115 protein-coding genes and 1 riboswitch (1 of these 116 running past the window's edge) are annotated in these 111,260 nt (G+C 63.1%); of the genes, 58 read left to right on the top strand and 57 right to left on the bottom strand.

The features are described 5' to 3' along the window. Positions 1 to 70: the 5' portion of an RsiV family protein gene (locus tag PI87_RS13765; RefSeq protein WP_052321534.1), read on the bottom strand. Its footprint begins 1,085 nt before the window's first position; 70 of the gene's 1,155 nt are visible here — the first part of the coding sequence; it begins with the start codon at positions 68 to 70; its stop codon lies off the left edge, out of view. A 576-nt stretch (positions 71 to 646) separates the two neighbouring features. On the opposite strand from PI87_RS13765, the gene PI87_RS13760 reads away from it, so the two are divergent. Then, positions 647 to 2,986, top strand: coding sequence for a DUF6600 domain-containing protein (locus tag PI87_RS13760; protein WP_039598273.1), 2,340 nt, complete (start codon positions 647 to 649; stop codon positions 2,984 to 2,986). Positions 2,987 to 3,076: 90 nt separating this feature from the next. Here PI87_RS13760 and PI87_RS13755 read toward each other — a convergent pair whose 3' ends face one another. The 14 genes from PI87_RS13755 to PI87_RS13690 form a co-directional block, all read right to left on the bottom strand. Beyond that, a complete protein-coding gene (locus tag PI87_RS13755) occupies positions 3,077 to 3,493 on the bottom strand; it encodes a F0F1 ATP synthase subunit epsilon (RefSeq protein ID WP_009239559.1) in 417 nt (138 codons plus the stop codon). 91 nt (positions 3,494 to 3,584) lie between these two features. Further along, positions 3,585 to 4,988 carry a F0F1 ATP synthase subunit beta gene (gene atpD, locus PI87_RS13750; protein ID WP_039598320.1) on the bottom strand — a complete coding sequence of 468 codons (1,404 nt, stop codon included), beginning with the start codon at positions 4,986 to 4,988 and terminating at the stop codon, positions 3,585 to 3,587. A gap of 43 nt (positions 4,989 to 5,031) precedes the next feature. After that, complete coding sequence (atpG, locus tag PI87_RS13745; RefSeq protein ID WP_039598272.1) at positions 5,032 to 5,907, bottom strand: F0F1 ATP synthase subunit gamma; 876 nt, start codon at positions 5,905 to 5,907, stop codon at positions 5,032 to 5,034. 76 nt (positions 5,908 to 5,983) lie between these two features. After that, positions 5,984 to 7,525 (bottom strand): F0F1 ATP synthase subunit alpha, encoded by a 1,542-nt coding sequence (gene atpA / locus PI87_RS13740; protein WP_039598271.1) that lies wholly within the window; start codon positions 7,523 to 7,525, stop codon positions 5,984 to 5,986. Between the two features lie 61 nt (positions 7,526 to 7,586). Then, positions 7,587 to 8,123, bottom strand: coding sequence for a F0F1 ATP synthase subunit delta (locus PI87_RS13735; RefSeq protein ID WP_009239555.1), 537 nt, complete (start codon positions 8,121 to 8,123; stop codon positions 7,587 to 7,589). Positions 8,124 to 8,125: 2 nt separating this feature from the next. Then, a complete protein-coding gene (locus PI87_RS13730) occupies positions 8,126 to 8,596 on the bottom strand; it encodes a F0F1 ATP synthase subunit B (protein ID WP_039598270.1) in 471 nt (156 codons plus the stop codon). Between the two features lie 106 nt (positions 8,597 to 8,702). Beyond that, positions 8,703 to 8,969 (bottom strand): F0F1 ATP synthase subunit C, encoded by a 267-nt coding sequence (gene atpE, locus PI87_RS13725; protein ID WP_003262709.1) that lies wholly within the window; start codon positions 8,967 to 8,969, stop codon positions 8,703 to 8,705. 83 nt (positions 8,970 to 9,052) lie between these two features. Then, on the bottom strand, positions 9,053 to 9,934 hold the full coding sequence (atpB, locus tag PI87_RS13720) for a F0F1 ATP synthase subunit A (RefSeq protein ID WP_039598269.1): 882 nt from the start codon (positions 9,932 to 9,934) through the stop codon (positions 9,053 to 9,055). A 223-nt stretch (positions 9,935 to 10,157) separates the two neighbouring features. Next, the gene (locus PI87_RS13715; RefSeq protein ID WP_039598268.1) at positions 10,158 to 10,730 is read right to left on the bottom strand and encodes an ATP synthase subunit I; all 573 of its coding nucleotides are present in this window, start codon (positions 10,728 to 10,730) and stop codon (positions 10,158 to 10,160) included. Positions 10,731 to 11,061: 331 nt separating this feature from the next. Continuing rightward, positions 11,062 to 11,973: a ParB/RepB/Spo0J family partition protein gene (locus PI87_RS13710; protein WP_039598267.1), complete on the bottom strand. Its 912-nt coding sequence runs from the start codon at positions 11,971 to 11,973 to the stop codon at positions 11,062 to 11,064. 18 nt (positions 11,974 to 11,991) lie between these two features. After that, complete coding sequence (locus PI87_RS13705) at positions 11,992 to 12,777, bottom strand: ParA family protein (RefSeq protein ID WP_039598266.1); 786 nt, start codon at positions 12,775 to 12,777, stop codon at positions 11,992 to 11,994. Between the two features lie 21 nt (positions 12,778 to 12,798). After that, positions 12,799 to 13,467: a 16S rRNA (guanine(527)-N(7))-methyltransferase RsmG gene (gene rsmG / locus PI87_RS13700; RefSeq protein WP_039598265.1), complete on the bottom strand. Its 669-nt coding sequence runs from the start codon at positions 13,465 to 13,467 to the stop codon at positions 12,799 to 12,801. Next, positions 13,467 to 15,416 (bottom strand): tRNA uridine-5-carboxymethylaminomethyl(34) synthesis enzyme MnmG, encoded by a 1,950-nt coding sequence (mnmG, locus tag PI87_RS13695; RefSeq protein WP_039598264.1) that lies wholly within the window; start codon positions 15,414 to 15,416, stop codon positions 13,467 to 13,469. Before mnmG ends, rsmG begins: the two co-directional genes overlap by 1 nt. Before the next feature lie 172 nt (positions 15,417 to 15,588). Further along, positions 15,589 to 16,536: a LysR family transcriptional regulator gene (locus PI87_RS13690; protein ID WP_039598263.1), complete on the bottom strand. Its 948-nt coding sequence runs from the start codon at positions 16,534 to 16,536 to the stop codon at positions 15,589 to 15,591. A gap of 85 nt (positions 16,537 to 16,621) precedes the next feature. On the opposite strand from PI87_RS13690, the gene PI87_RS13685 reads away from it, so the two are divergent. Further along, the gene (locus PI87_RS13685; protein ID WP_039598262.1) at positions 16,622 to 17,635 is read left to right on the top strand and encodes an aldo/keto reductase; all 1,014 of its coding nucleotides are present in this window, start codon (positions 16,622 to 16,624) and stop codon (positions 17,633 to 17,635) included. A 68-nt stretch (positions 17,636 to 17,703) separates the two neighbouring features. Here the strand turns inward: PI87_RS13685 and PI87_RS13680 are convergent, their stop codons facing one another. Then, the gene (locus PI87_RS13680; RefSeq protein ID WP_039598261.1) at positions 17,704 to 18,852 is read right to left on the bottom strand and encodes an ABC transporter substrate-binding protein; all 1,149 of its coding nucleotides are present in this window, start codon (positions 18,850 to 18,852) and stop codon (positions 17,704 to 17,706) included. Positions 18,853 to 19,006: 154 nt separating this feature from the next. Next, positions 19,007 to 19,615: a short chain dehydrogenase gene (locus tag PI87_RS13675; protein WP_039598260.1), complete on the bottom strand. Its 609-nt coding sequence runs from the start codon at positions 19,613 to 19,615 to the stop codon at positions 19,007 to 19,009. Between the two features lie 106 nt (positions 19,616 to 19,721). Here PI87_RS13675 and crgA point away from each other — a divergent pair, with 106 nt between their 5' ends. The 3 genes from crgA (at position 19,722) to PI87_RS13660 (ending at position 21,352) form a co-directional block, all read left to right on the top strand. Next, positions 19,722 to 20,618: a LysR family transcriptional regulator CrgA gene (crgA, locus tag PI87_RS13670; protein WP_039598259.1), complete on the top strand. Its 897-nt coding sequence runs from the start codon at positions 19,722 to 19,724 to the stop codon at positions 20,616 to 20,618. Between the two features lie 74 nt (positions 20,619 to 20,692). After that, entirely contained in the window at positions 20,693 to 21,118 is a 426-nt protein-coding gene (locus tag PI87_RS13665; RefSeq protein ID WP_052321533.1) for a DUF3995 domain-containing protein, read from the top strand. Positions 21,119 to 21,136: 18 nt separating this feature from the next. Next, complete coding sequence (locus PI87_RS13660) at positions 21,137 to 21,352, top strand: DUF3820 family protein (protein ID WP_027678837.1); 216 nt, start codon at positions 21,137 to 21,139, stop codon at positions 21,350 to 21,352. Between the two features lie 15 nt (positions 21,353 to 21,367). On the opposite strand, the gene PI87_RS13655 is transcribed toward PI87_RS13660, so the two are convergent. Next, positions 21,368 to 22,273 (bottom strand): LysR family transcriptional regulator, encoded by a 906-nt coding sequence (locus tag PI87_RS13655; protein ID WP_039598318.1) that lies wholly within the window; start codon positions 22,271 to 22,273, stop codon positions 21,368 to 21,370. Between the two features lie 105 nt (positions 22,274 to 22,378). Between PI87_RS13655 and PI87_RS13650 the strand changes: the two genes are divergently transcribed. Next, the gene (locus PI87_RS13650) at positions 22,379 to 23,344 is read left to right on the top strand and encodes an SDR family oxidoreductase (RefSeq protein ID WP_039598258.1); all 966 of its coding nucleotides are present in this window, start codon (positions 22,379 to 22,381) and stop codon (positions 23,342 to 23,344) included. Here PI87_RS13650 and PI87_RS13645 read toward each other — a convergent pair. Continuing rightward, positions 23,330 to 23,893: a phosphonate degradation HD-domain oxygenase gene (locus PI87_RS13645; protein WP_039598257.1), complete on the bottom strand. Its 564-nt coding sequence runs from the start codon at positions 23,891 to 23,893 to the stop codon at positions 23,330 to 23,332. The two genes, PI87_RS13650 and PI87_RS13645, sit on opposite strands and share 15 nt — an antisense overlap. 182 nt (positions 23,894 to 24,075) lie before the next feature. On the opposite strand from PI87_RS13645, the gene PI87_RS13640 reads away from it, so the two are divergent. After that, positions 24,076 to 24,453 (top strand): cupin domain-containing protein, encoded by a 378-nt coding sequence (locus PI87_RS13640; RefSeq protein ID WP_039598256.1) that lies wholly within the window; start codon positions 24,076 to 24,078, stop codon positions 24,451 to 24,453. Here the strand turns inward: PI87_RS13640 and PI87_RS13635 are convergent. Then, on the bottom strand, positions 24,443 to 25,201 hold the full coding sequence (locus PI87_RS13635) for a sulfite exporter TauE/SafE family protein (RefSeq protein ID WP_039598255.1): 759 nt from the start codon (positions 25,199 to 25,201) through the stop codon (positions 24,443 to 24,445). The genes PI87_RS13640 and PI87_RS13635 overlap by 11 nt on opposite strands. 35 nt (positions 25,202 to 25,236) lie before the next feature. Beyond that, complete coding sequence (locus PI87_RS13630; RefSeq protein WP_039598254.1) at positions 25,237 to 25,674, bottom strand: hypothetical protein; 438 nt, start codon at positions 25,672 to 25,674, stop codon at positions 25,237 to 25,239. 121 nt (positions 25,675 to 25,795) lie between these two features. On the opposite strand from PI87_RS13630, the gene PI87_RS13625 reads away from it, so the two are divergent. Next, entirely contained in the window at positions 25,796 to 26,032 is a 237-nt protein-coding gene (locus tag PI87_RS13625; protein WP_039598253.1) for a hypothetical protein, read from the top strand. Positions 26,033 to 26,290: 258 nt separating this feature from the next. Here the strand turns inward: PI87_RS13625 and PI87_RS13620 are convergent, their stop codons facing one another. From PI87_RS13620 to PI87_RS13595, 6 genes are all read right to left on the bottom strand, one after another. Beyond that, complete coding sequence (locus PI87_RS13620) at positions 26,291 to 27,277, bottom strand: branched-chain amino acid ABC transporter permease (RefSeq protein WP_039598252.1); 987 nt, start codon at positions 27,275 to 27,277, stop codon at positions 26,291 to 26,293. A gap of 14 nt (positions 27,278 to 27,291) precedes the next feature. Further along, positions 27,292 to 28,176 carry a branched-chain amino acid ABC transporter permease gene (locus tag PI87_RS13615; protein WP_039598251.1) on the bottom strand — a complete coding sequence of 295 codons (885 nt, stop codon included), beginning with the start codon at positions 28,174 to 28,176 and terminating at the stop codon, positions 27,292 to 27,294. Positions 28,177 to 28,256: 80 nt separating this feature from the next. Beyond that, positions 28,257 to 29,465, bottom strand: a complete 1,209-nt coding sequence (locus PI87_RS13610) for an ABC transporter substrate-binding protein (RefSeq protein WP_039598250.1) — start codon at positions 29,463 to 29,465, stop codon at positions 28,257 to 28,259. Positions 29,466 to 29,540: 75 nt separating this feature from the next. After that, a complete protein-coding gene (locus PI87_RS13605; RefSeq protein WP_039598249.1) occupies positions 29,541 to 30,281 on the bottom strand; it encodes an ABC transporter ATP-binding protein in 741 nt (246 codons plus the stop codon). Between the two features lie 84 nt (positions 30,282 to 30,365). After that, complete coding sequence (locus PI87_RS13600; protein ID WP_039598248.1) at positions 30,366 to 31,136, bottom strand: ABC transporter ATP-binding protein; 771 nt, start codon at positions 31,134 to 31,136, stop codon at positions 30,366 to 30,368. A 272-nt stretch (positions 31,137 to 31,408) separates the two neighbouring features. Continuing rightward, positions 31,409 to 31,657, bottom strand: coding sequence for a hypothetical protein (locus tag PI87_RS13595; protein WP_039598247.1), 249 nt, complete (start codon positions 31,655 to 31,657; stop codon positions 31,409 to 31,411). A gap of 489 nt (positions 31,658 to 32,146) precedes the next feature. Between PI87_RS13595 and PI87_RS13590 the strand changes: the two genes are divergently transcribed. Genes PI87_RS13590 through PI87_RS13575 form a run of 3 tightly spaced genes read left to right on the top strand, consistent with a single transcriptional unit; the run spans position 32,147 to position 36,474 of the window. Continuing rightward, positions 32,147 to 34,648 carry a hypothetical protein gene (locus tag PI87_RS13590; protein WP_157003136.1) on the top strand — a complete coding sequence of 834 codons (2,502 nt, stop codon included), beginning with the start codon at positions 32,147 to 32,149 and terminating at the stop codon, positions 34,646 to 34,648. Next, positions 34,629 to 35,285, top strand: a complete 657-nt coding sequence (locus tag PI87_RS29090) for a hypothetical protein (protein ID WP_157003135.1) — start codon at positions 34,629 to 34,631, stop codon at positions 35,283 to 35,285. The genes PI87_RS13590 and PI87_RS29090 overlap by 20 nt, the downstream gene beginning before the upstream one ends. Before the next feature lie 58 nt (positions 35,286 to 35,343). Then, positions 35,344 to 36,474 (top strand): hypothetical protein, encoded by a 1,131-nt coding sequence (locus PI87_RS13575; RefSeq protein ID WP_157003134.1) that lies wholly within the window; start codon positions 35,344 to 35,346, stop codon positions 36,472 to 36,474. Positions 36,475 to 36,544: 70 nt separating this feature from the next. Here PI87_RS13575 and PI87_RS13570 read toward each other — a convergent pair whose 3' ends face one another. The 4 genes from PI87_RS13570 to PI87_RS13555 form a co-directional block, all read right to left on the bottom strand. Beyond that, positions 36,545 to 38,179: a GMC family oxidoreductase gene (locus PI87_RS13570; RefSeq protein ID WP_039598244.1), complete on the bottom strand. Its 1,635-nt coding sequence runs from the start codon at positions 38,177 to 38,179 to the stop codon at positions 36,545 to 36,547. A 61-nt stretch (positions 38,180 to 38,240) separates the two neighbouring features. Further along, complete coding sequence (locus PI87_RS13565) at positions 38,241 to 39,101, bottom strand: alpha/beta hydrolase (RefSeq protein WP_039598243.1); 861 nt, start codon at positions 39,099 to 39,101, stop codon at positions 38,241 to 38,243. A gap of 65 nt (positions 39,102 to 39,166) precedes the next feature. Then, on the bottom strand, positions 39,167 to 39,610 hold the full coding sequence (cueR, locus tag PI87_RS13560; protein ID WP_039598242.1) for a Cu(I)-responsive transcriptional regulator: 444 nt from the start codon (positions 39,608 to 39,610) through the stop codon (positions 39,167 to 39,169). Further along, positions 39,607 to 41,820, bottom strand: coding sequence for a heavy metal translocating P-type ATPase (locus tag PI87_RS13555; RefSeq protein ID WP_039598241.1), 2,214 nt, complete (start codon positions 41,818 to 41,820; stop codon positions 39,607 to 39,609). The genes cueR and PI87_RS13555 overlap by 4 nt, the downstream gene beginning before the upstream one ends. A gap of 158 nt (positions 41,821 to 41,978) precedes the next feature. On the opposite strand from PI87_RS13555, the gene PI87_RS13550 reads away from it, so the two are divergent. Continuing rightward, the gene (locus tag PI87_RS13550; protein ID WP_039598240.1) at positions 41,979 to 42,179 is read left to right on the top strand and encodes a heavy-metal-associated domain-containing protein; all 201 of its coding nucleotides are present in this window, start codon (positions 41,979 to 41,981) and stop codon (positions 42,177 to 42,179) included. A gap of 40 nt (positions 42,180 to 42,219) precedes the next feature. Here PI87_RS13550 and PI87_RS13545 read toward each other — a convergent pair whose 3' ends face one another. Genes PI87_RS13545 through PI87_RS13525 form a run of 5 tightly spaced genes read right to left on the bottom strand, consistent with a single transcriptional unit; the run spans position 42,220 to position 48,617 of the window. Further along, a complete protein-coding gene (locus PI87_RS13545; protein WP_084209957.1) occupies positions 42,220 to 44,301 on the bottom strand; it encodes a neutral/alkaline ceramidase in 2,082 nt (693 codons plus the stop codon). Between the two features lie 31 nt (positions 44,302 to 44,332). Beyond that, positions 44,333 to 45,607: an alanine racemase gene (locus PI87_RS13540; RefSeq protein ID WP_039598239.1), complete on the bottom strand. Its 1,275-nt coding sequence runs from the start codon at positions 45,605 to 45,607 to the stop codon at positions 44,333 to 44,335. Continuing rightward, positions 45,600 to 47,054 carry a D-arabinono-1,4-lactone oxidase gene (locus PI87_RS13535; RefSeq protein WP_039598238.1) on the bottom strand — a complete coding sequence of 485 codons (1,455 nt, stop codon included), beginning with the start codon at positions 47,052 to 47,054 and terminating at the stop codon, positions 45,600 to 45,602. The genes PI87_RS13540 and PI87_RS13535 overlap by 8 nt, the downstream gene beginning before the upstream one ends. After that, on the bottom strand, positions 47,047 to 47,427 hold the full coding sequence (locus PI87_RS13530; protein ID WP_039598237.1) for a c-type cytochrome: 381 nt from the start codon (positions 47,425 to 47,427) through the stop codon (positions 47,047 to 47,049). Before PI87_RS13530 ends, PI87_RS13535 begins: the two co-directional genes overlap by 8 nt. Continuing rightward, positions 47,427 to 48,617: a porin gene (locus tag PI87_RS13525; RefSeq protein WP_039598236.1), complete on the bottom strand. Its 1,191-nt coding sequence runs from the start codon at positions 48,615 to 48,617 to the stop codon at positions 47,427 to 47,429. The genes PI87_RS13530 and PI87_RS13525 overlap by 1 nt, the downstream gene beginning before the upstream one ends. Before the next feature lie 191 nt (positions 48,618 to 48,808). On the opposite strand from PI87_RS13525, the gene PI87_RS13520 reads away from it, so the two are divergent. After that, positions 48,809 to 49,504 carry a TetR/AcrR family transcriptional regulator gene (locus PI87_RS13520; RefSeq protein WP_052321530.1) on the top strand — a complete coding sequence of 232 codons (696 nt, stop codon included), beginning with the start codon at positions 48,809 to 48,811 and terminating at the stop codon, positions 49,502 to 49,504. A gap of 68 nt (positions 49,505 to 49,572) precedes the next feature. Here the strand turns inward: PI87_RS13520 and PI87_RS13515 are convergent, their stop codons facing one another. From PI87_RS13515 to PI87_RS13500, 4 genes are all read right to left on the bottom strand, one after another. Beyond that, entirely contained in the window at positions 49,573 to 50,301 is a 729-nt protein-coding gene (locus tag PI87_RS13515) for an OmpW/AlkL family protein (protein ID WP_039598235.1), read from the bottom strand. A 204-nt stretch (positions 50,302 to 50,505) separates the two neighbouring features. Further along, positions 50,506 to 51,507 carry a delta(1)-pyrroline-2-carboxylate reductase family protein gene (locus tag PI87_RS13510; RefSeq protein ID WP_039598234.1) on the bottom strand — a complete coding sequence of 334 codons (1,002 nt, stop codon included), beginning with the start codon at positions 51,505 to 51,507 and terminating at the stop codon, positions 50,506 to 50,508. Positions 51,508 to 51,566: 59 nt separating this feature from the next. Beyond that, entirely contained in the window at positions 51,567 to 52,334 is a 768-nt protein-coding gene (locus PI87_RS13505) for a lysoplasmalogenase (RefSeq protein WP_039598233.1), read from the bottom strand. A gap of 106 nt (positions 52,335 to 52,440) precedes the next feature. Then, positions 52,441 to 52,917: an Lrp/AsnC family transcriptional regulator gene (locus PI87_RS13500; RefSeq protein WP_039598232.1), complete on the bottom strand. Its 477-nt coding sequence runs from the start codon at positions 52,915 to 52,917 to the stop codon at positions 52,441 to 52,443. Between the two features lie 138 nt (positions 52,918 to 53,055). Here PI87_RS13500 and phhA point away from each other — a divergent pair, with 138 nt between their 5' ends. Further along, positions 53,056 to 54,000: a phenylalanine 4-monooxygenase gene (gene phhA / locus PI87_RS13495; RefSeq protein ID WP_039598231.1), complete on the top strand. Its 945-nt coding sequence runs from the start codon at positions 53,056 to 53,058 to the stop codon at positions 53,998 to 54,000. 47 nt (positions 54,001 to 54,047) lie between these two features. Further along, entirely contained in the window at positions 54,048 to 54,353 is a 306-nt protein-coding gene (locus PI87_RS13490) for a 4a-hydroxytetrahydrobiopterin dehydratase (protein WP_039598313.1), read from the top strand. Between the two features lie 18 nt (positions 54,354 to 54,371). On the opposite strand, the gene PI87_RS13485 is transcribed toward PI87_RS13490, so the two are convergent. Continuing rightward, positions 54,372 to 54,599 (bottom strand): DUF3717 domain-containing protein, encoded by a 228-nt coding sequence (locus PI87_RS13485; protein WP_039598312.1) that lies wholly within the window; start codon positions 54,597 to 54,599, stop codon positions 54,372 to 54,374. A gap of 81 nt (positions 54,600 to 54,680) precedes the next feature. Between PI87_RS13485 and PI87_RS13480 the strand changes: the two genes are divergently transcribed. Both PI87_RS13480 and PI87_RS13475 read left to right on the top strand, forming a co-directional pair. Next, positions 54,681 to 55,394: a response regulator transcription factor gene (locus PI87_RS13480; RefSeq protein WP_039598230.1), complete on the top strand. Its 714-nt coding sequence runs from the start codon at positions 54,681 to 54,683 to the stop codon at positions 55,392 to 55,394. Positions 55,395 to 55,404: 10 nt separating this feature from the next. Further along, positions 55,405 to 57,084, top strand: coding sequence for a sensor histidine kinase (locus PI87_RS13475; RefSeq protein WP_039598229.1), 1,680 nt, complete (start codon positions 55,405 to 55,407; stop codon positions 57,082 to 57,084). Between the two features lie 16 nt (positions 57,085 to 57,100). On the opposite strand, the gene PI87_RS13470 is transcribed toward PI87_RS13475, so the two are convergent. Continuing rightward, positions 57,101 to 57,640, bottom strand: coding sequence for an SET domain-containing protein (locus PI87_RS13470; RefSeq protein WP_039598228.1), 540 nt, complete (start codon positions 57,638 to 57,640; stop codon positions 57,101 to 57,103). A 653-nt stretch (positions 57,641 to 58,293) separates the two neighbouring features. Between PI87_RS13470 and PI87_RS13465 the strand changes: the two genes are divergently transcribed. The 4 genes from PI87_RS13465 (at position 58,294) to PI87_RS13450 (ending at position 61,582) form a co-directional block, all read left to right on the top strand. Beyond that, positions 58,294 to 58,572 carry an HU family DNA-binding protein gene (locus PI87_RS13465; protein WP_021197116.1) on the top strand — a complete coding sequence of 93 codons (279 nt, stop codon included), beginning with the start codon at positions 58,294 to 58,296 and terminating at the stop codon, positions 58,570 to 58,572. A 146-nt stretch (positions 58,573 to 58,718) separates the two neighbouring features. Next, a complete protein-coding gene (locus PI87_RS13460; protein WP_039598227.1) occupies positions 58,719 to 59,660 on the top strand; it encodes a DUF2272 domain-containing protein in 942 nt (313 codons plus the stop codon). A 104-nt stretch (positions 59,661 to 59,764) separates the two neighbouring features. After that, the gene (locus tag PI87_RS13455; RefSeq protein WP_039598226.1) at positions 59,765 to 60,589 is read left to right on the top strand and encodes a class II aldolase/adducin family protein; all 825 of its coding nucleotides are present in this window, start codon (positions 59,765 to 59,767) and stop codon (positions 60,587 to 60,589) included. A gap of 15 nt (positions 60,590 to 60,604) precedes the next feature. Further along, a complete protein-coding gene (locus PI87_RS13450) occupies positions 60,605 to 61,582 on the top strand; it encodes a 2-dehydropantoate 2-reductase (RefSeq protein WP_039598225.1) in 978 nt (325 codons plus the stop codon). Positions 61,583 to 61,595: 13 nt separating this feature from the next. Here PI87_RS13450 and PI87_RS13445 read toward each other — a convergent pair whose 3' ends face one another. Together PI87_RS13445 and PI87_RS13440 are read right to left on the bottom strand one after the other, a co-directional pair. Further along, complete coding sequence (locus tag PI87_RS13445; RefSeq protein WP_039598224.1) at positions 61,596 to 62,450, bottom strand: tetratricopeptide repeat protein; 855 nt, start codon at positions 62,448 to 62,450, stop codon at positions 61,596 to 61,598. A 23-nt stretch (positions 62,451 to 62,473) separates the two neighbouring features. Further along, positions 62,474 to 64,546: a bifunctional 2',3'-cyclic-nucleotide 2'-phosphodiesterase/3'-nucleotidase gene (locus PI87_RS13440; protein WP_039598223.1), complete on the bottom strand. Its 2,073-nt coding sequence runs from the start codon at positions 64,544 to 64,546 to the stop codon at positions 62,474 to 62,476. Positions 64,547 to 64,858: 312 nt separating this feature from the next. Between PI87_RS13440 and minC the strand changes: the two genes are divergently transcribed. The 3 genes from minC to minE are packed head-to-tail and all read left to right on the top strand — an operon-like array spanning position 64,859 to position 66,789. After that, positions 64,859 to 65,656, top strand: a complete 798-nt coding sequence (gene minC / locus PI87_RS13435) for a septum site-determining protein MinC (RefSeq protein ID WP_039598222.1) — start codon at positions 64,859 to 64,861, stop codon at positions 65,654 to 65,656. A 44-nt stretch (positions 65,657 to 65,700) separates the two neighbouring features. Beyond that, positions 65,701 to 66,519 carry a septum site-determining protein MinD gene (gene minD / locus PI87_RS13430; protein ID WP_039598221.1) on the top strand — a complete coding sequence of 273 codons (819 nt, stop codon included), beginning with the start codon at positions 65,701 to 65,703 and terminating at the stop codon, positions 66,517 to 66,519. A gap of 15 nt (positions 66,520 to 66,534) precedes the next feature. Then, entirely contained in the window at positions 66,535 to 66,789 is a 255-nt protein-coding gene (gene minE, locus PI87_RS13425) for a cell division topological specificity factor MinE (protein ID WP_039598220.1), read from the top strand. Positions 66,790 to 66,904: 115 nt separating this feature from the next. Here the strand turns inward: minE and PI87_RS13420 are convergent, their stop codons facing one another. Then, a complete protein-coding gene (locus PI87_RS13420) occupies positions 66,905 to 68,137 on the bottom strand; it encodes a citrate synthase family protein (protein ID WP_039598219.1) in 1,233 nt (410 codons plus the stop codon). A 104-nt stretch (positions 68,138 to 68,241) separates the two neighbouring features. Between PI87_RS13420 and PI87_RS13415 the strand changes: the two genes are divergently transcribed. The 3 genes from PI87_RS13415 to ppk2 all read left to right on the top strand — a co-directional run bounded on the left by PI87_RS13415 (position 68,242) and on the right by ppk2 (position 71,639). Next, on the top strand, positions 68,242 to 69,681 hold the full coding sequence (locus tag PI87_RS13415; RefSeq protein ID WP_039598218.1) for a CoA transferase: 1,440 nt from the start codon (positions 68,242 to 68,244) through the stop codon (positions 69,679 to 69,681). 66 nt (positions 69,682 to 69,747) lie between these two features. After that, positions 69,748 to 70,605 carry a 23S rRNA (adenine(2030)-N(6))-methyltransferase RlmJ gene (locus tag PI87_RS13410; protein ID WP_039598217.1) on the top strand — a complete coding sequence of 286 codons (858 nt, stop codon included), beginning with the start codon at positions 69,748 to 69,750 and terminating at the stop codon, positions 70,603 to 70,605. 134 nt (positions 70,606 to 70,739) lie between these two features. Further along, entirely contained in the window at positions 70,740 to 71,639 is a 900-nt protein-coding gene (gene ppk2, locus PI87_RS13405) for a polyphosphate kinase 2 (protein WP_039598216.1), read from the top strand. A gap of 30 nt (positions 71,640 to 71,669) precedes the next feature. On the opposite strand, the gene PI87_RS13400 is transcribed toward ppk2, so the two are convergent. Then, entirely contained in the window at positions 71,670 to 73,256 is a 1,587-nt protein-coding gene (locus PI87_RS13400) for an inorganic phosphate transporter (RefSeq protein ID WP_039598215.1), read from the bottom strand. A 139-nt stretch (positions 73,257 to 73,395) separates the two neighbouring features. Then, positions 73,396 to 73,683 carry an acylphosphatase gene (locus PI87_RS13395; protein WP_039598214.1) on the bottom strand — a complete coding sequence of 96 codons (288 nt, stop codon included), beginning with the start codon at positions 73,681 to 73,683 and terminating at the stop codon, positions 73,396 to 73,398. Positions 73,684 to 73,973: 290 nt separating this feature from the next. Here PI87_RS13395 and PI87_RS13390 point away from each other — a divergent pair, with 290 nt between their 5' ends. The 7 genes from PI87_RS13390 (at position 73,974) to PI87_RS13360 (ending at position 81,240) form a co-directional block, all read left to right on the top strand. Continuing rightward, positions 73,974 to 75,737 (top strand): ABC transporter permease, encoded by a 1,764-nt coding sequence (locus tag PI87_RS13390; protein ID WP_039598311.1) that lies wholly within the window; start codon positions 73,974 to 73,976, stop codon positions 75,735 to 75,737. A 24-nt stretch (positions 75,738 to 75,761) separates the two neighbouring features. Then, on the top strand, positions 75,762 to 77,123 hold the full coding sequence (locus PI87_RS13385; RefSeq protein ID WP_039598213.1) for an ABC transporter ATP-binding protein: 1,362 nt from the start codon (positions 75,762 to 75,764) through the stop codon (positions 77,121 to 77,123). 41 nt (positions 77,124 to 77,164) lie between these two features. Then, positions 77,165 to 77,701 carry a hypothetical protein gene (locus PI87_RS13380; protein WP_157003133.1) on the top strand — a complete coding sequence of 179 codons (537 nt, stop codon included), beginning with the start codon at positions 77,165 to 77,167 and terminating at the stop codon, positions 77,699 to 77,701. Positions 77,702 to 77,764: 63 nt separating this feature from the next. Continuing rightward, a riboswitch (ZMP/ZTP riboswitch) is annotated at positions 77,765 to 77,847 on the top strand. 150 nt (positions 77,848 to 77,997) lie between these two features. Continuing rightward, entirely contained in the window at positions 77,998 to 78,837 is an 840-nt protein-coding gene (locus PI87_RS13375) for a tetrahydrofolate dehydrogenase/cyclohydrolase catalytic domain-containing protein (RefSeq protein ID WP_039598310.1), read from the top strand. A 277-nt stretch (positions 78,838 to 79,114) separates the two neighbouring features. Further along, on the top strand, positions 79,115 to 79,510 hold the full coding sequence (locus PI87_RS13370) for a DUF2946 domain-containing protein (RefSeq protein ID WP_039598211.1): 396 nt from the start codon (positions 79,115 to 79,117) through the stop codon (positions 79,508 to 79,510). A gap of 121 nt (positions 79,511 to 79,631) precedes the next feature. Further along, positions 79,632 to 80,693 (top strand): lipoprotein, encoded by a 1,062-nt coding sequence (locus PI87_RS13365; RefSeq protein WP_039598210.1) that lies wholly within the window; start codon positions 79,632 to 79,634, stop codon positions 80,691 to 80,693. Then, positions 80,683 to 81,240, top strand: coding sequence for a peroxiredoxin family protein (locus tag PI87_RS13360; RefSeq protein ID WP_039598209.1), 558 nt, complete (start codon positions 80,683 to 80,685; stop codon positions 81,238 to 81,240). The genes PI87_RS13365 and PI87_RS13360 overlap by 11 nt, the downstream gene beginning before the upstream one ends. A gap of 250 nt (positions 81,241 to 81,490) precedes the next feature. On the opposite strand, the gene PI87_RS13355 is transcribed toward PI87_RS13360, so the two are convergent. After that, entirely contained in the window at positions 81,491 to 81,796 is a 306-nt protein-coding gene (locus PI87_RS13355) for a DUF3303 family protein (RefSeq protein ID WP_039598208.1), read from the bottom strand. Between the two features lie 4 nt (positions 81,797 to 81,800). Further along, positions 81,801 to 82,835: an HAF repeat-containing protein gene (locus PI87_RS13350; RefSeq protein ID WP_052321529.1), complete on the bottom strand. Its 1,035-nt coding sequence runs from the start codon at positions 82,833 to 82,835 to the stop codon at positions 81,801 to 81,803. Between the two features lie 692 nt (positions 82,836 to 83,527). Here PI87_RS13350 and PI87_RS13345 point away from each other — a divergent pair. Next, positions 83,528 to 84,226, top strand: a complete 699-nt coding sequence (locus PI87_RS13345; protein ID WP_039598207.1) for a hydrolase — start codon at positions 83,528 to 83,530, stop codon at positions 84,224 to 84,226. 93 nt (positions 84,227 to 84,319) lie between these two features. On the opposite strand, the gene PI87_RS13340 is transcribed toward PI87_RS13345, so the two are convergent. Beyond that, positions 84,320 to 84,877: a sugar O-acetyltransferase gene (locus tag PI87_RS13340; protein ID WP_039598206.1), complete on the bottom strand. Its 558-nt coding sequence runs from the start codon at positions 84,875 to 84,877 to the stop codon at positions 84,320 to 84,322. A gap of 565 nt (positions 84,878 to 85,442) precedes the next feature. Between PI87_RS13340 and PI87_RS13335 the strand changes: the two genes are divergently transcribed. After that, positions 85,443 to 85,868, top strand: coding sequence for a lipocalin-like domain-containing protein (locus PI87_RS13335; protein ID WP_039598205.1), 426 nt, complete (start codon positions 85,443 to 85,445; stop codon positions 85,866 to 85,868). A 21-nt stretch (positions 85,869 to 85,889) separates the two neighbouring features. Then, positions 85,890 to 86,447, top strand: a complete 558-nt coding sequence (locus PI87_RS13330) for a DUF6891 domain-containing protein (RefSeq protein ID WP_039598204.1) — start codon at positions 85,890 to 85,892, stop codon at positions 86,445 to 86,447. Positions 86,448 to 86,503: 56 nt separating this feature from the next. Here PI87_RS13330 and PI87_RS13325 read toward each other — a convergent pair whose 3' ends face one another. After that, on the bottom strand, positions 86,504 to 87,151 hold the full coding sequence (locus PI87_RS13325; protein WP_039598203.1) for a LysE family translocator: 648 nt from the start codon (positions 87,149 to 87,151) through the stop codon (positions 86,504 to 86,506). A 103-nt stretch (positions 87,152 to 87,254) separates the two neighbouring features. Between PI87_RS13325 and PI87_RS13320 the strand changes: the two genes are divergently transcribed. After that, the gene (locus PI87_RS13320) at positions 87,255 to 88,103 is read left to right on the top strand and encodes a LysR substrate-binding domain-containing protein (RefSeq protein ID WP_039598202.1); all 849 of its coding nucleotides are present in this window, start codon (positions 87,255 to 87,257) and stop codon (positions 88,101 to 88,103) included. Positions 88,104 to 88,128: 25 nt separating this feature from the next. On the opposite strand, the gene PI87_RS13315 is transcribed toward PI87_RS13320, so the two are convergent. Both PI87_RS13315 and PI87_RS13310 read right to left on the bottom strand, forming a co-directional pair. Next, positions 88,129 to 89,121 carry a DUF2804 domain-containing protein gene (locus PI87_RS13315; protein WP_052321528.1) on the bottom strand — a complete coding sequence of 331 codons (993 nt, stop codon included), beginning with the start codon at positions 89,119 to 89,121 and terminating at the stop codon, positions 88,129 to 88,131. A 214-nt stretch (positions 89,122 to 89,335) separates the two neighbouring features. Beyond that, positions 89,336 to 90,682 (bottom strand): GGDEF domain-containing protein, encoded by a 1,347-nt coding sequence (locus tag PI87_RS13310; RefSeq protein ID WP_039598201.1) that lies wholly within the window; start codon positions 90,680 to 90,682, stop codon positions 89,336 to 89,338. Positions 90,683 to 90,984: 302 nt separating this feature from the next. Here PI87_RS13310 and PI87_RS13305 point away from each other — a divergent pair, with 302 nt between their 5' ends. From PI87_RS13305 to PI87_RS13280, 6 genes are all read left to right on the top strand, one after another. Next, positions 90,985 to 91,893, top strand: a complete 909-nt coding sequence (locus PI87_RS13305; RefSeq protein WP_039598200.1) for an alpha/beta fold hydrolase — start codon at positions 90,985 to 90,987, stop codon at positions 91,891 to 91,893. Between the two features lie 356 nt (positions 91,894 to 92,249). Next, complete coding sequence (locus PI87_RS13300; protein ID WP_039598199.1) at positions 92,250 to 92,774, top strand: GNAT family N-acetyltransferase; 525 nt, start codon at positions 92,250 to 92,252, stop codon at positions 92,772 to 92,774. A gap of 17 nt (positions 92,775 to 92,791) precedes the next feature. Further along, complete coding sequence (locus PI87_RS13295; protein ID WP_232313997.1) at positions 92,792 to 93,529, top strand: hypothetical protein; 738 nt, start codon at positions 92,792 to 92,794, stop codon at positions 93,527 to 93,529. 167 nt (positions 93,530 to 93,696) lie between these two features. Further along, on the top strand, positions 93,697 to 93,960 hold the full coding sequence (locus PI87_RS13290) for a hypothetical protein (RefSeq protein WP_232313996.1): 264 nt from the start codon (positions 93,697 to 93,699) through the stop codon (positions 93,958 to 93,960). Between the two features lie 101 nt (positions 93,961 to 94,061). Continuing rightward, on the top strand, positions 94,062 to 94,376 hold the full coding sequence (locus tag PI87_RS13285) for a hypothetical protein (RefSeq protein WP_052321527.1): 315 nt from the start codon (positions 94,062 to 94,064) through the stop codon (positions 94,374 to 94,376). A 153-nt stretch (positions 94,377 to 94,529) separates the two neighbouring features. After that, the gene (locus PI87_RS13280) at positions 94,530 to 95,045 is read left to right on the top strand and encodes a GNAT family N-acetyltransferase (protein WP_039598197.1); all 516 of its coding nucleotides are present in this window, start codon (positions 94,530 to 94,532) and stop codon (positions 95,043 to 95,045) included. A 258-nt stretch (positions 95,046 to 95,303) separates the two neighbouring features. Here PI87_RS13280 and PI87_RS29085 read toward each other — a convergent pair whose 3' ends face one another. Continuing rightward, complete coding sequence (locus PI87_RS29085) at positions 95,304 to 95,474, bottom strand: hypothetical protein (protein WP_157003132.1); 171 nt, start codon at positions 95,472 to 95,474, stop codon at positions 95,304 to 95,306. 309 nt (positions 95,475 to 95,783) lie between these two features. Here PI87_RS29085 and PI87_RS13275 point away from each other — a divergent pair, with 309 nt between their 5' ends. Next, on the top strand, positions 95,784 to 97,757 hold the full coding sequence (locus tag PI87_RS13275; RefSeq protein ID WP_039598196.1) for an APC family permease: 1,974 nt from the start codon (positions 95,784 to 95,786) through the stop codon (positions 97,755 to 97,757). A 122-nt stretch (positions 97,758 to 97,879) separates the two neighbouring features. Here PI87_RS13275 and PI87_RS29080 read toward each other — a convergent pair whose 3' ends face one another. The 3 genes from PI87_RS29080 to PI87_RS13270 all read right to left on the bottom strand — a co-directional run bounded on the left by PI87_RS29080 (position 97,880) and on the right by PI87_RS13270 (position 99,310). After that, positions 97,880 to 98,095: a hypothetical protein gene (locus tag PI87_RS29080; protein ID WP_157003131.1), complete on the bottom strand. Its 216-nt coding sequence runs from the start codon at positions 98,093 to 98,095 to the stop codon at positions 97,880 to 97,882. Positions 98,096 to 98,267: 172 nt separating this feature from the next. After that, entirely contained in the window at positions 98,268 to 98,426 is a 159-nt protein-coding gene (locus tag PI87_RS29075) for a hypothetical protein (RefSeq protein ID WP_157003130.1), read from the bottom strand. A 164-nt stretch (positions 98,427 to 98,590) separates the two neighbouring features. Then, positions 98,591 to 99,310, bottom strand: coding sequence for a Crp/Fnr family transcriptional regulator (locus PI87_RS13270; RefSeq protein ID WP_039598195.1), 720 nt, complete (start codon positions 99,308 to 99,310; stop codon positions 98,591 to 98,593). A gap of 265 nt (positions 99,311 to 99,575) precedes the next feature. On the opposite strand from PI87_RS13270, the gene PI87_RS13265 reads away from it, so the two are divergent. The 13 genes from PI87_RS13265 to kdpC all read left to right on the top strand — a co-directional run bounded on the left by PI87_RS13265 (position 99,576) and on the right by kdpC (position 111,161). Beyond that, positions 99,576 to 100,004, top strand: a complete 429-nt coding sequence (locus tag PI87_RS13265) for a VOC family protein (RefSeq protein ID WP_039598194.1) — start codon at positions 99,576 to 99,578, stop codon at positions 100,002 to 100,004. A 135-nt stretch (positions 100,005 to 100,139) separates the two neighbouring features. Then, the gene (locus PI87_RS13260) at positions 100,140 to 101,162 is read left to right on the top strand and encodes an SGNH/GDSL hydrolase family protein (protein WP_039598305.1); all 1,023 of its coding nucleotides are present in this window, start codon (positions 100,140 to 100,142) and stop codon (positions 101,160 to 101,162) included. 84 nt (positions 101,163 to 101,246) lie between these two features. Continuing rightward, positions 101,247 to 101,753 (top strand): phospholipase D family nuclease, encoded by a 507-nt coding sequence (locus PI87_RS13255; protein ID WP_232313995.1) that lies wholly within the window; start codon positions 101,247 to 101,249, stop codon positions 101,751 to 101,753. Positions 101,754 to 102,121: 368 nt separating this feature from the next. Next, positions 102,122 to 102,373, top strand: a complete 252-nt coding sequence (locus PI87_RS13250) for a hypothetical protein (protein WP_039598192.1) — start codon at positions 102,122 to 102,124, stop codon at positions 102,371 to 102,373. Between the two features lie 81 nt (positions 102,374 to 102,454). Next, entirely contained in the window at positions 102,455 to 103,132 is a 678-nt protein-coding gene (locus PI87_RS13245; protein WP_198139556.1) for a TonB family protein, read from the top strand. A gap of 266 nt (positions 103,133 to 103,398) precedes the next feature. Further along, on the top strand, positions 103,399 to 104,073 hold the full coding sequence (locus PI87_RS13240) for a hypothetical protein (protein WP_232313994.1): 675 nt from the start codon (positions 103,399 to 103,401) through the stop codon (positions 104,071 to 104,073). A gap of 159 nt (positions 104,074 to 104,232) precedes the next feature. Then, a complete protein-coding gene (locus PI87_RS28075; RefSeq protein ID WP_052321526.1) occupies positions 104,233 to 105,222 on the top strand; it encodes a ParA family protein in 990 nt (329 codons plus the stop codon). Between the two features lie 214 nt (positions 105,223 to 105,436). Further along, positions 105,437 to 106,234 carry a TorF family putative porin gene (locus PI87_RS13230; protein ID WP_039598189.1) on the top strand — a complete coding sequence of 266 codons (798 nt, stop codon included), beginning with the start codon at positions 105,437 to 105,439 and terminating at the stop codon, positions 106,232 to 106,234. Positions 106,235 to 106,267: 33 nt separating this feature from the next. After that, on the top strand, positions 106,268 to 106,393 hold the full coding sequence (locus PI87_RS29835; RefSeq protein ID WP_021197073.1) for a hypothetical protein: 126 nt from the start codon (positions 106,268 to 106,270) through the stop codon (positions 106,391 to 106,393). Next, the gene (gene kdpF / locus PI87_RS13220; RefSeq protein ID WP_039598188.1) at positions 106,390 to 106,479 is read left to right on the top strand and encodes a K(+)-transporting ATPase subunit F; all 90 of its coding nucleotides are present in this window, start codon (positions 106,390 to 106,392) and stop codon (positions 106,477 to 106,479) included. The genes PI87_RS29835 and kdpF overlap by 4 nt, the downstream gene beginning before the upstream one ends. A gap of 20 nt (positions 106,480 to 106,499) precedes the next feature. Then, positions 106,500 to 108,272, top strand: coding sequence for a potassium-transporting ATPase subunit KdpA (gene kdpA, locus PI87_RS13215; protein WP_039598187.1), 1,773 nt, complete (start codon positions 106,500 to 106,502; stop codon positions 108,270 to 108,272). Positions 108,273 to 108,305: 33 nt separating this feature from the next. Next, positions 108,306 to 110,531 carry a potassium-transporting ATPase subunit KdpB gene (gene kdpB / locus PI87_RS13210; RefSeq protein WP_039598186.1) on the top strand — a complete coding sequence of 742 codons (2,226 nt, stop codon included), beginning with the start codon at positions 108,306 to 108,308 and terminating at the stop codon, positions 110,529 to 110,531. A gap of 15 nt (positions 110,532 to 110,546) precedes the next feature. Then, positions 110,547 to 111,161, top strand: a complete 615-nt coding sequence (gene kdpC, locus PI87_RS13205; RefSeq protein WP_039598185.1) for a potassium-transporting ATPase subunit KdpC — start codon at positions 110,547 to 110,549, stop codon at positions 111,159 to 111,161. The last annotated feature ends 99 nt before the right edge of the window (positions 111,162 to 111,260 follow it).

Below are 111,260 nucleotides of genomic sequence, written 5' to 3'. Positions count from 1 at the left end.
CAAAAACGCCGCCCCCGGCCGATTTTCGCGTTGCCGAACACGTCCCACAATGCACCGCCTGCCTGTGCATGCTTCTCTCCTATGACCCAACATCCTAGACCAAGCCACACATCACGGGCCCGCCTATCCTCAAGCCCCGCGCCCCTGCGCGGGTAAAGCCATGGGACTGTGCGGGTGCAGCAGACGTTCCCCAAGGCGGGTTTTCAAGCGCTTTTTGCATCACGCCGAGTGAGTTCTTACAGCACTTGCATTCGATTGCAATCCGACACACTTTGTTACGCCTTGGGGTGCCCCCGTCGCCCACAATGCCTCGGCACGCGACATCTTTGTGTCCAATTGTTGTGCGCCAGCTGGGCCCTCCTCCCAGTCATGCGGCGCACACCCGACGCGGTTGCGGTGCAAGGTTACCCCTCCTTTCGAATTGACCCCTCGAAGGGATTTCCCGTCCGCGCGGTGCTCCCCGGCCCGCGCGCTTTTTTTTTGCCTGCGCAATCTGCGCAGCGCCCCTCTCGGGTGAGCACGGTCCGTGCCGCCGCATGGCCGCACCGATACACGTCCTTACAAAGCCAAGTCGACCCTTCGCCGCCTGCTGCGTTTAATGGAGGCATCCACGCGGCGCGTGCCGCCACAAAAACGAGGGCTCATCATGTCCACTCCATCCCGCCGTTCTCTCCGTCTCTCCGGTGTGCGGCTGCCGCACGTGTTGCGCGCCGTGGGTATCGCCGCCGTGTTGCTGGTCTGCGGGTCGCGCGCAGCACTAGCCGCTGACCCGGCTTCGCGTGTTGCGCGGCTGTCTGATTTCTCCGGCGCGGTGAGCTTCGCGCCTGCGGGCTCCGATGATTGGGCCGGCGCAACGCTCAACCGCCCGTTCACCACCGGCGACCGTCTCTGGTCCGACCAGGGCAGCCGTAGCGAACTGCACGTGGGCTCGACAGCGCTGCGCCTCGGCCAGAACACTGGCGCCACGCTGGTCGACCTGGACGACCGCAACACACAGGTCAAGCTGACGCAGGGCGCGCTGTCGGTGCGCGTGCGTGCGTTGCCGCCGGACCAGACCATAGAGATCGATACGCCCAATCTGGCGTTCACCCCGCAGGCACCGGGTGAATATCGCCTGGATGTCGCGCCGGATGGCTCCAGCACCACCGTCACCGTCTGGCACGGCGATGGCACCGCCTACGGCGACGACCGCTCCGTGCCGCTGGGCGCGGGCCAGCAAGTCCGCTTCGGCGGTACCGACCTGGCCGAAGCCGGTGGCATGGACAACCCGAACCGAGACGCCTTCGACCACTGGGCCGAATCGCGCGACGCACGCGAAGATGCCTCCGTCTCCGCGCGCTACGTCGGCCGCGAAATGACCGGCTACGAAGCCCTGGACGACAACGGTACGTGGCGTGAAGAAGACGGCTACGGCGCTGTGTGGGTGCCGCGCGCGGTGCCAGTTGGCTGGGCGCCGTATCGCACCGGTCACTGGGCCTGGGTCGCGCCGTGGGGCTGGACCTGGGTCGACGATGAGCCGTGGGGCTTCGCGCCCTTCCACTATGGCCGCTGGGCCTACGTCGGCACGACCTGGTGCTGGGTGCCTGGGCCGGTGGTGCCGCGTCCGGTGTACGCACCGGCGCTGGTCGGCTTCGTGGGCGGAGGTGGCGGCGGCGGTGTGAGCTGGGGTATCAACATCTCGATCGGCTCGCCGGGGGTGGCGTGGTTCCCGCTGGCCCCGGGTGAGGCGTATCGGCCGGTCTATGCGGCCAGCCCGACCTACGTGACCAACATCAACCGCACAGTGGTGGTGAACAACGTCACGGTCAACAAAACCATCATCAACAACAACGTAACCAACATCACCAATGTGAATCGGGTCACGTACGCCAATGCCAACAACCCAGCCGCGCTGACCGCGGTGCCGGCCAAGACCTTCGTGAGCGGGCAAGCAGTCGGCCCCGCAATGACGACGCTGCGCCCTGAACAGATGCGCGCGCAGATGGCGCATGCGCAGATTGTGTCGACGCCTGCGCTAGCGCCGGTGAAGGCGAGCCTGGTTGGCGCGGCCGCTGCAAGTGGCGCGCACCCGTTGCCGCCGGCACAGGTGTTCTCGCGGCAAGCCATTGCGGTGCGCGCGCCGCAGGCTCCGGTGGGCGGACATGATGCACTGGCCGAGCGCTTCCACTCCCAGGGCGGCACGCTGCCAGGTGCCGGCCCTGCATGGACGGGCGGCCACGCCCCAGCACACATCGCCCCCGTACGTGGGCCTGCCAACGCTGGCGCGCAACCGATGCCAGCCGGTGCACAGGCGGCGGGTCTGCGCCTGACGCGCGCCACGCCGGCCAACATGCCGCACGGTGAAGGCGTACCGCACCCAGGCAACGAGCCCAATGGCCCGCGCGGCCCCAACAACGCACCGATGCCGGAGAATGCGCAAGCCCCTCATGGCGCACAGCCGCCGGCACCGCAGGCGCTGATGGCGCCGGGCATGACCACCCGCCCCGGGCAGCAACCCGGCGGACAGCCTCCGCAAGAACGTCGCAGTGAAGAACGCGCCATCTTGCCGAAGCCGGCGCTGCCAGCACAATCGCCAGCAGGTATGACGGCACGCCCGCAGCCACAGGAAGGCATGCGCGGTGATGCCCAGCGCGAGGAACATCGCCCGGTGCAAGCCCAGCAGCCGCAACCGCGCCCCGCTGAGGTCATCCGGCCGACCGCACCTGCACCGCAGGAGCGCCCACGCCCAGAGCCGCAGATGCAACCGCGTCCTGAGCCGCACTTCGAGGCCCCGCGCCCGTCGGTACAGCCGCCGCGCCCGGTGGAGATTCATCCATCGCAACCGCTGCCACGGCCCGAACCTCGCCCGGAACCGCCGCGTCCGCAACCCCAGCCGCAACCTCAACCGCCGCACGTTGAGCATCATGAAGCCGCCCCCGCCCAACCGCACCCGCAAGGCCAAGGCGGCGGCCACAACGAGCAACACCGTGAAGAAGAGCACCGCTGAGCCAGTGCGACAGGCAACAAAAAAGCAGCCCAACTGGGCTGCTTTTTCTTTGGTCATGCCGACCTGTCAAGCAGATCGGTAAAACCCGCTTCAGCGCTTGCGACGCAGGCGCGCGATCGCTGCCAACTGCGCAGCGGCCACGGCCAGTTCACCTTGCGCACGGGCCAGATCCAGGTCGCTGCTTTGGTTCTGCAGCGCCTCTTCGGCCGCACGCTTGGCTTCGTTCGCCTTGGCTTCGTCCAGATCGTGACCGCGGATTGCGGTATCGGCCAGCACGGTCACCTTCTTCGGCTGCACTTCGAGAATGCCACCGGCAACGAACACGAACTCTTCGCCGCCGTCTTCCTTCTCGATGCGCACGGCGCCCGGCTTGATGCGCGTGATCAGCGGCGTGTGGCCGGGCAGAATGCCCAGCTCGCCGGCTTCACCAGGCAGTGCCACAAACTTGGCATTGCCGGAGAAGATCTCGTGCTCAGCACTGACGACGTCTACATGAATGGTTGCCATCTCGATTCCTTTGCTCAGAAAAGCCGCTTCCTGAATGGACTTCAGGAAGCCAGTACTGACCCTGGCTTACGCGCAGGGCCAGACGTCGCTCTTACTGGAGCTTCTTGGCCTTCTCGAAGGCTTCGTCGATCGAGCCGACCATGTAGAACGCCTGTTCCGGCAGGTGATCGCACTCGCCGTCCACCAGCATCTTGAAGCCGCGAATGGTTTCCTTCAGCGGCACGTACTTGCCCGGCGAACCCGTGAACACTTCTGCAACGTGGAACGGCTGCGACAGGAAACGCTGGATCTTACGGGCGCGGCCCACAGCCAGCTTGTCTTCGGGCGACAGTTCGTCCATACCCAGAATCGCGATGATGTCGCGCAGTTCCTTGTAGCGCTGCAGCGTCTTCTTCACGCGGTCGGCGACTTCGTAGTGCTCGGTGCCGACCACTTGCGGGTCGAGCTGGCGCGAGGTCGAGTCCAGCGGATCCACGGCGGGGTAGATACCCAGTGCAGCGATGTCACGCGACAGCACGACGGTCGAGTCCAGGTGCAGGAAGGTCGTAGCCGGCGACGGGTCGGTCAAGTCATCGGCAGGCACGTACACGGCCTGGATCGACGTGATCGAGCCGGTCTTGGTCGACGTAATACGCTCTTGCAGCTTGCCCATTTCTTCAGCCAGCGTCGGCTGATAGCCCACGGCGGAAGGCATACGGCCCAGCAGTGCCGACACTTCGGTACCGGCCAGCGTGTAGCGGTAGATGTTGTCGACGAAGAACAGGATGTCACGGCCTTCGTCACGGAAGCGCTCGGCCATCGTCAGGCCGGTCAGCGCCACGCGCAGACGGTTGCCCGGCGGCTCGTTCATCTGGCCGAACACCATGGCCACCTTGTCGAGCACGTTGGAGTCCTTCATTTCGTGGTAGAAGTCGTTGCCCTCACGGGTACGCTCGCCCACGCCAGCAAACACCGACAAGCCCGAGTGCTGCTTGGCGATGTTGTTGATCAGCTCCATCATGTTCACGGTCTTGCCGACGCCGGCGCCACCGAACAGACCCACCTTACCGCCCTTGGCGAACGGGCAGACCAAGTCGATCACCTTGATGCCGGTTTCCAGCAGGTCCACCGACGGCGACAGCTCGTCGAACTTCGGGGCCTTCTGGTGAATCGCGCGCTTTTCGTCGCAGGCGATCGGGCCGGCTTCGTCAATCGGACGACCCAGCACGTCCATGATGCGGCCCAGCGTGCCGTGACCGACCGGCACCGAGATCGGCGCACCGGTGGTGGCCACGCGCATGCCGCGGCGCAGACCGTCGGACGAACCCAGCGCAATGGTACGCACCACGCCGTCGCCCAGCTGTTGTTGCACTTCGAAGGTCAGGCCCTTCTCGGCGAACGAGGCTTCGTTGCTGTCATCCAGCACCAGAGCGTCGTAAACCTTCGGCATCGCGTCGCGCGGGAACTGAATGTCCACCACGGCGCCGATGCACTGCACGATATTTCCGTTTGCGATACTCATTTGTATCTCCAAATAACTTAATTCTTTGCCGTGGCTATCAGACTGCCGCTGCGCCGCTGACGATTTCGGACAGTTCCTTCGTGATCGCTGCCTGACGGGTCTTGTTGTAGACCAGTTGCAGTTCGCCGATCACGTTCTTCGCGTTGTCCGAAGCCGCCTTCATCGCCACCATCCGGGCCGATTGCTCGGAGGCCATGTTCTCGGCCACCGCCTGGTACACCAGCGCCTCGACGTAGCGGATCAGCAGCTCATCGACCACCGTTTGCGCGTCCGGCTCGTAGATGTAGTCCCACGAGTAGGCTTGCTTCTCGGCGTCGGTCTGCGTCAGCTTGTCGGCCGTGAGCGGCAGCAGCTGCTCAACCACCGGCTCCTGCTTCATCGTGTTGATGAAGCGGGTGTACGCGAGGTACACGGCATCGATCTCGCCAGCGTTGAACGCGTCCAGCTGAACCTTGATCGCGCCGATCAGCTTTTCCAGATGCGGCGTGTCACCCAGGTGCACGACATTCGAGACGACCTTTGCACCGATACGGCCCAGGAACTGCATGCCCTTGGTACCAATGGCAGTGGTCTGCGTCTCAATGCCCTTGCCCTGCTGCTCGCGCAGCTGGTTGGTGACGGCACGCAACACGTTGGTGTTCAAGCCACCGCACAGGCCCTTGTCCGTCGTCACCACGATCAGGCCGGCACGCTTGATGTCGCGCGCAACCATGAACGGGTGCTTGTACTCCGGATTGGCCAGCGCCATGTGCGCAGCCACGTTGCGGATCTTCTCAGCGTACGGGCGGGCAGCACGCATCCGTTCCTGCGCCTTGCGCATCTTGGACGCGGCGACCATTTCCATCGCCTTGGTGATCTTGCGCGTGTTTTGCACGCTCTTGATCTTGGTGCGGATTTCTTTTGTTCCGGCCATTTCTTCCTCTCCGTTCAGACCTGGCCACGCAGGCTAATGAATAAGCCAGCTGCGGCCAGTTCCGGGAATGACGCGGTTAGAACGCGGCGGACTTCTTGAAATCCTCGATCGCGGCACGCAGGGCGGCCTCATCGTCCTTCGACAGATCCTTCGTATCTTCGATGCGGTTGATGAGATCGGCGTACTTCGTCTTCAGCGTGTCGTGCAGGCCCTTTTCGAAAGCCAGGATGTCCTTCACGTCCACGTTGTCGAGGAAGCCGTTGTTGGCTGCGTACAGCGACGCGGCCAGCTGCCACACTTGCAGCGGCTGGTATTGCGGCTGCTTGAGCAGTTCGGTCACGCGGCGGCCGCGCTCGAGCTGCTTGCGGGTCGCTTCGTCCAGATCCGAGGCGAACTGCGCGAACGCAGCCAGTTCACGGTACTGGGCCAAGTCGGTACGGATACCACCGGACAGCTTCTTGACGACCTTGGTCTGCGCAGCACCACCCACACGCGACACCGAGATACCGGCGTTAATTGCGGGGCGCACACCGGCGTTGAACAGGTCGGTTTCCAGGAAGATCTGGCCGTCGGTAATCGAGATCACGTTGGTCGGAACGAACGCGGACACGTCGCCGGCCTGCGTTTCGATCACGGGCAGTGCGGTCAGCGAACCGGTCTTGCCCTTGACTTCACCGTTGGTGATCTTTTCGATGTGGTCAGCGTTCACACGGGCAGCACGCTCCAGCAGGCGCGAGTGCAGGTAGAACACGTCGCCCGGGTAGGCTTCACGGCCAGGCGGACGGCGCAGCAGCAGCGACACTTGACGGTAGGCCCAAGCTTGCTTGGTCAGATCGTCATACACGATCAGGGCGTCTTCACCGCGGTCGCGGAAGTATTCGCCCATCGTGCAGCCGGCGTAGGCCGACAGGTACTGCATAGCAGCCGAATCCGAAGCAGCAGCAGCCACCACGATCGTGTATTCCAGCGCGCCGTGCTCTTCGAGCTTGCGCACCACGTTGGCGATCGTCGAAGCCTTCTGGCCGATTGCCACGTACACGCAGAAGATGCCCTTGCCCTTCTGGTTGATGATGGCGTCGACGGCCACGGCGGTCTTGCCGGTCTGGCGGTCGCCAATGATCAGCTCACGCTGGCCACGGCCGATCGGCACCATTGCGTCGATCGACTTCAGGCCGGTCTGCACCGGCTGGCTCACCGACTGACGTGCGATCACGCCCGGAGCGACCTTCTCGATCACGTCGGTCTTCTTGGCGTTGATCGGGCCCTTGCCGTCGATCGGCTGGCCCAGCGCGTTGACCACACGGCCCAGCAGTTCCGGACCAACCGGCACTTCCAGAATACGGCCCGTGCACTTGACTTCCTGGCCTTCGGAAATGTGCTCGTACTCACCCAGGATCACAGCGCCGACGGAGTCGCGCTCGAGGTTCAGCGCGAGGCCGAACGTGTTGCCCGGGAATTCCAGCATTTCGCCTTGCATCACGCCCGACAGGCCATGAATGCGGCAGATACCGTCCGTCACGGAGATGACTGTGCCGGTGTTCTTTGCGTCAGCGCCAGCCTTCAAGCCCTCGATACGGGTCTTGATCAGGTCGCTGATCTCGGAGGGGTTCAGTTGCATCGAATGCTCCTAATTCTTCAATCTGTTCGCGGGCTGCTTTCCAGCGCCGCGACGAACAGCATTACGCGGCGGTCAGCGCAGACTGCATCTGCGTCAGGCGCGCGCGCACCGAGGTGTCGAGCACTTCGTCGCCAATCTGCACACGCACGCCGCCGATCAACGAAGGATCGACGCTCACGTGAGCCTGCAGCTTCTTGCCGAACTTGCGTTCGAGCGTGGCGACCAGTTCGGTCAGGGGCGCGCCCTCAAGCGGGAACGCACTGGTGATCTCGACGTCGGCGGCGCCTTCGCTGGCATTCCGCAGCACATGGAATTGCGCGGCAATTTCCGGCAGCAGCGACAGGCGCTTGTTGGCCACCAGCAGGCCAACCAGTTCCTTCGCTTCGTGCGATACCGGAGATTTCAGCGCCGACAGGAAGATCCCCGCCACATCGGCTTTGGAGAGCTTCGGATCATCGGCGACTGCCTTCATGTCGGGCACGGCGGCAATTTGCCCCATTTCCGACACGAGCTCAGACCATGCACCCAGATTGCCGGCCTTCGCTACGCGAAACAGCGCCTCTGCGTACGGACGGGCAACGGTTGCGAGTTCTGCCATGATTACAGCTCAGCCTTGAGTTGATTGAGCAGATCAGAGTGGACCTGCGCATTGACTTCACGCTTGAGGATCTGCTCGGCACCCTTGACGGCCAGCGTTGCAACCTGGTCACGCAGCGATTCACGCGCGCGCACGGTTTGCTGCTCGGCTTCTGCCTTGGCTTGCGCGATGATGCGCGCGGCTTCAGCTTGGGCGTTTTGCTTGATCTCGTCGGCGCTCATCTGGGCACGCTTTTCGGCGTCCTGGATGCGCTGTGCGCCTTCGTTGCGCGCTTCGGTCAGTGCCTGCTCGACCCGCTTGTTAGCCAGCTCCAGCTCAGCCTTGCCCTTGTCGGCAGCGGCCAGGCCATCAGCGATTTTCTTCGCGCGTTCGTCGAGCGCCTTCACCAGGGGCGGCCAAATGAACTTGGCAACAACCCACCACAGGATGAAGAACACGACCATCTGCGCGACGAGTGTGGCGTTCAGATTCATGGTGTGTTCCTTTCGGTATTGAGACTACGGATCAATGCACGAAGCGGCGAGGGTTACGCGGTGCGTTTACCCAGGCCGCCTCCGGCATCATGCAGACCGAAAAGAATTACTTGATGACCGACAGCAGCGGGTTGGCGAACGCGAACAGCATGGCCACACCAACGCCGATCAGGAATGCCGCGTCGATCAGGCCAGCCAGCAGGAACATCTTGGTTTGCAGCGGGTTCATCAGTTCAGGCTGACGTGCGCAGGCTTCGATGTACTTGCCGCCCATCAGTGCGATGCCGAGGCAGGCGCCGATGGCACCCAGGCCGATGATGATGCCGATACCGATGGCGGTCAGACCTTGGATGTTGGCGAGAAATGCTTGCATGATGACTCCCTTTTACGTGAAAGACTAAGAACTTGAGAACTTGGAAAAATCAAACGGAACCGGAGAACCTGAACCGCAACTACTTAGTGGTGTTCATGTGCCTGGCCGATGTACACCAGCGTCAGCATCATGAAGATGAAGGCTTGCAGCAGCACGATCAGGATGTGGAAGATCGCCCACACTGCACCAGCCACCACGTGACCCACGAAACCCAGCGCCGACGTGTCAGCACCGAACGTCCAGACCGAGCCAAGCAGCGCGATCAACAGGAACACCAGCTCGCCCGCGTACATGTTGCCGAACAACCGCATGCCCAGCGACACGGCCTTAGCGAGGAATTCAATGATGTTGAGGACCAGGTTGAACGGCGCGAGGTACCACTTGGCGCCGAACGGGGCCGACAGCAGTTCGTGCGCAAAGCCGCCAGCGCCCTTGATCTTGAAGCTGTAGTAAATCATCAGGATCAGCACAGCGAACGACATGCCGAAGGTGCCGTTCAGGTCGGCCGTGGCCACTGCGCGGTGGTGCGGCACGTGCACGCCGAAGGTACCGAGGAGGTGGTTGACGCCCGTGACCCAGTCCACCGGAATCAAGTCGACCGCGTTCATCAGCGTGACCCACACGAAGACCATCAAGGCCAGCGGAGCGATCCAGGAGCGATCACCGTGGATGATGCCCTTGGCCTGGTCGTCGACCATCTCGACAACCAGTTCAACGAACGCTTGGAAGCGGCCCGGAACGCCTGCGGTGACGCGACGTGCGGCGATGCCCAGGAAGATGATGCCGATCAGGCCCATCAAAATGGACCAGAACATCGTGTCCCAGTTGATGACGGAGAAGTCGACGACGGAGGCCTGTTTGCCACCGATGCTATTGAAATTCTGCAAATGCTCCGCGATATACGCGGAAGGCGTAAGAGCGTGCTCGGCGGCGTGGCCGGCGGCTTCTGCGACTTCAGTTGCCATGATGATTCAGTCCAATATTGCGAAACATTCTTCGTGACCCGTTCCAGCTCGCGCCCGATGCTCAACAGGTCTCCCTGGAGATCGCGGACTGCACGCGGCTTGAACGCGCCACCTTATTCTTGCGGAGTGTCAGAGCAATGAACCGGGGCCTCTCCTGCCACCTGTTCCTGCCGTTTCCCGACACGTCCCGTGCGCCTGCCGCAATGCTGCAGGCTAAGGTCCATCATCGCAGTGCGAGACCGACCCAGTACATCTTGAGCGCCAGGATCAGGGTGATCAGCAAGGGCGGCCAATGCAGGCCCTTGAACACCACCACCACGACCACCAGCAGCGCGACCGTGCCGAGCACCTTGATCGCTTCGCCCACCACCAGACGGGCAATGGACTCGAACCCCTTGGCCGTCGACAGCCGCATCGCGAACCATGCCGAAGGCACTACGCACACGCCACCCCCCAACAGGGCCGACAGTGCAGCTTGTCCCGCCGACGCAGCACCCGTGCCTGCGAACCAGCTACCGACATACCACCCGAGCGCACACAACAGTGTGATGGCCACCTGGCCGAGCACGATGGAGAAGGGCGTGATACGCGAAGCCCGCAGGGCCTGCTCGCCGAACATGGCGACCGCTTCGTCATGTGAGAGCACATGTACCGGCGGTTCCGCCTTCTCTGCGTCATCATCCCAATCATCGCGCCCCGGAGCCTGCGCCGATTGAGGTCGGGCGGCTTCCAACGAAGCGTAAGAATCGGGCCGTTGCCGCTCGGCTGGCTGCATGGAAGAATGGTCTTTCATCATGCCGCACCGCTTTGGGTCAGGCGGATTTAAAACCGCACGATTTTACGGGACATGGCGTTCACCAGTCAACGCGCAAGCGACCGGTCGTGCGGGCGCCTTCGACAGCACTTGGAGCGGCTGCGTTCCACACTCCACGCGCAATGATGCGCTGCTGCCAGGGCACCGAATCCGCCTGATGAAGCGGCGCCCTGTTGATTCCATGATGGTGTGCCCTGCACACAGCGTCGATGACGTGCGAGGTAATTGCACTGATTCGGTGCCGGTGAATACCCGCAAATGGCGCAGTGGCGCGAGTTACGCCAACTGCGTCAAACTGTCGCAGCAATACAACTCAGGCCGCCTCTTCGTCGCCGTCCGGACGCAGGCGCGCCAGCAAGCCGTCAAACTCATCGAGGCTGCTGAACTGCACAGTTAATTGACCACGGCCCTTGGCCGCCAGCTTGATCTGCACACCCAAGCCCAATTGGTCAGCCAGTTCTTCTTCCAGGCGTGCAACATCGCGGCCACCCTGGTGACCGCCCTTCTGCTTGAGCGACTTCAGCTCGAACGGCTTGAGCGTCAATGCCACCAGCTTTTCCGTCTCGCGCACTGACAGGCGCTTGTTGACGATCTGGTTGGCCAACAGGATTTGTGTCGCGCTATCCACTGCGAGCAGCGCACGGGCATGGCCCATGTCGATGTCGCCAGCCATCAGCATGGTCTGCACCGGCTGGGCAAGATTCAGCAGGCGCAGCAGGTTCGACACGGCACTGCGCGAACGCCCCACCGATTCCGCCGCCTGCTCGTGCGTGAACTGGAATTCACGCACCAGACGCGCGATGCCCTGCGCTTCTTCCAGTGGGTTCAGGTCTTCGCGCTGGATGTTTTCGATGAGCGCCATGGCGGCGGCCGCTTCGTCCGGCACGTCCTTCACCAGCACCGGCACTTCGGTCAGGCCGGCCAGGCGTGAGGCGCGGAAGCGACGCTCACCCGCGATGATTTCGTACTTCTGTTGCGGGCCGTCGGACTCGACCTTGCGCACCAGGATCGGCTGCATCAGGCCTTGCGCGCGGATGCTCGCGGCCAACTCCTGCAACGCGCCCTCGTCCATGCGCGTGCGCGGCTGGTACTTGCCGGGCTGCATCTGCTCGAGCTTCAGCACCGTCGGTGCGCCCTCTTGCTTGGCGGTCTCGACAATCTCTGCGGGACTGCCCAGTAGCGCTTCGAGGCCGCGGCCCAGTCCCTTTTTCTTCATCGTGCTCATGTTGTTCCTCTTCCCCGCTCAGGCCGGCATGTCGGCCATCTGCCGCACACGTGCGATCATCTCGGCGCCGAAATCCAGGTAGGCCTTGGCGCCCTTCGATGCCGCATCGAATGCCACGCCCGGCATGCCGTATGACGGCGCTTCGGCCAAGCGCACGTTGCGCGGGATCACCGTCTTGAAGACCTTGTCGCCAAAATGCGACTCGAGCTGCGCCGACACCTGCTGCTGCAGTGTCACGCGCGGGTCGAACATCACGCGCAGCAAGCCGATCACCTTCAGATCACGGTTCAGGTTGGCGTGCACCTGCTTGATGGTGTTGACCAGATCCGACAGCCCTTCGAGGGCGAAATACTCGCACTGCATCGGCACGACCACACCGTGCGCGGCACACAGGCCATTCAGCGTGAGCAGCGACAGCGCGGGCGGGCAATCGATCAAGACGAAGTCATAGTCGGCATCCACCTCGGCCAGTGCGTGCTTGAGGCGGTTTTCTCGATGCTCCAGATCGACCAGTTCCACTTCGGCACCGGCCAGATCGCGGTTGGCGGGCAACACATCGTAGCGGCCGGCCTCGGAACGCTTGCGCGCCTCGGCAACCGTCGCCAGGCCGAGCAGCACTTGGTACACGCTTGACTCCAGCGCGTGCTTGTCGATCCCCGATCCCATCGAGGCGTTGCCCTGCGGGTCCAGGTCGACCAGCAGCACACGCTGCCCTTGTGCGGCCAGCCCAGCCGCGAGGTTCACCGTGGTGGTGGTCTTGCCGACCCCGCCCTTCTGATTGGCGATCACGAAAATATTCGACATGACTCCTCTGCGGTGAATGACTCACGCCGACGGCGCGAGGATGACCAGGTGACGCTCGGCCGGCAGCCCGGGCACGGTCAGGCGTTCGATGGCTTCGACAGTCCAGCCGGCGGGCAGGCGTGCGATTTCCGCATCCGGATGCACACCCTTCATGGCAACCATGCGGCCGCCCGGTGCCAGCAGATGGCCGGCCAGGTTCACGAAATCAACCAGCTCGGCAAATGCCCGCGAAGTGATGACGCCGTAGCCAGTGGCATCGGCCAGCTTTTCTACGTGGCCCCAATGCGACTGGGCATTGGTCAGGCCAAGCTCGGCGCGGCACTGCGTCAGGAAAGCGGTCTTCTTCTGCACGATGTCGACCATCGTGACGCTCACGTCCGGAAAAGCGATGGCGAGCGGGATGCCAGGCAGACCGCCGCCCGAGCCGACGTCCAGCACACGCGGGGCATCCGGCTGCGCACGGCGCGCCAGCTCGGCAATGCGCGACACGGCCGAGAGCGAATCCAGCAGGTGATGCGTAAGCATGTCGCCCGCATCACGGATGGCGGTCAGGTTGTAGACGCGGTTCCATTTGGCGAGCAGCCCCTGGTATGCCAGCAGGCGATCCAGTTGCGTCTCGTCCAGCAACAGGCCGAGCGCACGGGCGCCCGCTTCCAGCTCCGATCGAGCGTCGGTCAGCGCATTTGCCATCAGGCGGCCTCGCCTTCGGCATCCGTGCGGGGGCCAACCTGGCCGCGCAGCACGCCCTTCTTCAGGTGCACCAGCAGCAGCGACACCGCCGCCGGCGTGATGCCGGAGATACGCGAGGCTTGCCCGATGGTCTCGGGCTTGTGCTTGGCCAGCTTCTGCTGCACCTCGATCGACAGCCCGCGCACCTGCGAGTAGTCGAAATCGGCTGGCAAACGGGTGTTCTCGTTCGCGCCCAGACGCTCCACTTCATCGGCCTGGCGGGCGATGTAGCCGTGGTACTTGATACCGATCTCGACCTGCTCGCGGATCTGCTCGGCCAGCAGCGGGTCTTCGGCCAGCGGCGCTTCGAGGGCGTACTTGCCGCCCTGCATGCCCATCAGCGATTCATACGTCACGTTCGGGCGGCGCAGCAGATCGGCCAGCGCATATTCGCGCTCGATGCCCTTCCCCAGCACCGGTTCGGCATCCTCCAGCGGGAGCGTTGCCGGGTTCACCCAGGTCGATTTCAGGCGCTCTGTTTCACGTGAAACAGCGTCCCGCTTGCGGTTGAATGCGTCCCAACGGGCATCGTCGACCACGCCCAACGTGCGACCGACTTCGGTCAGGCGCATGTCAGCGTTGTCTTCACGCAGGCTCAGGCGGAATTCGGCGCGGCTGGTGAACATGCGGTACGGCTCGGTCACACCGCGGGTGATGAGGTCGTCGACGAGCACACCCAGGTAGGCCTGGTCGCGGCGCGGCGTCCAGGCATCCTTGCCCTGCACCTGCAGGCCGGCGTTGATGCCGGCGAGCAGACCTTGAGCGGCAGCCTCTTCATAGCCGGTCGTGCCGTTGATTTGCCCGGCGAAGAACAGCCCGGAAATCGCCTTCGATTCCAGCGAAGCCTTCAGCCCGCGCGGATCGAAGTAGTCGTACTCGATGGCGTAACCGGGGCGCAGGATATGGGCATTTTCCAGGCCGCGCATCGAGTGGATCAGGTCCAGCTGCACGTCAAACGGCAGACTGGTCGACACGCCGTTCGGGTAGAACTCGTTGGTCGCCAAGCCTTCCGGCTCCAGGAAAATCTGGTGGCTGTCCTTGCTGGCGAAGCGGTGGATCTTGTCTTCGATACTCGGGCAGTAGCGCGGCCCTACCCCTTCGATCACGCCGGTGTACATCGGCGAGCGGTCCAGCCCGGCACGGATGATGTCGTGCGTGCGCTCGTTGGTGTGCGTGACCCAGCACGGTACTTGGCGCGGATGCATGTCCGCACGGCCCATGAACGAGAACACCGGCACCGGATCGAGATCGCCCGGCTGCTCTTCCAGCACCGAAAAATTGATCGATCGGCCGTCAATCCGAGGAGGCGTGCCGGTCTTCAAGCGCCCTTGCGGCAGCTTCAATTCCTTCAGACGCGCCGACAACGACACCGCCGCCGGGTCACCCGCGCGGCCACCGGTGTAGTTGTTCAGGCCCACGTGGATCTTGCCGTCGAGGAACGTCCCCGCCGTCAGCACCACCGCACGTGCACGGAACTGCACGCCCACCTGTGTCACCGCACCGACCACACGATCGCCTTCCACCAGCAGGTCTTCGACTGCCTGCTGGAACAGCATCAGGTTCGGCTGGTTTTCCAAGCGGTGACGGATGGCCGCCTTGTACAGCACACGATCCGCCTGGGCACGGGTGGCGCGCACGGCCGGGCCCTTGCTCGAATTGAGGATGCGGAACTGGATCCCGCCCTCGTCCGTGGCGATAGCCATGGCGCCGCCCAGCGCATCCACTTCCTTGACCAGATGGCCTTTGCCAATGCCCCCGATGGACGGGTTGCAGCTCATCTGCCCCAGTGTCTCGATGTTGTGCGTCAGCAGCAGGGTCTGGCAACCCATGCGCGCCGCCGCCAGGGCGGCCTCGGTGCCGGCGTGTCCGCCGCCCACCACGATCACATCGAATTCAATTGGATACAGCATGGCTTCCTCCTCGCATGGAGGCATCGGAAATTTGGAGAAGCGGAATTATAAGTCGTCCACCTACCCCGCTGTTCGACGATGCGGCAATCGAGACGAAATTCAGCCGCTTTTCGTGTTTCACGTGAAACATGCATCGCTTGTTTCACCGCGTTTGTGTTTCACGTGAAACACATCAGTCGGCTGGCTCACTGCCCTCGCTGCCCGACCGAGCGCGCAAGAAGTCGATGAAGACACGCAGCTTGCCCGGCATCTGTGGCGTGCGTGGGAAATAGAGATGGAAGCGATACATCGGCGGGCACCATGCCTCAAGCACCCGGACCAGGCGCCCGGCCGCCACATCTTCGGCGACGAGGTCTTCCAGCACGTGCGCCAGACCAACGCCCTGCTTCGCCGCCCCGACCATCGCCAGCACATCATTTGCGATGAAACCGCCCGCCACATCGACCGACTGAATGGCGCTGCCCTGGCCGGGTTCGACAAACTCCCAGTCGTACAAGGCGCCGCTGCTCGGAAAGCGGTAGCGGATGCAGCGATGCCCGCGCAGTGCGTCCGGTGAATCGGGCGTGCCATATGCTTGCAGATACGCTGGGCTGCCCACCACCGCAATGCGCCGCGCCGGCCCGATCGGCACGCCGACCATGTCGCGCTCGACACGCTCGCCAAAGCGGATGCCGACGTCAAAGCGGTCTGCGACGATGGCCGACAAACCGTCGCCAACTGAAACCTCCAGTTCGATGCGTGGATAGCGCGAGAGGAAATCACCGAGCACCGGCTGCAGCACCGACTGATACGCCACGCGTGAGGCCGTCACGCGCAACGTACCGCGCGGCTCCGTCGCGCGCTCGCCCACTTCCGCCATCGCGCCGTACAGCGCGTCGAGACTCGGCCGCGCGACAGCGAGCAAGGCCTCCCCCGCTTCCGTTGCGCTGACCTGCCGCGTCGTCCGCGCCAGCAGTTGCGCGCCGAGCGCAGACTCCAGCCGCCGGATCGTCTGCGACAGTGCAGAGGTCGAGACTTCCAGCGCCGCCGCTGCGTGCGTGAAGCTCCCCGCCTCGGCCACGCGGCGCAGCGCATCGAGCGCAGGCAGCAGGTCCGGATCGATTGTGAATTCTGTCTTCATAGTGCATCCGATTCTATCCACTTAATCGGCGCGATCACGCTGCCTAGACTGGCGACTCCTCTCCTCCTCCGACAAGGACATCGCCATGCAGACGCAACAACTTGGTCAATCGAACCTGTTCATCTCCCCGCTCGGCTTCGGTACCTGGGCCTCGGGTGGCGGTAACTGGGAATACGGCTGGGGCGTCCAGGATGACCGCGATACCATCGCCGCCATTGCCGCGGCGGCCGACGCCGGCATCAACTGGATCGACACGGCCGCCGCCTACGGGCTGGGCCACGCCGAAAGCGTGGTCGGCCGCGCACTGCGCGAACTGCCCGCCAGCCGCCGGCCGTATGTGTTCACCAAGGGCTCGCTGGTGTGGGATGCGCAGGGGCGGTTTTCGCATTCGCTCGATCCAGCATCGCTTTCACGTGAAATCGACGACAGCCTGTACCGGCTGAAGGTGGAGGCGATCGATCTGTACCAGCTCCACTGGCCAGCCTTTCCGCCGGGCGCGGCGGAACAGTCGATCGAGGCGGCCGTCGCGGCGCTCGACAAGGCACGGCTAGCCGGCAAGATCCGCCACATCGGTGTGTCGAACTTCGATGCGACGCAGATGGCGCGCGCGCAGTCCGTCGCGCCGATTACCGCGCTGCAGCCGCCCTACTCGCTGCTGATGCGCGGCATCGAGGAGTCGATCCTGCCGTACACGGCAGCACATGGCATCGGCAACATCGTCTATTCGCCGCTGCAATCGGGGCTGCTGTCGGGGCGCATGACGCGCGAGCGCATCGCCGCGCTGCCGGCCAACGACTGGCGCGCACAGCGCAGCCCGGAGTTTCAGGAGCCGAACCTGACGCACAACCTGGCATTGGTGGAAGTGCTGCGTGGCGTGGGCGCACGGCATGGGCGGACGCCCGCCGAAGTCGCCATCGCGTGGACGCTGCGCAACCCGGTGGTGACCGGCGCCATCGTCGGCGTACGACGGCCGGATCAGCTCGACGGCCTGCTCGGTGCGGCGGACCTGAAGCTGACTGACGCGGACCTCGCCGAGATCCAGGCCGCGCTGCCCGAGACCACGGCATCGCCAGTCCCGCAAAGCCTGGTCAACGCTTGAGCCCCAGAAAGCAAAACGCACGGCGCGAACCGTGCGTTTTGCGTGGGGCGATACCGCTGGCTACGTCGTCAGTTCTGCAGCTTCCACTTGCCGCCTTCGATCTCAACCATCACACGTGAGCGCTGATCCAGCCCCAGGTGATCCTTGGCGTTCATGTTCATCACACCGTGCGAGATCGCCAGATTGGTCGTCGTCTCCATCGCGTCGCGCAAGCCCTTGCGGAAGGCCGGCGTCCCCGGTTGCCCCTTCTTCAGCGCCTCAGGCATCGCATGCGCGAACAGCAGACTGGCATCCCACATGTGACCGCCAAAGGTCGAAACCTGACCGCCATACATCTTCTCGTACGCCGTCTTGTACGCCAGTGCCGGCTTCTTCACCGGGTTGCTATCGGGCAGTTGCTCGGCGACGAGGATCGGGCCCGCCGGCAGGAACGTGCCTTCGCAGTCCTTGCCGCACACGCGCAGGAAGTCGGCATTCGCCACGCCGTGCGTCTGATACAGCTTGCCCTTGTAGCCCCGCTCCTTGAGCGCGCGCTCCGGCAGCGCAGCCGGCGTACCCGAGCCTGCGATCAGCACGGCATCCGGCTTCGCATTCATGATCTTCAGCACCTGCCCCGTCACCGACGTATCGGTGCGCGCAAAGCGCTCGTTGGCAACTACCTGCAGCTTGCGCAGCCCGGCCACCTTGTCGAACTCCTGCGCCCACGAATCGCCATAGGCATCGGCAAAGCCGATCAGCGCAACGGTCTTCACGCCGTGGTTGGCCATGTGCTCGGCAATGGCGGTGGCCATGTGCGAATCGTTCTGCGGCGTCTTGAACACCCACGCGCGTTTGGCATCCATCGGCTCGATGATGCGTGCCGATGCAGCCAGCGTGATCATCGGCGTTTCGCTCTCGCCCACCACGTCCACCATCGCCAGCGAATTGGGCGTGACGGTCGAACCGATCACCAGGTCCACCTTGTCTTCGGTGATGAGCTTGCGCGTGTTCTTGACGGCGGTGGTGGTGTCGGACGCATCGTCGAGCACGATGTACTCGATCTTCTTGCCCGCGATTTCCTTGGGCAGCAGCGCCACCGTGTTCTTCTCTGGAATCCCCAGCGAAGCCGCCGGCCCGGTGGCCGACACCGTGATGCCGACCTTCACCTGGGCGAACGCAGTGCCGGCCAAGAGCGCCGTGGCGGCGAGTGCAATGCGGGATGCGCGCGAAACCTTCATGCCGTCTCCTGAAGTGTGCTGGCGGGTTCTGCGCCCGCCCTGTCTGGAAATTGGCCGACCGCTGGGTCGGGGATGAAGGAGTCTAGAAGGAGTCACGCCGCGCGGGCAAGGGGGAGATTCCCTTGTCCTTAACGTGTTCACGACTCGCGCGGGGTCAGCCCCCCACCTGATACACCCGCCCGCTCTGCACCCCTTCCACGCTGCGGCGATATGCCAACGCCGCACGCGCCGCCGGCACCGGTTCGAAGCCGGGGAAGAACGGTCCGTACGCGCCCATCGATTCGGCCAGGACGGTCGGGCTCACTGCATTGATGCGGATACCGCGTGGCAACTCGCACGCAGCAGCGCGCACGAACCCCTCGACAGCCGAATTCACCGCCGTTGCGTTGGCACCCTGCGCAATCGGCTCCTGCCCGACGATGCCGGTGGTGAGCGTGATCGATCCGCCGTCGTTCAGATAGTGCTGGCCAACCAGCGCCAGACGCACCTGCCCGAGCAGCTTGTCCTGCAGGCCGATATTGAAATCCGCCGCCGACATCTCGGTCAACGGCCCGAAGAACAGGTTGCCGGCGGTGGAGACGATGGCATCCACGCGGCCGAGCTTGTCGAACAGCGCAGCGACGCTGTCGGCGTTGGTGATGTCGACCTGGTGGTCACCCTGCACGCGGCCCACGCGGATGATCTCGTGCGTCCCGCCCTGCTCCAGTTCCGCCACCACGGCGCGGCCAAGCGTGCCGCTGGCGCCAATTACGACGATCTTCATGCTGTGCTCCTTTGCTGATTCGGTTGGAATGACGCCATTGTTTGCCGAACTCCAAATGCGATAAAGCCGTGATACCTTCGGCCATCTCTAACCGTAGATTCGGAATATGGACAAGCTGCGCAGCATGGAAACCTTCGTCGCCGTAGTAGAAGGCGGCAACTTCACCGAGGCAGCGGCGCAGTTAGAGATGTCGGCGGTGATGGTCGGCAAGTATGTGCAGGAACTGGAGACGCGGCTGGGCGCCCGCCTGCTTCAGCGCAGCACGCGCCGCCAGAGCCTGACCGACGCGGGCCGCGTGTTCTATGAAGATGCCAAGCGCGTGCTGGAGCAGGTGCGCTGGGCGGAGACCTCAGTTGAACGACTGCGCGCCTCACCGTCGGGCACGCTGCGGGTGAGCGCGCCCACCACCTTCGGCGCGTGCGTCATCGCCCCGCTGGCGGCAACGTTCCAGCAGGCCCATCCGCAGGTGCGCGTGGAGCTGAACCTCAGCAACAGCATGGTCGACCTCGTCGACGAGGGGTTCGAGCTCGCCATCCGCATCGGCGCACTGGGCGATGCCGATCTGGTGGCCAAGCCGCTGTGCGTGTATCGCATGGTCATCTGCGCATCACCGGATTACCTCGCACGGCATGGCCGCCCCGAGACGCCGGCAGACCTGCCGCAGCATCGCTGCCTCTCGCACATGGTGTGGAACAACCGCAATGCGTGGCAGCTTGCGGGCTGGGACGGCGGCACACCGTGGCGTGATGATCCGGCCTTCACCTGCAATGACGGGCACGGCCTGCGCATGGCGGCGATTGCGGGGGCCGGTCTATTGCTGCAGCCGGAGGTGCTGGTGGCTGAGGACCTGGCGAATGGCCGGCTGGTGCGCGTGCTGCAGGCGTATGCACCCGAGCCTCGGCCAATCCACCTCGTGTACCGGCAGGATCGCCGGCCGCTGCCGAAGCTCACAAGCTTCGTGACACATGTGTTGGAGCAGGTGGCAGCGCGCGTGCCGGTTTAGGGTGCGACACCGTAGCTGTCGCAGCACGCTGCATGGCTGATTACACTCGGGCCATCTTCCTCTGAGCCACCATCATGTTCCTCGCCCTCGTCGCCGGCCGTATCGCTTGCGCAGTGCTCACCTTCCTTGGCTTGACGCATCTGTACTGGGCGGCAGGCGGCGCCGCTGGCAAACAGGCCGCGTTGCCGTCGGTGGGTGGTGTACCGGTGTTCAAGCCCAGCGCAATCGGCACGGCGGTGATCGCGCTGATCCTGCTGGTCATGGCGGCCTGGGTGGCTGCTGCGTCCGGCATCCTCACAGCACCGGTTCCGCATGAGGTACTGCGCGTTGGCGCCTTCTTGCTGGCCGCCATCTTCGCGCTGCGTGCGGTGGGCGACTTCCGCTACGTTGGCTTCTTCAAGCGTGTGAGGGGCAGCGTGTTTGCGCAGCGGGATACGTGGGTGTATTCGCCGTTGTGTGTGGTGTTGGCGGGGTTGATTGTGGCGGCCGCCTCGCGCTGACACGGCACAATAACGCCCATGAACCCCGAAGACCTCCAACGCCTCGTCACCACTCAAATGCCCTTCGGCAAGTACAAGGGCCGGCTCATTGCCGACCTGCCGGGCCATTACCTGAACTGGTTTGCGCGTGAGGGCTTTCCGCCGGGGCAGATCGGCCGCTTGCTGGCGCTGATGCAGGAGCTGGATCACAACGGCCTGAAAGGCCTGCTCGATCCGCTGCGTCAGGGCAGATAGCGATAGCGCGATCGCTCAATCGCCATGGATGTAGCGTTGCAGCCCCACCGCCAACGCATCAAACACGGCGCGGCACCGCGGGCTGTCACGCAGGTCTTCATGCATGGCGAGCCACGTGTCGAGCGTGATCGAAACCTCGTCAGCAAACAGGCGCACCAGCTCCGGATTGCGCTGCGCCAACCCCACCTGGCAGAAGCCGATACCGAAGCCCGCACGCAATGCGGCAATCGCGGCGAGATCGCTGTCGGTACGTAGCGCAAACCGATTGCGTTGAATCCACGGCAACTGCGCGCGCACGCTGCGCAGGAAAGCGTTCTCCTTGTCGTAGCCGATCAGCGTATGACCGGTGAGATCGCCCAGCGTGGCGGGCACACCGCGCCGCTCCAGATAGCGTCGGTGCCCGTACACACCCAACTCGATACCGCCGATGTGGCGAGCGACCAGCACACCTTGGCTCGGCGGTTGCATGCGCACGGCGATGTCGGCTTCGCGGCGCAGCAGATCCTCCAACCGGTTGGACGGCACGAGTTCGAGGGTCAACTCCGGATACGCAGCGTGCAGATCCGCGAGGATCGGCGGCAGCACTTCCACCGCCACCACCTCGCTCGCGGTGATGCGCACGGTGCCGCGTACACCCTCGCCCTGACTGGAGGCGGCGCGCAGCAACGCGGCGCTGGTGGCTTCGAGCGATTCCGCAAAAGGCCGTAGCGACAACGCGGCCTCGGTCGGGCTCAGGCCCTGCTGCGTGCGGACGAACAGCGACAGGCCCAGCGCCTGTTCCAGCGCATCGACATGCCGCCCCGCCGTGGGCTGTGTCAGCCCCAGCGCACGCGCCGCGCCCGAGAGCGAACCCTCCCGCACGACGGCAAGAAACGTCCGATACAGCTCCCAGCCTGGTTCTGTGTAGGACCCGGATTCCATCATACAAATTTGTATAGTTGCACGCTCATCATCAACAATTCCATTGAAGCACAAGCGCGACCAGAATGCCTCCATCGCAACGCTCATTCACTCGGGAGCAGGGTCATGGAACAGGCAACACAAGCAAAGCGCATCGCATTGGTACTGGGCGCCACCGGCGGCATCGGCGGCGAGGTGGCACGGCGGCTGGTGGCACGCAGCTGGCATGTGCGCGCACTGCAGCGCAATCCGGATGCGCTGACGGATCGCAACACCGACTTCGAATGGGTGCGCGGGGATGCGATGGTGCGCGAGGACGTGGTGGGCGCAGCGCAAGGCGCGGAGCTGATCATCCACGCCGTCAACCCGCCGGGCTACAAGAACTGGGCCGGCCAGGTACTGCCGATGATCGACAACACCATCGCCGCGGCCCGCGCATCAGGCGCACGCATCGTGCTGCCGGGCACGGTGTACAACTTCGCGCCGGAGACCTTTCCGGTGTTGCGCGAAACCACCGCGCAAGCGCCGCTCACGCGCAAGGGCAAGATCCGCGCAGAGCTGGAGCGACGCATGCAGGCCGCCAGCGCCAACGGCGTGCGCAGCCTGATCGTGCGGGCGGGGGATTTCTTCGGACCGCAAACCGGCAACACCTGGTTTGCCAGCGCGTTGGTACGGCCCGGCAAAGCGGTGGGCACCCTCAATTACCCGGGCGAACGCGGCGTGGGGCACCAGTGGGCGTATCTGCCAGACGTGGCCGAAACGATGCTGCGCCTGATCGAACTGGGCGACCGCCTGCCCGACTTTGCCGTCTATCACATGCGTGGCCACTGGGATGCCGACGGCACGCAGATGACCGCATCGATCGGCCGCGTGGTGGGCCACCGCGTCAAAACGCGTCCCTTCCCGTGGTGGGTGCTGCCCCTGCTGGCGCCGTTCTCGGAGATGCTGCGCGAGATGCGCGAGATGCGTTACCTGTGGCAGCACCCCGTGCGCATGGACAACGCCAAGCTCGTGCAGGCGCTGGGCACTGAGCCGCACACGCCGTGGGATGAAGCCGTGGGCACGACGCTGCGCAGCCTACGCTGCGTTTGACGCCGTTTTTGAAACACGTGCGGCCGTCGCCAGAAAGTGTGTGAGATCCGGCGTCGACATGCCTTCCACCTTGGCAAGATCGTCCCAGCGGCGCAGTTGCAGCGCATCTACCGCGTAGGGGCGTTGCATGAAGGCTTCAGCCTCTTCGGCGGAAAACACCCCGCCCTGCAACGCCAGGCTGCGCACGGAATCGGCCGACAGACGCGCGTAGTAATGCGCATCCATCGCGCACAGGCAGCGCTTGGCGTCCACGTGCAGACGGATCGGCTCCAGCACCGCGTCGGGAAACGTCGCACGCAGGAACGGCAGCGCAAAGTACTGATGCTGATCGTCGATGCCGTGGGCGGTGGGCGTGTCGCCCTGCAGGTTCAGCAAGTGGCCGAGGTCATGCAGCAGCGCGGCGGTCACCAGTGCATCCGACGCTCCCGCCTGTTCCGCCAGCGTTGCGGTCTGCAGCGCGTGTTCCAGCTGGGTGACGGGCTCGCCGCTGTAGGCGATGTCGCCGTGGCGGTCAAATAGCGTTTGGATATCGTCGAGGCTCAGGGCCATGGCACTGCTGCACAGAAGAAGGCGGAACCTTGCAGCCTAGTGTGTGCATGCGTCAATCCAGTGACAGCACCATCCCCGTGCACCCCGGCATTAGCCCGCGTGATCCGTGCAATTAGAAAGATTGGTTGGGAATGCGCAGGGTGCGCCCCTATCTTCAGGGCCTCCCCACACTGGAGCCCATCATGCTCGCAGGACACACCGTGCAGGTCGCGCACGCACTGGAACAGGTGACGGACTATTGGTCGCCGCGCATCGTCGGCCAGGTCAATGACCAGTACATCAAGGTCGCCAAGCTCAAGGGCGAGTTCGTCTGGCACGACCACCCGAACGAAGACGAACTGTTCTTCGTGGTCTACGGCCGCCTGAAGATCGCCTTCGAAGACCGTGCCGACGTGCACCTCGGCCCCGGCGAGTTCTGCGTGGTGCCGCGCGGCGTGCGCCACTGCCCTGTTGCTGACGAGGAATGCGGGATCATGCTGATTGAGACCGTGACCACGCAGCACACGGGCGATGTGATTACCGAGCGCACGGTGGCGCTCGACACCCAGCTCAACGGATAAACGCGTCGTAGGCCGTCTTCAGAATCAGCGCCAGCACCACCACGATGAACACCTTGCGCACGAAGCGGCTGCCGTGCCGCAGCGCAAGGTGGCTGCCCACCTGATTGCCGGCTACGTTGGCCACGGCCATCACCAGGCCGAGCTGCCACCACACGTGGCCCTTGGAGGCCAGCAGCAGCAAGGCCGCCACGTTGGTCGCCAGGTTGACGATCTTGGTGGAAGCCGACGCGTGCAGGAAGTCGTACCCGAACACGCGCACAAACACGATCATCAGGAAGCTGCCGGTGCCTGGGCCAAACACACCGTCGTAGAAGCCGATGACGGCACCGGCCAACAACGCGGCCGCGCGCTCGCGCCAACCGGCGAGGCTGGGAGCGTGTTCCGCACCCAGGTTCTTTTTGGCCACCGTATAGATCAGCAGCACTGCCAGCACGAACGGCAGCGCGCGGCGCAGCGGTTCGGCGGGGATATGCATGAGCGCCCACGCGCCCAGCAGCGAGAACGCAAACGCCGTGACCACCGCCGGTGCCGTCGCCCCCCAATAGATGCGCACCGTGCGGCCATAGCGCACTGCCGCCGTGGCCGTACCCGACATCGACGCGACCTTGTTGGTGCCGATCAGCGTGGCCGGCGCGATGTTCGGGTATGCCGAGAACAGCGCGGGAATCTGCACGAGGCCGCCACCACCGGCCACGGCATCGATCAGGCCAGCCAGAAAGCCGGCTGCGGCGAGCAAAACGAATTCCATCAGGGAAACAGAAACAGGCGGGTGATCGGTACGGATTAGCCCAGCGACTTGGGCGACGGGCGCGCGCTGCGGCGCCAGCAGCCGGACGCATCCGGCGCAAAGCCCAGCGCGGTGGCGTCATACGCGGCAAGCGCCGCGGGCGGCAGCAGGACATGGAGTATGCCATGTGCGCGAGCGTACTCACCGACGGCAGCCAGCGCCGCGTCCCGCGTGGCCACGTCATCGGAAAACAGCATCACGCCGACCGGCAGCCACGCCACTAACCCGCCCAGCGCCACGTGCGGCACCAGCGTGATCGGCGCAACACCAACCAGTGCTCCATCCGCCTCGACAAGAAAGCACGGATGCACACTCGGCTGGGCCAGCAGCGTGTCAACGGCGTGTGCTAATTGCAGAGGCGAAGCGCTCGATGCGATGGCGGCCAACAGGCGCGATCGGTCATCGGGCGTGGCAAGGCGGGTGGACAGGGTCATGGGCGGCTCACAGCGAAGGCGCCATTGTCATGCAGCGCCCGCATAGGCGTCGACTCCGAATGCATTTCTCTTGTGCATCGGCGCCGACCAGAATGGGTGGGTGATCCCAAGGAGCCCCAGCATGCCCGACCCGACCCGTGCTCTCACGCTGCAATTGCTGCAGTCGCTTGCCGAGCGGCCCAGGCCTTACGCAGAGGTGCTGGAAACCTGGCGAACGTCGTGTCCGCGCTTGTCAATCTGGGAAGATGCGTGCATCGATGGGCTGGTGGACTGCGCACCCGGGTTTCCACCAGAACTGCATCTGGTGACAGTCAGCGCCCGGGGCCGGGCCCTGTTGGCGGCAAGCGCCGTGCACTGAAGGCACAAACTAAAAGGCCCTGCCGGGGATCACCAGGCAGGGCCTTTATCTATTTTGCATCTCCACCGTACGTGCGGTGTGTGCTGTCGTCTCCTCGCTCCCGCCTCATTTATCTCGTGCGAAAACCGTAACGAGACTGTAAAGAATGCACCGCAACGCAACAACTAGAGCAAACCCTTACGGTGCACTAAGCACCAAATAAGCTCCGAGATCACCCTTTCGGGGGGGGATACGACGCCATTTCCCGCTATTGTGACCCTAGCGCCGCAACCAAGGTACACGTGCAGCAATTTCGCCCATGATGCCGCGGCGGAAGGTCAGCACGCAGATCACGAAGATCGCACCCGTGACCGTCGTGACCGACTCGCCCAGCACGTTAAAGCCGTCGAAGCCGGTGGCGCCCGCCAGGAAGGTACCGATGTCGCCGAGCTTGTTTTCCAGCGCAATCACCAGCGCCGCGCCCAGCAGCGGGCCCGACAGGATACCCAGGCCACCCACCAGCGTCATCAGGATGACCGAACCCGACATCGACCAGTGCACATCGGTTAACGTCTCGAAGCCGAGCACCAGCGTCTTGAGCGAGCCGGCCAGACCCGTCAGCGCCGCCGACAGCACGAAGGCCAGCAGCTTGAAGCGGTCGGTGTCATAGCCGAGGGACGTGGCGCGCGGCTCGTTCTCCTTGATGGCCTTGAGGATCTGCCCGAACGGCGAGTGGATGGTGCGCACGATCAGCAGGAAGGCTGCCGCCACGATCACCAGCACCACGTAATACAGCGTCCGGTCATCCGCCAGGTCCAGCACGCCGAACAGCTTGCCGCGCGGCACGCCCTGCAGGCCATCCTCACCGCCGGTGAACGGCACCTGCAGGCAGAAGAAGTACAGCATCTGCGCCAGCGCCAGCGTGATCATCGCGAAGTAGATGCCCTGGCGGCGGATGGCCAGCAGACCGACGATCAGCCCGATGAAGGCGCCCGCCGCCGTGCCAGCCAGCAGGCCCAGCTCCGGCGTGACATGCAGGTCACGCATCATGTAACCGGCCACGTAGCCCGCACCGCCAAAGAACGCCGCGTGCCCGAACGAGAGCAGCCCCGTATAGCCCAGCAGCAGGTTGAAGGCCGACGCAAACAGCGCAAAGCACAGCAGCTTGGCGACGAACACCGGGTACGCGCCCACCAGCGGCGCCGCAATCAGCGCCACCAACAGCAGGCCGTACAGGACGTATTTGAGGGAAGAGGTGTTTTGCATAGTGCCGCTTCGCATTATTTCTCTTTACCGAACAGGCCGGCCGGACGCACCAGCAGCACCAGCACCATGATCACGAACACCACGGTGGCCGACGCCTGTGGATAAAACACCTTGGTCAGCCCCTCGATCACACCCAGGCCCAACCCGGTGATGATCGAACCGAGGATCGAGCCCATGCCGCCGATCACCACCACCGCAAACACGGTGATGATCATGCTCTGCCCCATCAGCGGCGAAATCTGGATGACCGGTGCCGCCAGCACGCCGGCAAACGCCGCGAGCGCCACACCAAAGCCGTAGGTGAGCGTGACCATCAGCGGCACGTTCACACCAAAGGCTTCGACCAGCTTCGGGTTCTCCGTGCCAGCACGCAGGTACGCGCCCAGCTTCGTCTTCTCGATCATGAACCAGGTGGCGAAGCACACCGCCAGCGAGGCCACCACCACCCAAGCGCGATAGTTGGGCAGCATCATGAAGCCGAGATCCGTCGCACCCTGCAGCAGTTCGGGCGTGTCATACGGCAGGCCCGACACCCCGTAGATGGCGCGGAACACCCCCTCCAGGACGAGCGTCACACCCAGCGTGAGCAGCAGGCCGTACAGGTGGTCAAGCTTGTAGATGAAGCGCAACAGCGTGCGCTCGATCACCATGCCCAGCACGCCGATCGCCAGCGGCGAGAGCACCAGCATGGCCCAGTACGGCAGGCCCAGGTACGAGAAGCCCATCCACGTGAGCACCGCGCCCAGCATGAACAGCGCACCGTGCGCAAAATTGATGACGTTGAGCAGCCCGAAGATGACCGCAAGGCCCAGGCTCAACATCGCATAGAAGGAACCGTTGACCAGACCCAGCAGCAGCTGGCTGAGCATGGCCGGTAGCGGAACGCCGAAGATTTCCATCGCGGTCAGGGAAAGAACACCAACACAACATAGACGGCACTGCCACCCACGTGGGCAGCAGCGCCAGATTGCTTACCTGCTTATTTCTTCATCAGCGAGCACTTCGACTCGGCCGGGGTGGTGAACGCCTGGTCGCCCGGAATGTCCGTCACGATCTTCATGTAGTCCCACGGCTTCTTCGATTCAGCCGGGGTCTTCACCTGCATCAGGTACATGTCGTGCACGTAGCGGCCATCGGCGCGGATCTTGCCCTTGGCGAAGAAGTCGTTGAGCTCGGTCTTCTTCAGTTGGGCGATCACCTTGTCCGGATCATCCGTACCAGCAGCGGCCACGGCCTTGATGTAGTTCGACACCGCCGAGTAGTCAGCCGCTTGCAGGCTGCTCGGCATCTTCTTCATCTTCATGAAGTAGCGGTTGGCAAACTTGCGCGTGGCGTCGTTCATGTCCCAGTACCAGCTGTCGGTCATCAACAGGCCTTCGGCCGTTTGCAGGCCCAGGCTGTGCACGTCGTTGATGAACATCAGCAGGCCAGCGATCTTCATCGACTTGGTGATGCCGAATTCCTTGGCCGCCTTGATCGAGTTGATCGTGTCGCCGCCAGCATTCGCCAGGCCCAGGATCTGCGCCTTGGACGACTGCGCCTGCAGCAGGTACGACGAGAAGTCCGATGCCGACAGCGGGTGCTTGACCGAGCCCACCACCGTGCCACCGTTGGCCTTGACCACGGCTGCGGTGTCGTTCTCCAGCGAGTGGCCGAAAGCGTAGTCGGCGGTCAGGAAGAACCACGACTTGCCGCCCTGTTTGACCACCGCGCTGCCGGTGCCCTTGGCCAGCGCCACCGTGTCATATGCGTAGTGAATCGTGTACGGCGTGCACTCTTCGTTCGTCAGGCGTGCCGTACCTGCACCAATGGCAATGAACGGGCGCTTCTTCTCGGCGGCCACCTTGGCCATCGCCAGCGAGGTAGCGGAGTTGGTGCCGCCCAGCAGCATGTCCACGCCCTGCTGGTCCATCCACTCGCGCGCCTTGGAGGCAGCGATGTCGGCCTTGTTCTGGTGGTCAGCGGTCACAAGCTCGATCGGCTTGCCGAGCACCTTGCCGCCCGCATCCTCAATCGCCATCTTGACCGCCTCGACGCCGCCTTGGCCGTCGATGTCGGCATACAGGCCCGAGAGATCGGTGATATAGCCGATCTTCACCTTGTCGCCGCTTACCTGTGCGTGTGCGCCGAATGCTGCTGCGCCCAGTCCTACCGCCATCAGTGCACCAGCCAGCTTCTTGAGTGTCATGGTCTTGTCTCCTGTGTCGTGCGCGCCGCGAATCACGCTGGCGCATGGGTCATGCAAATCGATGGGGAAACCGTCCTAAACGCCGAGCAATTCGTGCAGCACCGGCATCTTGTCCTGCAACTGCGCCGCCTCGAAACGCTCGACGATGCGGCCGTGTTCCATCACATAGAAGCGATCGGCCAGCGGTGCGGCAAAGCGGAAATTCTGCTCCACCATCACCACCGTATAGCCGCGCTTCTTGAGCATCAGGATCATGCGGGCCAGCGCCTGCACGATCACCGGGGCCAAGCCTTCGGAAATCTCATCGAGCAGCAGCAGGTTCGCGCCCGTGCGCAGGATGCGTCCGACCGCCAGCATCTGCTGTTCGCCGCCCGACAGGCGCGTGCCTTGACTCTGGCGACGCTCCTTCAGGTTGGGGAACATCTCGTAGATCTCGTCGATGCTCATGCCAGGATTGCCGCTCTTGGCCACCTGGTCCTTGAGCACCGGCGGCAGCATCAGGTTCTCTTCGCACGACAGGCTGGAGAAGATGCCGCGCTCTTCCGGGCAGTAGCCAATGCCGCAGTGAGCAATCTTGTGCGTGGGCAGGTCGATGGTCTCCACGCCTTGGCCACCGGCGTCATGCACGACGATGGAACCCTTGCGCGACCCCACCAGGCCCATGATCGCGCGCAGCGTGGTGGTGCGGCCCGCGCCGTTGCGGCCGAGCAGCGTGACGACCTCGCCGCGGTTCACGGTCAGGTCGACACCATGCAGGATGTGCGATTCACCGTACCAGGCGTGCAAGTCCTTGATCTGGAGCGCGGGCGTGCTCATGCAGTGTTCTCGTGTGTTCGGGTCAAGCGTTCGGTGATGCAGCGCGCAGCCGCATCGCAGATCAGTCCGAGCTGATCAGTGGCCTCAATGGCCTTCCAGCGCCGCATCGGCGGTGCCCATATAGGCTTCCATCACCTGCGGATTCTTCGAGACGTCTTCGTACGGGCCTTCGGCCAGAATCTGGCCACGCTGCAACACCGTGATCTTGTCGGCGATGGAGGACACCACGTTCATGTTGTGCTCCACCATCAGGATCGTGCGGCCCTCGGACACGCGCTTGATCAGCTCGGTCACGCGGTCCACATCTTCGTGGCCCATGCCCTGCGTGGGCTCGTCGAGCAGCATCAGCTCGGGCTCCATCGCCAGCGTGGTGGCAATCTCCAGTGCGCGCTTGCGGCCATAGGGCAGTTCCACCGTCACGGTGTGCGCGAACTGCGTCAGGCCCACCTGCTCGAGCAGCGCCATTGCGCGCTCATTGAGCACGTTCAGCGATTGCTCGCTGCGCCAGAACGCATACGCCGTGCCGAGCTGGCGCTGCAGCCCCACGCGAACGTTTTCCATCACGGTCAGATGCGGAAACACGGCGGAGATCTGGAACGAACGGATCACGCCGCGGCGGGCAATCTGTGCCGGCTTTTCCGACGTGATGTCGATGCCGTTGAACAGGATGGTGCCGCGCGTGGGCACCAGGAATTTGGTCAGCAGGTTGAAGCAGGTCGTCTTGCCGGCACCGTTCGGGCCGATGAGCGCATGGATCGACCCACGCTGTACGCGCAGGTTGACGTCGGACACGGCGGTAAAGCCTTTGAAGGCCTTCGTGAGTCCGCGCGTTTCGAGAATGATGTCCTGCGCCATGATTCCCTCTTGTCTCCCGCCTCTTTTTTGGTGCGGACGATTGTCAACGGCTGTTGCGTCGCAAAACATCGGGGTTTGTACCAAGACGATTACGCGTCGCTTACGGCCCGGAAACCCGCGCCGGGATTGGTTTTGCGGTTTGTCGGCGAGGGTTACGTAGAGTTACGTATCGGAGCAATACCGATTGCCTATCGATATGACACGGGCGGCGTGTCAAGGGAGTGACATGAGCCTGTGGAATACGCCGCCGACCCGCTCGGCGCGCATACGAGTCAGTGAAGATCTGCGCCTTCTTGCGTGTCGATGCCATCCCAGATGGTGAGCGCTGTGTAGGCCCCCTCCGCATAGTCCAGACAGGTCCACAAGATTTCTGCCTGGCGCGCCTCTTCCAGCGCGCGGAAATGCTCGAAGCCGCCTGCGTGCAGCATGCTCAGGAATGCTCGCAGCTTGGAAAGCTTGTCGAACAGATCAGCATGCGCCTGATAGCGGCGGAGATCGGGGAATGTTGGGGGTTCTTTCATAGCGGGTTCCAGTCAACGTGAAACGTGATGAAACGCGCCACCTGCGAAAGGCGGGTGGGCGAGCACGGGCAAGGTTGGAACACCGGTCTTACCTCCGGCACGGCCGAAGCCGTCCCTGCCGGCTCGCCCAGAAGGGAGAGCGGCCATGGGAGATTGAGGACGAGACCCTATGCTCAGGTTCTCGCCCGGCAAGACCGAGGGTTCCACGCCTCGGCCGCTTTCCCTCATGGCACGAAAGCGGCACGGGGAGTTTAGTGGGCGGACCTTGCGAGAGGCAAGCACGCAGACATCAGCGCTGCCGCCCAGGATCACTAAGGAAATCCGCATTCTCGTAAGGCTCCACGCCTTTGCATCTCACACCGCGCGCGCTTCGGCGCGATTATGCAACAACACAATTTGACAGCGAGCCGCATTGGGTTGCGGTGATGATTTGACGCACCGTTTTACTGAATTTGGTTGTTCAACCCGCAGTATTCAGACAGCGCGTTCATGTCGAATCCACCCACTCCTCCAGCGACTCCCGAATCACAGCCCCTAAGCATCGCCTTCCCCTTCCGAGCCGCGAACGGTAAAGCGCTTGTGGATGAACACGCCTTCTACGAATGGCTCGCCGACGAGAACACCGGCAACTTTGCCGTCAGCAGCACCGGCATGTGGCACGGTGGCATTCACATCACGGCGGATGGTGCGGGCGGGCATCTTGATCTGGCGCACGGCGTGCGCAGCATCGCTGCGGGTGAAATCATCGCCTATCGCATGAACCGTGTTGCGCTGACCAGCCAGATTGCAGACGAAGACGACGAGCCCGCTCAAACAGATCGCGACAGTTCCACCGTCACAACTGGCCACTACAGCTCCGCCTTCACCCTGGTACGGCACACGCTTGAATATCCCGCGGACAATCGGCTGACCTTCTTCAGCCTGTACATGCACCTGCAAAGCGTTGCCGAGTACGAGCAGAAGGGCATGCAACCGCCCGCCTATTGGGCCTGCGCCTACGAGGTGACCGAGTCCGCTTCGGACAAGCCCAAAGCCACCGCACATATCCCCACCCCAGCCGAGCATGTCGGCTTGAACATCCACGCCGAACCGGGCAGCACCACGATGCTGGGCATCCTGCCCCGAGGTGCGCAAGTGCGCATCGGGGAGAAGTGCAAGAAATGGCTCTGGGGAAAAATCGAAGCCATCGAATCCGGCACGATCCAGCCGCCCGAGGTGGCGAGTTTTATCCCCCAGGGCGCAGACAAGGGCTGGGTGTACCTCGGCAAGGAACATGGTCACTTGCTACTCAAGCCCATCATTTCGCAGGCGCTGAGCGATCAGGTGGTTGTGCCCGCCACCCCGATTCGCATCAACGCGGGCGATCTGATCGGGCATCTGGGGCATTACTGGCTGTCGGATAACCCTGAGCAAGAGCACCGGATGGTGCACATCGAAGTGTTCTGTGGGAGCGACCTGACTGACTTCCTCGCAAACACACGCGCGGCAGCCCGAGACATCTTCGACTTCGACAAACTGCCCCTGCTGCGCATCGACAAGGGCGTCAAGCTCTTCCAGGTCAAGAAGACGAATGCGCAGGGGCAACCGGTTTACGAGGAAGGCGCGGAGGCTCCGCAAACCGCCGTTGTTCAAATTTACAACCAGGCCGCGCTTGATGCGTTCCCTGATGAATACAAAGCCCCCAAGGACACGCTCAACATTGGCGGCCAGAACCAGCCCTGGTGGTACGTCACCAGCGCCAATAGCCGACATGTCGACATCAGTGGTTGGGTGCGCAACCGCCTGATGCCGCCCGACGGGGGCGTTACGCGCGTATCCCCGCATGCCTGGGCCGATTTTGAAACCATCACCGGTGACGATGGGGGCAACCCCACCATGTGTCGCACCGTGGACGGCTATCTGGATTACGCGCTGGACGAGGACAAACCAGCCACGGGCGACGTCAACAAGCTCAAGCCGCTGGCGTGCAACTTCTACCGCGCCCTATCGCCCATGCGCAACGAAGCGCGCGCCGCCGACGAGTTGCGTGCGCTCAAAGACAACAAGTGGCTGCGCTTCCGCGCATCGCGCCTGATGCCGAAGCACCGCAGCGAATGGGCCAGCCAAAGCGAGTACGAGAGCTTCTTCGACACGGTGCTGCAACGTATTGATGAGGAGCCGTATCACGAGGCGGAAATCGAGCGAATGAGGCAGCTGGTGTGGTGGAAGGAGGTGGCCGCAAAAGTTGGGCCGCCGTTTCCAAGCAGCCCGGAGGTGTTTCATATCCATCCGATTGCGTTGGTGGGGAATTTTATTGCAGCACTGGGGCAACGCAGAAGGAGGGATTACAACCTTGGGAAGCTATCAAGCCACTACGAAACTGGAGGAAAAGGGCCAATTACAGTCTCTGGCGGCCAAGGCGATCCGGGCGGGGTCTCCTATGGGTCATATCAGATGACGAGCAAGACAAGACAGCCAAATGGGACTTTCATCATTGGCGGTACAGTCCAAAAATTTGTTACATCACCAGATTTCCCTTGGACAGATGATTTTATTGGCCTAACACCAGGCACCGCCACGTTTTCTGAAAAATGGAAATCCCTTGTAAAAAACAACGCAGAATTATTCACAAGGGTTGAACACGAATTCATCCGCAGAACGCATTTCGATATCTTGGTTGCAAAGGTTCTACAAAGCACTCAAGTGGATATTCGATATCACTCGCACGCATTGAATGATGTTACGTGGTCCACATCCGTTCATCACGGACCAACCACCGATGTCATCGTTAAATCAATTCAATCATTGGGCATCAACCCCACGGAAACAAAGCAGTACGACAAACTTCTCATAGATCAAATCTACCGGGAGCGCGGAAAGAAGAACCCAGAAGGAAAACTCATTCGCTTCATCAACTCGACTACCGCCATACAAAATGGAATCACCAACAGATTCATTTCAGAAAATGAAAAAGCACTCAAAGAACTTGAAAGTGAAATGGATTATCAATAGCTCATTTGCGGCCATCACAACTATCGCCAGTACATCAGCCCTATCCGACACCAGTTTGAATGCGTACCAGGGGAAAAATGGAGTTGCGATGCTTCTCGAATCTGACGGACGACGCACATTTGTCATCTCTGGCGGAGCACTACCACGTGGCACAGCAACTGCCGCCGACTGTTTAGCAAAAATAAAGCTGACAAAAAACCGCCCCCCAAACTACTTCGAGGGACATCTAGCATCAACAAATAACTCCATATCTCGCCTGGATAGATCAGATATCGATGGAAAACTTGGTGGATTATACGTACTAAAAAACAAAGTGCGCGTTGGCGGCATAGACACATCTGGAATCTGCCCAGACGGAATCGATTTTTATGGAAATTATGCCGAAATCAACAAAAACAGTCTCAGCTACATAAGCACCTTCATCTACTTCTTAGATCTAATTTCCCAAGACGCGACAAACTCGCTCGACGAGGAAAGCAATGCCATTGATGAAATTAAGCCATTTATTGATAACAAGCCCAAGAAATGTGACAACAACCCAAAATGCAAGAGCATTTTCGACTCATCTCATGCCGTCTACATGAAACTCATTGACTCCAACAAACATCTCTCCACAAAGGAATCCGTCACAAAGTAAGCACGCCAATGTCCGGTTGGCGATATCGGTGCATTCTCAACCCCTCCAACCACTCATCATGCTCACTCACATCTCCTTCGCCTGCATCGTTGCCGCGCTACCAGTCTTCGTTACCGCGTCACCATCCACGCCGATCACAGTTAAAATAATTGCATATAAGGGCTCTTTGCCCTACGTCGAATCGGGTGATGCCAGACGCGACGCCCGCATCAACCATCGCATCTTCCTCGACATGGCCGAGCAGCCGGCCCCCGTCAAGTACTCCAATGGAATCAAAGTGCCCAAGGAGCAGGACGGACTTCGAGGCAGCTCAGACTTCAGCTTTTCGGTGCTACGCAATGACGACCGGGTGTTGGCGCTCGAAGTCGACGCCGAATACTGCGGCGCCTATTGCGAGCACGGCCGGATGCGGTACAACTTCGCCACAGCCGACGGACGAATGATTCTGGCGTCGGACATATTCACACCGGCGGGCGGCGCAACGCTCTTGAAGCAGAACCTCACGAAACGCCTAGTCGAATACCGGCGAGCCATCGCTGGCCTCAACAAAGAAGCCATAGCGAACCGCAAAAAGGAAGGCATCGCCACGCCTTGGCCACAGCGCAAGTTTGAAGGCAAACAAGACGAAGAAGAGCGCATCTCGGAAACCATCGACATGTACGAGCATTGCATAGAATCAATGCTCTCGCCCGATTACGACAAGTACTTCACGTTAGCGAATACTTCGCTGAGAATCGACGGCAAGTCCATCACCTTTCTGTATGGCCGCTGTAGCAATCACGCCATGCGTGCGCTAGACGACGTGGATGAGCAGAAAGTCGCTTACAAGATCGACGATCTCGCGCCGTATTTCACCGCTTATGGGAAGTACCTGCTATTAGGCGGCACACAGGCAGCACGGCCAGCTGAACCATATCGGCAGATCCTACAAGGCCGCGTGGGACAGGCGGCCATCACACTGCAATTGTCCGAGCGCTATAGCGACGGCTCGCTGTCCGGTAGCTACTTCTATGACAAGTATCGAAAGCCCATTGCGCTGAATGGCAAGGTGAACGGCAACGTCATCGAACTCACCGAATCCGAGAGCGCTGATACGCTCAAACCGCTGATCCGCGCAACGATCAAGGGCGGCAAGCTTGAAGGTCAGTGGATCGGCCAAAAGACCCTCGACTTCTGGGCCGCCCCCTAACCGCCAATACCGTATTCACAGCCCCCTTTTGTTGTCTACGACTTCCGGTGGCTCAGTAAACTCGCCACCATCACACCGCCATCGCCTCACCCCGCACCCGCGCCTTGCGCGCCGCACGAATCATCTCGCTCGCCTTCTCCGCAATCATGATCGTCGGCGAGTTGGTATTGCCCGACGTGATGGTCGGCATGACGGACGCATCCACCACGCGCAGGCCCTCGATGCCGTGCACGCGCAACTGCGCATCGACCACCGCGCCCGCATCATCCGCCCGCCCCATGCGGCATGTGCCGACCGGGTGGAAGATGGTTGTGCCGATATCGCCGGCAGCGCGGGCGAGGTCTTCGTCGGTCTGATAGCTGGGGCCGGGCAGGTATTCCTCCGGCCGATACTTCGCCAGCGCCGGCTGCGCGACGATGCGGCGCGTGAGGCGCAGCGAGTCAGCCGCGACCTTGCGGTCTTCCTCGGTCGACAGGTAGTTGGGCGCGATGGCCGGCGCCGCAAACGGATCCGCCGAGGTGACGTGCACCGTGCCGCGCGAGGTCGGCCGCAGGTTGCACACGCTGGCGGTAAATGCATTGAACGCGTGCAGCGGATCGCCAAACTTGTCGAGCGAAAGCGGCTGCACGTGGTACTCCACATCCGGCCGCGCCACGTGCGGGTTCGAGCGCGCAAACACCCCCAACTGCGACGGCGCCATGCTCATCGGGCCGCTCCGGTTGAAGGCGTATTCCATGCCGATGAGCGCCTTGCCCCACCAGTTGGCCGCACGCGTGTTGAGCGTCGGCACACCGTGCACCTTGACCACGCTGCGCAGTTGCAGATGGTCTTGCAGGTTCTCGCCCACGCCGGACAGCGCCTGACGCACGTTGATGCCCAGCGCCTGCAGCCGCTCCGGCTGGCCGATGCCCGCCAGCTCCAGCAACTGCGGCGAGTTGATCGCCCCGGCCGAGAGGATCACCTCCTCACGCGCGGCCACCGTGTAGTCCTGCCCTGCCCCGCGATACGTCACGCCCGTGCAGCGCTTGCCGTCAAACGTGAGCGCGCGCACCTGCGCGCCGGTGACGATCGTCAGATTGGGCCGCTGCGATGCCGGACGCAGAAAACCCTTGGCCGTGTTCCAGCGGATGCCGTGCTTCTGGTTGACCTCGAAATAGCCGACGCCGAAGTTGTCCCCACGGTTGAAGTCGCTCGTGCGTGGGATGCCAGCCTGCACGGCGGCCTCGATAAAGGTCTCCAGCACCTGCCACTGCAGACGTTGCGCTTCGACGCGCCATTCGCCGTTGGCGCCGTGCCATTCGTTCGCACCGCCGTGGTAGTTCTCGCTGGCCTTGAAGAGCGGCAGCACGGCATCCCACTTCCACGAAGCATCGCCGGTCGTGGCGGCCCAACCGTCGTAGTCTTCGCGCTGGCCGCGCATGTAGATCATGCCGTTGATGGATGAGCAGCCACCCAGTACGCGACCGCGCGGATAGCCGAGCGAGCGGCCGTTCAGGCCGGGTTCTTCACGCGTGCGGTAGAGCCAGTCGGTGCGCGGGTTGCCGATGCAATACAGATAGCCGACGGGGATGTGGATCCAGTGGTAATCGTCCTTGCCGCCAGCTTCCAGCAGCAGCACGGAGACGTCAGGGTCTTGCGTCAGGCGGTTGGCGAGAACGCAGCCCGCGGAGCCTGCGCCGATGATGATGTAGTCGTAGGTTTCCATGTCTCCTGCTCTTTGCCTTTGGTTTTTGTTCTTTTACTGGTGGTGCAAGGTCAACCCCACATCAAATCCGAGAAGCCAACCACTCCGTCATCTTCCCAAACACCTCACCACGCATCGGCTCGGCTTCGTTGAAGATCTCGTGATACCCGGATTCAAACCAAGCCAGCGTGCGCAACTCTTCTGGCGCATGCGCATAAAAATCCCGACTGCCTGAAGGATCGACGATGGTGTCCGACCCACCTGCCATCAGCAACATTGGCGCCTCCAGGCGCGGCGCATCCTGCTGCGCCTGCGTGATCGCATTGAGCATGAACTCAAGCAGCGAAGCACTGATCGTGCTCTGTACCAACGCATCTGCGCGATATGCGGGAGCGATGCTGGGATCGTGCGACAGCTTGGCCGGATCGACCGGGTTGGGCACCGCCAACCGCGGCGCCAGCGCAGACAGAATGCCGCGCACAATGCCCGCCCCCGGCGGCAGCTTCACCCGCAGCGCAGGCGACGACAGCAGCACGCCGCGCACCGGCCGAATACGCGCCGTAGTAAAGCGCGCAACGATCAGTCCGCCCATGCTGTGCCCCAGCACGAAAGGCATCTCCTTCCATTCAGCGACGGCCGTATCGATGATCTCTGCGAGGTCGGTGAGGTAGTTGTCTTGCGCGTCGAGCGCCATGCGCGGACCGCCGCTCTTGCCGTGACCGCGCAGGTCGAAGGCCCGCACACGCAGACCAAGCTCGGTGAGGACCTTGGCCACATGTGGATAGCGCCCGCTGTGCTCGGCCATGCCATGCACGAGGATGACGGTGCCGCGCGGTGTACCGGCTTGCGGGCCGGGAAACCAGGTCCGGACTAGCAGCTCAGTGCCGTCCTTCATACGCTGGCGGGTTTCCTGCTCAGCAACCTGGGCGGGGGCTTGCGTCATCGGCGTCTCCTCGTTGGGTTGCCCGATTGTGGCATAGACGCCGCCCCGCCCAATCGAGGGCGCCCTCAGTGGCAGCAGGCCCCTTCGTCTCCGGCCACACCTTCGAGGATCGGGCAGTCGGGCCGGTCGTCGCCGTGGCATGCGTTGGCCAGCGTCATGAGGGTGTCGCGCATGCCTTGCAGCTCGCGGATGCGCGCGTCCAGGTCAGCCACGTGACGCATCGTGATGGCCTTCACATCGGCGCTGGCACGCTCACGGTCATGCCAGAGCGAGAGCAGCGTGCGGATCTCCTCCAGCGCGAACCCGAGCGAGCGCGACCTGTGGATAAAGCGCAGCACGTGCAACGCCCGCGCGTCGTACATGCGGTAGTTGCCCTCGGTGCGCGGGCTGGGCGGCAGCAGGCCGATGCTCTCGTAGTAGCGGATCATCTTGGCCGACACGCCGCTGGCCTTGGCGGCCTCGCCAATGTTGACGGGGCCTTGGGTTGCGTTGAGATCGGTTCGGGTCATGCACGGTCTCCGGAAGCTTGCCAGCGGCGCAGCATCAGCGCGTTGGTGACGACGCTCACGCTGGAGAACGCCATCGCTGCACCAGCAAAAGTGGGGCTCAGCAGGCCGAAGGCTGCCAGTGGAATGCCCACCACGTTATAGATGAAGGCCCAGAACAGGTTCTGGCGGATTTTGGCGACGGTGCGGCGCGAGAGGTCAAGCGCATCGCTCACCAGGCGCGGCTCACCACGCATGAGCGTGATGCCGGCGGCCTGCATGGCGACATCCGTGCCGGTAGCCATGGCGATACCGACGTCAGCGGCAGCCAACGCTGGCGCATCGTTGATGCCGTCACCGACCATCGCGACCACATGCCCGCCCTTCTGCCAGGCGGTTACGCGTGCGGCCTTGTCCTGCGGCAACACCTGCGCGGCCACTTCATCGATGCCGAGTGCATCGGCCACCGTGCGCGCAGCACCGGCGTTGTCGCCAGTCACCAGCGCTGTGCGAACGCCGCGAGCTTGCAGTGCAGCCACCGCTTCCTTGGCACCGGGCTTGAGCGCATCGCCAAAGGCAATCAGACCACGCAGCTGCACCCCACCTTCGCCGTTTTGTGCAAGCCATGAGACGGTGTTGCCCTGGGCTTCCAGCGCATCGGCACGGGCCTGCAATGCGCCGCGGTCGAGCCCCAGCTCATCCATCCAGCGCGCATTGCCCAGTTGCAGCGACGCACCATTCACGACGCCACGTGTGCCGCGTCCGGCCAGCACTTCGGGCGATTGCGCGGGCGCGATCGTGCGGCCTTGCTCCACCGCATACTCACGCGTGGCGTGTGCCAGCGGGTGCGTGTTTTCAGCCTGCAGCGCGGCGAGCTGATCAAGCAGTGCATCCGCATCCGTACCCGGTGCAGCCTCCACTGCCGTCACACGCGGCTGGCCGACGGTGAGCGTGCCCGTCTTGTCGAAGATGACGAAGTCCACTTGCTGTGCACGCTCCAGCGCCTGCGCATCGGCAATCAGAATGCCGCGCCGCGCGCCCGCGCCAGTGCCCGCCATGATGGCCGACGGCGTCGCCAACCCCAGCGCGCACGGGCAGGCAATCACCAGCACCGCCACCGCGTTGACGATAGCCGTCTCCCACCCCGCCCCGGCGATCACCCAACCGGCCAGCGTGAGCAGTGCCGCCACCAGCACGGCCGGCACGAAGATCGCGCTCACGCGGTCCACCAGTTGCTGGATCGGCGGCTTGGCGGCCTGCGCGTCTTCAACGAGGCGGATGATGCGCGAGAGCATGGTGTCCGCGCCGATGGCCGTGGTGCGCACCAGCAGCACACCATCCGTGGCGATGGCGCCGGCGGTCACGCGATCGCCTTCGCGCTTGGGCACGGGCAGGCTTTCGCCGGTCAGCATGGATTCATCGACGTGGCTGGCGCCTTCGAGCACCACGGCATCCACGGGGATGCGCTCCCCTGCACGCACCGACACCACGTCGCCGACACGCACGCGGGTGACGGGCGTGTCGCGCAGCGTGCCATCGGCGCCGCGCACGCGGGCAGTGTCGGGACGCAACGCCTGCAGCGCGCGAATGGCCTGCGCGGTCTGGCGCTTGGCGCGCACTTCCAGCCACTTGCCCAGGCGCACCAGCGTGATGACCACGGCGGCGCTTTCGAAGTAGAGATGCGGCATCTCGTCCGCACCCGCGCGCCACCAGAGCCACAGCGACAGGCCATACGCTGCCGACGTGCCAAGCGCAACCAGCAAGTCCATATTGCCGGCACCCGCACGTGCGGCCTTCCAGCCAGACTTGTAGAAGCGCGCACCGATCACGAACTGCACCGGCGTCGCCAGCAGCCATTGCACCCACGCGGGCAGCATCCAGTCGCTGCCGAACCAGCCGGCAATCATGGGCAGCACCAGCGGCACGGACAGGGCCGCGGCAATCCACACGGGGCCGGCGCCATCCCAGAAATCGGGCTCGGCCGCAGCGGGCGCGGCGGTGTCATCCGAGGCGATGCGCGCTTCGTAGCCGGCGGCGCTCACTGCCGCAACCAGTGCGTCGCCCGCCACACCACCTTGCACGCGAGCGCGTTCGGTGGCGAGGTTCACGCTGGCCTCCGTCACGCCGGGCACCGCGCGCAGGGCACGTTCGACCCGGCCGGCACAGGCGGCGCAGGTCATCCCGCTGATGTCGAGGTCAGTTGAAACGTCGTCGGCAAGGCTGGCGGCAGTCATGGAAGCGTCCGTTCTGAGGAAGATGGCATCAGCCTAGACCTTCCCATCTTGGCAAGGTCAAGCCCTCATTTTACGCTTGCGCTTCCCATGGTGGGAAGGTTCATACTCCGACCGTGTGTCCCTCTCCCCTCTTCTCTTTCGATTCAGGAGCCCGAACCATGACGACGTTTTCTGTTGAAGGTATGAGCTGCGGCCATTGTGTTTCTGCCGTCACCCGCGCGGTGCAACAGGTGGATGCCGCGGCCAGCGTGCAGGTGGATCTGTCCAAGCAGACCGTGGCTGTAACGAGCAGCGCCAGCACCGATGCGGTAAAGACCGCCATCGAGCAGGCCGGCTATCCGGTCAAGGCCGTCGCCTAAGGCAAAGCAATGGGCGGCCGATGCGCCGCCCAACGCCCCCTCAGTTCACCTCAAACGACCGCGATGTGCCTGTGAAGGACGTGATGGTCCCCAGCAGGTTCTTGGCATCGCCCTGATGCACGATGCGGTAGGTCCCGGCCGGCGTGCCCGGCGGAATCGCCCAACTGATCTGCGCTTCAGACTCGGCCCCGAACACGCGCTTCCAGCGGTATTGCGTCGACCAGTCGCCATCCACCGCCACTGTCTTCCACGCACCCTCCACCAGACGCTGCACCCGCACGAAGGTGTCGTTGCGGTGCAGGTTGTTCTTCGGATGGCCGGTCACGAAGACCACGTTCACCGTCTGGCCTGCCGTGTACTGCGCGGCGGCATCGGTCTTCACGTCGCCAAACTGGTGGAGCAACGGCGGCGCATCGAGCACCACACCGGTCTGGAACGTCATCTGCTGCCGGCTCAGGTCTGCGGGCGTGAGCGTGTTCGTCGTGGGGCGGCCTTGCACCATGTCCTGCGCCAGGCGATCCAGCTCCTGCATGTAAGCCGGCTGCGTCCATTTGCCGAACAGCGTGCTGCCGCCCTCGTAGTCCTGCACGTCGTATTCCTCGGGCGTGGTCACGTACTGCGAGTACGCATTGGCATAGCTGACCGCGAGCACGTTGTGGATATCCGTGCTGAGCGTGCGCGCCAACTGGCGGCGGATGCGGTAGCCCGACATGATCGTCAGCTCGGCCGGCACCGCCGCCAGGTACAGCGGGCCGATGCGTACCAACTGCACCGGCAGCACCGGCGGCGTCCAGGGCACGGGCCGCATCAGGCCGGTGGGTACGAACAGCTCCTTGGGCGCATGGCACTTGCGCAGGTCATCCGGAATCGTGAACAGCAAGCCGCCAAGCGCGGCCAGGAACGGGTTGCTCTGCCCTTCCAGCGCGACGCCGGGGCCGGGCCCATCCTCCGTGCTACCGGCTGCCAGCGTGGTGCCGATGGCCGCCGTGCATGTGGTGTGCCGCTGGCCATCGCCGGTATAGGTGGGCTCCACCGTAACGTTACCCATCTCGACATAGCGCTGCCGCACATCCAGCCCGCCCGCCAGCGGCGTCGGCGGCGCATTCAGCAATGCACTCGCCACGCCAAACTGACGCTCGCCGATGATGCGCGTGTTGTCGAACTCGTTCTCGGTCGGCCCGCTGCCGGGCTTGAGATTGAGGTTAGGCGTCATGTCGCCCGCGTTGGTCTGCGCGAATGCGGCCACGAAGCCCTTGCCTTCGAGGTAGCGCACGCCCATCACGTCGTGCTCGAAGTGGTAGGCGGCGTAGCCCTTGTTGTCTGCGCTGATCAACGTGTTGTTGTTGGTCATGCTGGTGCCGTGCGTGGCAAACAGGTTCAGCACCCCCACGGCCTGACCCGCGCGGCGGAAGGTCAGTTGCGTGACCAGCGGATCAATCTCTTCCGGAAACACCGCACGATCCGCCGCCGGGTTCGCGCGGAACGCCGGTGCCGAGCGGTTGCGGCTGGCGTTGTGCAGCTCGCTCTGGTTGAAGTCGATCTCACCGGGCTTCACGTCGTCGTGCGCCTGCACGATGGCTTCAACCATGCCGTCGACGATAGCGTTGAAGGTCTGCGGCAGGTAGCCCAGCGCATTCAGGTTGTACAGCGCGTAGTGCGAGAAACCGCCGGGCCCCGCATGCGTGTGGGTGGCGGTGAGCAGCACGTTGGCATCGGTGTAGAGCGCCCCGTAGCGTGCCTTCAGGCGGGCCAGCACCGCTTGCTGCACACCCTGCATGACAGCGCCGGTTTCCGTCACCACAATCGCCACGCGCTGCTTGCTGCTCGGGTCTTCGATGATGAAGGCGCGGGCATGCTGCCGCAGGTGGATGCCGCCAGTCTTCTGATCGATCTTCGAGTAGCCGAACATGCCGGCCTCGGCTGCCTCGCCCGTGATGTCGCTGATGCCCGTGCCGATGTTGTAGGCCGCAGGCGACGCGGCCTGCGCCACGCTCTGCACGGACCGCGTGGCTGCCGCCGCCACCGGCGCCGCGCCCCCTCCGCCATCATCACCACATCCGCCCAACACCAGCAATGCGGCTGACAACACCGCCCCCTGCTTCCATGTCCTGCGATCGATCATGATGGCCTCCGACAGTTGACGCGTTGAACGTTCAGGGCATCGCGGGCATCACCGGCCAGCGGTGCAGTGTGTTGCCTTCCTCCACGACGACGAGTTCGCCGAATTGCTGCAACACCGCCTCGCTCTGGCGCGGCCGCAAGAAGATGAAATCGTTCGGCTGCAGACCTTGTGTGCCCGACCCCACCAGCACCTGCTGATTCGACGAATTGCCATACAGCCCGCTGGCCGACAGTCCCGGCGGTGATATCGGATCGGCCAGCCAGTTGCCGCCGTAGATGAAGTAGCCGTGGCGCTGGTTGACGTCCCACGCGGTGGCGGCGCGGCCAATGCCTTCCGCACCGTCAGGCAGCAGGAAACCGCCGGACTTCAACACCGGCGTGGCAATGAACGAAGCGGGCTGCAGGTCATCGAGCAGGGGCGTATCGAAGTCGCTCGGCTTGACCATGGCCGAGCCAACCGACACTTCGTTGGCTGCCCCACTGCCGTCATGCATGCGGTACGTTGGCGAGCCCGCCGCGTTGAAGCACAGCGTCTCGGGCGATGCCGGCCTGAGCGTGCGCAGCGCCATCTCGCGAAAGCGCGTGTAGATCGCCTTGGCATCGCGCTCGGCCCCCGCGCGTGCGCCGGGCAGATCGGGAATCTTCACCAGGTGCGGGTCGTAGCCCATCATCCCGCCGAACACGAGCAAGGGCTCGGCGGCGATCATGTTGAGCATGTCGACCAAGACGTGGTCTTCACGCACGCCACCGCGATGCAGGCCCACATCGATCTCGATGTTCACGCGCACGGGGTGCCCGCCGGCGCGCGCCAGTTCGCGGTACTCGGCCAGGCGCGCTGGCGTATCGACCAGCCATTGCAGTTGCCGCGCCGGATCAAACGCACCGCCCTTGAACTCGGCATAGAACGTGTGTGCGGCGCGTGCGGGCATCGGCTTGCCGAGCAGCAGATCGGTATCCGGGCGCTGCTCCGCGAGCAACTGCAGATATGGCAGGTTGAACACCATCAGCCGCCGCGTGTGCGTCAGCTGCATCAGCGCATCGAGCAACGGCAACGACGGCAGCGACTTGGCCACCAGCCGCAGCGCCATCTTCCCGTTGATGTTGCGCACGACACGCGCGGCGTTGGCACGCATGCGCGCCCGATCAATCACCATGACCGGCACGGCGATGCCCGCACGCGCGAGCGCCGCCGACAAGCTTGCGAAGTACGGCCCATGCGGCCCACCGTGATCGCCCGGGCGCAGCGCCACCGCACCGCCCACGGCCACCACGCCCGCCGCCAGAAGAAACCGCCGCCGGTTAGCCATGCTCCACCCCGAACAGCTTGCGCAGATACGGGTTGAGCATCTTCCCCTGCGGATCAAGCGAGCGGCGCAGCGCCTGGAAGTCCCCCCAGCGCGGATACAGTGCCGCCAGTTGTGCCGGGCTCACGTCGTGCAACTTGCCCCAGTGCGGCCGCCCCGCGTACTTGCGGTAGATCGGGCCGATCTCGGAGAGCAGGTAGTCGAACGGCTCGCCCTGCGCCGCGTGCACGGCAATCGAGCAGCTATCGCGCCCGTGGAACGGGCTGAGCCACGCGTCATCGGCTTTCACGAAGCGGAACTCCAGCGGGAAGAACACCTCGTTGCGCGTCTCCAGCTTGGCGATGACGTCACGCACGCAGGCAATGCCCTGCTCCTGCGGCACGTGGCACTCGGTCTCGTTGAAGCGCGTCGGGCGTTGCGTGGAAAGCAGCTTCCATGAACGGTTCTTCGCGTCTTCCGTCTGGTTCACGTCGATCAGCTTGGCGGCCACCCAGCGGCGCAGTTGCGGGAAGCGCCCGAGCCAGTCGCGCAGGCGGCGCAGGTCGCGCAGCATGTCTTCATCGGCAGAGTGCGGTGTCAGCACATCGCCGGCTTCGTAAAGGTCGTGCGTGATGCCCGCTGCGTAGCCGGTAAACGGCAGGTAGTAGAACTCGAAGTTGCGATGCTGCTTGGCCAGTGTGGGGGCCTCATCCAGCATCGCCTGCAACGGCTTGAGAAACACGCGACGGTGCAGGTTGAACGACGGCACCGTGCGCAGCGTGACCTGGGTGACAACACCGAGCGAGCCCAGCGAAACCCGCGCGGCCGACAGCAGTTCCGGATTGCGCTGCTCGCTGCATTCGATCACGTTGCCGTCGGGTGTCATCAGGCGCATGCCAATCACATCGGCATGCAGCGCTTGCAGCGTGCGGCCCGTACCGTGCGTGGCCGTGGCAATGGCACCAGCAAAGGACTGCGCATCAATGTCGGGCAGGTTGCGCATCGCCACGCCTTGCGCATCCAGTTGACGCGACAGCAGTGCCAGGCGCGTACCGGCATGCAGCGTGGCGGTGTTACGCGCGGCATCCGCCGAGATCACGCCCGACATGCGGTCCAGTGAGATGAGTGTGCTGTCGGTCGGCACCAGCCCCGTGAACGAATGCCCCGCCCCCACGCAGCGCACGCCCGGGCCAGCGCCACGCAGCAGGGATGCCAACTCACCTTCGTCTGCCGGCGTGTCGATGGCCGACGGCTGACAGGTGTGGATGCCCGACCAGTTCTGCCAACGCTGACGCGAACCCGTCGGGCTGGCAGCAGGCGTGGAGGCGGTGGACGGCGATGTCGCCACAGGTGTACTGGCGGCGCGCACCAGCCGGCCCTGTCCCCCCAGCGCGAGCGCAGCTGCCACGCCCGCCCCCGCCTTGAGCACCGTGCGGCGATCCTGCCGCCGCGGCGATTGCGTATCAGTCATGCGATGTGTCCTTGCCGTTTGCCATGAAACCAATGAGCGCGCGCATGTCCTGCTCGGTGCAGTCTGCACACAGGCCACGCGCGGGCATGGCCTGATAGCCGTCGATAGCGTGGTGCACGAGCGTGCCCATGCCTTGCTTCATGCGCGGTTTCCAGTGCTCAGTGAAGCCCGTGAGCGGTGCGCCGCTGCCGGGCACCGCATGGCAGGTCATGCACGCGCGTTCGTACTGCGCGGCCAGCGCCGTATTGGCTGGGCGCAGTGATTCGGCACGCTGCACCGCTGCGGCGTCAGGCACCGCGGGTGCATCGCTGCCGCATGCTGATAAGCACAACGCGGCAGCCAACCCAACGAGAGAGAAAAGAATTCGCTTCATCAGAACGTATGCCGCATGCCGATCATCGTGCCGATCTGCGAGCTGGAAAGCGTTGGACCCTGCGCGTTCAGCCCAACCAGTTGCGCACCGACCAGCCCGCCCTTGTAGTGCGAGTAGTCGACCTCCGCATAGAGCATCGTCCGCTTGGAGAGGAAGTAGCCACCGATCAACTGATACTGGTTGGCCGAGCCGTCAAACGCCGGCGTGTAGCCGGATTGGCGCGTGAACCACGCGTTGGCCGCCACCGTAAAGGCCGGCGAGATGCGATAGCTCACGCCGCCGAAAGTCATGCGCCGCTTGCTGAAGCCGCCGGGCAGCGTTGGGTCGACGGTCTGATCGGCGGAGATGATGCCCAGCCCCGCCAGATCAGTCGGGCTGAACGGCCCCGCCGAGAACGAGGTGAAGCTGTTGCCGCGCCGGTTCTCGATGTACCCGGCGTTGACGGTCAGGCCGCCCAGTGCCAGTTGCCCGCCAGCGGTGTAGACGTTGAAGGTCGCGTTGGTGAAATCGTCCTTGGTGCGCAGGAACGATGCACTGAGCTTGACCGGCCCCGCCTCCGGTATGTACGCCACCGAGGCGCCGAACTGGCTGCCCTGGCTCGCGGCACCGGCCTGCTCGCCAAACGCGTACTGGGCCAGCACCACCACATCGCCAAGCTGCGCGCCATAGTGGACCATGTTGTTGGTCTTGCTGCCCGCCATCATGGTGTGTTCGGGCTTGAAGAGGTTGGCGTACTGGTCCTGGTCTCCACCGGCCCACAGGTTGGAGCCGTAGACCATGGTGATGCCCTCCATCACCACGTTGTACTGCCGGCCCAAGGTGAGTTGCCCGAGCGACGACGATTCGACCCCCACATACGCAATCTGGAAGAACTCCGCCGCGCCCTTGGGCCAGGTCCGGCCGCTGGACGGATCGAAGTGGCTCTCCAGCTGGAAGATGCCCTTCAGGCCGCTGCCGATCTGCTCGTTGCCCTTGATGCCCCAATAGCTCTCGGTCATGCCGCCGCCCTTGGTCATGCCGAGCTTCGATCCGGTGCCGATGGGCGTGCCGTCATCGCCGTACGACACACCATGGGTCTCATAGCGGACACCAGCATCCACCAACCCGTACAACTGCACCGAAGTCTGTGCCCATGCGCTGCCCGCAACCAGCGGCAGCGCCATGCAGGCGATCTGCGTCGTCCTCTTCACGGTGGTCTTCTCCTTGTGGAAATAACATTGTTTTTTTTAGTAACGCAATTCTGTACAGAAAACGACGTTCTTGAATCAGGGATCACCCTGACGTGCACGCGTTTCAAACGGAGGAGACGGCCCGGAGCAAGCCGGCAGCGGCGGTCGGCGGGTTAGAATCAGCCCACTATTGGGAGACAGGCTTCAAACACATGGCCAGCAGCAGCAACCTGCACGAGCGCAAGCAGCGCGAGCTTGACCAGCGGCGCAAGGACATCCTCAAGGTGGTGCGCAAGCTCGTGCTGCGCGGCGGCGCGCGTGAACTGACGATGCGCAAAGTGGCCGAAGAAGCCGGATTCTCAACCACCGTGGTCTACGCCCTCTTTGGCGACAAGGCCACGCTGATCGCCCAGGCCATGGACGAAGACCTGCTCAAGCTCAACAAGCTGATGCAGCAGGCTGCAGCCGAGGGCGGCAACGCGCTCGAACGCATGCGCCGGGTGGCCCGCGCCTATGTCGGCTACGGCCTGAAGCACCCCGTGCACTACGCGCTGGTATTCATGGAGCAGCGCCCGGCCGCGCCGATCGAAACGTCCACGCTCGAATTCGGCAACCCCGACAAAGACCCGTATTGCTTTGTCTACGGCATGGCTGCCGAGCTGGTAGCCGAAGGCTTCATCCAGGCGGATGAAGACGCCCTGCACCTCGTCACGCAACTGCTGTGGGAAGGCCTGCACGGCATGACCTCACTGCGCATCGCCACGGGCGACGACCCGTGGATCCCGCGCATCGATGCCGGCCCGCATCTCGAACTGCTGGTCGACGTGCTGTTGCTGGGCGTACTGCAGCGCTTTCCCGGCCCGAAGACCGCCTCGGGCGTCAAGTCCATCGCCGCCGCCGCTTCCTGAGCCGAGCCGCACAGGCAACAAAAAAGGCGTGCCGCAGTGGCACGCCTTTTTGTTTGCGCTGAACCGGCTTAGAAGCGGTAGCCGACGCTCAGGAAGGTCACGACCGGGTTGATCTTGATCTTCGCTTCGCTCTGGATACGCGCGCCGTTGATCAGCGTCGTGTCGATCGTCGCCGTGGTCTTCAGCGGCAGATACGACACCGACAGGCCAACGAACCAGTCCTTGGTGATGGCGTAGGTTGCGCCCACGTTCAGCACCGGGTTGAGCGAGCTGTCGGTCGACACGCTGCTCGTGCTGCCCGGCGTGCCGCGGCCCAGCACTTGGTTCTGGAATGCGCTGTTGGTGATCTTGGCATCGCTGAACCACGTGTAGTTCAAGCCCACGCCAACGTACGGGCGCAGCTTGGTGTCAGCGTTGAAGAAGTACCACTTGGCCAGCACGGCCGGGCTCCACTGCTTGGCCGAACCGATTTCACCGTAACCCGAGAGCGAGCCCGTGCCTTCGATCTTATGGCGCGGCGGAATGCCACCCACGAGTTCGACAGCGAAGTTGTCGGTGAAGAAGTGCGTGAAGGCCAGACCGAGGGTATCGGCTTCCTGGATCTTGGCGCCGGTGCCCGGTTGCGATTGGTTGATCGGCGCGCCGTTGAAGCTCTTCACGAAGAGCGGGTCGCTCGAGCTGTTCGGCATGACGCGGAACCAGCCAGCGCTGACGATGTTGCTGCCGGCAGCCTGTGCGTGCGCGGCGGTGGCGAGGATCATCCCGGCGGCGGCCGCCAGTGCTTTTTTATAGGCCATCTCTGTATGTGCTCCTGTTGAGACGCATCCGGCGCAAACGCGATTTGAACGTTTGCTGGTGCGTTCTAAGTCTCCTCCCAGGCGGAAGGGACGGCCATTATCCCGTGTGATTGCCTTGGCTAGAACCCTTTTTCTAGAGTTTTCCTGTTATAAGCGCCACGCTCGAATGGCCTGCTGCGGGCGTCTCGGGCACATACCCAGTTTTTAAACAGGCTTGGATTTGGACAGCGCCAGCACGCACGCGGCCAGATCCCACAACGCACTGCCGACGCTCTTGAACACCACCGGCAACACCGGCGCTGCCTGCACAAGTGTGTCTTGCGGCGCATCGACGCACTGTTGTAGCGGCCGCACACGTGACCACGGCACCCCCGCCTGCAGCAAGTCGCCGGCTTCGACTTCCAGGTCGACCAGCGTATCGGCGTAGAGCCGATTGCCCGCTGCCGCCTGCACGCACAGGCGCGGCGGCAATTCCGCCATGTCGGGCCGAAACGCACCCACCGCCGCGATGAAGTGATGCGGGCTCCAGGCGTAGCCATCCGGGTGATCTGGGCCGGCCAGATCCGGCAATACCGGTTGCGCCGACGGCGTCGCGGTAATGACCAGCGATGTTTGCGGCAGCACCGCGCGGGCGGCCTGCGCTACGCCCGCTGCATCGCCACCGGCCAGTGCCGTCGCGTCCATGCCGAGTTGGCGTGCATGGGCAGTGAGTGCCTCGGCATTGTCCGCCGTGCGCGCAATGATGGTCACACGCCGTGTGCCCAGCCCGAAGCGGAACGCCTCCAAGTGCGCGCGTGCCTGGGCGCCTGCGCCAATGAGCAGCAAATCGCCCGCCGGCTCCGGTGCCAGCAGGCGCGCGGCCAGCAGTGACACGGCTGCGGTGCGGTGCGCGGTCACGGTCGGGCCGTCGAGCAGTAGGCGGCGTACGCCGGTCTGTGCATCCATCACCACCACCTCGCCGTGGATGGCTGGCAGGCTGCGTGCCGGGTTGTGCGGATGCACGGTGATCATCTTGGTAATGGCGATGTCGGCGTTGGACGCGGGCATCAGCAGCAGGCTGCCCGGACCAGGCACCGGCATCACCAATCGCGCGGGCGCCTGGGCCCGGCCCGCACGCGCATCGCGCAACACCTGGGCGATGGCATCGGCCAGCGCAGCGTAAGGCAGGCGAACCGCCGTGGCGGCGGCGTCGAGAGTCTGCAGCATCGGGGGCTCCTGCAGCGGATGGAAACGGGGGGATGGGCCTGCTGCGCCGGTTGCGCCAATTACGCCGGAACAACCCGGCGCGGCGGCGGCGAGCGACGCGTCAGCAGCCCGGCACTGATGAGAAGCTGGGCACCGGCGTAACTCCACCAGATCGCCAGCTCATGGTCGGTGAACGGAAAGACGAACATGCTGATGCCGATCATCGCATCCGAGGCAGCAAACGCGAGCGCCCCCCATGCCGTGAGCGGTCCAGGCAAGCGCGCCAGCAAGGCCGCGCACACCATCGACGACAGCACCACCATATAGACAATGACCGGCCCCTTCATCTCGCCCAGGCCCGGCCAGTACCAGAGCAGCATGCCGATGGCCACGCCGATCATGGCGCCCACCCCGATCAGGCGGATGGGCGACGAGGCCCCGCGCAGCCCGACCAGTACGCGCAGATAGCACAGGTGTGCCACCAGGAAGCTGCCCAGGCCGGCGATGAACGAGAACGAAATACCCGGCAGCGCCAGCCACAGGTCACCCAGCGCGGAGAAGATCATCGCGCCGATCAGCCAACGACGCTCGCGCGGCACCTCGTGCAGCGCCGCGGCACGTGCCAGCAGCAGCGCCATCAGCATCTTCCACAACGGCTGCAAGGCGATGCGGCCGGCCAGCGGCGTGCCAGGCGGCACTTCCACGGCCACCATGGTCAGCATGCCGCCATAAGTCACACCCGCGATGGCTGCGGCCACCCACCACGCACGAACCCGTGCCGGCATGCCGTAGCCGCCCGCAAGATGCGCCAGCGCGTGCGCCGGATGCGTGGTGCGTCCTTCAACCATCGTGGTCTCCCGCCCAAGACAGGCTATTCAACTGCAGCAAAGTGATCGTCGGCTTGCAGCGTGACACGCCGCGCACCCTGGCGCAAGGCGCGCGAAGGTCAAATTCCTACCCACCAAGGTGGGATAGTGGCAACGCACCATCGCGCTTAAGCGCGGTCAGCACGATGTTGGAACGGACATTGTCCACACCCGGCACGCGCATCAGCTTGCGCATCACAAACTCCGACAGCGCCGGCAGATCCGGCACCACCACGCGCAGCATGTAGTCCGCATCGCCAGCCACCGAATAGCACTCCTGCACGGCGTCGAGCAGGCTGATTTCTTCGTGAAAGCGCTCGACGATGGCATCGCCGTGGTGGGCGAGCTTGACGCTGGCGAACACCGTCACCCCCAGCCCCAGCCCCGTCGGCGAGAGCACCACCCGATACCCTTCGATCACCCCTTCGGATTCAAGGCGCGCCAGGCGCCGCCCAACCTGACTGGCCGACAGATGCACCTGTTCCGAAAGCTGCTGGTGGGTCGCACGGCCATCGCGCTGAAGGGCCGCCAGCAGGGCCAGATCGAAGCTATCCAGAGAAATCATGCAAATCTCCTGCGTTGATGGCCTCAATTTTGCATGAAATCTGCAAATGACGTGCAACGCGCGATCGTTTTGCGGCCAATCCGCGTGGCCTCGCCAATACACTGGCCGGACTCTGATTCCACCCGATCGACATTACCCATGGACATCGCAACCACCGCCCCCGACGCTGCCCAAAACGCGGCCCCGGCCGGCTTCAACGGCACCCTGACCGACAAGCTGCGCGAACAATTTGCTGACGGCCTGGACGGCCAGACGCTGCGTGCTGACTTCACCATGCAGCAGCCGGTGCACCGCTACACCGCCGCCGACCACGCCACCTGGCGCACCCTGTACGACCGCCAGGAAGCCCTGTTGCCGGGCCGTGTGTGCGATGAATTCATGCAAGGCCTGTCGACGCTGGGCATGAGCCGCGAAGGCGTGCCGTCGTTCGACCAGCTCAATGAAACGCTGATGCGCGCCACCGGCTGGCAGATCGTCGCTGTGCCGGGCCTGGTGCCGGACGAAGTGTTCTTTGACCACCTGGCCAACCGCCGCTTCCCTGCCAGCTGGTGGATGCGCCGCCCGGACCAACTCGACTACCTGCAAGAGCCGGATTGCTTTCACGACATCTTCGGCCACGTACCGCTGCTGATTAACCCGATCTTTGCCGACTACATGGAAGCCTACGGCAAGGGCGGCCTGAAAGCGGCACGCCTCGGGCAGCTCGACATGCTGGCGCGCCTGTACTGGTACACGGTGGAGTTCGGTCTGATCCGCACGCCGGCCGGTCTGCGCATCTACGGTGCGGGCATCGTGTCGAGCAAGAGTGAATCGGTGTACGCGCTGGATTCCGCCAGCCCGAACCGCATCGGCTTTGACGTGCGCCGCATCATGCGCACGCGCTATCGCATCGACACCTTCCAGAAGACCTACTTCACCATCGACAGCTTCGAGCAGTTGTTCGACGCCACGCGCCCGGACTTCACGCCGCTGTATGAAGAACTTGCTGCGCTGCCGACCATTGGTGCCGGCGATGTGGTGGACGGGGATCTGGTACTGAACGTTGGCAACCGCGAAGGTTGGGCAGACACGGCGGATATTTGAGCGCTGACTATACTGCGCGCATTCACACCCACATTCCGCTGGAAACCATGATGCCTACCCTGAACGAAGACCAACGCAAGGCCCTGTTTGCCGAAGTGCCAGGCTGGACGCTGCAGAGCGACCGCGACGCCATCCAGAAGACCTTCACCTTTGCCGATTTCAACGCCGCGTTCGGCTTCATGACGCGCGTGGCGATGAAAGCCGAGCAGATGAATCACCACCCGGAGTGGTTCAACGTGTGGAATCGCGTGGACATCACCTTGTCCACGCATGATGCGAACGGGCTCACGCACCGTGACGCCGATCTCGCGCGCTTCATCGAGCAGGCCGCGAAGAACACCGGCGCGAAGTAACCCCAGCCGAGTACCGAGCTACGCGCCCACTGCGGCGCGCCACGCCTCATACGCCGCCCGCGCCTTGTCGCCCAGTTGCTCAGGTGCGATGCGGGTGGCGCCTTGTACAATCATCAGCGCATACGGCTTGGCCAGCGCCGACGCCTCGGCACACAGCCGCAATTCCTCGCCCTCGGCGGGCGAACGGGCGCGCCAGAAGTTGATGGCGGCCTCCAGGTCGGTGATGGTGAGCAGGGCATCGGTCATCCGCGCATTGTAGCGCTGCGCCATCGGTGCCGATTGCCCTTTTCTTGCCTCCACCTCATTCCGATTTAGGGACCGCATTCCATGCGCATCCTGCTGATTGAAGACGACTGCGCCATTGCCAGCGGCATCCACGCTGGGCTCACCCAGGCCGGGCATCGCGTGCATGCGGTGCACGACGGTGTATTTGCCGCCGAGCAACTCGCCAAACAAACGCACGATCTGGTGATTCTCGACCTCGGGCTGCCGGGCATCGACGGCATGACGCTGCTGTCGCAGTTCCGGGCGCGCGACCGCGCCACGCCAGTGCTGATCCTGACCGCACGCGATGGCCTGCTCGACAAGGTAAGCGGCCTAAACGCCGGTGCAGATGATTACCTGCTCAAGCCGTTCGAAATGCTCGAACTGGTGGCCCGCGTGCAGGCGCTGCTGCGCCGGCGCAGTGACCCGACCGAACCGATGGCGCGCCCTGACATCCTGGTTGGCAGGTTGCGCATGAGCGGCAGCGAGCGGCGCATCTTCGTCGAAGCGGCACCGCTGGAACTGTCGCCGCGCGAGTTCGCGGTGCTGGAGCTGTTGATGCTGCGACAGGGCCGTGTGGTCAGCAAGGTGCAATTGCAGGACCACCTTGCCAGCTTTGGCCACGCCATTGGTGAGGCCAGCCACGACGTCGTGGGCGACACGGCGATCGAGGTGTATGTGCATCGCGTGCGCCGCAAGATCGAACATTCCAACGCCGAGATCGTCACCGTGCGCGGTTTCGGTTATCTGCTGCAGGCACGCGGCGCGGCGGCCTAGCCTTTCTCTCATGTTCAAGCGCCACCGGCCCACTGCCTCGCGCGATTCGGCTGCTCCAGCAACGGGGGCATCTGCCGACATTGCCGTCAGCCTGCGCCTGCACCTGCTGCGCGCGCTGGCGACCCCGCTGTTCGGCCTGGTAGTCGGTACCGGTGCACTGTCGTATTGGCTGGCGGCGCACTACACCACACAGGTGTTCGACCGCGCATTGGTAGGCGTGGCCAATACGTTGGCGGAACAAATCCGCATTGCGGGGCCGCATGTGCCGGCCGCCAAGCTGTACGACATCGAGTTGACTGCACAGACGCTCGTGCAGAACGGCGGCGAAGACCGTGTCTTCTGGCGCATTGCCGGACCCAGCGGCACCCTGGCCGGACGCGACACGGTACTCGGCTATGGCTCGGGTCAGGTTCGTATTGGGGAAGCGCGTGTGTTCTATAGCTGGGTCGACGGCAAACAGGTGCGTGCCGTGCATCTGCTGGTGCCAAGCGTCAGCGCTGAAATCCCCAAGCCGCGTTCACCGCGCCAGCCCGCACCGCCCGACCCGGAAGACGACGTCACGCGCCCTGCCCTCGCCCCTACACAGGCACAGACTGCCCCCGCGCTGAACCCAGTCACACCGCCCTATGCCGGCCAACCGGAGAACGGCATCGTCGTGGAAGTGGCGGAACTGCTCGACCACCGCGATACCGCGGCCAAGGAAGTGCTGCTGTCGGTATCCATTCCGCTAATCGTGCTACTGGCGGTTGGCGGCCTGATCCTCTCGCTGGTGCTCAAGGAAGAGCTGCAGCCGCTGCAAACGCTGGCCGACACGCTCAACAAGCAGAGCGCGCAATCGGTGACGCCCTTGCCGCCCGATTCTGCGCGGCGCGTGCCGGCTGAACTGCAACCGCTCATCAACGCGATGAATGCGCTGCTGGCCCGCCTGCGCGATGCCCTGGAAGCGCAGCGCACCTTCATCGCCGATGCCGCGCACCAGCTACGCACGCCGCTCACGGCATTGAAGCTGCACGCAGATCGCGCTGTCGACGCCAAGACATTGGAAGATGCCCGGCCCGCGTTGCTGGAACTGCAGTCGGGTGCCAACCGCGCGGTACGGTTGTCGAACCAGTTGCTGACACTGGCGCGCGCCGAGCCGGGCATGACACTCGATCAACTTGGGCCGCCGACGCGGGTCGACCTGGTGTCCCTTGCTTTCGATACCGGCGCGCAATGGGTGCCGCGTGCGCTGGCGCGCGGGTTGGATCTGGGTTTCGAGGCCTGGCCACAGGAAGCCGCCTCGCCAGGGTCATTGCAAGCACCAGTGTTAGCCAATGCCGTGCTGCTGCGCGAAGCCATCAACAACTTGCTCGACAACGCGATCAAGTACGTGCCGACGGGTGGGCGTGTCACCCTGCGCGCCGGCATCGAAGCCGATGCAGCTTCGCGCTGGTGGGGCGTGGTGAGCGTAGAAGACAATGGCCCGGGCATTCCGCCCGAGCGCCGTGGCGACGTGTTCCAGCGCTTCTTCCGTGGCGATGCGGACCATCTGCCCGGTCAACCGCAAGGCAGCGGCCTGGGCCTGGCCATCGTGCATGACATCGTGCGCCTGCATGGCGGCACGGTCGCCATTGATGATGCCGTGGCGCGCGAAGGTCACCGCGTGATGCGCTTCGTCTTGCGCCTGCCCCTGGTGAGCGAGTCCGTCTGAGCGACGGACCCTCGACTTACTTCTGCTTGCTCTTCTCGGGCCGCGCCAGCATCGTGCCGCGGCACTTCTTCGCGCCGCAGCGACACGCGAACTGTTCCTTCAGCGCTTTGGTCTGGCGGCCTTCGATGACAAGGCCGTAGTCGTAGAACAGCTCTTCGCCGGGTTCGATGTCACGCAACGCGTGAATGAAGACGCGGCCGTCCTTCTCGCGCGCCTCGCAGTTCGGCTTGCAGGCGTGGTTGATCCAGCGCGCCCGGTTGCCGCCAAACTTGGCGTCAATCACGCTGCCGTCTTCCAGGCTGAAGTAGAACGTGTGGTTCGGGTCGGTCGGGTCGTGCGGATGGCGGCGCAGCGCCTCCTTCCACGAGATGTGCTCGCCCTTGTATTCGATGATCTTCTTGTTCTTGGCGATCGGTGCGACGGCATACACGCCACGCCCGTGCACGCCCGACTCACGCACCTCGATGCGATCACGGCGGCGCAGTTTGGCCGGGGCTTCCGGCGCAGGCGAAGACTCAACCAGAGCCGGCGTGGCATCAGGGGACGTACGTGTCATAAGGCGTTGGGGCAAAAGCAAAAAACGTCGATCAGCGAAGCCGTGAGCCTACACCAAAAGCATGGCGACTCGACACGTGCTGCAACCCCATGCAACCCATCCCATGTGGATAACCGATGTGGATAAGTCGTGTGGATAACCCGGCCTGCCGCTGTGGATAACTACCGGTAAAGGATGTGGGCTGTCTGTGGCTGCCCTGTCGATGGTGTGGGCACAAGTGAAGCGGTTGCCGACAGGGGGTTTGGCGAAACCCGCAAGTCATCCACGTCAGGGCACACACTGTGCAAGTGGTTTTGCTTGCCGCAAGTCATTGAACGCAAAGCGCTTTTTGTGGTTATCCACAGAAGATATCCACCGTTATCTACTACTACTATCTGTATACATAAAGAAAAAGGTAAACCCATCGATCGACTTGCGTCGCTTCTATCCATCAAGAACAGACGAGACCCAAAAGCCAAACACAATGTGTGAATCCGATGTGATGGCCCCGCCTCGCAAGGCAAGCACCATGCGGGTTTGCGGAACCTGAGCGCCATGCGCCGTTACAAAGCACACATGCCCGCGACAAGCGCATGCCGGTATCATGTCGCCCTTGGAGCCGCCCCCCGGAGGCTCCGATGTTTGTTTTATCTACTCTTGAAGGGAGTCAAGCAATGACGAAAACCGAACTGATCGACGCCATCGCCAGCGGCGTAGACGGTCTGACCAAGGCCAAGGCCGAGCAAGCACTGAACGTGACGCTCGCGGCCATCATGGAATCCGTTGGCAAGGGTGACGCGGTCAGCCTGATCGGCTTTGGTACCTTCAGCCAGGGCGAGCGTGCCGAGCGTATGGCGCGTAACCCGCGCACCGGCGAAGAAATCAAGGTTGAAGCCGCCAAGACCGTCAAGTTCAAGGCCGGCCAGAAGTTCAAGGACGCCGTCAACGCCTAAGGTGATGACGACCTTGGCGTGAACCAGCCTGTCTGGTCTCTCGCCAACGACGTGGCATGCCAATGCATGCGTGACCAGCCCGCAGCGCTGGCGTACCACGTCGGAGGGCCTGTCTCCCCATCAGGCCTGATATGACCCTCCCACACATGCCCCGCCCCCTCCAGCGCGTTCTGCGCCTCGCTCTTCCGGTTCTTCTGATTGCACCTGCCGTCTGGCTTGCAGGCTGTACGACGCCGCCTGCGCGCCCGCAAGCAGAGCCGCTGCCCGATAACGAAGTCGTGCAGACCACGCCCGGTGCTACATCGCGCCAGAAGATGATCGAGATTGCGCTGACTGAATGGGATCGTTGGGGACGCCAAGTGGTGCGTGTGGGACGCGACGATACGTACTGCGTGACGGGTGGCGGTTTCCCTGACCAGCCGCAAGGCCGTTGGTTGACGCCAGACGACCCAATGCCCCCGCCTCTTGATGAAGAGGCTGGCACCGACATGCCATTGTCGAAGCCGCAAGCTACCGCTGTAGCGGCACCACCGCCCGCGCCCTGCCTGCGTTACCCCGACGGTACCGGTGGTGAAGCCACCGCACGCGGCTGCGTACTGGCCAAGCGCTACTGGGCCATCGTCGGCAAGACACCGACCTGCCAGCAGCTGACCACCGGCGGTTGGGCGTGGTCTGCGGTGTTCATCTCATGGATCATGCGCAAGGCCGGTCTGCAGAACGACCAGTTCCTCACCGGTGCCACGCATGCCGAATACGTGACCGATGCGCGTGACCACCTGCTCAGGCATCCGGCCTTCGTGCTGGAACGCACACCGGCTGTGCCGCGCCCTGGCGACCTGATCTGCACCGCACGCGGAGCCGACCGGTTCATGACCGACCCGGCCGAGATCCGTTCTGGCATGACCCCCATGCACTGCGATCTCGTGGTCGAACTCGATCCGGTTCGTCATGAGGTCAAATCGATCGGCGGCAACGTGCAGCAATCGGCGGCGATGAGCATCACCGAGTTGAACGACGCCAACCAGGTGGATCCGTACACCAACTCCGTCATGCAGTGGCTGGTGATTCTGCGCAACCAACTGCCCTAGCAGCGAATGGGTGTAACGTGGTTTGACGTTCGGCGCAATTTCATTAACATGTGAAGCAGCCAGGCGCTGGTCACTCGACCGGCGCCACGACCAGGAGACAGGTCATGACGGTGCTTTCGCTCAATCCCGATGCCGGATCGGACATCCAGGCCCATCGCCCCGCATGGTGCGGCCCGCGTGAATGGGCCGCGCGCGTGAAGCTGGCGGCGTGCTACCGCATCTTTGCGCACCTCGGCTGGACCGAGCTGATCTACAACCACATCACGCTGCGCCTGCCGCCTGAAGACGGCACCCCCGACGATGGCGGCCCCCACTTCCTCATCAATCCATTTGGTCTGACGTATGCCGAGGTCTGCGCGTCGAACCTCGTGAAGATCGACCTGCAGGGCAACGTACAGCGCGCAGCAGGCCAACCGGATTGGCCAGTCAACCCGGCGGGTTTTACGGTGCATGCGGCCATCCACGCCGGCATTCCCGGCGCGCATTGCGTCATGCACACCCACACCACCGCTGGCATGGCCGTGGCCTGCGCGCGTGACGGTCTGTCGATCAGCAACTTCTATGCGGCACAACTGCACGGCAAGGTGGCGTATCACGACTTCGAGGGCATCACCGTGCATGCCGATGAAGGCCCGCGCCTGGTACAGAACATCGGCGACAAGCCGGCGGTGATCCTGCGCAACCACGGGCTGCTTGCGTGGGGTGATTCGATTGCGCGAGCATTTGCCGTGCTGTGGCTGCTCAACCGCGCCTGCGAGATCCAGCTGGCTTCCACATCGATGGGCGCGGTGCTTGAGATTCCCGATGCCGTTGCGCGCAACTGCACGCGCGACTCATTGCAGTTCAACCCGAGCTTCGGTGCAGGCGAAGATGTGTTTGCGGCGCTGACCCGCACCATCGATCGCATCGATCCTTCTTACCGCTCCTGATTTGTTTCCAAGCACATGACACGCATCTGCATCGTGGGCGCCGGCGCTGTCGGCGGGTATCTGGGCGCGAAGCTCGCGCTGGCTGGTGAATCGATCAACGTACTGGCGCGCAGCGCGACATTGGAGGCGTTGCGCACAGAGGGCCTGCGATTGACCGAAGACGGCACCACACACACCGTGCCCGTTCACGCGAGCAACGATGCAACGGCACTCGGCGTGCAGGATGTCGTGATCGTCGCCGTCAAGGCACCGGCGATGGAAAGCGTCGCGCAAACCATCGCCCCGCTCATCGGTCCGGACACTTGCGTGGTGGTCGCCATGAACGGTCTGCCATGGTGGTTCTTTGACCGGCCGGGTCCGCTGGAAGGCCAGCGTTTGCAATCGGTTGATCCGCATGGCCGGATTGCCGAAGCGATTCCGACAGGGAATGTGCTCGGCTGCGTCGTGCACCTGACCTGCTCAACGTCTGCACCGGGCCATGTTCGTCATGGTTTCGGCAAGCGGTTGATTCTGGGCGAGCCGGCAGGCGGCCCATCACCGCGGCTGGAAGCGACCAGCGCATTGTTCGAGCGCGCCGGCTTGCAGATCGAACGCAGCGAAGCCATCCAGCACGATATCTGGTTCAAGCTGTGGGGCAACATGACGATGAACCCGGTGTCGGTGCTCACAGGTGCCACGTGCGACCGGATTCTCGATGATCCGCAGGTCAGCGCCTTCTGCCTGGCCATCATGGAAGAGGCCAAAGCCATTGGCGCGCGCATTGGTTGCCCGATCGCGCAAAGCGGTGAAGAACGCAGCGCGGTGACACGCCAGTTGGGTGCGTTCAAAACGTCAATGTTGCAGGACGCGGAAGCTGGACGCGGCCCGCTGGAGATCGATGCGCTGGTGGCGTCGGTGCGGGAGATTGGTCAGCACGTGGGTGTGCCGACGCCGCAGATTGATGCCCTGCTGGGTCTGGTGCGCTTGCACGCCCAGACCCGAGGGCTTTACTGAAACTGCTGTTGCGTTACGGTGCCAGCGCCGGGTGTTTCAGCGCGTGCGCCGTTTCGATCCACTGCTGGTGATACGCGGCGTCATCGCGCTTGAGGCCGAGTTCGCCGTTTTGGTACGCCATCGCCAAGGCTTGCACGGCTTCGGGCAGTTCATGCTCAGCCGCGTCCTGATACAACGCCAGTGCGCGTGCCTCGTCGTGCGGTACGCCGTCGCCGTCACGGTACGCATTCGCCAGCATGAACATCGCGGCCGGAATGCCGTGCTGTGCCGCGCGGTCGAACCAGTGCGCCGCCTGTACCGTGTCGATGCCCGTGCCGTAACCGCTGCGATACATCACGCCGAGGTAGTACGCGGCCGCCGCATCGTCCTTATCAGCTGCTTGGCGCAGCAGATGCAGCGCACGCGGATAGTCGCGCGTCACACCACCCGTGCCCAGCAGCAGCGCCTTGCCGAGCGAGAGCTGCGCATACACATCGCCGGATGCACCATGTGTTGCGCCGTTGACCGGTTCGGCGGCTGTCTCCAGCCAGCGCATCCCTTCGTTACGCAATGAGCCGTCGTGCGCGCTGAGCAAGGCTTCACCCAGTGCCGACTGCGCGGGTACCGAACCGCTGCGTGCCAGCTGCCGCAACTGCCGCAGCGCTTCGGGCTCCATCGCCTGCACGACCATCGCGCGCCACGATTCCAGCTGCGTGGCATCCACGGCCGGTGCCTGGCGTGCGTGCGACAACCAGCCACCAACCGCCACGATGACTGCCAATGCGGCAGCCACCGTCAGCATCGGCACCGATTGGCGCGTCGACTGGTGCGTCGGTTCTGCGGCCGGCGTATTGGGCCACGCGGCCCATGCGGAACGAAGAGAAGGCATGGCTTGTTCCTGTTGATGGCTGCTTACTGCGTCAGATCGATCTGGTACACCGCCAGGCCCTTGTTGGTGCCGTCATCTGCCGCCACCTGCGTGACGTTGTTGATGCCGGCTGCCGTGGCGTCAGCAATGCGGCCCGGAGCGGACGAGAACTGCACCTGCGCCACCGACGTCGCCAGCTTCGTAAAGCGCCAGCTGCGTTGCGACCCGTTGGTTGCGCGCTTCACGCTGCCGATCTTCTTGATGTAGCTGATCAGCACATCGCGGTTGGCATCCGGCGAGGCGTAGATCGTCTTGCTGCCATCCAGGCCCGGGAAGTTGCCGCCACCGCTTGCACGGTAGTTGTTGGTCGCCACGATGAACTGCGCATTCGGGTCAATTGCCACCCCCTTGTACTGCAGGTTCTTGATGCGGCTGCCCAAGGCTTGCGTGACGTCAATCTCGTACGTCAGGTTCGGGTCGGTGAACATGTCGAAGTTGTAGCCCGGGAACGTGCTCACCAGCTTCTGCACCGTCGCCTTGGTCGGGTCGATGGTGTTGAAGCGCTTGGCCGCGGTTTCCAGCCAGTTCTTGATGTCGGAGCCCGCCACCTTCACGGCGTAGACCGTGTTCGGATACAGGTACAGGTCGGCTGCGTTGTTGATCGCCAGCGGGCCGGCTGCCACGTCGGTGAAGTCCGTGCCGCCACCAAAGCCGCTCTTGAACGGCGCGCTGACCGACAGCACCGGCAGCGTCGCGTACTGCGGCAGGTTCGCCTGAACGTAGTCCGATACGTACTGGGCTTGCGCCTGGTTGACGATCTCGATTGCGCCCGGGTCACCCACATCGGCAAAGAACGTGCTCATGTGGTAGTCCGTGCTGCCCACCGGCGTCTTCACGTAGTTGATCGTTGCCTGGTGTTCGGTGGCAATCGCAGCGGAGACAGCCGGGTCCGCAGCCACGTAGGTCTTGTCGGCGTTCTGGATCGAACGCGCTTCCACCGTGGTCTGCGTCTTGTCGACGGCCCAGTTCGTGCCGTTGTAGGTCAGGCCCAGTTTGATCACACCCAGGTGCTTGCCCCAGTAGTTGGCCATCACGGTCGGCACGCCGTTCACCGTGCCCTTGGCCTTGTCCACGCCCGGCAGGTTGAACTGGTAGACCGTGCTGTTCGCATCCGGGAAGAGTTGGTGCGAGTGGCCGATCAGCATCGCGTCGATGCCCGGCACGGTGGAGAGCCACCAGCTGCCGTTTTCCATCGTCGGCGAGTACGTCGAGTTGTCCAGCCCGCCGTGCGAGATGGCGACCACCAGGTCGGCACCCTTCGCGCGCATTTCCGGGATGTACTTGGCGGCCGTTTCCTTGATGCCGACGGTATAGACCTTGCCGTCCAGCCAGCGCTTGTCCCAGCTCGTGATGGCCGGCGGCGTAAAGCTGATGATGCCGACCTTGACCGGTGCGCTGACGGTGCTGCCATCCGGTGCCGTGGCCGTCACCGTCTTGGTGATGATGGTGTACGGCTGGAACAGCGGCGCGTTGGTCTTCGCGCTCATCACGTTGGCCAGCACCTGCGGGAAGTTCGGGCCCGCGCATTTGGTCTGCGCAGACGGGTCGGGCATGCCGCTCACATTGAACGTATTGCCAGTGACTTGCGACAGGTACGGCAGGCCGTAGTTGAACTCATGGTTGCCGATGCCGCCGCCGTCGTATTTGGCCGCATTCATCACCTTGTAGATCGCCAGCGTCTGGTTGCAGGTGACCGGGCTCACCATGGCCTGGTAGTCCGACAGCGCGGTGCCCTGGATGGTGTCGCCGTTGTCCAGCAGCAGCGTGTTCGGGAACTGCGTGCGCGCCTGGCTGATGAGCGTCGACACACGCTCGAAGCCGAGCGAGCTGTCAGCGGCCAGCTTGAAGTAGTCGTACGACAGCACATTGGTGTGCAGGTCGGTGGTTTCCAGCACGGCCAGCGTGGCCTTGGTGCCGGTGGGGGCAGCGGCAGCCGGCGTGGGGTTGCCGCCATTGCTGGCGGTGGGGTTGTCGTCACCGCCACCGCAGGCGGCCAGTGACAGCGACAAAAACGCAGCAAGCGGCAACGCCGCCGAGTACAACGGTCGGACTCGCATGAACTTCTCCCTGAAGATCTTTTTTTGGTATGCGGACTACAGACTGCGGACTACGAACTGCCGAGGCGCTTGCGCGATCGTTTGCGCAATGCGAGAGAACTGCTGACTGGGCCGGGGGGCGCAGAAGCGGCGAGTATCGGAAGGGGGCGTGACGAAGTTGTGACCGGCCGGTGACATTTCCGTGTGAACCTTACGGCCGAAGACGTGCACCAGCCGCGGCTCTCCACCGGATGGGGGATCGGCGGGGTCAAAAAATCCAAGGCGTTTCGTCAACAACGTTAGAATGAGCCCATTTTTCCGCGTAGCCGTTCTATGTCCCAGAAGAAAGCGCCGCTGTTCGAGATCCGCAGCGGCTCCGTCGATGCCCTGCTGCTGTCGCCGCGCACCGCCGACATGGACGCCCTGGCCGCCGAACTCACGCGCCGCTTTGCCGACACGCCGGAGTTCTTCTCCAACGACGTGATCGCCGTCGACGTGCGCCGCCTGGCCGAGGACGAGCGCCTTCCCATCGACCGTTTGGTGGAGACCCTGACCACGCTGCGCGCCCGCGCGATCGGCGTGGTCGCCAGCCCCGAGCAGGCCGAATGGGCACAGGCCTTTGGCTTGCCGCTGCTCGACAGCCACGGCCGTCGCCCGCGCGGCGGGAATGACGCCAAAGATGCAGATGCCAAGGACGGTCAGGACGCGCCCGAGCACGCCCAGGCCGCCGAAGCGCCGTCGCCTGCTGCTGCACCCGCCCCTTCCGCTCCCCCTGTCGATGCCGTGGCCATGCAGCCCGGCACCATGGTCATTGACCGCCCGCTGCGTTCCGGCCAGCGCATCTATGCGCGTGGCGACCTGGTGGTGCTGGATATCGTGAGCGATGGCGCCGAGGTGATCGCCGAGGGCAATATCTACGTGTATGCCTCGCTGCGCGGCCGCGCGCTGGCAGGCGTCAAGGGCAACCTGGATGCGCGCATCTTCTGCACGTGCCTGGAGCCCCAACTGATTTCCATCGCCGGCATCTACCGCACCGGCGAAACCCCGTGGCCGGACGCCTACGCCAGCAAGCCTGCGCAGGTCCGGCTCACGGACAACACGCTGGTTTTCGAACCGTTGCGGATGAAGTGACGCACCCCGTGCGCCGAGCGATTTAACTTTTTGATATACGAGCCATGACCAAGATCATCGTTGTCACTTCCGGCAAGGGCGGCGTCGGCAAGACGACCACCAGCGCGGCGTTTTCCGCGGGCCTCGCGCTGCGCGGCCACAAGACCGCCGTCATCGACTTTGACGTTGGCCTGCGCAACCTCGACCTCATCATGGGCTGCGAGCGCCGCGTGGTGTATGACCTGATCAACGTGATCCACGGCGAGGCCAACCTGAACCAGGCCCTCATCAAGGACAAGAAGTGCGAGAACCTGTTCATCCTCCCCGCCTCGCAAACGCGCGACAAAGACGCGCTCACGCGTGACGGCGTCGAGAAGGTGATCGAAGGCCTGAAGGAAATGGGCTTCGAATACATCGTCTGCGATTCGCCGGCCGGTATCGAATCGGGCGCGCTGATGGCGATGTACTTTGCCGATGAAGCCATCGTCGTGACGAACCCGGAAGTGTCGTCGGTGCGCGATTCGGATCGCATCCTGGGCATCCTGTCGTCCAAGTCGCGCCGTGCGGAGCAAAGCAAGGAGCCGATCAAGGAACACCTGCTGCTCACGCGCTACAACCCGAAGCGGGTGTCCGAGGGCGAGATGCTGTCGCTGTCCGACATCCAAGAGATTCTGCGCATCAAGCTGATCGGCGTGATTCCGGAATCGGAAGCCGTGCTGCAGGCGTCCAACCAGGGCCTGCCCGCCATCCACCTGGAAGGCTCCGACGTGGCCAACGCCTACCACGACGTGATCGACCGTTTCCTGGGCAAGGAAAAGGAACTGCGCTACGTCGAATACAACAAGCCGGGCTTTCTGCAACGCCTGTTCGGCGGCGGCAAATAAGGAGGACGCACACCCATGTCGATTCTGTCTTTCCTGCTGGGCGAGAAGAAGAAGACTGCAAGCGTCGCCAAGGAACGCCTGCAGATCATCCTCGCGCATGAACGCACCGCCACCGGTGCGCCCGCCGACTACCTGCCCGCGCTGCAGCGCGAGCTGGTGGCCGTGATCTCGAAGTACGTGAAGATCGGCAACGACGACATCAAGGTCAACCTCGAGCGCCAGGACAACCTGGAAGTGCTGGAGGTGAAGATCGAGATTCCGCAGGCCTAGACCGCCGAAAAACGATTCTGGCGGCCCAGTGCCGACTAGCCGTACCCAAGTACTGTCTGCGTCGGCGCTGAACCGCCAGAACCGCTTCGCTTCGTTTTGCGACGGTCTTTCTCCGCTAGCGCACGCGAATGATGCGGCCCGCCGGTGCCTCCGGCGCGGTCGGCATCGGCCCCACGTAGGCCGCGCGCGGGCGGATCAACTGCCCTGCCGCGCGCTGCTCCAGCGCGTGCGCAATCCAGCCGGCCGTGCGGCCCGCTGCAAACAAGCCGAACGCTGAGCCCTCTGCCAGCCCCAGCACACGCCGCGTGGCGACCAGTGCGAAATCCACTGACGGCCCATCGCCGGTCAGGTTGTTCACAGCATCGATCACGGATTGCAGCCGCTTGCGTACGGCACCCGTTTTCGGCAGCCGCGCCAGGATGGCATTCGCGCGCGGATCGGCTTCCCGATACAGCGGATGACCAAAGCCCGGCAACGCATCCCCACGATCCAGCCGACGGCGCAACGCCGTTGCCACGGAACGCTCCCCTTCCAGTTCGCTCAGTAGGGCTTCCACGCGCGCCGTGGTGCCGCCGTGCCGGCCACCGGTGAGCGCAGCCAGCCCTGCACTGACCGCTGCACCCAGGCCTGCCCCGGTTGACGCCACTACACGTGCCGCAAAGCTCGATGCATTGAGTTCGTGATCGGCGCACAGCACCAGCGCCACGCGAATCGCCTCGGCGGCTTGCGCATCGACGCCCCACGCCTGCTGGCATTGCAGATGCACGGGCGCAGCATCAGGCGCGCGGCCCAGCATGGCGGCAAACACCAGGCGCAGCAGCGCGCCGGCATCGCGTGCAGTGCGGGCGCTGTCCTGACGCCACGCGGCTTCGTCCAACGCCGGCAGTGCGAGCGTGCACAGCGCCATGCAGCGCTGGCGGATGTCGGCGTCTGCCAAGGAAGCCAGCACGGCGTACCAGCTCTTGGGCAACACCGGTGCCGGTGCACTGAAGGCTGCTGCCTCATCGCATTGCCAGAGCCGCGCGGCCACGGCTTCCAGCGTGGCGTGTTCGGCCAGCTCCAACGCAGGCGTGCCGCGATAGAACAGCCGCCCATGGTCGATGAGCGTAATGGCGGATTCCATCACCGGTAGCCCCCAGTCCAGCGCATGCCGGACTACCTGGCGCGGGCGGCGACCACCGGCGCGTTGATCCGCCAGGCGCGTCACATCGGCTTCGCGGTAGCGGCTGCCGCGTCCATCGGGCGAGGGGTAGGCCGCCAGCAGCCCACGGCTTACGTAGGCGTACAGTGTTGGGCGCGAGATGTTCAGGCGCTGGGCAGCTTCGGCGGCATCGAGGTACTGGGTCATCGGATGCGTGATTGGGCGATCGAGGTTGATCAGTCTAGTCAATGTTGACGCTACGACCACCGCAGGACTGTAATGCGTGCACACCCTTTCTGCGGAGTCCTGTCATGTCGTCACCTGCTGTTGATGTGGTTGATCCTTCCAGGCAGACCCAAACCATTACCTCGACTGAAGCCCTTGCCCAACTGTGGACCGTGCTCGGCCAGCCCGCCGATGCGCTGTCGCGCGTCGCGCTCACGGGAACGGACCCGGCATTGCCTTCGTCCTTTGCGGTGGGCACGCTGGCGCAGAGCACCATCGCCGCCACAGCGCTGGCTGCTGCGCAGGTCGATACGCTACGCACCGGCCGCCAGCAGACGGTGTCTGTGGACATGCACCACGCTGCGCTGGAGTTCCGTTCCGAGCGCTACTTCCGCGTGGATGGCCAACTGCCGCCCGAGCCGTGGGACAAGATCGCCGGGCTGTACCGCTGCGGCGATGGCCGCTGGGTGCGCCTGCACACCAACTTCCCGCATCACCGGGACGGCGTGCTCAAACTGCTCGGCTGCGCGTACGACCGTGAAGCGGTGGCCGCCGCACTGAGCCAATGGAAGGCAGAAGCGTTTGAAGAGGCCGCTGCGCAAGCCGGCATGGTTGTGACCGCTGCACGCACCTTCGACGAATGGGATCGCCATCCGCAAGGCATTGCTGTAGCCGGCCAACCGTTGATGACCATCGAACGCATTGGTGATGCAGCGCCCGAACCACTGCCGCACCACGCCGAGGGTCGGCCGCTTTCTGGCGTGCGCGTGCTGGACCTCACGCGCGTGATTGCCGGCCCGGTGAGCGGACGTACGCTTGCTGCGCACGGGGCGGATGTGTTGTTGATCACCGCACCGCACCTGCCCGCGATTCCGCCGCTGGTGATCGACACCGGGCGCGGCAAGCGCTCGGCCCAACTCGACTTGCGCCAGGCCGCCGATGCTGAGCAACTGCGCACGCTGCTGCGCGACGCCGACATCTTTGTGCAAGGCTATCGACCCGGTGGCGTGGCTGGGCTCAGTTTCAGCCCCGAGCAAGCTGCGGCATTGTGCCCAGGCATTGTCTACGTGAGCCTGTGCGCGTACGGCTATGACGGGCCGTGGGCCAATCGGCGCGGGTTCGATTCGCTCGTGCAGACGGCCAGCGGCTTCAACTGGGCGGAAGCGGAAGCCGCCGGTGTGGACAAGCCGCACCCGCTGCCCGCCCAGGCGCTCGACCATGGGGCGGGTTACCTGATGGCCGCCGGTGCCATGACCGCACTCGCACGCCGCATGACCGAAGGCGGAAGCTGGCACGTACGCGTGTCGCTCGCGCAGACGGCGCACTGGCTGCGCAGCTTTGGCCGCGTGGCCAACGGCTTCGACGTGCCGGACCCGCGCTACGAAGATATCGGCGCGTACCTGGAGACCACGCCCTCCGGCTTCGGCACGCTCACGGCCATGCGCCACGCAGGGCAGCTTTCCGACACGCCACCGTACTGGGCGCTGCCCACCGTGCCGCTGGGGACGCATGCGCCGCGGTGGTAGCATTCGCGCCTTACCCTTGTTTCCGCCGCCCGTGCGCCTGAGCTTTCAGGCGCACTTGGTTCGCCCATGCTTAGCTATCGCCACGCCTTTCACGCCGGCAACCACGCCGATGTCCTCAAGCACGCCGTCGTGGCGCAGGTGCTCGACTACCTGACGCAGAAGGACAAGCCGTTCTGGTACATCGACACGCATGCAGGCGCCGGCCTCTACGCGCTGGACCACGAATGGGCGCAGAAGAAGGCCGAGTTCGACACCGGCATCGGCCCCTTGTGGCGCGCCGCCGCGGCTGGCGAGCCGATGCCCGCGCTGCTTGAGACCTACCTCGACCAGGTGCGCGAGCTGAACCCGAAAGGCGACCTCAAGCACTACCCCGGATCACCCTGGCTGGCGTGGCAGATGCTGCGCGATGCCGATCGCCTGCGTCTGTTCGAGCTGCACAGCACCGAGATCAAGGTGCTGTCCAACAACTTCCGTGGTGCCGGCCGCCGGGTCATGCTGTATGACGGCGACGGCTTTGGCGGCGTCAAGGCGATCCTGCCTCCGCCGCCGCGCCGCGCCGTGGTGCTGATCGACCCGTCGTTTGAAGACAAGCGGGACTACGCGCGCACCGTGCAGGCCCTGCAGGACAGCCTGCAGCGCTTTGCCACTGGCATGTACGCAGTCTGGTATCCGCAGGTGCAGCGGCGTGAATCGGTGCAACTGCCGGCACAGCTGAAGCGGCTGGGCGGAAGCGACTGGCTGCACGTGACGTTGACGGTCAAGCAACCGGTGGCCGGCGGCCTGGGCCTGCACGGCAGCGGCATGTTCATCGTTAACCCGCCATGGACGCTCAAGGCGCAACTGGAAGAGGCCATGCCCACGCTGGTCCGCCTGCTCGGCCAGGACAGCGCCGCCAAGTTCACACTCGAAGCCCAGGCAAGCTGAGCCGGGCGGCGCCTGCCGCGGCCTCATGTCACTGCCATGCCACATGGGCGTGCTACCTACTCAGGCGTATGCTTGAACATGCGCCGCCCCCGGGCGGCGTGCCCCATTCGGTAGGACGGCAGGAGCAGGACATCATGAGCGAACGCGACGCAGCGCGAGAGGCGCGACTGCAGGAAGACCTCCTCGACACCCTGGACGAGGAGCTGGAAATGGAAATCGACGACCACCTGCTCGGCGGCGAGGGCATCAGCGACGAAGCCCGCGAAACGCGGCGCATGTACTTCCGCGAGCTGTTCCGCCTGCAGGGCGAACTGGTCAAGCTGCAGGACTGGGTGATCGAAACCGGCCATCGGCTGGTGGTGATCTTCGAAGGACGCGATGCTGCCGGCAAGGGCGGCGCCATCAAGCGCATCACGCAGCGCCTGAACCCGCGCGTGTGCCGCGTGGCCGCCCTGCCCGCCCCCACCAACCGTGAACGCACGCAGTGGTACTTCCAGCGCTACGTCGCGCACCTGCCCGCCGCTGGCGAGATCGTCCTGTTCGACCGCAGTTGGTACAACCGCGCCGGTGTCGAGCGCGTGATGGGCTTCTGCACCGATGAGGAATACGAAGAGTTCTTCCGCTCCGTGCCCGAGTTCGAAAAGATGCTCGTGCGCTCCGGCATCCAGATCATCAAGTACTGGTTCTCGGTGACGGACGAAGAGCAGGAAGTGCGATTCCAGAGCCGCATCGACGATCCGCTCAAGCAGTGGAAGTTGAGCCCGATGGACCTGGAAAGCCGCCGCCGCTGGGAAGACTACACGCGCACCAAGGAGGCGATGCTGGAACGCTCGCACATTCCAGAGTCGCCATGGTGGGTGGTGCTGGCCGATGACAAGAAGCGCGCGCGCCTGAACTGCATCGACCACCTGCTCACCCAGGTGCCGTACCACCCGGTGCCGCATCCGCCGGTGCTGCTGCCCGATCGCGTGCACCACGCGGAATACATCCGCCACCCGGTGCCGCAAGAAATGATCGTCCCGAACGTCTACTGAGGCACCGGTACCCGCGCGCTGTGCGGGGGGTCAGAACACCGCTTTGAACGCCCAGTACAGCGCGCCTGCCAGCACGATCGACGCCGGCAGCGTCAGCACCCATGCCAGCAGCAGGCTGCGCACGGTATTCCACTGCAGCCCCGAGCCGTTGGCGGCCATGGTGCCCGCCACACCGGAAGACAGCACGTGCGTGGTCGACACCGGCAGGCCATACGCATCGGCCGCGCCAATGGTGGCCATCGCCACCAGTTCGGCCGAGGCCCCCTGCCCATAGGTCAGGTGCTGCTTGCCAATCTTCTCGCCCACCGTCACCACGATGCGCTTCCAGCCCACCATCGTGCCCAGGCCTAGCGCAATCGCCACAGCCACCTTCACCCACGTGGGGATGAACTTGGTGGCGTGGTCGAGCTGCTGCTTGTAGTTGTCGATGACGGCCTGGTCGTCCTTGGCGATGGCGGGCTGCCCGCTCTTCTTGAGCAGGCGGATGGCCTCGGAGGCGAGGTACATGTTGTTGCGGATGTTATCCACCTCGTTCTGCGGCACGGTGGCCATCGAGCCTGTCTGGCCGACCTGTGCGGCGACGGTTTCCGTCAGCGCCTGCACGGCGGGCAGCGTGGTCGGCGTGAGCGTGCGCGTCTGCACGTAGGCCTGCACATCCGCACGCGGGTTGGCGGAAGGCGCCACCCCGTTGGCGTACTTGCCGAGCGCGGCCGACGCCTGGTGCGACACGGCCAGGAAGGTTTGCGTCTCAGCAGGCGTGACGGCGCGGTTGAGTGCGTACACCGTCGGCACCGTGCCGATCAGGATCAGCATGATCAGGCCCATGCCCTTCTGCCCGTCATTGGAGCCGTGCGCGAACGACACGCCTGTGCAGGTAAGGATGAGCAGCGCGCGAATCCAGAACGGCGGCGGCTGGTTGCCCTCGGGCTCGGCATAGAGCGCCGGCACGCGCACCAGCGCCTTGAGCACCAGCAGAAGCAGCGCCGCCAGCAGAAAGCCGACGATGGGCGAGAACAGCAGCGACTTGCCCACCCCCAGCGCCTGGCTCCAATCCACCCCACTGGTGCCGTTGGCGCCGCGCAGGAGCTGGTTCATCAGGCCCACGCCGATGATCGAGCCGATGAGCGTGTGCGAGCTGGACGACGGCAGCCCCAGGTACCACGTCGCCAGGTTCCAGATGATGGCCGCAATCAGCAGCGCAAACACCATCGCAAAGCCCGAGTGGCTGCCCACCTGCAGGATCAGCTCCACCGGCAGCAGTTGCAGGATGCCGAAGGCCACCGCGCCGCTGGAGGTCAGCACGCCTGCAAAATTCCACATGCCTGACCACACCACCGCCAGGTGCGGCGACAACGAATGCGTGTAGATGACCGTGGCGACCGCATTGGCCGTGTCATGAAAGCCGTTGACGAACTCAAAGCCCAGCGCGATCGCCAGCGCAACACCGAGCAGAACGAACGGCAGCACCGAACTGCTGGCCACGTTCTCCAGGTCGGATACCAGGTGGCTGACCACATAGGCGGCGCCGGCCGCCAGGATCAGCAGGAACAGCGCAATGCCGACATTGCGAAAGCGCGCGGGCACAGCACCGGGTTGCACGGAAAGCGGATGCGACATGGGGATCACCGAGGCGGGGGCTGGGAGAGTGATCGATTCTAGGAGCCGCCCAGGGGCCTTGGGTGACGGTTTCGTGTCGCGTTTGTTTCCGTTGATTGCCGATGTATGGACTGGCGCGGCAAGGACCTGGCGATAGGGTCTACACCGTTGGCCGGATCTCGAACCCTGGCACCAGTGCCTCGTTGGTGCCCGGAGCGACGTCCAGCTCGGTGACCTGGGCGCCGGCGGGGCCCTCCCACATCCATTCGCGCATGCGCAGCACATTGGCCTCCGGGCCGGCCAGGAAGGCTTCGACCGCACCACTGCGGCGGTTGCGCACCCAGCCCCGCAGGCCGAGCGTCCGGGCCATGTCGGCACAGGCTGCCCGGTAGCCCACACCCTGCACGCGGCCCTGTACGGTAACGATCACTTGTGCGATGGCGGACATGCGGCGGCTCCAGGGCAGACGGCAGGCAGGTTGTTGGGAGAAAGATGACAAACCAACGTTGTCGCATCTCTGTCACATTTCTGGAATGTGACGTAGGCAGACTGACAACCGCACGGCAAGGTCCGGCGTTACGCAAGGTAAACTAGGCGGCTTGCCGCCGGATGCCAAGCGATGCCGAACATGACGTTCTGGCGCCGCTTTCCGCCACCCACGCCACGTATCGCGCCGCAACCCAGGCAGAGGTTGTGCAGCACGATGTTCGTCAGCGAATTTCGTCCCGGTTATTCAAGATGCAGCAAAACGACAACGAAACCACCATCCGGGGCCCCTTTGGCGTCAACTTCGGCAACCTGTTGACGGCGCCGCCCAACCGCTTTGACCTGGCGCTGCTGCCCATCATCCTGGCGGCCATCGTGCTCGTGGCCTTTGCCGCCAAGCAGATGAACGTGCCGTACACGCCTGGCGAAACGCAGTTGGACGTGAGCCTGGACGTGGCGCAACTGCCCTACTACCTGCTGCGTACGAGTATCCGCATGCTGCTGGCGCTGGGTGCGTCGCTGGCGTTCTCGTTTGCGTTTGCGGCCATTGCGTCCAAGAACCGCACGGCCGAGAAGGTGATGGTGCCGGCGCTGGACATCCTGCAATCGATTCCGGTGCTGGGTTTCCTGTCGATTACCGTCACGGGCTTCATTGCGCTGTTCCCGGGCAACCTGGTGGGCGTGGAATGCGCGGCCATCTTCGCCATCTTCACGTCGCAGGCGTGGAACATGGCGTTCTCGCTGTACCAATCGTTTCGCACCATCCCGACCGACCTGGAAGAGGCGGCCACGGTGTTCCGCCTGTCGAAGTGGCAGCGCTTCTGGCGCCTGGAAGTGCCGTTCGCCATGCCGGGCCTGCTGTGGAACATGATGATGTCGATGTCGGGCGGCTGGTTCTTCGTGGTGGCCTCCGAGGCCATCTCGGTATCGGGCCATGACATCAAGCTGCCGGGTATCGGCTCGTACATCTCGCTGGCGATCCAGCATCAGAACCTGCCCGCCATCGGCTGGGCGATTCTGACGATGCTGATTGGCATTCTGCTGTACGACCAGTTCCTGTTCCGCCCGCTGGTTGCCTGGGCGGACCGCTTCCGCTTCGATGCGATGTCGTCCGAGCGCGAGCCGCAATCGTGGCTGCTGGACCTGCTGCGCCGCTCCGAGTGGGTCAAGGCGCTGCTGGAGCGCACCGCCGCCCTGGCCGAGCGCACGCTTTCCTGGGGCGCTGAGCGCACCCGGCCCACGGCCTCGGGCGGCAATGGTTTTCTCCCGCGCTTCCCGTGGTGGAACCGCGTGGCCGACGTGATCATCATCCTGGCCGCATTGGCTGCCGTTGTGCACATCCTGCAGTTCGTGCGCTCCGAGGTGGGCTGGGCGGAAGTGGGCCACGTGCTGTGGCTCGGCTTCCTGACCATGACGCGCGTGATTTTGCTGATCGCCCTGGCCGCGCTGATCTGGGTGCCGATCGGCATCCGGATCGGCCTGAACCCGAACGTGGCGCGCATCGCGCAGCCGGTGGCGCAGTTCCTGGCGGCCTTCCCGGCCAACCTGATGTTCCCGCTGGCGGTGATGCTCATCGCGCGCTTCTCGCTCAACCCGGAAATCTGGTTGAGCCCGCTGATGATTTTCGGCACGCAGTGGTACATCCTGTTCAACGTGATTGCCGGTGCGACGGGCATCCCGACCGAGCTGCGACTGGCCGCGCGCAACTTCGGCCTGCGCGGCTGGCTGCTGTGGAAGCGCTTCCTGATCCCGGCGGTGTTCCCCAACCTGCTCACGGGCCTGGTGACCGCCGCCGGCGGTTCATGGAACGCCAGCATCGTCTCCGAATACGTGACGTGGGGCGACCGCACGCTGGTGGCCACGGGCCTGGGCAGCTACATCGCCGAGATGACATCGAAGGGTGATTTCCCGCGCATTGCGCTGGGCATCGTGGTGATGAGCCTGTTCGTGGTCGGCTTCAACCGGCTGCTGTGGAACCGGCTGTACGAGATCGCGCAAGAGCGCACCCGCCTGTAAGACGATTTTTGTAGAGAACAGAACATGGCTAACACCGCAGAATCCGTCATCGAGCTGCGCGGCGTCTCGAAAATTTTCCGCACCGCAGACCACACCGACCGCTCGGTGCTCGAGGGTCTGGATATCAACATCCGCGAGGGCGAGATCGTCGCCATGCTGGGCAAATCCGGTTCGGGCAAGTCGACCCTGCTGCGCATCATGGCGGGCCTGGTGCGTGCGGACCGCGGCCAGGTGCTGTTCCGCGGGCGCGAATATTCCGGCCCGGTGCAGGGCATTGCGATGGTGTTCCAGTCGTTCGCGCTGTTCCCGTGGCTGACGGTGCAGCAGAACGTAGAGCTGGGCCTGGAAGCGCAAGGCGTGCCCAAGGCCGAGCGCGAAGAGCGCGCCGAGCAGGCCATCGACCTGATCGGCCTGTCGGGCTTCAACAGCGCTCTGCCGCGTGAACTCTCGGGCGGTATGCGCCAGCGCGTGGGCATTGCGCGCGCCCTGGTGACCGAGCCCGACCTGCTGCTGATGGACGAAGCGTTCTCCGCGCTGGACGTGCTGACCGGCGAGAACCTGCGCGACGAAATGCTCGACCTGTGGGAAGACCGCCGCACCAAGATCAAGGCCATCCTGATCGTCTCGCACAATATCGAAGAGGCCGTGATGATGGCCGACCGCATCGTCATCCTCTCCAGCGATCCGGGGCGCATCCGTGCGGAAGTGCGTGTGCCCTTCCCCCGCCCGCGTAACCGTGATTCTGCTGCCGTGCGCAACCTCATCGACGAGGTGTATGGCCTGATGACCTCGCCGGAGCGCGTGGGTGTGCACGTGGGCGCCGAGTCTGCCGCGCAGCAACTGGCCTACCGCCTGCCGGAAGCCGAGATCGGCCAGATGGAGGCCATCCTGGACCTGCTGGTCGAAGCGCCGTTCAACGGCCGCGCCGACTTGCCGCACCTGGCCGAAGAAGCCGGCGTGACCGACGACGACCTGCTGCCCGCCTGCGAAGCGCTGGCCCTGCTGCAGCTCGCCACCATCGAGCGCGGCGACATCATCGTTACCCCGTTCGGCAAGACCTACATGGAAACCGAGCCGCCCGAGCGCAAGGTGCTGTTCGGGCAGAAGCTGCTCGAACAGGTGGCCCTGGCTTCGCACATCCGTGCCGAGCTGGACGCCAACGAAGACGGCGAGATCCGGGAAGAGCAGGTGCTGCGCGAGCTGGAGGCCTACCTCAAGCCCGAAGAAGCCGAGCGCGTGCTCAAGATCGGCATTGAATGGGGCCGCTATGGCGAGGTGTACGAATACGTGTACAACACCGGCATGCTGACCCTGCCCCGTGAAGAGCGCGAGGAACGCGAAGAGCGTGAAGCGCAGGAAGGTGGAGACGGGGCGGCTGGGGCGTAAGGCGGCGCCCGCCGGTTGTTCTCCCAAGAAAGAGCCGCGCGATGCGGCTCTTTTCTGTTCAAACGGTGGCGCCGGTTCTCGGCAGCATGCCCCTCATCCTCAAGCTCAAACAAGAAGGAACAAGCATGGCGGTATCTCCCGAACAACTGAGCGCGTTGTTGACCTATTGCACCGACTTCTCGCGGACGATGCTCGAACGTGCCGGAGATTTCTATCCGTTTGGTGCCACCCTATCGAAGGACGGTACGCTTGGAGCGGCCGGCGGCCATAACGGGGAAGAACGACCGAAACCGCTGGAGATCTACACGTTGCTCGCTCAGGCCTTCAAGGCGGATGCTCTCAACGGCAATGTGTTGGCCACAGCGCTGGCCGCGAACGTCAACATCCCGCCGGAATACTCGCCGAGTGCCCCCGATGGCGTGCGCGTGCACGTAGAGGCAGAGGGATACTCTCGCTTCTTCTATGGCCCCTACCGCATCACCAAGCAGGGGTTCCTGAAGAAGACATTTGTCGTCGAGTTTGACGAGTGGTTTGCTGTGGAAATCCCACCGCAGTTCTTTCGCGCGGGTGGCGGCTAGTCTGCTACCCGCCAAGCCGGTCCCGAACAGGCATTGGCACGCGCCGCACAAAGCCAGATAATTGCCGAGCTACGCAACTGGCGAGACAGGATGGGCCACCATCGGGAAGCGTAGTAGCTGCGCCGCCGTTCGCCTGGGCACATTGGTATTCGTTTGCACGAGCCTCACCAATCTTCGCCCGACATTCTTCATCGATCTCTCCACGCACAGCAGGCTGCCCTTGCCGCAGCCGTTGTGCATTTGCCATGCGCAAGGAGATTGCGATGGAGGGTGCGCGAACCAACGCGAGCACAGTCATGACAATCATTCTCGATGGAAAGTCCGTAGCAGCACATGTTGAAGATGTGCTCTCAGCGCGCGTCAGCGCATTCAAAACGCGACACGGCTACGTGCCGGTGCTCGCCACCATTCTGGTCGGCGCCGACCCATCGTCGGCAACCTACGTGAAGATGAAGGGCAACGCCTGTCGACGCGTTGGCATGGCGTCCAAGGCGATCGAGCTGCCGGAAGCTTCCACAACGTCCGATGTGCTTGCCGCCATCGACGCACTGAATGCTGACCCGCACGTGCAAGGCATCCTGCTGCAGCACCCGGTGCCCAAGCACGTTAACGAGCGCCTGTGTTTTGACCGCATCCACGTGACCAAAGACGTGGATGGTGTGACGAGCCATGGCTTCGGCCGGATGGCATTGGGGGAGCCCGCCTTTGGTTCGGCAACGCCGGCGGGCATCATGCGCTTGCTGGCGCACTACAACATCGATGTTGCCGGCAAGCGCGCGGTTGTCATTGGCCGCAGCGCCATTCTCGGTAAGCCGATGGCGTTCATGCTGTCGAATGCGAATGCCACCGTCACGCTCTGCCATTCCAGAACCCTGAATCTGGCGGACGAGGTACGTCGAGCCGACATCGTTGTCGCGGCGGTTGGTAAGCCGAAGTTCGTGCAGGGCGATTGGATTGCCGACAACACTATCGTCATCGATGCGGGCTATCACAACGGCGGCATCGGAGACATAGACCACAGCGGCCTGGTCGGACGTTGTGCTGCTGTGACACCGGTGCCCGGTGGCGTGGGCCCGATGACCATCTCTACGCTGATCGGTCATACGCTCACTGCGGCCGAACAATCCGCCAGCTGAAACACCGAGCACGCTCGGAAGGCGCCTCCACATGAGAACGCCGAAGTGCCCCGCCTTGCCTGGGGTGGGCTTCGGCGGCATGGTCCGTTGCTGCCGCACGGCAAGACGCGAAAGCCTGCCCTGGCAGATAACGCTGCGGAGAAGTCACATCAACCGGCATGCGCTCAAACCGAGGGCAACATCGCCCTCGCGCTGGCCTGGATGTTGATGCATTTTTGCGGTGTAATACCGCGCATCTGCACATGCTGACGCCGTCCGGCAGCGCCCACAGCCCGCCATGCATTTCGCCCGCACCCGCAAGACATTGACTGCCTGGCTTGGCCTGGTGGCGATGGCGCTCGTGCTGTTTGCGCCGATGGTGAGCCAGGCGCTGGAGCGGCACGAACTGCGGGTGTTTGAGCAAAGCATGCCGCTGTGCGAGGCGAAGACGTCTGCCTCCGTGGGCGCGGAGCTGCCCATCGGGTCGACCGGGCACGACATGCCCGCCGGCCACCAGGCCGCATGCGGCTATTGCGATCTGCTGGCAGAACACGTGGTGGTGCCGACCATCATCCCCCCGATGGCGACGCCGGCCCCCGTTCATGCAATCGCATGGACCCCGGAGCCCGGCCGTTTGGCTGCGCACAATGCGCGCCATGCCGGGCGGCCACGCGACTCCCCCTTCCTCCTCTGACCACGTTGACCGGGGCAACGAGCGCACATCGCACTCGGCCAGCACCGTTTCAGACAAGACACCGTGCGACGCACCCATGACCGCTGGGGCGCGCACGCACCGATCAGAGTGAGGAATCTCCATGACAACGCCATCCAACTTCGTTCGGCGCGCCGCACTGCTTGTGTGCGCCACCGGCGTGTTTGCACCCGTTGTAGCGCAGGCGTGTGCCACGTGCGGCTGTTCGCTCAGCACCGATGCCGCAATGGGCTATTCGGCCATCCCAGGCTGGCGCTTCAGCGTCGACTACACCTACCTCCCACAGAACCAGTTGCGCAGCGGCACGCGCGCGGTCACGCCGGCACAGGCTGCGGCCATGAATGATGCGGGCGGTAACCAGGAGGTTGAGCGGCAGACCATCAACCGCTACATCAACCTTGGCATCAGCTACAGCCCAAACAGCAGCTGGAACATCAGCGCGATCGTGCCGTACGTGGACCGCAGCCATACGACCTATGGCGCAGCCACGTCCGACCAGCTCACGTCGGACAACATCAGCGGCGCCAGTGCCAGCGGCCTGGGCGACATCAAGCTGATCACCAGCTACCAGGGCTTCCTGCCCACGCACAACCTGGGCGTACAACTCGGCGTGAAGCTGCCGACCGGCCGCTACGGTGGGCAGAACGTGCTGACCGGCAACACCGTCGGGCGCAACCCGGTGTTCTTCAACAGCGGCCCGAACGCGGCAGGTGGGCAAGCACTGGATACCAGTCTGCAGCCCGGCACGGGTAGCACCGACGTGATCCTGGGTGCCTACTACTACCAGCCTGTCAGCCAGGATTTCGATGCCTTCATCAACGGCCAATTCCAGGCCGCCGTGCACCAACGGCTGAACGAGACGGGTGCGGACTTCCGCCCCGGCAACCTCGCCACCATGAGCGTTGGCGTGCGCTACGAAGCCAATCCGCACGTCGTGCCGCAGCTGCAGTTCAACGTGACGCGCAAGAACGCCGACAAGGGTGCACTGGCGGATACGACCAACACGGCCGGTACGGTGGTCTACCTGTCGCCGGGTGTGACGGTGAGCGTGGCGCACAACGTGCAGATCTATGCGTTCCTGCAGAAGGCGCTGTACAGCAACCTGCAGGGGTATCAACTCTTCCCGCGCTGGTCGGGCACGGTCGGAGCCAGCTATGCGTTCTGATACGGAGGGCCGTTCACCGCGCGCATGGTCAAGGCGTGCCTGGTTACAGACAACCGGCGCGGTGGCGCTGGGTGCCGGGCTGGGTAGTCCATCTCACGATGCGCGGGCTGCCAGCCTTGAAGTCGGGTGGCCGGCGCCTGCGCTGGTGCTTCGCACGATCGACGGGCGCAGCATCTCCACCGAAGACCTGCGCGGTCACGTTGTGATCCTGACCTTCTGGGCGACATGGTGTGGCCCGTGCCACCAAGAGCTGCCGCTGCTCTCCGACTACGCAGCGAAGCATGCCGATCGGGGCCTGCGTGTTCTCGGCTTCAGCCTGGATGAGCCGGCCTCGCTTCCTGAGGTTCGGAAGATGGCGGCGGACTGGAGCTTTCCGGTGGGGCTGCTCGGCAGCGCGTATGCCGGCGGCTATGGCCGCGTCTGGCGCATTCCGGTCAACTTCACGATCGACCGCAATGGCTTGCTGGCCGACAACGGCTGGGACTCGCGTGAACCTGCGTGGACGACAGAACGTCTTGAGCGCATCGTCACACCGTTGCTGCGTTGAGGGGGTGATCGTGGCGATGCCAGCGACTGCGACACAAGCAGCGCTTGCCGCGCGTTCACCATTCAGACCGGTTTAGACGTGCCGGCATTGTTGACGGTCAGCAGCGCGACGAAGCACATCGGCTTTACGCATCCGTCGGGTTCGACGGCGATCGCGAACGCGGCTTCGTGATCACGGCACCGGATTCGACAAGCTAGCACTGTGCGGCAGCGCCCTCGCCGCGAGGTTTGGGCACGTGCACGCCATGCCGCTACTTCCACTTCTGCCCAATCCCCGCCAACCCCGCCTTCTGCAAGTCCTCCGCACTCATCACCACACGGAACTCGCAATCGGCGTTGAACAGCAGGAACCACGGCTCGGCCAGTGCGGGAATCTGCGAAGGGTCATCCAGGTTGACGATGAGCACGGCACCGCGCCCGCCGGCCTGCTCGGTAAAGTACGCGGCCTCCGGTTTGATGGCCTCCATCACGCGCGGGATCAGCTCGGCGATGGAGCCGTCGCGTACGTAGGTGTTGAACGGTTCGTGCGGAATCCGCACGTTGATGAGCATGCGCATGGTTTCACTCCTCGTTGGGTTCACGTCGATTCCACAGCACCGCGTGCAGACCTGAACTGCCGACCACCTGGCCGCGATCGTTGATCCCGGTCGCCGTGCCGTATTGATCTGTGGGTAGCGTGCCGAGGTCGATCATCACGCCATCCTCGAACAGGAAGCCGTGATAGTTGCCTCCAGCGGTGCCGGCCGTACCGACGACATGGCCTTGCTGGTTGATCGCGTAGGCGATGCTGTAGAGCCCACCCGGCAGCGTGCCGAGATCGGTGATCACACCGTTCTTCCACAAGACGGCGTGATGGTTTCCGCTCATATCGTAGGCGGCGCCGACGATCCGGCCGTGATCGTTGATGGCGTTGGCGTTACTGGCCTGACCTCCCGCAAGCGTGCCGAGGTTGGTCATCACACCGTCGTCAAACAAGAATGCGCTGTCATACGTACTGGTGTTGGACACGCCAACGATCTTGCCGCTGTTGTTGATTCCGTAAGCGCCACTGAAATAGACGCCGCCCGGCAGCGTTCCGAGATCCGTCATCACACCGTTCTTGAGCAGAAACGCGTGATACGCCCCGGTCGAAGTATTGGAGTAGCCCACCACATCACCACGATCGTTGATGGCGGTTGCATAACTGAAGCTGCCACCCGGCAGCGTGCCGAGATCGGACATCACCCCATTGGCAAACAGGAAGGCGTGCACACCCCCGATGGACGTTGCCGAATAGCCGACCACCTGGCCGTGCCGGTTGATGGCGAGCGCCGTGCTGTAGGTGCCGCCCAGCGTGCCGAGATCGGTCATGACGCCCTTCTCAAACAGAAAGGCATGGTTGGCCCCGCTGGTGGTGGATGAGTACCCCACCACCTGCCCCCGGTCATTGATGCCGTTGGCTGAGCTGAACTGGCCGCCGGGCAGCGTACCCAGATCCGTGATGGTGTAGCCCTGCCCGATGGCAGGCTGGACAGCGGCAAGCGCCAGCAACGCGGTGACCAGCAGCGCGCGGCAAAGGGAATACGCCCTGTTCGATGGCGTGGATGTGAATGGCATGTTGCGCCCCTTTGAGTCGTGGACTGAAACGGCGCCTTGAAGCGTCCCGGCGCGAACGCAGGATGACCGGAACATGCGCGACCCCAAATGGCTGCAGCTCGCGTTGCAGGAAACGCAGAGAGCGGGTGCCACCCCAAACGGGTGAACCCGATGTCGCACATTCAAAACGGGAATTGGCAAAGCCGCCGTGCGCGTTGCAAAAGTCGCGCCACGGGTTGCGCATCAAAGTCTTCGGAGCAGCGTGCCGGCAAGCGGCGCGTGTTTCGCGCCAAAACCTTTGCAGATCTGAAACACCCCCTGTGGGCAACCGTTGTGGATAGCTGCTGTGGATAACGCTTGTGGATATCTTCAGGTCGATCAGCAAACAGCACGCTAGAGGTAGACAACGAAAAAGGCTGGCGTATGCGGATTGCACACCAGTCCTTCCCCGACGGGGTTGCGCCCCCTGTCGCACGCGTTGGCCGCTGGGTGCGGGGCAAGTATGGGCGGGTGATGGTCGAGAACGACACGCACGTTCCTGCTGGACAAATATTCATTCAATTAATTTGAATAACTATGACAACGATAGCCTGCTATTTGTGGGCAATCGATCGCTATAGTTCAGCACATGGACAGCTCAGCAACGCAAAAAAGCGAAGAAACGCTGACCAGCAACACTCAAATTGATTGAACAAATTATTCCGGAGAACACCATGTCGAACGCCAAGCTGCAAGTCCTGACCCCGCACAACAGCCAACTGATCATCATCGACCACCAGCCGCAGATGGCCTTTGGTGTGCAGTCGATGGACCGTCAGACCATGAAGAACAACGTCGTGGGCCTGGCCAAGGCAGCCAAGATTTTCGACGTGCCGACCACCATCACCACGGTCGAGTCCGAATCGTTCTCCGGCTACACCTACCCCGAAGTGCTCGACGTCTTCCCGGGCAAGCAAACGCTCGAACGCTCGTCGATGAACTCGTGGGACGACCAGAAGGTGCGCGACGCCCTGGCCGCCAACGGCCGCAAGAAAATCATCGTGGCCGGCCTGTGGACCGAGGTCTGCAACACGACCTTCGCCCTGAGTGCGATGCAGGAAGGCGACTACGAGATCTACATGGTGGCCGACGCCTCGGGTGGCACCACCAAGGAAGCGCATGACTATGCGATGCAGCGCATGATCCAGGCCGGCGTGGTGCCGGTGACGTGGCAGCAGGTTCTGCTCGAATGGCAACGCGACTGGAAGAACCGCGACACGTACGACGCCGTGATGGCAGTGGCCAAGGAGCACTCCGGCGCCTACGGCATGGGCATCGACTATGCCTACACGATGGTGCACAAGGCTGCACAGCGTACAGCGACCACGCACGAATCGATCGCGCCGGTGCATGCGCCGGTGATCGAGCACTGATCCTCTCCGGCTAGTGCCGAGAGGTCAAAGAAAGCCGCCTGTGAAGGCGGCTTTTTTCATTCTTGCACTGCGATCGCGGCGCTTCTATGGCGGTCAGCTTTCGACGGAGCGAATGAATCGCGCTGGATTGCCTCCGACAAAGCTATTCGGAGGAACGTCCTTGGTGACGACTGAGCCCGCCGCAACAACCGAGTTCTCGCCCACCGTCACTCCACCGATGATCGTTGCGCCCGCCGCGATCCACACGTTCCGCTCAATCACGATGCGCTTTCCGATGGTGATGGAGCGACGCTGCGAAGGTTCCAGGGGGTGACCCGTCGTGATGATGCTGACATTCGGCCCGATCATCACGTCGTCAGCGATATGGAGGCCACCCAGGTCGTAGAAGGTGCAGTTCTGATTGATGAAGACATTCCGTCCTACGCGAATCTCGTCCCCGCCGGCGGTATAGAAGGGAGGAATCAGCGTGAAGCTCGGGTCTACAGGCTGACCAATGAGTTCGCTGAATATGGCGCGAACTTCGTCCGCGTCGTTGAACGTTAGCCGGTTCAGTGCGGCGATGATTGTTCCCGCCCTTCTGACATTGGTGACCATCTTTGCAGATTCGGGCGTGCGCCCTCGAACTACCTTGGTGTCATCGTCATTCGTCATTTAGTAGCCCACACCAGCGCTTGCGGCGGCTTCAGAATGGTTTTTCAATGCCGGCTTGGGTCGATTGTGGTCGCCGGTCAGCGTTGCGCTTGACGACAACGCCCCCTCCGGAACGGTTCTGCGAGGATACCAACCGCTTCTCAAAAACGGTCATCCGTAGAGCCATCTTCTACACAACCCCCAATGTGGATAACTCCACCTTCCCCTGTGAACAACTCCAGGGACAAGCGTGTTGGCTCTCCGGGGTTGGCGTATCCACAACGCAGGAACAACTTCCAACCGTGTCGACAGGGTGCGATGCGATCCACCGGACTCATCCACGCAACCGCACACGCTGTCCGGTGGGTTGTCCGTTCTGCAAACCATTGAACTGAAAGCGGTTTTCCCGCTTATCCACAGAACTTATCCACCGTTATCTATTACTACTATCTGTATACATAAAGAAGTAAACCTATAAACCCTCTGTGGGGGGCCTTGAAGTGGATGGTGCGATTGCAATTGGCATGGCAACGTACCCGATATCCGATAGGTGAATACGTTGAGTCGAACGACTACAAGGTGGGATATGTCTGAGCGCGACGCAAAGCTCCACGGTTCCTGGCGGTTGGTGTCTTTTGAGACGGAGCTTCAGGATTCAAAGGCGCGCACGCAACCGTGGGACGCCGACCCCAATGGGTACCTGATGTTCGGCGCGGATGGGCGCATGATGGTGCTGGTCACCGCAAAGGCGCGGGAGCCCGGGAATACCGACGAGAAACTGGCGGCGCTTTTCCGTACGGTAATGGCCTATACGGGGCGGTATCGGATTGATGAGGACAGGTTCATCACCAAGATTGACGCATCCTGGAATGAAGCCTGGAATGGCACTGAGCAGGAGCGCTTCTACACGCTCGATGGAGACACGCTCGTCGTCAGTACGGCCTGGATGCCGAATCCGCTGGTTCCCGGCAATCCAATCGGAAGGGGTGTTCTGAGTTTCAAACGCGAATAACTTTCTCGACGAGGCGATCACGTGACAGACACCGAAACTCACGTAATGGAATGCATCACCAAATGGGTGTGGTCGGGTTTCTATGAGCCTGCTGACGTCCGAGACATGATGGATGACATCCTGGAGCCCGACTGCGATGTGAGCCGGTTGGAAGCCTTTATTGCGTCGGAATTTGAGCGCAAGGTGGCTGCAGAAGCGTCCTGGCCTTCAGAGACAGATTGCGACCGCCTTGATCGCGTTTTCTACCATCTGCACGAAGACGGCATCTGCGCTTTGTCCAACGCTGGATACACCATGTCAGACGGCCATGCCGATGTATCAGAAGCCGTGGACGACGCTCCAGAGGGCCACTACCACGGATACTGCTTCTATCACGGACAGGACGTGGACAGGGCCTTGGACGGACACGGCATCATGATCGCCTTTGGTGATCTGGCCGACGACAAGGCGCGTGGCTCAGCCGTGGGCCATCGTGTTGCAGAAGCACTTTCGCTCGCGGGGTTCGGGGTGTCGTGGGATGGATCGGTCGCGACGCGAATCAATATTCCGTCTTTCGACTGGAAGCGGCGGCAGACCTAGCGTGATGCCTGCTTTGGGCTCTGGCCGGCCACGCTCAGCCTACCGCCACACGCTGCTCAATAAACTCCCGCCAGCCTCAACGCATCAACCCCCATGTGTGCCCCCAGCACACTCAGCACAACGCCCATCGCCCAGCGTTGCGCCAGCAACAGCCCGGGGCGGCGCGCCAGCAGCGTCGCCATGCTGCCGGAGCAGATCGCTACCAAGCCGTTGACCGTAGCGAACGCGATGATCAGCGACGCGCCAAGCGCGAGCGATTGTTTGAGAACGCTGCCGTTCTGATAATCGATGAACTGCGGCAGCAGTGACAGAAAGATCATCGCGAGCTTGGGATTCAACAGGCTGGTTGTTGCGCCCATCACCAGCAGCCGGCGCGGCCGCTCGCGAGGCAGATCGCGAACCTCCAGCGGCGAGCGGCCGCCCGGCCGCACTGCCTGCCAGGCCAGATAGAACAGATAGACCGCGCCTACCGCCCCCAGAACGCTGCCCGCATACGGCACGCTCAGGAAGAACGCCGTAATGCCGAACGCCGCCCCAAACATGTAGAAGAGGTAGCCAAGCATGACGCCCGCGAGCGAGATCAACCCCGCCGTGCGCCCTTGCGCAATCGAGCGCGACATCACGTAGACCATGTTCGGCCCCGGTGTGACGGCAAGCATGCCGCCAACTGCCAGAAAGCCGTAAATCGACCCCGCACCCTGCATGTTCGTGGGCTCCTCCAAGTGCCTATGGGTCGTAGTATCGGATTCGCATTTGATCCAGTAAAACGAATTAAACTGAATCGATTCCTCAGCTTTTCTGACGAACATGAAGAAGCTCGATCTGGATGTGCTTGAGATGCTGGTGGCCGTTGCCGAGACGGGATCATTTGTGCGCGGCGCGGAGTCCGTGCATCGGTCGCCGTCGGCGGTGAGCATGCAGATCAAGGCGCTGGAAGACGCGCTGGGCAAGCCGCTTTTCGTGCGTAGCACCCGCAGCGTGGTGATTACCGCAGAAGGCAAAACGCTGTTGGACTATGGCCGCCGCATGCTCGCGATGCGGGATGAGGCGTGGGCCTCCGTTGTGCGCCCCGAGATCAAGGGCCGCGTCACGATCGGCGTGCCGGACGACTACGCCTCGTCGTTGCTGCCGCAGGTGCTGCGCAAGTTTGCGGTGGCGCATCCGCGTGTCGAGATTCGGGTGATCGGCTTGCCCAGCAGCGCGCTCGCTCCACTGCTCAAAGACAACACGCTGGACCTGGCCTGCATGACGAAAACGAAAGGCATTGCCGGCGAATTCGTCCGCTACGAGCCGATGGTGTGGGCCGGGTCGCCCGCACGGAAGGTGTGGCAGGAGCGCCCGCTCCCCATCGCCGTGTTTGCGCAGGGCAGTACGGCACGCGCCTATGCCATCAGCGCGCTGCAGCGGGAGAGCATCAAATATCGGATGTCGTACGAAAGCCCCAGCCTGCTCGGCCTGATCAGCATGGTTGAGGCCGGGCTTGCCATCGCGCCGCTCGCCAGATGCAGCGTGCCGGCACACCTGGTTCAGCTATCGCAGAACGAAGGGCTGCCGCCGCTGGATGATCTGGAGGTGGTTCTCGCCCGCAGTGCCCGGTCTGGGCGGCCGCCTTGCGATTTTCTCGCGGAGCAGATTCTGGCTGAGTTGCGCGGGTGACCGACGCGTGACAACCCCGTCCAAGTTACCAGCGCGAGGTGTGGTCTTCCGTCACGCCGGGCAGCCCCTGCACGACATGCCGGATGCCCGTGTCCGGATCCACAATCTCGCCATCAAAATGGCCGATCGGCTGGATATAACGGCTCGCTGCAATGAGCAGGTTTTTGTTTTCGCTGCGCGCGCCTTCCGGTGTGAATGTCAGGTCGACCTGACGATTGGCACTGCGGATGTGCCACGGTTGCAGCGGCTGCTTCGCATCGAAATCAAATTCAACCGCGCCGACGCGGATCAACTTGCCATGCAGCCATACGGCGTTTTCGGCATCCCCCATATACCCCTGCTGCAGGTTGAAGCCCATTTCACGACTGTGCGCGCTCGCCCAGCGCCAATGCGTTTCCCTTGCCAGCAGGCCGTTCGAGTAGTCCAGCGATGCCACGGCGCCATCCAGCGCATAGCGTTTGTGCGGGCAATCGGCAGTGCCACTGACCTTCAGCCCGCCGCTCTTGTGCGTCGAGTGCGCGAGCCAGTTAGCGGGGGCAATGGATGCCAGCACGGGCGGCATGCCAGCCAGTTGGATGTCTGCAGTCAGCCGCAGCTTGGGTGACTGAATGCTCAGGGTCAGGTGATCGCGTTTGCGCTGGAAGGCCATGCGGCAACTCCCGGCCGTGAAAGACGCGTTACCAAAGGCGCGGTCTTCCATCTTTGCGGACAGACCCGGCAATCCATTTGCGCTTGTCGCACCGACAACTTCCCGGCGTTGCCGGTCGAACAGGTAGGCGAACGCCGTGCCAGTCCACCCCACATCAACAATCGCCGCGCCGATGAAGTAATCAGGATGCGCAATGGCGGCATATTGCCAACGCTTGTGATGCAGCTTGCGGGTCAGCCGCTGGTAGAGCGTTGTTTTCAGCGGCAGCCAGTCCACCTGTTCCACGATCCCCTCATACATGCCGAACGCCGGCAGACCGTGTTCAAGCACCAGTTGGCTGGGCGCAGCGGGGAGGCGCACTGTATTCATGGTGTATCGCATAGATCCTGGGGCGGAGATGCGATGACTCTACACGCCACCTGGCGCGACACGTGGCGTTTGAAATGGTTGTATGGACGTGCGTTGCAGCAATGCCGGTGGGTGCGCCCTGCTTCTGCTTCTGCTCCTGGGCCTTTGCTATCTGTCGCAGGAACCGCAGCTTGATCCGGCGTGGACAGAAGTCTCAGTGATCACGGCTTGCACCTCACGCACCAACCACCTTGTTCTTCCCCGTACGCTTGGCCTGATACATGCCTCGGTCAGCCCGCTGGATCGCGTCCATGGGCGCTTCATCCTTCGCAAGTTCTGCAACCCCCGCCGAGAACGTAATGAAGAGCCGCGTACTGCCCGCCACAAAGAAGCGCTGGGTCAGCGCACGCTGCAGCCGGACGATGGCTTGCACGCCGTCTTCCAGGCACGTGTCGGGCATCAGGATGACGAACTCCTCGCCGCCAAAGCGTGCGAGCGTGTCTTGGGGGCGCATCGCCTCGCGCGCCACCTGGGCCAGATGCGACAGGGCATCGTCGCCAAAGCTATGCCCATGCGCGTCGTTGATCGACTTGAAGTTGTCGATGTCCAGGAACGCGATGGAAAGCGCCGATTTCAGATGCGCGGCGCGGGCCACCTCGCGCGCCAGCGCTTCTTCCAGGCCCTTGCGGTTGAGCGCGCCGGTCAGCAGGTCATGACGCGCCGATGCCGATGCCAGGTCGAGCGCCTGATGGAGCCTCGCCACCTCGGCGGCGGCATCTTCGGCGCGTTTCCTCATCGCCGACAGTTCTTCGTGATGGCGCGCTGAGACGAGGGACATCCAGCGCGTGGCCGCTAGCGCGTCTTGGATCACAGGCGCAATGTCGGCGATGGTCTTGGCCGATTCGATCTTCTTGGCGCACGCCTCCATCTGGCGGTGGTGCTCGCCGGAGCTTTCCGCTGCTGAAGACAGCCGCTCCATGAACGAGGCCAGCAGCCACTTCATTTCTTCCTGCGCTTCGAGCGACTTCGCCTTCAACGCGCCCTGCTTTTGGATCACCTCCTTGAGGCGCCGCCGCACGTCTTCAAGCCGGCGCAGGCTCACGGGGGGCTCGCTGGCCTTCATCAGGGCATCGATCTGCCCGCGCAGCCAGCGGTCATCCAGCGACAGCTCGCCAATGTTCTCAAACACGAGCTGCAGCAGATTCAGCAACGACTTGCGGATCTCGCTCTGATCTGCCGCCGCCAGGGATAGCCGGTGGTTGAACGTCGCCAGCTTGGTGTTCAGGCTGCCAATGGTCTCCGATTCTGAGCGGCAGGCCTTGATCAGCACCCGGGCCGTGGGACCGATCGTGGTGTTGTCATCGCCCAGCGCAGGCAGACAGTACTCAACCGTGCGTGCGAGCTGTTCGCACAACTCCCGCACCAGAGCCATCCGCTCCGCGTCCAGGGTGTGGCCGTTGGGCTTGTTGCCGGAGATTTCATAGTAGATCGAGGCAAAGTTGTCCGGCGTGGGGGTCAACCTGCGTGAGGCCAGCAGCTTGAGGGCGTGCCGAGCGGTCTCCGAGGGGGTTTTTTCTGTCATGCCTAAGCTGCAGGTTCGCGGGCGGGATTTGACGGCGATTTTCCATGGTTCCACGCGCATGGAACAGTCGATCGAAAGTTGGTGTGGGTGTTTTGCTGCATCACTGCGTGCAGTTGTATTGGATGGCAAGGCAAGTTAGCCGTTGTGTACGGCCGATGCCCCCCTCTCCACCACGCTTGCACCCAGCGTGGCGCGTACTACTCTTGACGAGGTTTGCGTAGCGCGTTGTCACGCGGCCCGCTCAGCGTCAGCGTGCCGTTTCCCCATCGACCCCGGCCACTCCGCCCCCAAGAGAGAACCCCATGCGAAAACTGTTTGCAGCCGTTGCGCTCATGCTCGCCCTCACGCACCCTGTGCAAGCGCAGGTGAAGCCGTATCCGCCGGGCTTTCACCACCAGAACATCCAGACCGACGGCGCGACCTTGTACGTACGCGTCGGTGGCAGCGGGCCGGCGGTGGTGTTGCTGCACGGGTTTGGCGACACGGGTGATATGTGGGCGCCGCTAGCCACCGAGTTGGCGCGCACGCATACCGTGGTGGTTCCTGATCTGCGCGGCATGGGGTTGTCGTCGCACCCGGACGGTGGCTATGACAAGCGCACGCAGGCGGGTGACATTCGGGCCGTGCTAACGCACCTGAACATCGATCAGGCCGACGTGGTTGGCCACGATATTGGCACCATGGTCGCCTTTGCCTATGCAGCGCGCTATCCGGACAAGACAACGCGGCTGGTTGTGATGGACGCGCCGGTGCCGGGCGTCCCACCGTGGGAGCAGATTGTCCGCTCGCCTGCGCTGTGGCACTTCTCGTTCGGCGGCCCCGATGCGGAACGGCTGGTGAAAGGCCGCGAGCGGATCTACCTGGATCGGTTCTGGAATGAGTTTGCCGGAGACCGCTCGAAGATCGACGAGGCAACCCGGGTGCACTATGCCCGCCTCTATGCAAAGCCGGGCGCCATGCATTCCGCGTTTGCGCAGTTCCTGTCGATTCCGCAGGACGCCGAGGACAACCAGAAATCCCTTGCCACCAAGCTGACCATGCCGGTGCTGGCCATTGGCGGTGAAAAGTCCTTCGGCGCGAACGAGGCCATCGTCATGCGCAATGCCGCCACCAACGTGCAAGAGTTGGTCGTTCCCAATGCCGGGCATTGGTTGATGGAGGAGCAGACGCAGGCCACGGTGAGTGCCATCGTCAAATTCCTCGCGCAGTAGCGTTGGGTGCGCGCAATTGGAAGCCGTTGAGTTAATCCTCGACGTTGTGCTCGTCGCCTATTCTGTGGGGGCGGCGGCTGCCGCATCCGCATCCAGATTTGCGCGCGGCGTGCGGGTGCTTGCAGGAACAGCACTCTTCACGACCGTCTTCACCCCGATTCTGGCGCCTGCAACCATCATGCTTGTCCCGATCCCGTTGGGCCTAGCCTTGGCCGTTTGTCTTCTCAGCGGTTCCACCCACGAATTGCCCGGTTTGCTCGCCTTGGCCCCTCGATGGAATGTCGTTGCTGCGGTGTGTACAGCAGCGATTGCCGCGCTAATGATGTGGTGGTATCAGCCTTCCACTCCACGCCGACATGAAGAAACCAACCACGATTCGAAGCGTAGTTAAAGGTGATGCCGCAATGCTGTGCGCCGCAGAACAAGCCACCGCACTCACTCCAGGGCTGCTGGTGTCACGGCCTCACGAACTGCAGGTTGAGGCATTCGAACGAAAGATCGAACTGCTTGAGCAAGACGGGGTGTATCTCGTTGCAGAAAGTGGTGGAGCGCCGGTTGGCCACGCGCTTCTGGAGCCGATGACGCTCACCGCGCTCTCTCATGTCTTTAGCCTCACGATCGTTGTCCATCCTGGTCACCTGGGCTGCGGAATCGGTACGGCGCTCATGACCGCACTCATGGAATGGGCGGAAAGCCAGCCGCGCGTGGAAAAGGTGGAGCTTCGAGTCAGGGCAACCAACGCCCGCGCCATTGCCTTGTACCAACGCTTTGGGTTCGTAGAAGAGGGCCGGTTCGAGCGGCGCATACGACTGCCAGACGGGTCATATATTGCGGATCTCTCCATGGCGCGTTTTGTTCGTCAGGCAGGTACCTCGCTTTGACACATCACATCGCCTCAATGCCGACCGACTACGATGGTCATTCCTCCTCTGGAAAGAAGGTTGAGTGCCCGTATGGGCTGGTCATTGTCGAGGGCATCATGGGCTCGGGTAAGTCGACAACGATGCGTTTGATTGCACAGCGTTTGTATGACGCGGGGCAGCAGGCACTCCCAATTCACGAGCGAACAGAACCACATCCAGTCCGGGCGACGGATGAACTTGAACACTGGTTCGAACCGTGGCGTGATGCAACACCGCGGCATCTCGCAGAGCGTGCTTTGGCGAGATGGAGCGCCTTCGTGCAGGACGTGCAGGCCGAGCGCCGCATTCCGGTGATGGACGGCCAACTGTTCCATGGCGATCTCACACACCTGCTGTTGATGGAGGCGGAGACCGAGCTGATCGCCAACTATGTGCGGGCGTTGACGAAGATCATTGCCCCGCTGAATCCCTTTGTTTTGTATCTGTGGCAGGAAGAGGTTGACCGTGCCATTCGCACTGTTTGCGCAGAGCGTGGTCAGGAATGGGTCGAGTACCAAGTGAACTGGAAGCTTGCGGCACCTTACTGCGTGCGCAGACGCCTGACAGGATTGGAAGGGCTTATCGCGCTGTATCGCGACTACCGTGCACTAACCGATCAGCTTTTTCAGCAACTCCCCGGAGCCAAACTCGCCATTGAGAACTCTGCGCAAGCGTGGCCAACGTATGAGCGAAACATTCTTGATGCGTTGGGACTTCGGGCGCGGTGTTCCTAGGTTTAACCCTCCGCGTTCAGAGCAGGGCATGTCAGATGCTGAACTCCGGGCGTGGGCAACTCGATCTACCCTTCAACGCACGCTGATGAGAGGACCTTCCAATGCAACCAGTCGTCAGAGTCTCGATTCTCCGGTGCCCGCCGGACCAGTTTGCCGAAATGCGGCAGATGATGAACGATCTCGAAACGCTGCTTCGGCCCGGTATCGAGGCAATGCGCGGATTGATCGCCTTCTATGTGGGCGAGGATGAAGCGACATCGTCGCTGTCAAACGTGAGCCTGTGGACTGACCTGGACGCGGCGAAGCAACTGGACACGTTCCAGCCGATGCTGGATTCGGGCAAGCCCTTTATCGACAAGGGCGGCATGTTCGAGCGGCCGATCATGAACTACCAGCCGATGTGGGAGCTGCAGCCCGTGTCGAAGGTTTGAGGCCTTGTCGGGGGCTATGGTCGGGCTCACTGCGCTTCGGCGGATTACACATTGAAGCCGTATGGCTGTCACGAGAAGTGCTCAACGCAACTGGTACTCACATGAACATGGCATTGAAGTTTTCCGGCTGCCTCATCCTCCTGTCGGCGTCGTCGCACGCAAGCGCACTAACCCCACAGCGCGTCCCGTCGGAGGTCAGAGCGTTCATTCAGGAGCGGAACACCTGCGACCACTTCCGTGGGGAGCCAGCCGAGGGAGACAGCCCGGAACAGGTTGAGCGAAGGGAATTTCTTCTGGACAGCTTTGACATTTACTGTGCCGGCACCGACAAGCGTCTTGCCGCGTTGAAGCGACGGTATAAAGCCAATCCCGCTGTTATGAGGCGGCTCAACCAATTTGAAGAGCACGTCGAGTGAAGGGAGACTGGGCGCACCACTGCCCCGAGACCGCACGAGACGTCACGATGGTGTCGAGAAGCCGTGTTCGGCTCCGCAGCAGGCACATCGGGCTCTCATCATTCAAGCCGCAGAACAGGCGTTACCTTTCCATCAGCACCCACCAACGCACCCATGAGTTCGATCCAACTCACTCGCGCAACCCGCGCCGATGCCACTGACTTGATCTCCGCCAATCGCGCGAATCAGGACTACCACCTCCCGTGGGTCACCTCGCTCACGGATCAGACAGGATTCGATGCGTGGTTCACTCGTTGCGAGGCAGGGCCAAACGTCGGACTGATTGCCAGAGAACGGGTTTCCGGGCAGATCGTTGGTGTCGTCAATCTCAACGAGATCGTTGCTGGCGCATTCCAAAGCGCTTACCTCGGGTACTACGGAATGTCGAACTTCAGTCGGAAAGGGTCGATGACCGAGGCGCTGCGGGCGGCTGTGCTCTATGCCTTCAATGACCTTGGGCTACATCGACTGGAAGCAAACATACAGCCCGAGAACGAAGCGTCGATCGGCCTGGTGCGCCGGGTCGGATTCCAGAAGGAAGGCTTTTCACCGCGCTATCTTCGGATCAACGGAGAGTGGAGAGATCATGAGCGGTGGGCGTTGCTCGCCGACATGTTCGATGCGCGCTGAATCCCCCTGATCACATTGCATCGCACCGCAGAGCGACCACAAGCACGACCGTCCTCTTCATCGCTGGCTTTGGCCCGATTGTTCGTGACGCGGCGGCAAGCCACAGGCTGTATTGCCAGGCGCTCGGTATCCCTTTCAGGGAAGAGAACGGTGGCTACCTTCATACCGAGGCACTGAAGGGCATAAAGCATTTCGCTTTGTGGCCCCTCACTGGAGGAACAGCGCGAGGTGGTCTTTGTCTACGCCGGGCAAACACCCTCAGGAGAGGTCCGCTGAACTCGACCCTTCTGCCGCATCCTTGCCGTGCTCCAGCGTGCGGCCATCGCGCCCCGATGCGCGCCGTTCACCAACATAGAGCGTGACGAACAGTCCAGCGATGGCGACCACGGCGCCCAGGCCCATCAGCCATCTGGCAAGTAGAGTCATCATGATGTGGACACATTGCGCGTGCGTAGTGGGTGACAACTCAAGGGTAGCCAGCCAGGCATCAAAACCGCGTAGAGACGCAGGCCCGCGCTGCAAAATTCCCGTAAACGGACAGTGTCGCGACAGGTAACGGTGCCGATTCGACGCGTACCTGCATTGCCATGGCAGCGTCATCATCTGTGAGTGGAATAGATCGCAGGGTTGCACTAGATTGTGCAAAAGAGGTTACTCGGCACCACGAGACGGGCTGCCCATCGCAGGGTAGATAGAGCCGCCCGATCACGCTGCCACCACCCGCAGCGGGGAGACACCATGGCCAGCTTGACCAACGTGTGGCAACTACTGGTCGGTAAGCCGCTCGACCCAATGGACCCGCGCACGCGGCACGCTATTGCGGTCACGCCGCTGCTCGCCTGGGTGGGGCTTGGGGCAGACGGCCTGTCGTCATCCTGCTATGGACCGGAAGAGGCCTTTCTTGCACTCGGGCAGCACACGCCGCTTGCGCTGTTCCTGGCGCTGGCTACGGCGGCAACGGTGTTCATCATCGCAATCGGCTACAACCAGGTCATTGAGCTGTTCCCCACCGGGGGCGGCGGCTACCGCGTTGCCACGGCATTGTTGGGGCCGCGGCCTGGGCTGGTATCGGGCGCGGCGCTGTTGGTCGACTATGTGCTGACGGTGGCGACGTCGCTGGCCAGCGGGGTCGATGCCTTCTTCAGCCTGCTGCCGGTCAGCGCGCAGGCGTTCAAGCTCGGCACGGAGATGGTGCTGATCGTGCTGATGACCGGGCTCAACTTCCGGGGCATGCGTGAATCGATTCTGGTGCTGCTGCCCATCTTCCTCGGCTTTGTGGTGCTGCATTTCGGGTTGATCGTCTATGGTGTGGCGGTCCATGGCAGCGGGCTGGCCGCCGTGGTGCCGGATGCCGTGGGCGAGGCACACACCATGTCGCAAACGCTCGGGCCGCTGGTCATGCTGGCCTTGCTGATGCGCGCGTTCTCGCTGGGTGGCGGTACGTACACCGGCCTGGAAGCGGTGTCGAACAACGTCAACATGCTGGCCGAACCGCGTACGCCGCATGGCAAACGCACCATGCTCTACATGTCGACGTCGCTGGCCTTTACTGCGGGCGGCATCATCCTGCTTTACATGCTGTGGCACGCCAAGCCGGTGGAGGGCCAGACGCTCAACGCCGTGGTGTTCGGCAGCGTGATTGACCACATGGGGCTGGGCTCGTCGTTTGCGCGCAGTGCGCTGCTGGCTGCCGTGCTGGCCTTCGAGGCGGGGCTGCTGCTGGTCGGCGCACAGACAGGTTTTCTCGACGGCCCCGCCGTGCTGGCCAACATGGCGCACGACTCCTGGGTGCCGCGTCACTTCCGTGATCTATCCGCACGGTTAGTGCGGCAGAACGGCATCATCGTGATGGGCGTGGCGAGCCTGTTCATCCTGTTCTGGACACATGGCGACGTGTCGGTGCTGGTGGTGCTGTACAGCATCAACGTGTTCCTGACCTTCAGCCTGTCGCTGCTGGGTCTGTGCACCTACTGGTGGCGCCGGCGCAAGAGTGGAGAACGTTGGTGGGCGCACTTTGCGCTGTCTGCCTTGGGCCTGTCGGTGACGAGCACGGTGCTGGTCATCACCCTGGTTGAGAAGTTCACTGCGGGCGGCTGGCTGACCGTGCTGGTCACCAGCGCCGTCATTGCGCTGTGCTTCCTGATCAAGCGCCACTACGACGAGATCCGAGCGCAAATCGCCAAGGAGGATGCCCTGTTCCCAGGAGAGGCGCCTGCGATGAACGACGCCTCAGCACCCGCCAAACTCGACCCCAACCTGCCCACCGCCATCCTGCTGGTCGGCAAGCACCGGGGCGCCAGCATGCATGCGCTGCTGTGGGTGAACCGGCTTTTTCCGGGGCACTTCAAGAACTTCATCTTCCTGGCCGTGGGCGAGGTCGACGCCAAGAGCTACGACGGCGCCGAGCATTTGGAACGCCTGCGCCAGACCATCACTACCTCGCTCGACTACTACGTGGCGCAATGCCGCCGGCATGGCGACGCAGCCGATTGCCGGATCGCCTTCGGCACCAATCCGGTAGCGCAGTTCACCAAGCTGGCAGAGACCACCATGGAGGAGTTTCCGAACAGCGTGTGCTTTGCCAGCAAGCTGATTTTCCGGCAGGTCAACTTCCTGACGGCGTGGCTGCACAACCAGACGCCGTTGGAAATTCAGACGCGCTTGCATACGCAGGGCAAGCAGATGGTGTTGCTGCCGATGAATGTGGGCTAGGCCGTGTTCAGCATGACGGCTGTTCGGCTGCGCGAACATGCAGCCCTCGTGCGCCACCGCACGCACTCCAAGGCACACAGCGCTGCACGCGCATCAACAAAGTCTGATGTCGCCAAGCAACTTCAGTTCGCGAGTTCAGCGCGTTGTTGCCCTAACAGTATTCCAGCGCTGAATGCGAGTTCAGCGGAGATGAACCCTTCCGGGATTGCAGCCTTGGCCCAGCCGGTGGCGTGTCCACCATTGGGTGTGAAGCGATATTCGGCAAACCATCGTCGGTCGTCTTGCTGCGTGGTGCGTATTTCAAGCCTTCCGTTTGCCAAGTTGAACGAACTGAACATGGAAACCCTCGTGCGGTTGCCTCGGGATGCGGAAATGTGCAGGTGCGCAGTCATTCCTGGCCCCACCGTAGTGTGCTGGTGAGCCCTTGTCAGCGCGGTACCGTACATAACGCGGGCCGTTGTTACGCCCAGGTGTGCTGCTTGGGTGAATCAAAGGCCGATGCCAAGCGGGCTAATAGCGGTGATCACGATCGTGATCGCGGGATTCTGAGTGGTCGCCTTCATAACCGCCGTGCCGTTCACCCCCGTGATAGCCGCCATCCGGAACCCATATACAACCCGCCACGGTGGCGACCAGCAGCCCAAGACACATCGAGATCACTGCGCGCATGATGTTCTCCTCACAAGGCGTCCAACGCATGGCGCGTTGATGCGCCAATCACATGGAGACGATCCGATCTGCCGGTGGCCGTGTCTGTACGCTTTCGTTCAAATCAAACGGCTTGCGTGCACGCAGATCGATGTGGAGGGCAATGGTGCCCGCGATGCCGTTGGTTAAATCGCCTGGAGGTCAGGCAGGAGACGGTCAAACTCTCGCTTGACCACGGCATAGCATTCACAGACGCGAAGCTCGAGACCGGGCCGGTCGAGTACTTCAATCGTCCCGTGGCTATAGCGGATCAATCCTGCGTCCTGCAGCTTCAACGCAGCCTCGGTGACGCCGGATCTGCGCACACCGAGCATGTTGGCGATCAGCTCCTGCGTCATCCGTAACTCATTGGACTGCAGGCGGTCCAGGCTCAGCAGCAGCCAACGGCACAATTGCTGGTCGATCGAGTGGTGGCGATTGCAGACTGCCGTTTGTGCCATCTGCGTAATGAGTGCCTGGGTGTAGCGCAACAACAGGCGCTGCATGGCGCCGGCGCGGTTGAACTCCCGTTTGAGTGCGTGGGAGCTCATGCGATACGCAGCGCCCGCGCTTTGGACCACGGCACGGCTGGGCGTCGTTTCGCCGCCCATGAAGATGGCAATGCCGATCAGCCCCTCGTTCCCGACAATCGCGATTTCTCCCGACGAACCATTCTCCATGACATAGAGCAGGGACACGATGCAGGTGACGGGGAAGTAAACGTAGTCAGGCCGATCGCCGGACTCGTAGAGAACATGCCCCAGCGGCATGTCGACCAACACAAGCCCCGGCGCGATTCTTGACCATTCCTCGGCCGGGAGCACAGACAGCAGATGGTTCTGCTTCGGATTCGGTTGCGCTTGCATGGCAGCCTCCCTTCCACGCGCATCGGACAGGTATCCGAGCCATCAATCACGGTGGCGTGACAGAAACAACGGCTGCCGTGCGTCAGTGCGCCTCGTTGCCTAGGCTCTGTGTGGCCCACGCTTGTGACAGCACAATTTTAGGCACGGCGATTGCGGGTGTGGACAAAAAATACCCCCACTGCATGTGCTGCCCGGGGGCGTGCCGACATGCATGGCGATGGCTGGCGACTGAGCCAAACCGCGCGTTCTGGGCAAAGGAGCCATCATGGAAGCGACCCCAAGCACGACCGTTTTATTCATCGCAGGCTTTGGCCCGATTGTTCGTGACACGGCGGCAAGCCGCAGCCTGTATTGCCAGGCGCTCGGTATCCCCTTCAAGGAAGAGACGGGCGGCTACCTTCACACCGAGGCGCTGAACGGGGCAAAGCATTTCGCCCTGTGGCCGCTCTCTGAGGCAGCGCAGTCTTGCTATGGCAAGGATGCGTGGCCTGATGACGTTCCTATACCGCAAGCCTGGATCGAGTTTGACGTCGACAACGTTGAACGGGCTACGGCAGCGCTTGAATCGCAGGGGTATCGAATGCTGGTCAAGAACAAGCGAGAGCCGTGGGGGCAGACGGTCAGTCGCTTCATCGGGCCGGAAGGGTTATTGGTGGGGCTGACCTTGACGCCATCGATGCGAGAAGACAACTAGCGCGGCCGCGTTTTCTTCATGTTCATGCGCTCAGAATGTGCACGCGGGAGCGCAGCGCCACAGGGTTGCGGGCATCTTCTATGCTGGACGAAGATGCCCATCGCAACGACCCAGCCGACCAACAAGGGAGGCGCCATGCAAGCAATCAATCACAAGGTGTATGCCGCCATGCTTGCCGTAATGGCTGCAGTGCTGACGGCATGCGGCGGCGGGGGCGAGAGTTCGAGCAACAGCAGTGGCACACCAACTCCGGCAGGCGGCGTTCATCTGCAGGTGGTGTCGTTTGGCGACAGCCTGTCAGATGTCGGCACGTTCGCGCCAATCGCAAGCGCAGTGGGCGGCGGGCGTTTCACGACCAACCCGGGGCAAGTGTGGACGCAAGACGTCGCGCAGTATTACGGCGATACGCTTAGCGCGGCGTTCACGATCGACATCACGCATGCATTGACCGCGCACGGCGGACTCGGCTACGCGGAGGGGGGCGCGACGGTAGCAACGCCGGCAAACCTGTACGACTTTCTGACCGACGTGATCGGCAACGTCGAAATGCCGGTCAATCAGCAGGTCTCCAGCTATCTGTCCACCTACGGAAGCTTCAACGCCAATCAACTGGTGCTCGTGTGGGCGGGCGCGAATGACGTGCTGCGCGCCGGGGCGTTGCCGGCCGCGGCGCCCATCGTGCAGACGGCAGCCACCACCCTCGCGCAAGTCATTGCGCAGATCATCCAGAACGGCGCCACGCATGTCGTGGTGGTCAATGTGCCGAACGTCGGGCTCGCGCCCGAAGCCGTTGCCTCGGCCGATGGCGGGGCCAACCTGACGCAGTTGTCGCAGATGTTCAACACCAGCCTGAACGCCGCCCTGCAGACCAATGGTGTGCAGGGCAAGGTCATCCAGGTGGATTCCTACACCTGGGAGAACCAGATCATCGCGAGCTTTCAGGCCAACGGCTTTGTCGTGTCCAACACCAGCTTCGCCTGCGACCCCGCGAAAACGCCGCATGCGACAGCGTTGTTCTGCTCGCCGGCAACCTACGTGACGGCCAACGCCGATCAGACGTACATGTTTGCCGACGTCCTTCACCCGTCGACACACTTGCATGCCCTGTTCGCTCAGTTTGTCGAGCAGCAGATTGCCAAGAGTGGGCTTGGGCACTGAGCACGCGAGCAGAAGAATCAATTGCCGCTATCCTCAAGGTCTTGTGAACGCATAAGACCCGGAAGCATGACAACCATCCGATGCATGGCACTGGCGGCGCTGCTCAGCATCTCGTCCCTATCGCATGCCGAACCCAATGTGCAGGTGGGTTTTTCTCCAGAAGGCTCGGCGCGCACGCTGGTATTGGAGACGATTGGTAGCGCGAAGCACAGCATCCAGATGCTCGCCTATGCGTTTCAGGCGCCTGACATCATGCAAGCGCTGGTCGATGCCAAGCAACGTGGCGTGGACGTGCGCATCGTGATCGACAAGAGGCGCAACCAGGGCAAAGCCAGCAAGGCCGCGATGGACTTCGTAACCCGCAATGGCGTGGAGCTGCGCACCAACGACCATTTTCATATTCATCACGACAAGACGATCATCGTTGACGGCAGTACTGTCGAAACAGGCTCCTTCAATTTCGCGCCGTCTGCCGAGACGGCCAACTCCGAGAACGTGGTCGTGATTCGAGATATGCCGGAGGTCGCGCGCGAGTACGTCGCGCATTGGCAGTCGCGATGGGATCTTGGCGTGCCCTACCCGGCGCGTTGAGCAGTGGTCTGCCGCTGCGCGATAATGCGCCCCTCATGCTGCGGGGGACACGGCGCGATAGCCGTATCAGCGCATTCTGAAATGTCCCGTTAAGCATTGCCTTCATCGAAGGCGGCACCCTATGCTCCCGGTGCCGCTTTCGTGCCATGAGAGAAAGCGGCCGAGGATTGGAACCCTCGGTATCGTCCGGCAGGGACCGAGCATAGGTCCTTGTCGTCAATCTCCCGTGGCCGCTCCCCCTTTATGGGCGAGCCTGGCAGGGACGGCTTCGCGCCGATCGAGTGACGGTACTCGGGTTCCAACCTTGTCAGTGCTCGCCCACCCTCCCCCCGGGTGGCGAGTTTCCTCAATTCGACGGAGACATCGCCATGACAGACCCCCAAGCCGTTCCCGATATTCGCCGCTATCAGGCGCATGCTGATTTGTTCGACAAGCTCTCAAAGCTGCGGGCGTTTTTGAGCATGCTGCATGCGAGTGGCTTCGAGCATTTCCGTGCGATGGATGAGGTGCGGCAGGCGGAGTATCTGTGGACGTGTTTGGATTATGCGGAAGGGGCTTATACAGCGTTGACGGTTTGGGATGGGATTGATGTACCTGCGGGCGAAGAGTCGACTGAGTAGCTCCGTCACACGCTTCGGCTAGGATTCCAGGCGCAGTGCAAAGCAATCAGACAAATGCCGGGCAAAAAAACTGGGGGATTCATGTCGTATCACATGCAGCGACTAGCTTGCATCGTGCCGTTTGCACTGCTGACGGCATGCGCCACACCGACGCCACCGCAGGCGGACGTCAAGGTGCCTGCCAGCGGATGCAACGAGGCTCCACCGGTCTATCCGGCTGAGGCTCGACGAGCGCGGGCCGAAGGCCGGGTCGTTGTCTCTGCCGTCATAGAGGTAGACGGGACAATCACCGAAGCGGAGATCAGCGAGTCTTCTGGGAGTGCCCTGCTTGATGGAGCCGCACTGCGTGCGGTTCAGTCGATGAAGTGCGCACCGGTTAAAGACCTTGAAACGGGTAAAGCGAAGCGCGTTTCCTTCTCGAAGCACTATATCTTCGGCGTGGACGAAGCCTCCACGCGTATGAAGGCTTCGTCCCCAGGCTTGTCTGCAGCAACGTCTGCTTACGCTGAACAGATCCGTACCAAGGTGAGGTCAAACCTTGTGATCGCGGACGACACCCTCTCGGGTGACATCAGCGCCGTTGTCAGAGTATTGCTCGGTCCAGATGGTGCAGTGCTGCGCACCACGCTCCAAAAATCCAGCGGCGTGAAGACCTATGATGACGCGGTGCTTAAGGCGATAGAGCGCTCGTCTCCGTTGCCCTTGGAGAAGCCTGGGCAGGTTGGCAGCAGGACGCTTGTTCTTACGTTCAAGCCTTAGCGGTCGGCTATGTAGAAGCATTTCCCTTGGCTCGCGGAGCACGCCGATTCTCGGAAGCCGTTCTGGACAGCAGCCGCAGTGTTCAGAACAACGCGTTTGGTGTTTCGAACCCGACCCGTGGGGTTCAGAACCCCAACGTTGCCGTTCAGAACCCTATGCATGGCGTTCCGAACCCCGCATGTCGGCGTTCAGAACCCCGATACATGGAGTTCAGAACGCCGCGCTTCGTGTTCCGGACTCCAGCCGAGAGGTTCGGAACCTCATGCATGACGTTCGGAACGTCACATACCCGAGTTCAGAACCCCATCTGCGGGGTTCCGAACGCCATCGGCATAAGAATCCGCCTCGACTTGCAGCCAAAACGGCCACCTAGCGGCCATTTCCTATTGATCGGGGGCGCTGCGCTGGCGAACCTCCCGCGCTCGTGCTCGCCTGCACGACTGAGCGACCCCAAGAAGAGGAATGCAATGTCACAGAATCTGATTTCGTTTCAACTCACGACAACCGATCTGGCCGCAATCGACGGTGCGCTGAAAACCCTGGAAGACAGGCTCACCGGCCTGATCGACCTGTCCATCGAGCAGCGCCGCTTCCTGACCAAGATGGGCGATAAATCCGAAGCCTTTGCTCGCAAGGCGGTGGAGGTGCTGGGTAACAACCCCAACGTGCTGCCGGGCAACTTCAATCTCGCAGAAGTCCGCCGCGATCTGGCCGCCTTCGATCAACTGCGCAGCCGTTTGGTACGTGTGAATCGCATCCAGGAACGGCTATCGGATTCGCAGTTGGCACTGGGCAGCGATGTGATGACCGCTGTGCTGGAGGGGTATGCGTTCCTCAAGGTGGCGGGCAAGGGCGAAGGGTTGGATACGGCGCGGAAGGCGTTGTCGGTGCGGTTTGCTAAGGGGGCGAAGAGGAAGGAGGGAGAGGCGGCGGTGGAGTGAATTGATTTATAGCCGCCGAATGTAGACAAAGCCGCCATAGGCGGCTTTTTGTTTCCATATTCGGGGTACCCCACGTTAGCTGGAATACTTTGGAATAACAATTTATGCAACAGTACTGGTAGCCTTTGGCACATTAACCATTGAAAGGGAGGGAAAACCATGCGCACGCTAACTTTCTTCAACCATAAAGGGGGCGTTGGCAAGACAACTTTGACGGTAAACGTCGCAGACACGCTTGTGGACATGGGTGTCCGTGTACTGATGGTCGATGCAGATCCGCAGTGCAACTTGACGTCGTTCTATCTGGAAGAGAAAACACTCGACGCGTTGCTTGGTGAGTCAGATGACGTGAACGGGGGCACGATTTGGTCTGCCATCAAACCGGTGGTGGACGGCAAAGGCCCGATTAAGGAGGTGGATGCGTATCAAATCAAGGAAGGCCTATTCCTCTGTCCAGGAGATGTACTGTTGGCGGACTATGAGGAGGAGTTGCCTTCGGCCTGGACGGGGTCGTTTGCCCGCAAAGGGCGCGACTACGACGTCATGTGCGCTCTTTCGCGGGCAGTCCGAGATATGGGCCAGCGATATGACGTCGATGTGGTGATCTACGATATTGGACCGAATGTGGGTCCGTTGAATCGAGCTGTTCTGCTCGATTCAGATTTCTTTACAACCCCCGTAGCCGCAGATTTGTTTTCTCTGCGCGCATTGACAACGGTTGGGCGATCGCTCGCCCGTTGGATCAACGATTGGAAAACCGTTCGGGGACTGGCAGCTCCTGATGCGCGCGATGATCTGCTTCATGGAAGCCCTATTTACTTGGGATACGTCACGTCAGCCTATAAAGTCTCGTCTGGCCGTAACTCAACACGCCCGCATGAATTTTGGGAGAGCAAAATCGCACCCCGAGTGAGAGATCGAGTAGTTGACGTCCTGCGCGCAATAGATCCTGCCATTGTCCCGTATCACAGCAACAAACTCGCATCTATCAAGGACTTCCATAGCCTTGCCCCACAGGCACAAGAGTATGGCGTCGCAATTGGCAAACTGAGGGGTATGGTTAATTCTGGCTACAACGCTCAAGTGGCAGAGGCTGCTGACGAATTCGACGGCCTAGTCCGTGAGATTCGCAAGCGGATGGGGGTATAGAAGACGACCACACCTCTATCGAGGGTACTTCCCGGGTTTTTACACGGCGTTTACACTCCTCCCCCCAACCTTTACCCCGTTTTTACCCCCCTTTCCCTAATGTTGCACTGCACGCCGGCCCACTGACGGGAGCCCGCGTGCACGCCGCATTCGGCTCCAGTCGGGCGCTTGAGCGCCGGGCCGGGCGGCACCTAAAACAACAAGGGAAAGGTCCATGCAAGCCAAGGTTTCTTTGCACGCCACCGTCATCGGTGGCGTTGTCTTCTGTGCCGCAGCACTCTCCAGCGCGGCCGCATTTGCGCAGTCCACGGACGCCGCGCCGGCACCGGCCGCCGCGCCCGCCAGCCCGCTCACGGCCAACCTGACGCTGGCCAGCCAGTACCGCTATCGCGGGATCATGCAGACCAACAACAAGCCGGCCATCCAGGGCGGCGTTGACTACGCACTGCCCAACGGTTTCTACGTCGGCAACTGGAACTCGTCGATCAGTTGGCTGGGGGATTCCAACCCCAACGTGTCTGCCCCCATCGAGATGGATTTCTACGGCGGCTACAAGACCGAGCTGATGAAGGACGTCCCCATCGACGTGGGCGTGCTGCAGTACTACTACCCCGGCAGCTATCCCGACGGGTACACCCGCCCGCATACCACCGAGGGCTATGCACAGATCGGCTATGGCCCGGTCGCGTTCAAGTACTCGCACGCGTTCTCCAACCTGTTCGGTTTTGCGGATAGCCACCACAGCCAGTACTTCGACCTGTCGGGCAACTTCGACACCGGCTTCTGGGGCCTGACGCTCAACCTGCACGTGGGCTACCAACAGGTGCCGCATCAGGCGGTGCGCACGTCGTATGCCGACTGGAAAGTGGGCGTGACGAAGGATTTTGGTTCGGGCTGGACAGCTTCCTTGTCCTACATCGACACCAACGCTTCGCGCCTGGCCTACACCAACACGCGCGGCAGCTATATGGGCAAGGCCACCGCCCTGCTCGCCGTCACCAAGACGTTCTGATCATCACAACCTGAAAGAGAAAGGGGAGCGCACATGGACTTCGTTTATCTCGCCGGCCTCGCGGTGCTGGCCTTGGCAGTGGGCGGGTTGCTCGCCCTGACTGCCCGGCTTGCCACGCGTGATCAGCCCACCACGCACGCCACGGAGAAAAAGCAATGACCTGGCTCTATGTCTTGTCCGGGGCCATCACGGCGGTCCTGCTCGTCTATCTGTTCGTGGCCCTGCTGTGGCCGGAACGTTTCTAAAAACATAAGCGAGGCACACCATGAATGCGTTCCTCCTCCAGCTGGCGATCTATCTGGTCGTGCTGCTGGTTCTGGCCAAACCGCTGGGCTCGTACATGGCCGGCGTGTTTGGCGACAAGCCTTCGCGCGTGCACTGGCTCGGCCCCATCGAGCGCTTGTTCTATCGCATTGCGGGCGTCAACACCCAGGCCGAGATGGGCTGGAAGCGCTATGCGGTGGCGGTTATCGTCGTCAACGTGCTGGGCGCGCTGGCGGTGTATGCGTTGCAGCGCGCGCAGCAGTGGCTGCCGCTCAACCCGCAGGCCTTTGGTGCCATCACGCCCGATTCGTCGTTCAACACGGCGGTCAGCTTTGTCACCAACACCAACTGGCAGGGCTATTCGGGCGAAAGCACGATGAGCTATCTCACGCAGATGCTCGGGCTGGCGGTGCAGAACTTTCTGTCGGCGGCCACCGGTATTGCGGTGGTGATTGCGCTCATCCGCGGCTTTGCACGCCATTCGGCCAACACCATCGGCAACTTCTGGGTCGATTTCACGCGCGCCACGGTGTACGTGCTGCTGCCGCTGTCGATCATCGTGTCGGTGTTCTTCGTGAGCCAGGGCGTGATCCAGAACTTCGATGCGTACAAGGAGGTGACCACCGTCACCGCCACCACGTACGACAACCCGAAGATGGATGCACAAGGCAATCCGCTCAAGGATGCCCAAGGCAACCCCGTGACGGAAAAAGCCACCACGCAAACGCAGACGCTGCCGATGGGCCCGGTTGCTTCGCAAGAGGCGATCAAGATGCTGGGCACCAACGGCGGCGGCTTCTTCAACGCCAACTCGGCACACCCGTATGAGAACGCCAACGCGCTGACCAACTTCGTGCAGATGCTGGCGATCTTCATCATCCCGGCGGCGCTGTGCTTCACGTTCGGGCGCATGGTGGGTGACGGTCGTCAGGGCTGGGCGGTGCTGGCCGCCATGACGGTGCTGTTCGCCGTGCTGGCAGTCTTCCTGGCATGGTCGGAGCTGCATGCCAACCCCATGCTCGCCAACCTCGGCATCGACCAGGCCGTGGGCAACATGGAGGGCAAGGAAACGCGCTTCGGCATCGTGGCGTCGTCGCTGTTTGCCACCATCACCACGGCGGCGTCGTGCGGTGCGGTCAATGCCATGCATGACTCGTTGACCGCGCTGGGCGGCTTCGTGCCGATGTTCCTGATGCAGTTGGGTGAAGTGGTGTTTGGCGGCGTGGGCTCGGGCCTGTACGGCATGCTGGTGTACGCCATCCTGGCCGTGTTCATTGCGGGCCTGATGATCGGCCGCACGCCGGAATACCTCGGCAAGAAGATCGAGGTGTTCGAGATGAAGATGACTTCCATCGCCATCCTCGTCACGCCGCTGCTGGTGCTCGTGGGCACGGCTGTGGCGGTGGTGATGGCGCAGGGCAAGGCAGGCATCTTCAACCCCGGCACGCATGGTTTCTCTGAGGTGCTGTACGCCTTCTCTTCGGCCGCCAACAACAACGGCAGCGCGTTTGCGGGCCTGTCTGCCAACACGCCGTTCTACAACGTGGCGCTGGGCATTGCCATGTGGCTGGGCCGCTTCTGGATCATCGTGCCGGTGTTGGCGATGGCCGGCACCTTTGCCGCCAAGAAGCGCCTGCCGGTGACCGTCGGCACGCTGCCCACGCACGGGCCCCTCTTTGTCGTGTTGCTGATCGGCTCGGTGCTGCTGGTGGGGGCGCTCACCTACATCCCGGCGCTGGCGCTCGGCCCCATTGCGGAACATCTCGCACGCTAAGGCGCGCAGTCCACTCATATCAACAGGTGCCTTATGGCTATCCGTTACCCAGATTCAGACCCCGTGGTGCGCACCGTTCAGCATCGGCTCGACAGCACAGACGCTGCGGCCCATGCCGGTACGCAAGCGCGCACCACCACCACGCACCATGGCGGTCATCAACCGCTATCGGCCAAGGAAGTGCGCAAGCTGTCGATGTTCTCGTCGGCGCTGGTCAAGCCCGCCATTGTCGATAGCTTCCGCAAGCTGTCACCGCGTGCGCAGGCCAAGAACCCGGTGATGTTCGTTGTCTACATCGGCAGCATTCTCACCACCATCCTGTGGATCATGGCCCTGCGCGGCCAGGCCGAAGCCCCAGCGGGCTTCATCCTGGCGGTGTCGGTGTGGCTGTGGTTCACCGTGCTGTTCGCCAACTTTGCTGAGGCGCTGGCCGAGGGCCGCAGCAAGCAGCAGGCGGCATCGCTGCGCGGTATCAAGACCACCGTGCAGGCGAAGGTGCTGTCGGATGCGCACCGTCGTGACCGCGTGGAAGCCCGTGCCGCCACCGCACTGCGCCGTGGTGATGTCGTCCTCATTGAAGCCGGTGACATGGTCCCGGGCGACGGCGAGGTGATCGAAGGCGTGGCCTCGGTGGATGAAAGCGCCATCACCGGCGAATCCGCACCCGTCATCCGTGAATCGGGCGGTGACTTCTCGTCCGTCACGGGCGGCACGCGCGTGCTGTCGGACTGGATCATCGTGCGCATCACCGCCAACCCGGGCGAGAGCTTCCTGGATCGGATGATCTCGATGGTGGAAGGCGCCAAGCGCCAGAAGACCCCCAACGAGCTGGCACTGACCATTCTGCTGGTGAGCCTGACCATCATCCTGATGCTGGCCACGGTCACGCTGCTGCCGTACTCGCTGTTCTCCGTTGAGGCAATGAAGGCAGGCAGCCCTATCACCATCACCGTGCTGGTTGCGCTGCTGGTGTGCCTGATCCCGACCACCATCGGTGGGTTGCTGTCGGCCATTGGCGTGGCGGGCATGAGCCGCATGATGCAGGCCAACGTGATCGCCACCTCGGGCCGTGCCGTGGAAGCCGCCGGTGACGTGGACGTGCTGCTGCTCGACAAGACCGGCACGATCACGCACGGTAACCGTCAGGCGTCGCGCTTCATTCCGGCGCCGGGCGTGACCGCCAAGGCATTGGCCGAAGCCGCATGGCTGTCGTCGCTGGCCGATGAAACGCCGGAAGGCCGCAGCATCGTCACGCTCGCACGCAACCTGGGCGAAGCGTCCATCGATGAAGCGGCGCTGGCCAAGACGCAGCCCGTGTACGTCGCCTTCTCTGCGCAGACGCGTATGAGCGGTATCAACGTGGGGCAGAACGGCGAGGCGCGCCAGATCCGCAAGGGCGCCGCCGATGCCATCCGCACGCATGTCACGCTGCTGGCAGGCAAGTTTCCGGAAGCCGTGTCGACTGCGGTGGACGACGTGGCCCGCGCAGGCGGCACACCGCTGGTGGTGAGCGACAACGACCGCGTGCTCGGCGTGGTGGAGTTGAAGGACATCGTCAAGGCCGGCATCCGCGAGCGCTTTGCCGAGCTGCGCCAGATGGGCATCAAGACGGTGATGATCACCGGCGACAACCGCCTCACTGCCGCGTCCATCGCCGCTGAAGCGGGTGTCGACGACTTCATCGCCGAAGCCACGCCCGAGACCAAGCTCGCGCTCATCCGCGAGCAGCAGGCACAAGGCCGCCTCGTCGCCATGACCGGTGACGGCACCAACGATGCCCCTGCGCTTGCGCAAGCGGACGTGGCCGTCGCCATGAACAGCGGCACGCAGGCCGCCAAGGAGGCCGGCAACATGGTCGACCTGGATTCCAGCCCGACCAAGTTGATCCAGATTGTCGAGATCGGCAAGCAGATGCTGATGACGCGCGGCTCGCTGACCACGTTCTCGATCGCCAATGACGTGGCGAAGTACTTCGCCATCATCCCGGCCGCGTTTGCAACGACGTATCCGCAACTGGCGGCGCTGAACGTGATGCATCTGGCGACGCCCGCCTCGGCGGTGATGAGCGCGGTGATCTTCAACGCGCTGATCATCGTGTTCCTGATTCCGCTGGCGCTGAAGGGCGTGAAGTACCGCGCGCTGGGCGCGGCCACGCTGCTGCGTCGCAACCTGCTGATCTACGGTCTGGGCGGCCTGCTGCTGCCGTTCCCGGGCATCAAGATCATCGACATGTTCCTGGCCGCAATGGGCTGGGTTTAAGCAAGGAGCGTTTTCATGGCAACCACAACTCAACCCGTGCAGGCCGATGTGCCGCAACAAGGCAGCCTGCTGCGCGCGGCGCTGGTGATCTTCGTTGGCCTGTCGCTGATTACCGGCGTGCTGTATCCGGTGGTGGTGACGGGCATCGGTAAAGCGGTGTTTCCGGCGCAGGCCGGGGGCTCGATCATTGAGCGCAACGGCAAGCCCGTTGGCTCGTCGCTGATCGGGCAGAACTTTGATACGCCGCAGTATTTCTGGGGGCGTATCTCGGCCACCTCGCCCAACCCGTATAACGCGCAGGCTTCGGGGGGCTCCAACCTGGGGCCAAGCAACCCGGCGTTGACGGAGCAAGCCAAGGCGCGGATTGCCGCGCTCAAGGAAGCGGACCCGACGAACACGGCGCCAATTCCGGCTGACCTCGTCACGGCTTCGGGGAGTGGGCTGGACCCGCATATCAGTCCGGCTGCGGCTGCGTATCAGGTTGAGCGTGTTGCGCGGGCTCGGCACCTGCCGGTGGAGATGGTGCGCAAGTTGGTGGATGAGAACACCAAGGGGCCAATGCTGGGGCTGTTTGGGGAGCCGGTCGTCAACGTGCTGGAGTTGAACTTGGCGTTGGATGATTTGAAGTGAGGTTTTGAGTCGGGCCCCGGTGGTGCATCCCCTGTTTCGCGCCCTGCCGGGCCCGACTCACTTTCTTTGTCTTGCCAAAGAAAGTAAGCAAAGAAAGGC

The organism is Ralstonia sp. A12 (assembly GCF_000801955.1).
Classification (GTDB): domain Bacteria; phylum Pseudomonadota; class Gammaproteobacteria; order Burkholderiales; family Burkholderiaceae; genus Ralstonia.
This window is presented reverse-complemented; position numbering and strand designations above follow the sequence as displayed.

Coding starts and splice junctions, on each gene's coding strand:
- PI87_RS13655 (WP_039598318.1), bottom strand. CDS start 22,273: ATGGAATCCGGGTCCTACACAGAACCAGGCTGGGAGCTGTATCGGACG.
- PI87_RS13475 (WP_039598229.1), top strand. CDS start 55,405: ATGTTCAAGCGCCACCGGCCCACTGCCTCGCGCGATTCGGCTGCTCCA.
- PI87_RS13275 (WP_039598196.1), top strand. CDS start 95,784: ATGGCCAGCTTGACCAACGTGTGGCAACTACTGGTCGGTAAGCCGCTC.
- rsmG (WP_039598265.1), bottom strand. CDS start 13,467: ATGGCAAATGCGCTGACCGACGCTCGATCGGAGCTGGAAGCGGGCGCC.
- PI87_RS29080 (WP_157003131.1), bottom strand. CDS start 98,095: ATGTTCAGTTCGTTCAACTTGGCAAACGGAAGGCTTGAAATACGCACC.
- PI87_RS29835 (WP_021197073.1), top strand. CDS start 106,268: ATGGACTTCGTTTATCTCGCCGGCCTCGCGGTGCTGGCCTTGGCAGTG.
- PI87_RS13540 (WP_039598239.1), bottom strand. CDS start 45,607: ATGGCTAACCGGCGGCGGTTTCTTCTGGCGGCGGGCGTGGTGGCCGTG.
- PI87_RS13445 (WP_039598224.1), bottom strand. CDS start 62,450: ATGCCTTCTCTTCGTTCCGCATGGGCCGCGTGGCCCAATACGCCGGCC.
- kdpA (WP_039598187.1), top strand. CDS start 106,500: ATGAATGCGTTCCTCCTCCAGCTGGCGATCTATCTGGTCGTGCTGCTG.
- PI87_RS13370 (WP_039598211.1), top strand. CDS start 79,115: ATGCATTTCGCCCGCACCCGCAAGACATTGACTGCCTGGCTTGGCCTG.
- PI87_RS13390 (WP_039598311.1), top strand. CDS start 73,974: ATGCAGCAAAACGACAACGAAACCACCATCCGGGGCCCCTTTGGCGTC.
- PI87_RS13610 (WP_039598250.1), bottom strand. CDS start 29,465: ATGACACTCAAGAAGCTGGCTGGTGCACTGATGGCGGTAGGACTGGGC.
- PI87_RS13325 (WP_039598203.1), bottom strand. CDS start 87,151: ATGCAGGGTGCGGGGTCGATTTACGGCTTTCTGGCAGTTGGCGGCATG.
- mnmG (WP_039598264.1), bottom strand. CDS start 15,416: ATGCTGTATCCAATTGAATTCGATGTGATCGTGGTGGGCGGCGGACAC.
- PI87_RS13470 (WP_039598228.1), bottom strand. CDS start 57,640: ATGACACGTACGTCCCCTGATGCCACGCCGGCTCTGGTTGAGTCTTCG.
- PI87_RS13555 (WP_039598241.1), bottom strand. CDS start 41,820: ATGACTGCCGCCAGCCTTGCCGACGACGTTTCAACTGACCTCGACATC.
- PI87_RS13340 (WP_039598206.1), bottom strand. CDS start 84,877: ATGACGAATGACGATGACACCAAGGTAGTTCGAGGGCGCACGCCCGAA.
- PI87_RS13575 (WP_157003134.1), top strand. CDS start 35,344: ATGCTCACTCACATCTCCTTCGCCTGCATCGTTGCCGCGCTACCAGTC.
- PI87_RS13685 (WP_039598262.1), top strand. CDS start 16,622: ATGCAGACGCAACAACTTGGTCAATCGAACCTGTTCATCTCCCCGCTC.
- PI87_RS13535 (WP_039598238.1), bottom strand. CDS start 47,054: ATGACTGATACGCAATCGCCGCGGCGGCAGGATCGCCGCACGGTGCTC.
- PI87_RS13270 (WP_039598195.1), bottom strand. CDS start 99,310: ATGCAAGCGCAACCGAATCCGAAGCAGAACCATCTGCTGTCTGTGCTC.
- PI87_RS13290 (WP_232313996.1), top strand. CDS start 93,697: ATGATGAACGATCTCGAAACGCTGCTTCGGCCCGGTATCGAGGCAATG.
- PI87_RS13675 (WP_039598260.1), bottom strand. CDS start 19,615: ATGAAGATCGTCGTAATTGGCGCCAGCGGCACGCTTGGCCGCGCCGTG.
- PI87_RS13550 (WP_039598240.1), top strand. CDS start 41,979: ATGACGACGTTTTCTGTTGAAGGTATGAGCTGCGGCCATTGTGTTTCT.
- PI87_RS13415 (WP_039598218.1), top strand. CDS start 68,242: ATGTCGTCACCTGCTGTTGATGTGGTTGATCCTTCCAGGCAGACCCAA.
- PI87_RS13520 (WP_052321530.1), top strand. CDS start 48,809: ATGGCCAGCAGCAGCAACCTGCACGAGCGCAAGCAGCGCGAGCTTGAC.
- PI87_RS13600 (WP_039598248.1), bottom strand. CDS start 31,136: ATGGCGCAGGACATCATTCTCGAAACGCGCGGACTCACGAAGGCCTTC.
- PI87_RS28075 (WP_052321526.1), top strand. CDS start 104,233: ATGCGCACGCTAACTTTCTTCAACCATAAAGGGGGCGTTGGCAAGACA.
- PI87_RS13715 (WP_039598268.1), bottom strand. CDS start 10,730: ATGATGAAAGACCATTCTTCCATGCAGCCAGCCGAGCGGCAACGGCCC.
- PI87_RS13605 (WP_039598249.1), bottom strand. CDS start 30,281: ATGAGCACGCCCGCGCTCCAGATCAAGGACTTGCACGCCTGGTACGGT.
- PI87_RS13570 (WP_039598244.1), bottom strand. CDS start 38,179: ATGGAAACCTACGACTACATCATCATCGGCGCAGGCTCCGCGGGCTGC.
- PI87_RS13385 (WP_039598213.1), top strand. CDS start 75,762: ATGGCTAACACCGCAGAATCCGTCATCGAGCTGCGCGGCGTCTCGAAA.
- PI87_RS29075 (WP_157003130.1), bottom strand. CDS start 98,426: ATGCGCGCAGTGATCTCGATGTGTCTTGGGCTGCTGGTCGCCACCGTG.
- PI87_RS13565 (WP_039598243.1), bottom strand. CDS start 39,101: ATGACGCAAGCCCCCGCCCAGGTTGCTGAGCAGGAAACCCGCCAGCGT.
- PI87_RS13660 (WP_027678837.1), top strand. CDS start 21,137: ATGAACCCCGAAGACCTCCAACGCCTCGTCACCACTCAAATGCCCTTC.
- PI87_RS13615 (WP_039598251.1), bottom strand. CDS start 28,176: ATGGAAATCTTCGGCGTTCCGCTACCGGCCATGCTCAGCCAGCTGCTG.
- PI87_RS13730 (WP_039598270.1), bottom strand. CDS start 8,596: ATGAATCTGAACGCCACACTCGTCGCGCAGATGGTCGTGTTCTTCATC.
- PI87_RS13500 (WP_039598232.1), bottom strand. CDS start 52,917: ATGATTTCTCTGGATAGCTTCGATCTGGCCCTGCTGGCGGCCCTTCAG.
- PI87_RS13320 (WP_039598202.1), top strand. CDS start 87,255: ATGAAGAAGCTCGATCTGGATGTGCTTGAGATGCTGGTGGCCGTTGCC.
- PI87_RS13245 (WP_198139556.1), top strand. CDS start 102,455: ATGTCGTATCACATGCAGCGACTAGCTTGCATCGTGCCGTTTGCACTG.
- PI87_RS13590 (WP_157003136.1), top strand. CDS start 32,147: ATGTCGAATCCACCCACTCCTCCAGCGACTCCCGAATCACAGCCCCTA.
- PI87_RS13620 (WP_039598252.1), bottom strand. CDS start 27,277: ATGCAAAACACCTCTTCCCTCAAATACGTCCTGTACGGCCTGCTGTTG.
- PI87_RS13315 (WP_052321528.1), bottom strand. CDS start 89,121: ATGAATACAGTGCGCCTCCCCGCTGCGCCCAGCCAACTGGTGCTTGAA.
- cueR (WP_039598242.1), bottom strand. CDS start 39,610: ATGACCCGAACCGATCTCAACGCAACCCAAGGCCCCGTCAACATTGGC.
- PI87_RS13310 (WP_039598201.1), bottom strand. CDS start 90,682: ATGACAGAAAAAACCCCCTCGGAGACCGCTCGGCACGCCCTCAAGCTG.
- PI87_RS13490 (WP_039598313.1), top strand. CDS start 54,048: ATGATGCCTACCCTGAACGAAGACCAACGCAAGGCCCTGTTTGCCGAA.
- PI87_RS13530 (WP_039598237.1), bottom strand. CDS start 47,427: ATGAAGCGAATTCTTTTCTCTCTCGTTGGGTTGGCTGCCGCGTTGTGC.
- PI87_RS13755 (WP_009239559.1), bottom strand. CDS start 3,493: ATGGCAACCATTCATGTAGACGTCGTCAGTGCTGAGCACGAGATCTTC.
- PI87_RS13280 (WP_039598197.1), top strand. CDS start 94,530: ATGAGTTCGATCCAACTCACTCGCGCAACCCGCGCCGATGCCACTGAC.
- PI87_RS13505 (WP_039598233.1), bottom strand. CDS start 52,334: ATGGTTGAAGGACGCACCACGCATCCGGCGCACGCGCTGGCGCATCTT.
- PI87_RS13595 (WP_039598247.1), bottom strand. CDS start 31,657: ATGAAAGAACCCCCAACATTCCCCGATCTCCGCCGCTATCAGGCGCAT.
- PI87_RS13625 (WP_039598253.1), top strand. CDS start 25,796: ATGCCCGACCCGACCCGTGCTCTCACGCTGCAATTGCTGCAGTCGCTT.
- minD (WP_039598221.1), top strand. CDS start 65,701: ATGACCAAGATCATCGTTGTCACTTCCGGCAAGGGCGGCGTCGGCAAG.
- PI87_RS13690 (WP_039598263.1), bottom strand. CDS start 16,536: ATGAAGACAGAATTCACAATCGATCCGGACCTGCTGCCTGCGCTCGAT.
- PI87_RS13640 (WP_039598256.1), top strand. CDS start 24,076: ATGCTCGCAGGACACACCGTGCAGGTCGCGCACGCACTGGAACAGGTG.
- PI87_RS13240 (WP_232313994.1), top strand. CDS start 103,399: ATGACGTTCGGAACGTCACATACCCGAGTTCAGAACCCCATCTGCGGG.
- PI87_RS13680 (WP_039598261.1), bottom strand. CDS start 18,852: ATGAAGGTTTCGCGCGCATCCCGCATTGCACTCGCCGCCACGGCGCTC.
- PI87_RS13760 (WP_039598273.1), top strand. CDS start 647: ATGTCCACTCCATCCCGCCGTTCTCTCCGTCTCTCCGGTGTGCGGCTG.
- atpG (WP_039598272.1), bottom strand. CDS start 5,907: ATGGCCGGAACAAAAGAAATCCGCACCAAGATCAAGAGCGTGCAAAAC.
- kdpC (WP_039598185.1), top strand. CDS start 110,547: ATGGCAACCACAACTCAACCCGTGCAGGCCGATGTGCCGCAACAAGGC.
- PI87_RS13345 (WP_039598207.1), top strand. CDS start 83,528: ATGTCGAACGCCAAGCTGCAAGTCCTGACCCCGCACAACAGCCAACTG.
- PI87_RS13420 (WP_039598219.1), bottom strand. CDS start 68,137: ATGACCCAGTACCTCGATGCCGCCGAAGCTGCCCAGCGCCTGAACATC.
- PI87_RS13360 (WP_039598209.1), top strand. CDS start 80,683: ATGCGTTCTGATACGGAGGGCCGTTCACCGCGCGCATGGTCAAGGCGT.
- PI87_RS13735 (WP_009239555.1), bottom strand. CDS start 8,123: ATGGCAGAACTCGCAACCGTTGCCCGTCCGTACGCAGAGGCGCTGTTT.
- PI87_RS13250 (WP_039598192.1), top strand. CDS start 102,122: ATGACAGACCCCCAAGCCGTTCCCGATATTCGCCGCTATCAGGCGCAT.
- PI87_RS13375 (WP_039598310.1), top strand. CDS start 77,998: ATGACAATCATTCTCGATGGAAAGTCCGTAGCAGCACATGTTGAAGAT.
- PI87_RS13300 (WP_039598199.1), top strand. CDS start 92,250: ATGAAGAAACCAACCACGATTCGAAGCGTAGTTAAAGGTGATGCCGCA.
- PI87_RS13285 (WP_052321527.1), top strand. CDS start 94,062: ATGAACATGGCATTGAAGTTTTCCGGCTGCCTCATCCTCCTGTCGGCG.
- PI87_RS13230 (WP_039598189.1), top strand. CDS start 105,437: ATGCAAGCCAAGGTTTCTTTGCACGCCACCGTCATCGGTGGCGTTGTC.
- minE (WP_039598220.1), top strand. CDS start 66,535: ATGTCGATTCTGTCTTTCCTGCTGGGCGAGAAGAAGAAGACTGCAAGC.
- PI87_RS13260 (WP_039598305.1), top strand. CDS start 100,140: ATGCAAGCAATCAATCACAAGGTGTATGCCGCCATGCTTGCCGTAATG.
- PI87_RS13350 (WP_052321529.1), bottom strand. CDS start 82,835: ATGCCATTCACATCCACGCCATCGAACAGGGCGTATTCCCTTTGCCGC.
- PI87_RS13460 (WP_039598227.1), top strand. CDS start 58,719: ATGCCCCGCCCCCTCCAGCGCGTTCTGCGCCTCGCTCTTCCGGTTCTT.
- kdpB (WP_039598186.1), top strand. CDS start 108,306: ATGGCTATCCGTTACCCAGATTCAGACCCCGTGGTGCGCACCGTTCAG.
- atpB (WP_039598269.1), bottom strand. CDS start 9,934: ATGGCAACTGAAGTCGCAGAAGCCGCCGGCCACGCCGCCGAGCACGCT.
- PI87_RS13665 (WP_052321533.1), top strand. CDS start 20,693: ATGTTCCTCGCCCTCGTCGCCGGCCGTATCGCTTGCGCAGTGCTCACC.
- PI87_RS13450 (WP_039598225.1), top strand. CDS start 60,605: ATGACACGCATCTGCATCGTGGGCGCCGGCGCTGTCGGCGGGTATCTG.
- PI87_RS13650 (WP_039598258.1), top strand. CDS start 22,379: ATGGAACAGGCAACACAAGCAAAGCGCATCGCATTGGTACTGGGCGCC.
- PI87_RS13630 (WP_039598254.1), bottom strand. CDS start 25,674: ATGACCCTGTCCACCCGCCTTGCCACGCCCGATGACCGATCGCGCCTG.
- PI87_RS13455 (WP_039598226.1), top strand. CDS start 59,765: ATGACGGTGCTTTCGCTCAATCCCGATGCCGGATCGGACATCCAGGCC.
- PI87_RS13465 (WP_021197116.1), top strand. CDS start 58,294: ATGACGAAAACCGAACTGATCGACGCCATCGCCAGCGGCGTAGACGGT.
- PI87_RS13515 (WP_039598235.1), bottom strand. CDS start 50,301: ATGGCCTATAAAAAAGCACTGGCGGCCGCCGCCGGGATGATCCTCGCC.
- atpA (WP_039598271.1), bottom strand. CDS start 7,525: ATGCAACTGAACCCCTCCGAGATCAGCGACCTGATCAAGACCCGTATC.
- atpE (WP_003262709.1), bottom strand. CDS start 8,969: ATGCAAGCATTTCTCGCCAACATCCAAGGTCTGACCGCCATCGGTATC.
- PI87_RS13705 (WP_039598266.1), bottom strand. CDS start 12,777: ATGTCGAATATTTTCGTGATCGCCAATCAGAAGGGCGGGGTCGGCAAG.
- PI87_RS13710 (WP_039598267.1), bottom strand. CDS start 11,973: ATGAGCACGATGAAGAAAAAGGGACTGGGCCGCGGCCTCGAAGCGCTA.
- PI87_RS13355 (WP_039598208.1), bottom strand. CDS start 81,796: ATGCGCATGCTCATCAACGTGCGGATTCCGCACGAACCGTTCAACACC.
- PI87_RS29085 (WP_157003132.1), bottom strand. CDS start 95,474: ATGATGACTCTACTTGCCAGATGGCTGATGGGCCTGGGCGCCGTGGTC.
- PI87_RS13485 (WP_039598312.1), bottom strand. CDS start 54,599: ATGACCGATGCCCTGCTCACCATCACCGACCTGGAGGCCGCCATCAAC.
- PI87_RS13380 (WP_157003133.1), top strand. CDS start 77,165: ATGCGGCTCTTTTCTGTTCAAACGGTGGCGCCGGTTCTCGGCAGCATG.
- PI87_RS13410 (WP_039598217.1), top strand. CDS start 69,748: ATGCTTAGCTATCGCCACGCCTTTCACGCCGGCAACCACGCCGATGTC.
- PI87_RS13305 (WP_039598200.1), top strand. CDS start 90,985: ATGCGAAAACTGTTTGCAGCCGTTGCGCTCATGCTCGCCCTCACGCAC.
- PI87_RS13400 (WP_039598215.1), bottom strand. CDS start 73,256: ATGTCGCATCCGCTTTCCGTGCAACCCGGTGCTGTGCCCGCGCGCTTT.
- crgA (WP_039598259.1), top strand. CDS start 19,722: ATGGACAAGCTGCGCAGCATGGAAACCTTCGTCGCCGTAGTAGAAGGC.
- PI87_RS13265 (WP_039598194.1), top strand. CDS start 99,576: ATGGAAGCGACCCCAAGCACGACCGTTTTATTCATCGCAGGCTTTGGC.
- PI87_RS13645 (WP_039598257.1), bottom strand. CDS start 23,893: ATGGCCCTGAGCCTCGACGATATCCAAACGCTATTTGACCGCCACGGC.
- PI87_RS13480 (WP_039598230.1), top strand. CDS start 54,681: ATGCGCATCCTGCTGATTGAAGACGACTGCGCCATTGCCAGCGGCATC.
- PI87_RS13440 (WP_039598223.1), bottom strand. CDS start 64,546: ATGCGAGTCCGACCGTTGTACTCGGCGGCGTTGCCGCTTGCTGCGTTT.
- kdpF (WP_039598188.1), top strand. CDS start 106,390: ATGACCTGGCTCTATGTCTTGTCCGGGGCCATCACGGCGGTCCTGCTC.
- phhA (WP_039598231.1), top strand. CDS start 53,056: ATGGACATCGCAACCACCGCCCCCGACGCTGCCCAAAACGCGGCCCCG.
- PI87_RS13635 (WP_039598255.1), bottom strand. CDS start 25,201: ATGGAATTCGTTTTGCTCGCCGCAGCCGGCTTTCTGGCTGGCCTGATC.
- minC (WP_039598222.1), top strand. CDS start 64,859: ATGTCCCAGAAGAAAGCGCCGCTGTTCGAGATCCGCAGCGGCTCCGTC.
- PI87_RS13545 (WP_084209957.1), bottom strand. CDS start 44,301: ATGATCGATCGCAGGACATGGAAGCAGGGGGCGGTGTTGTCAGCCGCA.
- PI87_RS13295 (WP_232313997.1), top strand. CDS start 92,792: ATGCCGACCGACTACGATGGTCATTCCTCCTCTGGAAAGAAGGTTGAG.
- PI87_RS13510 (WP_039598234.1), bottom strand. CDS start 51,507: ATGCTGCAGACTCTCGACGCCGCCGCCACGGCGGTTCGCCTGCCTTAC.
- PI87_RS13255 (WP_232313995.1), top strand. CDS start 101,247: ATGGCACTGGCGGCGCTGCTCAGCATCTCGTCCCTATCGCATGCCGAA.
- PI87_RS13335 (WP_039598205.1), top strand. CDS start 85,443: ATGTCTGAGCGCGACGCAAAGCTCCACGGTTCCTGGCGGTTGGTGTCT.
- PI87_RS13365 (WP_039598210.1), top strand. CDS start 79,632: ATGACAACGCCATCCAACTTCGTTCGGCGCGCCGCACTGCTTGTGTGC.
- ppk2 (WP_039598216.1), top strand. CDS start 70,740: ATGAGCGAACGCGACGCAGCGCGAGAGGCGCGACTGCAGGAAGACCTC.
- PI87_RS13395 (WP_039598214.1), bottom strand. CDS start 73,683: ATGTCCGCCATCGCACAAGTGATCGTTACCGTACAGGGCCGCGTGCAG.